The organism is Streptomyces thermoalcalitolerans, assembly GCF_039525155.1.
GTDB classification, from domain to species: domain Bacteria; phylum Actinomycetota; class Actinomycetes; order Streptomycetales; family Streptomycetaceae; genus Streptomyces; species Streptomyces thermovulgaris.
Window position 1 is genome coordinate 1 of record NZ_BAAAHG010000016.1, and the last position, 113,917, is coordinate 113,917.

A 113,917-nucleotide genomic window follows, 5' to 3' on the forward strand; every position below is an offset into this window, starting at 1 on the left:
GGGGCCTGGGCACCCTGGTCGGCGTCGACGGCTGGGAGGCGGCCAAGCAGGCGTGGAAGGGGCTGGCCCAGCTGGCCACCGGCCTGGTGCTGACGGCATCGCCGCTGGGAGCGGCGTTCTGGACGCTGCCGGAGGACAAGCTGCCCTCCTGGATCCGGGATTCGCGCAGGGCGATGAAGGAGACCGGCAAGGCGCTGGTGGCGTGGGACGAGTGGGGCAAGAACCCCGCCCGGGCGGCGGGGGCGGTGACCTTCAACGTGCTCACCACGGTCTTCACCGGCGGCGCCGGGGGTGCGGCCTCGGGTGCGGGCAAGGCCGGCGCGGTGGCCAGGGCGTTGTCGGTGGCGGGCAAGGCGGGGCGGGCCATCGACCCGATGACCTACATCGCCAAGGGCGCCGGAGCGGGCCTGTCGAAGATCGGCGACATCGCCAAGGGTCTCAAGGGCATCGGTGCCATCAATATCCCCAAGCTGCCGGATACCGCCATCACCCTGCCCGAAGGCACAATCCGGCTGTCCGACACCACCGTCCGTCTGCCCGAGGGGGCCGCGCTTCCCGCGGGGGCGGCGAAACTGCCCGACGGCACGGTCAGGCTGCCCGACAACACCCCGGTGCTGCCGGCGGGCACCGTCAAGCTCCCGACCGCGGAAGGCGCCCCGGCCCGGTACTTCGACCCGGACGGCAACATCCTCGACGAGCACGGCAAGGTCGTCGACGACGTCCTGGACAGTCCGGGCGACATCGTCGACCAGCCCCGGCTGGACCCGCCCGCGGGCGCGGAGGTGCCGCGGGTGGACTCGCCGGTGAAGGACCCGGCCCTGGTCGGGGCCGGGGCCCGCACCGCCGACCAGGCCGGCCAGTACATCCGCCTGGGCGACAGCCTCGATGGCGGCCTCGGCGACACCGGCCGCCTCGGCCAGGACGCCCCCACCACCCCCACCGTCCACGCCGGCGGCGACCTGCCCACCGTCCACGCCGGCGACCACCTGCCCGGCGGCCGCGTCGAGAGCCCGAGCGGCATCACCGACAACACCCCGGGCGGCATGGCCGACAACCTGCCGACCAACAGCGCGGACAACACGCCTCCCCGCACCGGCACGGGCGACAACCTGCCGGGCGGCTCGGGCAACCACGTTCCGTCCAACAGCCTGGACAACACGGTCTCCAACACCTCGGACACCGCGTCGCGCTCCGGCGGCCAAGCCGACGACCTCAGCCGCGGCTCGACAGGCGGCCACGACCTGCCCGGCGGCAGCACCGCCGACACACTGCCCCGCGCCGACGGTCCGACAGGCAGCGAACTGGACGAACTTGGCGCGGTTGGCGATGACGCACTCGGTGACGCGGGCAGGCGCAGTGATGAAATGCCGACGTCTGGTCACCAGGCAGGCCCTGAACGGCCCAGCTTCATGCGGGACGGCGACAACCCGTACGGCCCCGAGGGTTCGCTGACCCCGGAGCAGATCAAGGAAATCCAGGTCTACCGCGCGAATCACGAACCTGGGTACTTCGAGCAGTACTACTACGCCGACGGTCGTCGCCTCAACACGAAGACCCCTGACGAGAGTGGCCTCGTACCGGTTCAACTTCACGTGGACCCCGTCACTGGAGTCAAAACCGCAGCGTCGGATGCACCGCCTCCCATCCCCGAGAAGTACGTCGCCGGAGCCGAGGTGAAGCGAGGGCGGGGCGAAGTATTGGACTCCAACACCCTCAAAACCCTGGACGAGGCAGCCACCCTCCGACGAAGTCTCATTGACTACTCCATGAGTGCCGAGCGGCACAGGGATCTCCTCGCCGCCGCAGTCGACAGCTCACCTGACGGGCACTTGGCACTGCTCGATGCGAGCAACGAGTACAAGGCTGCGATGAAGGAAAGGACCGAAGCGGCAGAGGATTTCGGTGAAGCAGTCGCAGAACATCAGGTGATCCCTGAGCTCTACCCGGACGCAACGGTCAAGGAAAAGCTGTACGGGCCGGCCAATGGCAATGATCAGTTCGATCAGGTGTGGCGCCGTAAGGATGGCGGGTTCGTTGTCGTCGAAGCAAAGTCCAGCGTAAACACGCCGCTGGGCAAGAGAGAGGTTCTTACCCCCGACGGCAAGAGAAGTGCCATGCAAGGCACACGAGAATACTTCATGGACATCATCAGGCAAATGGAGAAGAGAGGCCGTAAGTATCCCAGCGAAGCGCGATTGGCTCAGGAACTGGAACAGGCCCTCACCGAAGGAAAGGTGGAATACATCCTTGTGAAGGGCAAGGTCGACGGGGGTCAGTATGCTGGCTACGAGAAGTACCAGTTCGACATCGGCTGACAGGAGAGTTCCGTGACAGTGAGGGTGGCTCGGCACGGCGGTCCTGGACCGGACGACGAGGCATACGTACGCACTTTGGGTGAAGGACTCTCCAAGACGATCGACGTCCTGGAACGCGTGCCGCGCATGTTCGACGGTGCGATGAATTCGGCAACCTTGCACCTTTGTGCATGCCTGGCAGTCGATCCGGACGGCTCGCACCTCCGCACCTGGGAAGCCACGGTTACGGCCATGCAGGTGACTTCCGCGGCCTTCGCCGCGGCCGTCCGGACGGAAGGCACCATCGAGTGCCGCATTGCGGACCGGATGCGCACGATCCCCGCGACCGGCCCGCAATACTACGCCAACGCAGGAAACTGGCTCTCTGCGTTCTGGCTGGCGATCGTATGCCGCGAGCAGGACCGCATGACTCAACTGTGCGAAATCCCCATCGACTTCCTGCGCAACTCGGGTGTGGAGTACGACGAGTACATCTACCACTGGATCGACGCCCTGCAGACGTACTGGCTGGAACGCCCGGGGCTGGGCGAGAAACTCCTCGCCGCCATCCAGATGTCCTCCCCGGACGTCGCACGGATCGCCCACCCCGAAGTCCTGAACAAGATCCTCTACCAGCCGATCAACCTCTTCCAGTACTTCCTGCAAAAGGACCGCGAAGACTTCAATCAGGCTCTCGTCGAAGCACTGGAGCTTCACAAGTCGTTCTGGACGGGCGACGAGGACCGCGAGGAATCCGTCGAGGGCTACTTGGCACTCGGCCCGCTTGCAATCGCCTGCCTCGCCTTCGACGCCGGCTTCCCGATCACGGTCGAATCCGACTACATTCCCAGTCAGCTTCTCAACCGCGCCTGGCTCGGTGAGTTCCCCACATAAGGGCGCACCTTTCGTGGGTGTCATCGTTTCACGTCGTGGTTCTCCCGGTCCTGGCAGTGATCGCCGTGCGAAGCTGCCCGGATGGAGCGTGATCAGGGGCGTAGGCGGTCGGCGGCGGAGCCGCTGTCGTTGTCAGTGGCGCCTCGCACAATGAGCCGCATGGTTCAGACGTTTCCGCTGACTCTGCCGGGCACCTTGGTGGACACCCACCGCATAGACCTCACCAGGCTCTACTCCCAGGGGTGGGGCGTGGAAGCCGACGTTGTCGTGGCCGCCCCCAACGGGGACGTGTACGCGCTGTACCGCGTGCACCGGTACACCTGGGAGGTCGCCGAGGACGAGCAGGATCCGGCACGGGCCAACTTCGGGTACCGGATCATCACCCGGTACTCCGCGGACGGAGAGGTGCTGGCGAGCGCCCTGTGCCGCTCCTCCTACCTGGACAAGACCGCCTCGGCCGTGCTCGACGGCGACGACATCAACCTGTGCGTGCTGCCGGACGGCACCCTCTCCGTCAACGCCCGCCCGGACCGCACCACCCTGATCGCACCGGATCTGAGCCGGGTGCTCGCCGCGTACGACTCGAACGACCACCGTCCCTTCGAGGAGTTCACGCCGGGCAACGGCTTCGCCGGGTCGATCAGTGTCACGCCCTCCGGGCGTCTGCTGTGCTCCGTTTCCGAGTACGGGGTCTGGGGCTACGGCAGTTCCCTCGCCAACGTCGTCGGCTTCACCGACGGTGCCCTGACCCCCGGCAGCCGGCCCGTGATCGAGGCGATCGCCTCGCTCGATCCCGAGCCCGCCCATCAGAGTGACGACGATCTGAAGTCCTACGTCCACCACCAGGGCAGGCCGGTCGGCCAGGACCACCGTCCCCGGCCCGCGCTGACCGAACCGGTCGCCGACGAGGACCGTCTGTCGCGGTGGCGCGACTCACGGCTCGGACGGCCCGTGCCCCTGGCCGACGACCTGTTCGTCGTTCCCGTCTTCGCCAAGATCTTCCGTTCGGGCAACCGGGGCCAGCCGTTCCTGTTCGCCCTCGTCAACGACCAGGGCGAGATGACCGGACGGCTGCACGGCCTGCACACGTACCGCGACAGCCCCTTCACCGGCTTCTGCTTCACCCTCGCCTCCGACCCTCGTCGTGGCCGGGTCTTCCACCTCAACCGCTACGGTCTCTACGCCTGGAACAAGGCCGGTGTGCTGTGTGCCAGGCTGGACACCGCGGCCAAGCCGTTCAAACCGCTGGTCCACTTCACCCTCACCGCCTGCTCGCCCGACGGCGACCTGCTGCTGGTCCACCGCAAGCAGCACCTGATCCTGCGCGTGCCCGCCCCTGACGACCTCTCCGATCTCGCGGCGGCCGTGGAGAACGCCCTGCGCGCCTACGCCAGGCAGCGCACGGCCCTCAAGAAGGCGTGGACACCCGTCAACTGGCACTGGGTCGACACCTCGGCCCCGGTGCACCGTCTCTAGCTCTAGAACAGCTCCAGCATCGCCTCGGCCGGGTCCATGAGGGTGCTGCCGCTGTCGGGGAGCGGGAGTTCGAACCACACCGTTTTGCCGTGCGGGGTCCGGCGGGAGCCCCAGGCCGCGCTGAGAAGGCCGACGAGCTGGAGGCCGCGGCCGCCCTCGTCGGTGTCGCGGGCGCGGCGGCGGCGCGGCTGGACGAGGCCGGCGTCCCAGACCTCGCAGACCAGCGTGCGGTCCAGCAGGAGGCGGAGTCTGATCTCTCCCTCGCCGTAGCGCAGGGCGTTGGTGACCAGTTCGCTGACGAGGAGTTCGGCGGTGTCGGTCAGCTGCTCGAGGTCCCAGGCGGCCAGCTGGGCGCGGGCGTACTCGCGGGCGTGGCCGACGCTGCGGGGCTCGCGCGGCAGGACCCAGTCGCCGACGGCCTCGGCGGGCAGGCCCTGGACGCGGGCCATCAGCAGCGCGATGTCGTCCTCGCGGTGGTGGGAGCCGAGGGTGTTCAGGACGTGGTCGCACACGTCCTCCAGCGGGCGGACCGGATCGGTGAGGGCGCCGACGAAGGCCTGCAGGCCCTCGTCCAGGGGATGGTCGCGGGATTCGACCAGGCCGTCCGTGTAGAGGGCGAGGAGGGAACCCTCGGGGAGTTCCACCTCCACCTCCTCGAAGGGCTCTCCGCCCACGCCGAGCGGCATCCCGGGCGGGACCTCCAGCATCCGGGCGGACTCGCCGGGCTTCACCAGGACCGGGGGCAGGTGGCCCGCGTTGGCGAAGGTGCAGCGGCGCGTCACCGCGTCGTAGACCGCGTAGATGCAGGTCGCCAGGTACACCTCGGAGGGTTCGGCCTCGCGGGGGCGGCGGGCCGCGCGGGTGGCCTGCCGGACGCCGCCGGGGGCGCCGAGGCCGCGGGCGATCTCGTCCAGATGGGTGAGGACGTCGGCCGGTTCCAGGTCCAGCAGGGCCAAGGTGCGTACCGCCGTGCGGAGTTCGCCCATGGCCACCGCCGCGCGCAGACCGCGGCCCATGACGTCGCCGACGACCAACGCGGTGCGGTGGCCGGGGAGTTCGATGACGTCGAACCAGTCGCCGCCGACCTCGCCGGCCCGGCCGCCGGATGCGCTGCCGGGCAGGTAGCGGCAGGCGATGTCGAGTCCGGCGGCCTCGGGGTCGCCGGGCGGGAGCAGGGAGCGCTGGAGTATCAGCGCGCGTTCGTGCTCGCGCCGGTACAGGCGGGCGTTGTCGATGTTCACGGCGGCGCGCGCGGCGAGTTCCACGGCGAGGTCGCGGTCGCGGTCGCCGAACGGCTCGCTGCCCTTGACCCGGGCGAACTGCACGAGTCCTACGACGATGTCCTGGGCGACCATCGGGACGGCCAGGGTGGACTGCACCAGGTCGCCCTCCTCGCCGGGCACGGTGACCGGGCGGGCGGTGCGCAGGGCGTCCGCGCAGGGCGAGTTGAAGGGGTAGCGGTGGACGGAGCCGAGCGCGACGGGCGCGCCGGTGCCGCTGAACGGCGCGTCGGAGACGGCGCTGGCGAAGGCGACGCGGCGCAGTTCGGCGCTGCCGTCGGCGAGCCCGGGCGCGGTCTCGTCGCCGGCCAGCAGGCCCTGGTAGAGGTCGACGGTGGCCAGGTCGCAGAAGCTGGGGACCACGACGTCGAGGAGTTGACGCGCGGTGGTCTCCAGGTCGAGGGAGTTGCCGAGGCGGGCGCCGGCGTCGTTGAGAAGGGCGAGATTGCGCCGTGCGGCGGCGGCCTCGCGGGCGGCGGCGCGGCGGCCGGTGATGTCGGTTCCCAGCCAGGCGATGCCGATGGGGCGGCCGCTTCCGCTGTGGACGCGGTAGAGGTTGACGGACCAGTGGCGGCGTTCGTCCGAGCCGGGCACGAAACCGGTGACGTGCAGGTCGGTGACGGCCTCGCCGCTGTCCAGCACCCGGCGCAGGGTGGCGGCGACCCGCTCGGCCTCGCCGCGCGGCAGGTAGTCGTGGACACCCTTGCCGCGGTGGTCCTCCGGTGTGCCGCCGAAGATGGAGGCGAACCGCTCGTTGGCGCGACGGACCTTCAGATCGGTGTCGATGAGCAGGAAACCGAAGGGGGATTGACCGAAAATCGCCTGCGAGGCGGCGAGATCGGTCTCGATACGCCGTAGGGTGCGGACGTCGACCACGATGCACACGGCGGCCTTCTCGCCCTCGGCGGTGCGGGTGGGCATCACATAGATCTCGGCGAGCCCGTCCTCGCCGCGCCGGCCGGTTCCGTCGTCCGGGATCCGGAAGGGGACCACTCCGGTCCACTCCCGTCCGTCGAGGATCTCGGCCATCTTGCGCCGGCTCCGCTCACGCAGGTCGGAGTCGACGAAGGCCTCGATGGGGTCCAGTCCGACGGCACGTTCGGCGGGGATGCCGAACAGCTGCTCGGCGCGCAGGCTCCACTGGTCGACCAGGCCGTCGGGGCCGATGGAGAAGGAGGCCACCTTGATGTAGTCGTACATCGAGCCGGGTGGGCTGCTCTGCCACATCGCGTCCGCGGGCGGCGCACCGTCGGCAAAGTCGCCGCCCACGGAAGTCGTCCTCGCGCCGTCCGACGGGTCCTCGGACTCCGTGGCCTTCGCTGGTATCTCGCTCACGCGAACCGTCCCCTCCAGCTCACCGCGTCCGGCACCGGTCACCGGGGGCGGCTGCCCGCAGTATCCTGCACTACGACGCCGCGCAACGCGGTGTTCACCATCACAGGGCCGTCCCGATGCTTTTCGGTCTGGTCTGTGACAACACCAAACAGTCTCCTAACCAGGCAAGACCCTGCCGAATCCCACTCGCGCACAACCGTCATCGGCCATTTGCGGCCACCCGGCGGCGTCATCGGGCGTGCCAACGGTGTCATCGGGTGCGAAGGTCGCGGAGACTGCCCGGCTCACCTCGGCACCGCGAGTTCGAACCAGACCGTTTTGCCGTCCTTGTCGGGGCGGGTACCCCAGCGGCGGGAAACAGAGGCAACCAGTTGCAGACCGCGCCCGCCCTCGTCGTCGCAGCGGGCCGGACGCTCGTGGGGCGGCTCGGGCAACGGGTCGGAGACCTCGACGAGCAGGATCTCCGGCAGGCCCTCGGGGCGCAGCAGCCGGACGCCGATGGGGCCGGTGGCATGGCGCAGGGAATTGGTGACCAGTTCACTCACCAGCAGGGTCGCGGTGTCGCCGAGCGATGCGAGATTCCAGCCGCGCAACTGGCCGCGGACGGCGGCACGGGCGTCGTGCACCGCGCCGGGGTCCGCGGGGAAGGTCCACTCGGCGCAGTGCCCGTCGGTCTCGATCACGCCGAATCACTTCCCAGGTCGGCACACCCGTTCACGGTTTTGTGGGGCTATGAGGCTTATACCCGTATTCGGGTGCCCGTACCATCCGCGCCGCCTTCCCCCGACGCCCCCTGCCTCTCCTGCGTCACGCGGATTCTGACGGCCCGCCCGGAGCGCTCCTCACGCCCGGGAACCGGCAGCGATGCGGGCGAGGACCTCCCGGACGGCGGGGACGTCCTGCTCCAGCCAGGGAACGGTCCAGATCTCGTCCGGCGCGAGCCAGCGCAGCTCGTCGTGGTCCTGCAGCGGCTCGGGCCCGGCGGATCCCGCACACAGCCGTGCGGTCCACACCCGCAGCTCGTACGGCGCCCTCAGCGGCCAGCTGCCCGGGATCCGCTCGACGGCCTCGGCCTCGACACCCAGCTCCTCGCGCAGCTCGCGCACCAGGGCGTCCTCGGGACGCTCGCCCGGTTCCACCTTGCCGCCGGGCAGCTCCCAGCGTCCGGCCAGCTCGGGAGGCGCACTGCGGCGGGCGGCGAGCAGACGGCCGCCGTCGAGGAGGGCGGCGCCCACCACCACGATCCGTTCGGTCATGCGCCGGAGCCTACGGGAGCGGGAACGAGAGCGACGAAGGGCTCAGACGAAAGCGCCAGACGAAAGCGCCAGACAAAAGGGACAGACGAAAGGGACAGACGAAAGCCCCGGACGAAACGGGCGAACAAAAGGGTCAGCCGTCCCCGTCCTCGTCCGCGTCGCTGCCGCTCCGGTCGACGCGCTCGACCCAGTACAGCTGGGTGTCCGGACCGTCGAGGCTGTCCGCGATCTTCTGGGCTTCGGCGCGGGTGGCGTACCGGCCCACGCTGTACCGGTTGCCGTTGTCGTCCTGCCGGACGACGTGCCAGGGAAGGGTGATCATGCTGTCGTTCATCGCGTCCCGCTTCTCCTTCCCGCCCCTGCGCGCCCGGCCTCCTGACTCCGCCGTGCCCCGCCCGTCGAGGAAACCTCACTGTGCATATGCCCGAGCCTACGCCCAACCTTCACGCAGCGAATACGGGTTTTCACGAAGAGGTAGGCAACCGGCCAGTAAAGAAATCGCGCCTCTGGGGCGCACGAAGGCGAACGCGCCCTGCAAGTGCCCCGGTATGTCCCCTCGAAGGCATACCGCAGCCACTGGAGCGACCTGCGAAAACGGCTGGAATGTGGCGCCCGCGCGAAGCGCCGTGGACGGCGGGTTCGTGGAGCAGGCGCCCGGGGGCGCGCACCACGGCGCGCACCGGTGCGCCGCGGTGGCACCGGCCCGCTGCGGGGCCTACTTCACGGGCAGGTGGTACGCCACCCGGTAACGGTCGGCGGGGATCACGATGTCCGCCGTCTCCACGGGGCGGCCGGAGGCGTAGAACGTGCGCTGGACGACCATCACCACATGGCCGGGGACACCGCCGAGGACGAGCAGTTCCTCGGCGAGGCCGGGGCGGGCGCCGACCTCCTCGGTGACGTTGTCGACGATGATGTCGATGGCGCGCATGCGCTCGACGACGCCCATGCCGCCGAGCGGACCCTCCTCGGGAAGCATGACGGGGGTGCGGCCGGTGAGGGCGAGCGGCTCCCAGGAGGTGGAGAGCATCATCGCCTCGCCGGCCTCCCGGAACACGTACGTGGTGCGCATCACGCGGTCACCGGGCTTGATGCCGAGCCGTTCGGCGACCGCGTCATTCGCCTCGATCTGCGCGCTGTTGGACTCCCAGGTGCCGCGCATCGCGGTGTCCGCCTGCTCCTGCCGGAACGGGGTCGCGCCATCGGACGGGCGGAAGCCGGAGCGGGCGATACGGCGCGGCACGGGCCGCTCGCGCACATACGTCCCCGAGCCGGAGCGGCCCTCGACCAGGCCCTCGGCCATCAGCACCTTGCGGGCTTCGAGGGCGACCGTGTCCGAGACGCCGTACTCCTCGCGGATCTTGGCCTGGGAGGGCAGACGGGTGTGCGGCGGCAGCAGACCGTCGATGATCTTCTTGCGGAGATCACCCGCGACACGCAGATACGCCGGCTGCTCACCGAAAGTCACTGGCCTCTCCCATCAGGTTGTACAGACAGCAACAGCGTGGCAACCGTGGGTTGTACTTGCAAGCAAAGGCCAAAGAATCACCCGATGTGATGACTTCTGGAAGCCGGGGGTCTCACTCAGGCGCTTTCTCCCCGCCCCCTCCCCCGATCTCTCCCCCGATTTCTCCCCGCTCCGGCCGCCGCCACACCTCTGCACCGTTCAGCGGCCGGTCGGCCCACCCCAGAACCTCGCACAGGGTGATGGACGTGCCGCACGGCGGTCATGACACAGCGTCGGCGAACAGCGCCCGTACCCTGAGGGCATGACCCCGCTGCCGGATCGTTACTGTCCCACGGACGGCGTCCGCGTCCCCGGCGACTCCCTCGCCTGGCGCTGCCCCTCCTGCCACGGCCCCCTGGACCTCGACTTCACCCCCATCCCCGCGCCCCTGAAATCTCTCGCCGGCCGGGTCAACTCCCTGTGGCGGTACGCCGAGACACTGCCGCTGGCGGCGCCCACCGTGTCCCTCGGCGAGGGCCGCACCCCGCTCGTGCCGCTGACGGACGAGGTCTCGGCGAAGCTGGACTTCCTGATGCCGACGCTGTCCTTCAAGGACCGGGGCGCGGTGCTGCTGACCGAGGTCGCGCTGCGCTCCGGCCCGCGCCGGGTGATCGCGGACAGCAGCGGCAACGCGGGCACGGCGATCGCCGCGTACTGCGCCCGCGCACGGCTGCCGTGCACGGTGTACGTCCCGCTGGGCACATCGGCGAAGAAGCTGGAGCAGATCGAGGCGCACGGCGCCCGTGTGGAGGTGGTCGACGGCGGCCGCGAGGCGGCGGGCCGGGCCGCGCAGCGTGTGGCGGACGAGCCGGACACGTTCTACGCCTCGCACGTCTACAACCCGTACTTCCTGCACGGCACCAAGACCTACGTCCACGAGCTGTGGGAGGACCTCGGCGGGCGTCTGCCGGAGGTCCTGGTCCTGCCGGTGGGCAACGGCACGCTGCTGCTGGGCGCGGCGCTGGCCGTCGCCGAGCTGTACGGGGCCGGTCTGCTGGACCGGCGCCCGGCGCTGTGGGCGGTGCAGGCGGCGGCGGTCGCCCCACTGGCTCGTGCCTGGGAGCAGGGCGCGGAGGATCTGACGGACCCGATCACCGTGGGCCCGACCCACGCCGAGGGCATCGCCATCCCCCGTCCGCCCCGCGCCCGCCAGATCCTGCGCGCGGTACGCGAGTCGGGCGGCACCTTCCTCACCGTGACGGAGGACCAGATCCGCCACGCCCAGCTGGACCTCGCCTCCCGCGGCTTCTACGTGGAGTCCACGAGCGCGGTCTGCTGGGCGGCGGTCCGGGGAGGAGCCCTCGGCGGCAAGTCGGCGGTGGTGCCGCTGTGCGGGGCGGGCCTGAAGTCGGGCCTGGCCCGGCCGTAGCCTCCGCAGGGCCGCGGTTCGCGCCGTCCGGGGCCGCGGTTCGCTGCCCGTGACCGGCCGCCCGCTTCTCGCGCTGCCGGTGCGTCCGCCCGGTCCCCGGCGGTCCCCGCCGGGGTCAACCGCGGTGCCCGTACGCGCGGTTCGGACCGGGGGCCGGGTCCTGGCGGGGAACTGCCCGCCGCCCCGGCCTGCGCGGGGCGCCCCGCTCAGCTCCCGGTCAGGGACTGCTCGGCCCAGATGGTCTTGCCGACGAGGGAGTGCCGGGTGCCCCAGCGGCGGGCGAGCTGGGCGACCAGCAGCAGGCCACGCCCTCCTTCGTCGAAGATCCGGGCACGCCGCATGTGCGGGGTGGTGCTGCTCGAGTCGGAGACTTCGCAGATCAGGGTGTTGTTCTCATGGATCAGCCGGAGCTGGATGGGCAGCCGGCCGTAGCGGATGGCATTGGTGACGAGTTCGCTGACCACCAGCTCGGTGACGAACACGGCGTCCTCGCATCCCCAGGCCTCCAGCCGGTCGGTGGCCAGCCGGCGGGCCCGGGCGACGTCGGCGGGGTCGCAGGTCAGGTCCCAGGCGGCGACCTGGCCGGGGTCGAGGGCCCGGGTGCGGGCGATGAGCAGGGCGATGTCGTCGTCCGGGCGGCGGGTCAGCAGAGCCGCGAGAACCCGGTCGCAGGCCGACTCCGGTGTCTGGGCGGGTCGGGCGACGGCGGCGAACATCTTGTCCAGGGCCTCGTCGATGTCGCGGTCGCGGGCGTCGAGCAGGCCGTCGGTGTACAGGGCGAGAAGGCTGCCCTCGGACAGTTCGGTCTCGCTGGTCTCGAACGGCAGGCCGCCCAGGCCCAGCGGCGGGCCGGCCGGGACGTCGAGGAGGTACACGGCGCCCTCCGGGGTGACCACGGCGGGCGGGGGGTGGCCGGCCCGGGCGAGGGTGCAGCGGCGGGACACCGGGTCGTAGACGGCGTACAGGCAGGTGGTGCCGATGCCCCCGGCGGTCTCACCGGCGCCGCCCGTGACGGCCGTGTCGGTGGACAGGCGTATGACGAGGTCGTCGAGATGGGTGAGCAGCTCGTCGGGCGGCAGGTCGACATCGGCCAGGGTGCGCACCGCGGTGCGCAGCCGCCCCATGGTGGCCGAGGCACGGATGCCGTGGCCGACCACATCGCCCACCACGAGGGCCACCCGCGCGCCGGAGAGCGGGATCACGTCGAACCAGTCGCCGCCCACCCCGGCCCGGCCGCCGGCGGGCAGATAGCGGGAGGCGATCTCGACGGCCGCCTGGTCGGGCAGGGTCTGCGGGAGCAGACTGCGCTGCAGGGCCATGGTGGTGGTGCGCTCGCGCAGATGCCGCCGGGCGCTGTGGATGCCCGCGGCCGCCCGGGCCGTGAACTGCTCGGCCAGCCACAGATCCTCCGGTGTGAAGGCCTCCGGGTTCCGGTGACGGCCGAAGAGGGCCACACCGACCGTGGTGTCCCACGACCGCATCGGCACCACCATCAGCGAGTGGGTCCCCACCTCGCGGATCCGGGCGGCCTGGGGGTCCTCGTCCGCCCACCGGGCGACGACGGCGTCCGTCGTCGCGTACCGGGCGCCACGGTTGTGGGCCAGGCACGCGGCCACGGGTGACCGTGCCGGGTGAATGATCGTCCCGCCCGTCGCGGCCAGGGACTCGGGGCGTTCACCGAGGACCGACTGCACCGCGGTACGGCGCAGGGTGACGCCCCCGGCCGACGGGGCGGAGGGCATCTCGTCGTCGCTTCCGGGAGCGTCGAGCAGGTCGACGACGGCGAAGTCGGCGAGACGGGGGACAGCGGCGTCGGCCAGCTCCTGCGCGGTGCGCACGATGTCCGAGGTGGTGCCGATCCGGGCGCCGGCGTCCTTCAGCAGGAGCGTGTGCTGCCGGGCGGGCGGCTCCTGCGCCCTGGTGTGGTGCGCTGTCAGGCATACGGCGCGCACCCGGCCGTCCGGGTCACTCAACGGAGTCAGCGAGGCCGACGAGGCCGGCCGGCCGTGCTGCGGGCCCGACGCCGCCTCGGGAGAGAGGCCGACCCGCAGGTGCTGCGGCTCGCCGGTCTCGACGGCCCGGCGCATCCCCCGGTCGACCTCCTCGCTCACCGGCCGCGGTGCGATCTCCGGCAGGCACAGCCCGCGCATCTCGGGCTCCGTGAAGCCGAGAAGGCGCTCCATGGCGGCGTTCGCCCGCACCAGTCGCAGATCCGTGTCGAAGACGGCCATGCCGCAGGGGGACTGGGTGAACGTCCATTCCTCCAGCCGGTCCCCCGGCTGTTCCCCCAGCTGGTCCCCCGGCTGTTCCCCCAGCTGGTCCCCCGGCTGTTCCCCCGGCGCCCTTTCCCCGGGCCCGCCGGGGGACCTGCCGGACCGGCCCGCCACGGCGGACACCACGAGCCACTCGTCGGCCCGCCCGCCGTACGCGCGCCGGTTGGCGAGCAGACGCAGCCGAAGCCGGCTGCCGTCCCGGTGCCGTATCGCCACACTGCCGCTCCACCTGTCCCGCCCCGACGCGTCCCGCCGTACGTTCTCGCCGGGAGCGTCGGCGAGCAGGCGGGCGGCGGGGTGCCCCACGACCTGCGAGGGCTCGTAGCCGAGCAGCCGCCGCGCCCCCTCGCTCCATCCCGTCACGATGCCGTACGCGTCGACGGTGGCCGCGGCCGTGTACGCCGACTCACCGAGGTCGTCCGTCCTGGCGGGCCGCTCACCAGAAGGTGTGGGAGGTCGCTCCATCGCCGCTCATCTCGCCCTCGCTCGTTCCTTTCCCCGCGGTCCCCGGGGGGATCCGCACGCCAGGGCTCTACTGACAAGCATGTTCCTACGCGGCACGCAGCACCAACGCAGCGCTGTCATGGGGCCGGACACCAGCCGCGGGCGGGCCGGACCAGCCGCGGACGGGCCGGGCGGCAGGGCCCTGTCGGTGCCCTGCTCACCCCGGGTGCCCGGCCGGGCGGCCCCTCCCGGCAGGACTCCCCGGAAAAATCTTCAAAAAGTGCACAGGGCGTGGAACCGCGTCCCGGACTCCCTGCGTGGACTACAGAAACCGGACATTTCTGCACATATCCATCTCTTCCAGTCGTACGTGCAGCGATACCCGGGCCAATCCGCCGCAGAGAGAAGTCCCCGTACCCCATGAGCTTCATATCCACGCCGTACACCGAAGCCCCTGCCCCCGCTCGGGTCCTGCTGGCCCCGCGCGAGCAGGAGGTTCTGCAGCACATCGCGGCCGGGCGCACCTACGCCCAAACGGCCCGCCGCATGGGGCTCTCCCCGCACACGGTCGACGCCTATCTGCGCCGCATCCGGGCCAAGTCGGGCACCAACAGCTCGGCGGAGCTCATGCGACTGGCCATCACCCTCGGGATGTGACGGTGACCCCCGGCCACCGGGCCGGCCCCTCGGTCCGCACCACTCGGGCCGCACCACTCGGGCCGCACCACTCGGGCCGCACCACTCGGTCCATATCACTCGGCCCGCACCGCTCGGCAGTCCGGCTCCCGAACGGTCCGGGCCGCGACGCGCTCCCGCCCGTCACCGGGAACCCGGCCTCGCGAGGCCCTGGGACGGCACCGCAGGAGAAGGGAGGAAGCCTTGAGGAAAGTCCCAATGGTCGCTTTGACACCCTCTTGGCGCAAATTTCACGCTGGTGAGTGAACCAACCCATCCACCCAAGGAGAGATCATCATGACCACACGCACCTGGAAGGGCATCCGGCACCTCGCCGGCGGGTTCTGCGCTGCCGCACTGCTCGCCGGAACAGTGGGGGCGGCGAGCGCCGAGGCAGCGTCTCAGGTACCGAAGACCATGGCGGAGTCCCCGAGCATGGCATCACATGACCGCTGCACGGGGTACAAGTACGACGACAGCGGCATGCGCACCTGGCAGCCGCCGGGCTGCACCCCACCCTGAGGTGGGACGACCACCACTGGCCTCGCGTTTCCGCCGGACCTGGTGTCGTCACCGAGCACTGGCCTCGCGTTCCCACGAGGTCCGGCGCACCTCTGCGCCGGCATCGCCGCACACCAGTCCCCGCCCGCGACGGTGAACCGGCCCGACCGGCCCGGGCCATCGTCGCCCCGGCTCCCGGACGTCCCCCGGCGCCCTTCGGCATCCCTCGGTGTCTCCTGAGCCCTCTCGATGTCCTTTGGCGCCCTCTGGTCCCTCCAGTGACGCCCTCCAGCCAGTGACGCCCTCTAGGCGGTGATCACCGAGACCGACCCCGAGCTGAAGTCCGCCACATAGACCCGGCGCCCGTCCGGGGACATCGCCACCCCGGCCGGGCCGGAGCCGACGGAGATGGTGTCGTCCACCTCGTTCGTCGCCGTGTCGATCACCGACACCGAACCCGAGCTGAAGCTGGTCACATAGGCCCAGCGGCCGTTCTCCGGGGCCACCGCCACCCCCTGCGGGCCGGAGCCGACGGAGATGGTGTCGTCCACCTCGTTCGTCGCCGTGTCGATCACCGACACCGAACCCGAACCCAGACTGGTCACATAGGCCCGGCGCCCGTCCGGAGACACGTCCACTCCCTGCGGAGAGCGGCCGACGGGGATGGTACGGCTCACCTTGTTCGTCGCGGTGTCGATCACGGACACCGAACCCGAGCCCAGGTTGGCCACATAGGCACGGCGCCCGTCCGGGGACATCGCCACCCCGGCCGGACTGGAACCGACGGGGATGGTGCTGTCCACCTTGTTCGTCTCCGTGTCGATCACCGACACCGAACCCGACCTTCCGTTGGTCACGTAGACCTGGCTTCCGTCCCCCGGGGACACCGCCACCCCGTCCGGCTGACGGCCGACGGGGACGGTGCTGTCCACCTTGTTCGTCGCCGTGTCGATCACCGACACCGAACCCGAACCCAGGTTGGCCACATAGGCCCGGTGTCCGTCCGGGGACACTTCCACCCCCTTCGGGAAACTGCCGACGGGAATGGTGCCGTCCACCTTGTTCGTCGCGGTGTCGATCACCGACACCGAACCCGAGCGCTCGTTGGTCACATAGGCCCGGCGCCCGTCCGGGGACACCGCCACCTCTTCCGGATGGCCGCCGACCCGGATCGAGGACACGGATGCCGGTGCGGGAGGGTCGGGCAGCGCCAGGTAGATGCCCGCGCCCCCTGCGACCAGCGCCACCGCCCCCGCGATGAGCCCGGCCCGCCGGCGTCCGGGCCGTGGCGGGCGGGGGTGCGGCCGGGCCTTCTCCTCCCGGCTCGACGGCGACTTCGGGGGCGGGCCGCCCGGTTCCTCCGGCTCGGCCGGCGACCGGAACTCGGCCGGCAGCCGGAACTCGACCGGCGGCAGAAGCTCGGTCTGCGGCGTCGGCTCCGCAGAGCGCGGCGACTTCGGGCCGACCGGCTCCTCCGCCCCGGCCGACGGCATGGCCGTGGGGAGGGCCACGGGCTGCGCGGAGGCCGGGCTGGGCTGGAGGGCGAGGGAGGTGAGCTGCTGGGCGGCCTCGTCGCCGTTCATCCGGTGCTCGGGATCCTTGGCCAGCAGCCCGAGGAGGAGCGGGGCCAGCTCCGCTGCCCGGCGCGGCGGGGCGGGAGGCTCGGACAGCAGAGCGCTCAGCAGGGCGCCGTCGGAGCCGCGGTCGAAGGGGCCGGTGCCCTCGAGTGCGAAGTACAGAGTGCCGCCGAGCGAGAACAGGTCGGAGGCCGGGGTGGGCGTCTCACCGCGGAGCCGCTCCGGGGCCATGAAGCGCACGGTCCCGATGATCTCCGCGGGTGCGGTCAGCCGCGGCGCGCCGGAGCTCGGTTCCAGCGCGATGCCGTAGTCGGTCAGCAGCACCCGGCCGTCCTCCGCGGCGTGGGAGGTGTGCGGGCCGGGTCCGGTCAGCAGGACGTTGGCCGGTTTGACGTCCCGGTGCAGGACACCGAGCCGGTGCCCCTCCATCAAGGCATCCAGGATCGCCAGCCCGATCCGGCGGACGTCGGCGAGCGGCAGCGGCCCCTGCTCGCGCACCACCGCCTCCAGGTCCGTGGCGCCGGGGACGAACTCCATGACGATCCACGGCAGACCGCCGGACTCCACGATGTCGTACACAGTGACGACATGGGGGTGGTTGCGCAGCCGGGCGGCGTGCTGTGCCTCGCCGCGGGCCCTCGCGATCCGGGCGCTCACCTCGCTCTCCGGGATGTCCGGCGACAGGACGATCTCCTTGAGCGCGACCTCGCACGCCAGCTCCTGGTCATGAGCCAGCCACACCCGTCCCATGCCACCGGTGCCGAGCCGACGCAGGAGCTGGTAACGCCCGGCGACCACGCGCCCGGCGGCCTCGTACGCTCCCGTCATGGCGCTCCCTCTTCCATGAGAGGAGGCCCGGTAGGGGTCCCCGGTGAGCGTTGAAAAGCCCTCTTCAGGTATTTCATATCGCCCAAAGAGCGGCAAGTCGCCCAGATCAGACCGGTCGCGGCCCGCGGATGTCTCCGCGTGGCTGTTCCGTGCGGCGGTGCCGGGATCACGGGAAAGCGCGCGTCGGATGGATGCCCTGAGCCCCGCCCTCCGCTCGTCTTCCGCCTTCCCGCCTTCCGTGACGCACGTTTGCTCGCGGCGCCGGGCGACGGTCGCGATGGGGAGGGCCTGTCGTGGCGACGACGAGACCGGGACGGGGCCGTGCCGTACGTCCGCACCGACCGGCGCGCGGTGGAGGCGGTCGGTCGGGCATCACCGATGCCGCTCTCGCGTCCTGCGTAGGGCGAACGGCTCCTGCCTCGGACCGGGACCGCCGGACGGGAGTCGGCCGCCTGGGCGACAGGGCCCAGGCGGCCGATCGACCACCGCATGTTCACCGGCTTCCACGGCTGGAAGTCCACCTCCTCGAGCCTGCTCGCCGGGCTTGGCCCGGCCCCTCGCTCTCTGCCCGCGGTCGTGCGTCACGAGCAGAAGGGGAAGGCGTCCTCTCCGTTCTCTCCGTTTTCTCCGTTGTTCTCCCCGAACAACGTGAACCAGTCGCCGTTGAGGAACTGCCGCTTCCAGGTGTCGATCTCGTTTTCCGAGACCTCGTACTTCTTGGCGGCTTCGGCGCGCGTCGTGTGTCCGGACATCACGGACATCACAATCCGTATCTTGTCCACCCCCTGGAGCTTCGCTCCTTTCGGCTTGTCCGGCAGCAGGTCGCCGGACCGGAGACAACCGGGCTTGCCGGGTTCGCCCGGCTGACCGGGCCTGCCGCCCTTTCCGCCTTCCCCTCCCCTGCCGCCTTTGCCGCAGTCCGAGTGATGGCCGAAGGAGCGGTGGCTGCCATGGGTGGAGTGGTGAGTGTCCGCTGGGGCGCCCCGCGCCGCGTCGGCGGCGTACACGGTGCCGATGGCGATGACCAGGGAGGCCGTCCCCAGGACGAGGGAACGCTGCCGAGGGTTTTTGAACATGAGGATTCTCCGTTTCCAGGTCAAGGGTGTCGATCAGGGGTAGGGCCTCGGGCTCCGTGTCCGGCCGGCCGAGGCCGATCGTGGTGATCAACGGGACGGGGTGGAGGCCCTCGAGACCTCCACCCCGTCGAGACGGGGCCGTTGTGGCCCGTGGCGATCAGAAGACGCTGAAGCCGCCGACTCCGCCGTTGCCGCCATTGCCGAAGATGCTGAAGCCGCCGGCACCACCGTTGCCCCCGTTGCCGAAGACGGTGCTGCCTCCGAAGCCGCCGTTGCCCCCGTTGCCGAAGACACTGCTGCCACCGAAGCCGCCGTTGCCCCCGTTGCCGAAGACGCTGCCGCCGCCGGAACCGCCGGAACCGCCGTTGCCGAAGACACTGCTGCCACCGAAGCCGCCATTGCCTCCGTTGCCGAAGACGCTGCCGCCACCGCCACCGCCGCCGCCTCCGCCGCCGAAGACGCTGCTGCCACCGGCGCCGCCGTCGCCCCCGTTGCCGAAGACGCTGCCCCCACCGGAACCGCCGGAGCCGCCACCGGTGACGACGCTCGAGGTCACGGAGTGGCTCGGGGCCTGCGTCGCGGCGGACGCCGGAAGGGCGGCGCCTCCAGTGACCAGAGCGGCCGAGGCGAAGACCATCGCGAAGCGGAATCCTCGTCGCTTGGACTTGGCGTCGTTGTGAGTACGAGCGTTACGAATCATGCGTTTCTCCTTCTGAAAGGTTTTTCTGACCCGACCCGAGAAGTCAGGACGGTGATCGGCGGATCGCCTCCGATCGGGACCACCGCGCTGGAACGGCTGGTAGTCCAGCGAGAGGGAGAATCCTCGTCGAGGATTTCCTCCGCGCTCTGCGGTCTCATTTCCTTTCCGGTGAGTTCCGCACTTCCATTGAGCCCGATCGGCAAGAAGCCGTCATGCTCCGAGGACTCGGGACTTGACGGCATCGAAGGCGTCGACTAATAGCCCGAGGACTGCCTCCAGTCACCATGGTCATTTCGAGGCGCCGACGGCCATGGCAGCAGTCAAGCATTTCCTGAAATGCCATCAATTGCCTTCATTTCAGGCACTTCTGACGCACCATTCAGTCGTCATCGTCCGGCGCCGACGTCGCCCGCCCGTGGTGCGTTCCCCACGCCCCGTCGAAGGCGCGCTTGTGCTGTCAGGAGGCATCGGCCTGTCAGGACAAGGGGCGAGAAGGAATGCCGGTGCCGCCCGCAGCCACTCCTGTGGCCATGGGCGACGGAGACGACTACGGCACAGGCAGTACGGCGCGGACGGCGAGAACCGGATGACACATCCACGTACTGCTGCGCATGAGCATGTTCGCTCCTCCCGCGCACGCTCTCAGAAGCAGGAAAAACTCGGCAAGCCCGAGGCGGACGCATGCACAGCCCTCGGAACGGGCACCCTCCCCCTTCGTTCTGCACGTGCCGCCCACGGCGCAGAACCATGCGAAACAGCCCGCCCTGAGAATGTCCTGCGGACACACGAAGGCCTGGCTGGGCATTTTCGCCCAGCCAGGCCGTGAAGTCTCTGCTCTCCGTGGAAATCAGGTCAGAACGTTCCCACTCCCGTTTCCGTTCCCGTTGCCATTGACGGTGTTGTTGTCCCCAATGACGATGACGATGACGGAGCCGTTGTTGCCGCCGTCCTTGGCGCCATTGTGATGACCGTAGTCATACTCGTCGTACTTGCCATGACCACCATGGCCACCGTGACCGCCACGGCCACCATGACCGCCATGACCCCCATGACCGCCATGACCGCCATGGCCACCATGACCCCCATGACCGCCATGCCCGCCGTAGGCGACCGCGGCCGTGGCCACGGTCCCGGTGTGCGGCGTCGCCGGAGCAGCGAACGCACTGGTGGGCACCAGCGCACCCCCTGCGGCCAGAGCGGTCGAGGCAGTGGCCATCACAAGGCGCTGCTTCCACGAAGTACGAGGCATGTGGGGTCTCCTCCAGTGAGAAAGGTCGGGGGTGCTGAACGGCCCTGTTGGTTCACGGGCCTTTCTCCGGCGGGACACATGTCCCGTACGGCACATCGCCACGGCCGTTCCGGACGATGCGAGGGCCACCCGCTCCGCGTGGGCCCATGTCTCCAGTAGGCCCTGCTGGCGCCCTCGGCGTCATGCCGCTGAAATTCGGGGCTTGACAGCCTGCGGCGATCCCGGTAGCCGCTCTGAACGGCGCACCCGGCCCGCGGCACCAGCCGACGCTCGGCCTCTCCCCGTACGGGAACCAGGTGTACGCCCGGGAATTGCCGGCCGACCGTGAGCCCGTCGGCCCGGGCGTATGCGCCGGCCTGTGTCAGGGCCTCCTTGGTGCGGTGGTGGTGCGGTGGTCCTCGGTCAGCCGTGACGACGTGCCGCCCAGACGGTGCGCTCGGTGCGCACGGCGAGGTCGTCGCGGCGCAGGATGCTGTGCGGGCCGTCGGTGTCGAGCAGCCGGTCGAGGGCGGCGACGTCGTACGCCGGCAGGGCGTCGACGACGCTGTGCCGCAGGCGCCGCAGGACACCGAGCGCGTAGGTGCCGATCGCCGGGTCGCGGGATCCTTCGACGGTGACGGTGACGGTACGTTCGCCTTCGAGGGAGAAACCGGCGGCGGTCAGCATGGGCCCCCAGTCGGCACCGCGGTGGGGCAGGTGGTGGGCGTGGAACTTCCGGCCGGCGGCGTGGCAGCGCTCCTCCAGGCCGGGCCGTTCCTCCGGGGCGTCCGCGGGCAGAAAGCGCGGCAGGCCGGCCAGTTCCACGACGGCGAAGAGTCCTCCCGGGGCGAGCAGGTCGTACACGTGGCGCAGCGCCTCGTCCGGGTGGGCCATGTGGTGCATCGAGGCGGACGCCCACACCAGGTCCGGGCTGCCGAGGTCCGGCCAGTCGCTCTCGTCCAGATCGGCCAGGACCGTTCGCACGCGATCGTCCACACCCAGGGCACAGCTCTTCTCCCGCAGGCGCCGCAGGTGGCCGGCAGAGGCGTCGACCGCCGTGATCCGCGCGTCGGGGAACCGTTCGAGCAGGGCGAACGTGCCCGCACCTGTGCCGCAGCCGAGGTCGACGATCTCGCGCGGGGGCGCCGGGAGGGGCAGCCACCGGATGATGGCGGCTGTGTGGTCGGCCAGGACGTCCGCGTCCAGATCGAGGATTTCCACCTGGCTGTCGGCGTCGTGCTGGTGGTGAGGGCTGTGAGGTGCGTGAGGCATGGCCGCACGGTAGGGGCGGCCATGCGTATGGCGCACGCGGTGTCCCGGTCCGGGCAAGAAGGTGGTCGCGCGGCGTGCCGGAGAGGCAAAGCACCTCGCCCCGGACTCGTGCCGGTCATGCGCGTGAAGCACGTCCGTCGCGGTCACCGGTGCGCTCGCCGTTGCCGTCGCGCTGGTGGCCTCGACGGGCGTCGCGGTCGAAGATGCCCAGGATCTCGCACGGCCCTCCTTCCGCGCCGATGGCGTGGGGCAGCATGGTGGGGAACTCCGCGGCCTGGTTGGTCTCGATGCGGAAGCGGCGGTTTCCCAGCAGGAGGACCGCGGTGCCCGACAGGACGACGAGCCATTCACGCCCCGGGTGGGCGCGCATGCGGGCGGGGTTGTCCGGCGGCGGCTCGGTCAGCCGCTGACGCACGACGCTCACGCCCGGGTCCCCCTTGACGGGCCAGCGCATGAGCCTGTGGGCACTGTCGATCATCGGGCTGACGACGACGTCGTCGGACGCCGTCTCCACGAGCTGGTCCAGTGTTGTGTCCAGGGCGCGGGCGAGCGTGACCAGCTGGTCGAGGGCCAGACGGCGCCGGCCGTTCTCGATGCGGCTGAGCGAGGACTGACTGATGTTGGCCCGCCTGGCCAGTTCCTCGAGCGACCACCCCTGCGCCACCCGCAGGGCGCGGATCCGTTTGCGTACGAGGCTGTCCAGATCGCCATCGTCTTGCTTCATGGGCAATAGCGTATGCCTCTTCTGCAATCCGGGGTTAGCTTCGTGAGCCGAGGCCCGGGACCGGGCGGGCCGACCGCCTGACCACCGGGCCGCCACCGGCTCGGGCTTCCCGCACCCAAGACCCGGCTCCCAGTCCCCTCCCCCGAGCGACCGGTTGTGTTCCGGCGTTCGATCCCGCATGCCCGTTGCGGCCTGTTGTGAGAGGAATCCATGAGTACGAACCAGCTTCCCCAGGTGGTGGCCGAGGACAGCGGGGACGCGCCGGACGCGCGTCAGCTGCGCGGCGTCCTGATCGCCGTCTCCCTCGCCCTGATGGCCGTGGTCGCCTCCGTGACGGGGCTGAACGTCGCGCAGACCCACCTCGCGGTCGAGTTCGGCGCCTCGCAGAGCACCGTTCTGTGGATCATCAACATCTACACCCTGACCCTGGCGGCGCTGCTGCTGCCGCTCGGCGCGGTCGGTGACCGTCTGGGCCGCAGGCCCGTGCTGATCACCGGGCTCACGCTCTTCGGCGTCGCCAACGTGGCAGCCGGCTTCGCCCCGAACGCCGAGGCGATGCTGGCCTCGCGTGTGGTCGCCGGCGTCGGAGCGGCCGTGATCATGCCGATCACCCTGGCTGTGATCACCTCCACCTTCCCAAAGGAGCAGCGGGGCAGGGCGATCGGCGTGTGGACCGGTGTCGCCGGTGGCGGCGGCATCCTCGGCATGTTCCTGTCCGCCCTCCTCGTCGATGTCGCGGACTGGCGCCACCTGTTCGTCCTGCCCGTGGTCCTGGTGGTCGCCGCACTGACGATGACGCTGAAGTCGGTGCCCAACTCCCGCGAACGCTCCGCGCATTCCGTCGACACCGTCGGCGCGCTGCTCTCCGTCGTCGCCGTGGCCGGCCTCATCTTCGTCCTGCAGGAAGGCCCCGAGCGCGGCTGGACCGCCACCGCACCGCTGATCGGCCTCGTCGTCGGGCTCGTCGCCACCGTGGCTTTCGTCGCCTGGCAGCTGCACCGCCGCGACGCCTCGCTCCTGGATGTGCGTCTGTTCCGTGAGCGCGGGCCGGCCGGGGGCTCCCTCACGCTGCTGGTGGTCTTCGGCGTCCAGGCCGGTGTCTCCGTGGTTCTCTTCCCGTTCTTCCAGGCCGTGCTGGGCTGGTCCGGGCTGCTGTCCACCCTGGCGCTGATGCCGATGGCCGTCATGATGATGGTGATGTCCGGCATGGCCCCCAAGCTGGCCGCCCGCATCGGCTCCCGCTCGACCATGGCCGTCGGTGTCGCGCTGGGCGCGGCCGGTCTGGCTCTGATGGCCCTGTTCGTCTCCGCCGACGGCGGCTACACAGCCATCCTGCCCGGCATGATCGCCATGGGTGCCGGCATGGGCCTGGCGATGACGCCGTCCACCGAGGCCATCACCCTGTCACTGCCGCGCGAGAAGCAGGGCGTCGCCTCCGCGCTCAACGACTTCACCCGCGAGTTCGGCACCGCGCTCGGTGTCGCCCTGCTCGGCTCCCTGGTCTCGGCCGGCTACCGCGACGCCATCGACGACAGGCTCGACGGCATCCCCGCCGACACCGCGGACCTCGCACACGAAGGCATCGCCACCGCCATCGAGGCATCGGGCGGCGCGGGCTCCCGCGCCCAGGACCTCGTCCACTCCGCACAGCAGTCCTTCGTCGACGGCTGGCAGCAGGCCATGTGGGCCGGTGTGGTCGTCATGGGCGTTCTGTTCGTCTGCATCGCCCTGCGCGGTCCGGAGAACACCACCCCTGCCCCGGCCACGGACACGGAAGCCGCCGAGGCCGTCCCCACCCGCTGATCCAGGGCGGCAGGCGAGCCCACCCGCCGGAGAGCGTGCGGCGAGAATCCCCGCACCTGTGCCGGTGAGCCCCCGAAGCGGGGCCGGATCGGCCCTGGGGCCCTGAAACCGCACCGCGCTCCCGGCCGGTGGGACGCGGCGGTCGGAACCCTCGGCCGCGCGGCAGCAGCACAACGGCCCGAGGCCGAAGGCGGTGCATCTCCCGAGCGGTACCTTGGGGCAATGCCCCACCCTCACATCGACCCGGACGACATCGGCCTCCGCTTCGCTCTCCAGATCCTCGGCGCGGAGTTGGCGGACTCGCCTCCGCCCGCCGATTCCCCGCTCGGCCGGCTGCGTCAGTTCACCGCCGCCAACCCCGGCACGGTCCTGACGACCGACCACATCCGCCGGGCCATCGACGGCACTCTGCCCACCACGCCCTCGGATCGCCCCTGAAGCGGGTGCTCCTGAAGAAGACGCCCTTGAAGAAGCCGGTCCACCCTTTCGTATCGAGCGGGGCCCGCTCGATACGCCTCAGCGCGCCTCAGCGCGTCAGCACCAAGTCAGCACAGGGCCGGAAAACAGCCTGAAGCAGCCCGGCAGAACAGGAAACAGCCCCCGGAGAGCAGAAAACAGCCCGGGAAACAGAAAGAGGAGAAGAGGAGAACAGGGGGAACAGGGGGAACAGGAAGGGGCCGGACCGTGCGATCCGGCCCCTGACCTGGAGTTCTCTGCTCTGATCGGCGGTTCGGCCGATCAGGGGGTCAGGCGTCAGACGTTGAAGCGGAACTCCACCACGTCCCCGTCCTGCATCACATAGTCCTTGCCCTCCATACGGGCCTTGCCCCTGGCGCGGGCCTCGGCGACCGAGCCGGCCTCGACGAGGTCCTCGAAGGAGATGACCTCGGCCTTGATGAAGCCCTTCTGGAAGTCGGTGTGGATGACACCGGCGGCCTCGGGAGCGGTGGCGCCCTTCTTGATGGTCCAGGCGCGGGCCTCCTTGGGGCCGGCCGTCAGATAGGTCTGCAGGCCGAGGGTGTCGAAGCCGACGCGGGCCAGCGTGGCCAGACCCGGCTCGTCCTGGCCGACGGACTGCAGGAGCTCCAGGGCGTCCTCCTCGTCGAGTTCGGCCAGGTCGGCCTCCAGCTTGGCGTTGAGGAAGATCGCCTCGGCGGGGGCGACCAGGGCGCGCTGCTCGTTCTTGAAGTCCTCGTCGACCAGCTCCTCCTCGTCGACGTTGAAGACGTAGAGGAAGGGCTTGGTGGTCAGCAGGTGCAGGTCGTGCAGGAGCGCGGCGCGCTCGGTGCCCTGGACGATGCCGTGCGCGAAGAGGGTGTCGCCCTTCTCCAGGATCTCCTTGGCCTCCTCGACGGCCTTGGCCTTCGGGGCCACGTCCTTCTTGACCCGCGCCTCCTTCTGGAGCCGGGGCAGGACCTTCTCGATGGTCTGGAGATCGGCGAGGATCAGCTCGGTGTTGATCGTCTCGATGTCGTCCTTGGGCGAGACCCTGCCGTCGACGTGGACGACGTTCTCGTCCTTGAAGGCACGGATGACCTGGCAGATCGCGTCCGACTCGCGGATGTGCGCCAGGAACTTGTTGCCCAGGCCCTCGCCCTCACTGGCGCCGCGCACAATGCCGGCGATGTCGACGAAGTCGACGGTCGCCGGGACGATCCGCTCCGACTTGAAGATCGAGGCGAGCTGGGTGAGCCGTTCGTCCGGGACGCCGACAACGCCCACGTTCGGCTCGATCGTGGCGAACGGGTAGTTGGCCGCGAGCACGTCGTTCTTGGTCAGGGCGTTGAACAGGGTCGACTTGCCGACATTCGGCAGACCGACGATTCCGATCGTGAGCGACACGTTTACGACTTCCCGTACGTGAGGAGACTTAAGGGCCAGGCGGCCGATCCACCAGTCTACGGCGTGTCGCGGTTCGGCCCCGAGACGGTCCGAGCGCCGGGCCGGGACGCGGGGTCCGGCGTGTCAAACGGCGTATTCGACACATAAACAGACCTAGGTTGGTCCAGTGGAGCACTACGGAGCGCGACGCCGGCAGCACGGACCACGACACGACAGGCCGCCGATCCCCGCGGCGCGGCGGGCGTCGGCGGCCGGGCCTCCGCCGGTGCCCAGGCCGACCGCGGCCCGCGCCCCGCGGCAGCGGCCCGGTCCGCGGCTGACGGGGCTGGGCGCCGGGCTGTTCTGCGGGGCCGCCATGCTCCTGCTGGGTTTTGCCGATCTGCTGCTCCTCGACGGGTCCCCGCTCGCGTACAGCGTGCTGTTCCTGCCGGTGTGCGTGCTGACCGCGCTGTGGGTGCGCCGGGGCGATCTGCTCACCGCGCCCATCGTGGCGCCGGTCGGGTTCGCCGTGGGGCTGCTGCCGGTGGTCGACGGGGGCGGAGGGCTCCTCGGCAGGCTGCCGGGGCTGGTGACCGTGCTCGCCACCCAGGCGCCGTGGCTGTACGCGGGGACACTGCTCGCGGGGATCACGGCGCTGGTACGGCGGCGGGCGGCGGTGCGGAACCGTACGCGGAGGTGAGGCCGTGCGGCGGCGCCTCACCGTCCCAGGCGCCTCACCGTCCCAGGCGCCTCGCCGTCTCAGCCGTGCTGCTGCGCGTCTCCGCCGTGCTGCTCCTCGTCCTGGCCGTGCTGCTCCGCCGCGTGCATCGCCGCGCCCACGATGCCCGCGTTGTTCTGCAGCTGGGCGGGGACGATCTCCGCCTCGATGCCCTTGATGAGGGGCAGGAACTTGTGGGCCTTGCGGCTGACGCCGCCGCCGATGATGAACAGCTCGGGGCTGAAGAGCATCTCGACGTGGGCGAGGTACTTCTGGACCCGGCGCGCCCAGCGTTCCCAGTTCAGGCCCTGGTCCTCCTTGACCTTGCTGGAGGCCCGCTTCTCCGCCTCGTGGCCGTTCAGCTCCAGGTGGCCCAGCTCGGTGTTGGGGACCAGGACGCCGTCGACGAAGACCGCGCTGCCGATGCCGGTGCCGAAGGTCAGCAGGATGACCGTGCCCTTGCGGTCCCGGCCGGCGCCGAAGCGCATCTCGGCGACGCCGGCCGCGTCGGCGTCGTTGACGACGGTCACCGGCAGGCCGCCGAGCCGCTCGCCGAGCAACGCACGCGCGTCGGTGTCGATCCAGCTCTTGTCGACGTTGGCCGCCGTACGGACCGTGGAACCGCCGGTGACGACGCCCGGGAACGTCAGTCCGACCGGTCCCGTCCAGCCGAAGTGGTCGATCACCTGCTTGACCCCGTCGGCCACTCCGTCGGGCGTCGCCGGGTGCGGGGTGAGCACCTTGTGCCGCTCCTGGGCCAGGTCGCCCTTGTCCAGGTCCACCGGGGCACCCTTGATCCCGGACCCGCCGATGTCCACGCCGAAGATCTGCATGACACCACGTTACGCCGCAGGACCGAGCGTCACCCCCGCACTGCGGCGTCCGGCCGCCGCTCCCGCCCGTGGTGTCCGGCCGTCACTCCTGCGCCGTACCCGTCCCTCCGCGCTCGGCGACCAGTGCCGCCGCCTCCGCGCGCAGGTCCCGGCGGAGCTCCTTGGGCAGGGAGAAGGTGATGGACTCCTCGGCCGCCTTGACGATCTCCACGTCCTCGAAGCCGCGCTGGGCGAGCCACTCGAGGACCTGCTCGACCAGGACCTCCGGCACCGAGGCGCCCGAGGTCAGGCCGACCGTGGAGACGCCCTCCAGCCAGGCCTCGTCGATCTCGTCGGCGAAGTCCACCAGGTGGGCCTGGGCCGCGCCCGCCTGCTTGGCGACCTCCACCAGCCGCTTGGAGTTGGAGGAGTTGCGGGAGCCGACCACGATGACCAGGTCCGCCTGGGCGCCCATCTGCTTCACGGCGAGCTGACGGTTCTGCGTGGCGTAGCAGATGTCGTCGCTGGGCGGGGAGACCAGCTGCGGGAACCTCTTCTTGAGCGCGCCGACCGTCTCCATGGTCTCGTCGACCGAGAGCGTGGTCTGCGACAGCCACACGACCTTGGAGGGGTCGCGGACCTCGACCTTGTCGACGTCCTCGGGGCCGTCGACGAGCTGGATGTGGTCCGGGGCCTCGCCGGTGGTGCCGATGACCTCCTCGTGGCCCTCGTGCCCGATCAGGAGGATGTCGTAGTCCTGCTTGGCGAACCGGACGGCCTCCTTGTGGACCTTGGTCACCAGCGGGCAGGTCGCGTCGATGGTGGCCAGACGCCCGCGCTTGGCCTCCTCGTGCACGGAGGGGGCCACGCCGTGGGCCGAGAACATCACGATGTTGCCCGGCGGCACCTCCTCCGTCCGCTCGACGAAGATCGCGCCCTTCTTCTCCAGGGTCTGGACGACGTACTTGTTGTGCACGATTTCGTGCCGGACGTACACGGGAGCTCCGTACTGCTCCAGTGCCTTCTCGACAGCGAGCACGGCGCGATCCACCCCCGCGCAGTAGCCCCGGGGGGCGGCGAGCAGGACGCGGCGGCCAGACGAAGCAGTCATGGCCCCCATGGTAAGGCCGAACCCGCGGCCCGAAGATCGCAGCCGGGAGACAAGGCCCGGCCGGGCGGGGCCTTCCGTGCGGCGCGTGGAAGGCACGTGGAAGGCGCGAGGAAGGCGCGAGGAAGGCGCGTGGGACTCGGACGCACGGGACCGGACGCGTTGTCGGTGAGGACGGATACGCTCGCGGACATGGCTGTTTCCACGTCGCCCGATGCCCCGCTGCCCGTCGGTGAGGTGTCGCGGCTGATCGGGGGATGGATCGACCGGCTCGGAGCCGTGTGGGTGGAAGGGCAGATCACCCAGCTGTCGCGGCGGCCGGGCGCGGGCGTGGTCTTCCTGACCCTGCGCGATCCGTCGTACGACATCTCCGTCAGCGTGACCTGCTACCGGCAGGTGTTCGACGCGATCGCCGATGTCGTCAGCGAGGGCGCCCGGGTCGTCGTGCACGCGAAACCCGAGTGGTACGCCCCGCGCGGGCAGCTGTCGCTGCGGGCCGCCGAGATACGGCTCGTGGGGGTCGGGGAGCTGCTGGCCCGGCTGGAGCAGCTGAAGAAGGCGCTCGCGGCGGAGGGGCTGTTCGCCCCCGAGCGGAAGAAGCCCCTGCCCTTCCTGCCCCAGCTCATCGGGCTCGTGTGCGGCCGTGCCTCCGCCGCCGAGCGGGACGTGCTGGAGAACGCCCGGCGGCGCTGGCCCGCCGTCCGCTTCGAGGTGCGCAATGTCGCCGTGCAGGGCGTGCACGCCGTCCCGCAGGTCGTGCAGGCCGTCAAGGAGCTCGACGAGCTCGAGGACGTGGACGTGATCATCGTGGCGCGGGGCGGCGGCAGCGTGGAGGACCTGCTGCCCTTCTCCGACGAGCAGCTCGTCCGCACGGTCGCCTCCTGCCGTACGCCCGTCGTCTCCGCGATCGGGCACGAGCCGGACACCCCGCTGCTGGACTACGTCGCCGACCTGCGTGCCTCCACCCCGACCGACGCCGCCAAGAAGGTCGTGCCGGACGTCGGCGAGGAGTACGAGCGGGTACGGCAGCTGCGGGACCGTGCCCGCAGGTGCCTGGAGGCGTTCATCGAGCGGGAGGAGCGCGGACTCGCCCACGCGCTCGCCCGGCCCAGCCTCCAGGACCCGCACCGCATGATCGACGAGCGGGCGGAGCACATCGCCTCGCTGCTCGACCGGAGCCGGCGCACCCTGCGGCATCTGCTGGACCGCGCGGACTCCGAGCTGGCGCACACGCACGCGCGTGTGGTGGCCCTCTCCCCCGCCGCGACCCTCAGGCGCGGGTACGCCGTGCTGCAGAAGGCCGACGGGCACGTGGTCCGCGCCCCGGCCGAGGTGACGGAGGGCGAGACCCTGCGGGCACGGGTCGCCGAGGGCGAGTTCACTGTCCGTGTCGACGCGGTCGGCACGGAGGACGCAGTCGGCACATAGGACACACAAGGTGATCGCATGACAGGCAAGGCATCCCCGGCGGACGAGGCGCTCGGCTACGAGCAGGCCCGCGACGAGCTGATCGAGGTCGTCCGGCGCCTGGAGGCGGGTGGCACGAGCCTGGAGGAGTCCCTCGCGCTGTGGGAGCGGGGCGAGGAGCTGGCCAAGGTGTGCCGGCGGTGGCTGGAGGGAGCGCGCGCCCGGCTGGACGCGGCGCTGGCCGAGGAGGCGGAGGAGGACGGGGCACGGGCCTCGGAGGAGTAGGGGCCGTCCCCCCCCAGCGGGCCGCCCGGCTCCCGGGCCCCACGGCAAACCGGGCCGAGACCGGGCCGTAACGGCGGGCCGGGCCTCACGGCGACCTGGGCCTCACACAGGCCCGGGTGAGCCCCGGCCAGGGCTCAGGACGCTCAGGACGACGTCTTCTCCGGCCCCTTCCCCGTCTCCGTCTCCTTCTCCATCTTCAGCGCCTTCACCATCGTCGTCAGCCGCTCCCAGGACGCCGTGCCCGCGACCACCGTCGTGGACCCCTCGGTGCCCTCCAGCACGAGCGCGTTGTAGCGGCCGCCGGTGTAGCGGGTCCACGTACGGTCGTTGATCTTCTGGGTGACCTCCGTGGCGTGCCCGCCCTGGCTGGCGTCCTCGATGAAGTCCTTGCGGTTCTCGGCGGACTGCTCGATCGCCACGTATTGGCCGTCGGGATCCTGGAAACCCAGGTGCCAGTGGTCCTTCTCATGGGCGCGGAAGCGGACCGAGGTGGGCTTCCAGCTGTCGGGCAGGCCTTCGGGCGCGGCCACCGGGTACGACGCCGCACGGCGTGCCGTGGCCAGTTCGACGCTGTAGTCGACCCGCTTGAGGTCGGGCGGGCCACCGTCGTGCGGGACGAAGAGGTAGATGACTCCCGCCGCGAGCCCGATCACGGCCAGGGAGAGAAGCATGTCCCAGACCGTCTTCTGCTTGCTGTTCGCACGTGCCACGCCTCCATCGTCCCAGGCGCTCGATCCGCTCATTCGTGGGGTCCCCTGCTCATTCTGAGCACTCGGCGTTAGAGTCGAGCTCACACCCTCATCCGGCCGTCGACGTATCAGAAAGGTGCGCACCGATGACCGAGAACCATCATTTGCCGTCCGAGCTGGAGGTTCCCTCCGAGGCACCCGATCGCAACATCGCTCTGGAACTCGTCCGGGTGACCGAGGCCGCGGCGATGGCCGCGGGCCGCTGGGTCGGACGCGGTGACAAGAACGGAGCCGACGGCGCCGCGGTGCGCGCCATGCGCACGCTCGTCTCCACCGTGTCGATGAACGGCGTCGTCGTCATCGGCGAAGGCGAGAAGGACGAGGCCCCGATGCTCTTCAACGGCGAGCGCGTCGGCGACGGCACCGGGCCCGAGGTCGACATCGCCGTCGACCCGATCGACGGCACCACGCTGACCGCCAAGGGCATGCCGAACGCGATCGCGGTCCTCGCGGCCGCCGAGCGGGGCGCGATGTTCGACCCGTCCGCCGTGTTCTACATGGACAAGCTGGTCACCGGGCCGGAGGCGGCCGAGTTCGTCGACATCAACGCGCCGGTGTCGGTGAACATCAAGCGGGTCGCCAAGGCCAAGCGGGCCACGCCCGAGGACGTCACCGTGGTCATCCTCGACCGCCCGCGGCACGAGGAGATCATCAAGGAGATCCGGGAGACGGGCGCCCGGATCAAGCTGATCTCCGACGGCGACGTGGCCGGCTCGATCCTGGCGCTGCGCGACGGCACCGGCATCGATCTGCTGCTCGGTATCGGCGGTACGCCCGAGGGCATCATCTCGGCCTGCGCCGCGAAGTGCCTGGGCGGCACGATCCAGGGCAAGCTGTGGCCCAGGGACGACGAGGAGCGGCAGCGGGCGATCGACGCCGGGCACGACCTCGACCGCGTCCTGACCACGGACGACCTGGTCGCCGGCGAGAACGTCTTCTTCGTCGCCACCGGCATCACCGACGGCGAGCTGCTGCGTGGTGTGCGCTACCGCGCGGAGACGGCGACGACCGACTCGATCGTCATGCGCTCCAAGTCCGGCACGGTCCGCCGGATCGACTCCGAGCACCGGCTGAGCAAGCTGCGCGCCTACAGCGCGATCGACTTCGACCGCGCGAAGTAGCCGAAGCAGCACCGCGTACGCGGCGGTACGGAATCCAGGGGGTGTTGTGTGGATCGGGCCGGCTCCGATGGACGGTGCCTGGTGACCGAGGTGAGCGGGGTTCGGTGCGTGCAGCTGCAAGGCGGAGGAGGGAGTCGACGCGGAGCGTCGGCGAGTGACGACAACGCCGCAGATGTGCGTGCCGAACCCCGAGACCTGCGGCACGATCCACACGACACCCCCTACGGCGCCCCCGGTGCGGCGGGGGCGCCTCACACATGTGCCGGGGAACGCTTGGAGAGTCCGATGGCTAGCCGGCTGCTGCTATGCGCCCCGTGGTGCGGGTCGCCTTCTTCAGTTCCAGGTCGCGGCGGCGGCGCCGGGCCAGGACGACACGGCGCTCGGCGGCGGTGAGGCCGCCCCAGACGCCATAGGGTTCGGGCTGCAGCAGCGCGTGCTCACGGCACTCGACCATGACCGGGCAGCGTGCGCAGACCCGCTTGGCCGCTTCCTCACGGGACAGCCGGGCGGCGGTGGGCTCCTTGGAGGGCGCGAAGAACAGTCCGGCCTCGTCGCGCCGGCACACCGCCTCGGTGTGCCAGGGCACGTCCTGGTCCCTCTTGCGCGCTGGCACCCGCTGGGCCGGAAGGGCAGCTACCTGCAGGGACGAATGCGGCGGTTGCAGCACGGTCTTCTCCTGACGACGGCTTCGCGGGATGGAGGAGTGCTCCGAGAGACGATGCAGCAAGGTCTACCCGCTGTGCGCGCGCCTATGCACTGAGTTCCGGACCGTGCGGTCGGTCGGGGTGTTTCAGAGGTGTTTGCGCAGATGCTTTTCGGCCTTGCGCTGCACCCGGTCGAGGATGTCCGCGACGAACTTGCCCCGCTTGGGCCGCGCTTCGACATTGCCCAGGACCGCCCAGCCGTCGACATAGATGACGGGCGCCTCGGACTCGGCCGCGTCCAGGGTGCGCACCTCGAAGTTGCCGAGGACGCCGCCTCCGGTGCCGCGCAGCGACACGTTCTCCGGGACGCGGATCTGCACATCGCCGAAGACCGAGACGGCCTTGATCACCACCTGCTGGTACTCGAAGATCGCCTCGCTGAGGTCGATCTCCACGCTGCCGAAGATCGCGTACGCGTGCAGCCGGCGCCCGGGGCGCCAGCGGCCCTTGCGCGTGGCCGCACTGAACACCGCCACCACGTTCTCGTCGGCGACGGGAGGTATCGCGCCGGCTGCCGGGCGGTGGGGCACGGAGGTGTGCGCCGGGGTCGTACGCCCCTGGTGGGCGGCGGGCAGGTCCTTGATGAAGACCTCCAGCTCGCCGACCGTCTTGGCCTTCAGCACCCCCTCGACGCGCTCGGCGTGCTCGTCGGCGGTCAGACGGCCCTCGGCCAGGGCCTCGCGCAGAATGTCGGCGATACGGTCACGGTCGGCGTCCGAGGCGCGCAGCTCGGCGACGGGAGCGGGCGCCGCGGCCGCGTGCGGTTCGTTCCGCTTCTGAAGGTCCACCTGCTTCTGAAGGTCCACGGCAGCAGGGTACCGAAACGCGATAGATCGCGACTAGGTCCGAGGGCGATTTGGACCGCGCGAATCAGAACCGGGGCGGGAACTGAGCCGGACCTCACAGATTCGCCGCCGGCGGCAGGTCCTACGCTGGTGGTGCCCGCCGGCGTCGGCGGGCAGCCGTCTGTCGAGTGAGGAATGGGCTGCGATGCCGGAGTTCGCGTACACCGACCTGCTTCCGCAGGGTGAGGACACCACCCCGTACCGGCTGGTGACGTCCGAGGGCGTCTCCACCGTCGAGGGACCCGACGGGCGTACGTTCCTCAAGGTCGAGCCGGAGGCGCTGCGCAGGCTGGCCGAGGAGGCCATCCGCGACATCCAGCACTATCTGCGCCCGGCCCACCTCGCCCAGCTGCGCCGCATCATCGACGACCCCGAGGCGTCGGCGAACGACAAGTTCGTCGCCCTGGACCTGCTCAAGAACGCCAACATCGCCGCCGCGGGCGTGCTGCCCATGTGCCAGGACACCGGTACGGCGATCGTGATGGGCAAGCGCGGGCAGAACGTGCTCACGGAGGGCGAGGACGAGAAGGCCCTCTCCCGGGGCATCTACGACGCCTACACCAAGCTGAACCTGCGCTACTCGCAGATGGCCCCGCTCACCATGTGGGAGGAGAAGAACACCGGCAACAACCTCCCCGCGCAGATCGAGCTGTACGCGACGGACGGCGACACCTACAAGTTCCTGTTCATGGCCAAGGGCGGCGGCTCGGCCAACAAGTCCTTCCTGTACCAGGAGACGAAGGCCGTCCTGAACGAGGCCTCCATGATGAAGTTCCTGGAGGAGAAGATCCGTTCGCTGGGCACGGCCGCCTGCCCGCCGTACCACCTGGCGATCGTGGTCGGCGGCACCTCCGCGGAGTTCGCGCTGAAGGCCGCCAAGTACGCCTCCGCGCACTACCTGGACAACATGCCCACCGAAGGCTCCCCTCTCGGTCACGGTTTCCGGGACAAGGAGATGGAGGAGAAGGTCTTCGAGCTGACGCAGAAGATCGGCATCGGGGCGCAGTTCGGCGGCAAGTACTTCTGCCACGACGTGCGGGTGATCCGCCTGCCGCGGCACGGCGCGTCCTGCCCGGTCGCGATCGCGGTGTCCTGCTCGGCGGACCGGCAGGCGCTGGCGAAGATCACGCCCGAGGGTGTGTTCCTGGAGCAGCTGGAGAAGGACCCGGCGCGGTTCCTGCCGGACACCACGGACGAGCAGCTGTCCGACGACGCGGTCGTCAGGATCGACCTGAACCGTCCGATGGACGAGATCCTCGCGGAGCTGACGAAGTACCCCGTGAAGACCCGGCTGTCGCTGACCGGTCCGCTGGTCGTGGCACGGGACATCGCCCACGCGAAGATCAAGGAGCGGCTGGACGCGGGCGAGGAGATGCCGCAGTACCTCAAGGACCACCCGGTGTACTACGCCGGGCCGGCGAAGACCCCCGAGGGCTACGCCTCGGGTTCGTTCGGTCCGACCACGGCCGGGCGGATGGACTCCTACGTCGAGCAGTTCCAGGCGGCGGGGGGTTCGAAGGTGATGCTGGCCAAGGGGAACCGGAGCAAGCAGGTCACGGACGCGTGCGCCAGGTACGGCGGCTTCTACCTGGGGTCCATCGGTGGTCCCGCGGCCCGTCTGGCCCAGGACTGCATCAAGAAGGTGGAGGTGCTGGAGTACGAGGAACTCGGCATGGAGGCGGTCTGGAAGATCGAGGTGGAGGACTTCCCGGCGTTCATCGTCGTCGACGACAAGGGGAACGACTTCTTCACCGACCCGTCGCCGCAGCCGACGTTCACCTCGATTCCGGTGCGGGGCCCGGGTCTGGAGTGACGGGGGCCTTGCCCGAGGGGTGGTGAAGTACCGGGCCGCGGTGAAGTACCGGGCCGCGGTGGAGTTCCGCGGCCCGGGGCCCGACCCGGACCCCTTGCTCGGGGCTGTTCTCCGGCCCTGCCCACCCGGCCCACCCGGCCCGTCCGGCTCGGCGGGAAGAAGGGTCCCGTCCTGCTGTCCGAGAGACCCCACCCGGCACAGGGTTCCGGAAGCGCAGTCCCCAGGAGCCCTCAGGGGCCCTCAAAAGTCCCCAGGCACAGCCCCCGGAGTCCCCAGGCACAGCCCCCGGCACAAGGCCGAAGGGACAAAGAGCCAAAGGACGGGCAGAGGCGGGAAAGCCTTCGTTCGGCGTACACGGCGGAACATCCGCACCTCCTCCCACGCTGTACCCGGTATGAGCGAATACCGCATCGAGCGCGACTCCATGGGTGAGATCCGGGTCCCCGTCCACGCCAAGTGGCGTGCCCAGACCCAGCGTGCCCTCGAGAACTTCCCCGTCTCCGGTCAGCGGATCGAGCGGGCGCACATCGCGGCGCTGGCCCGGATCAAGGGCGCCGCGGCCAAGGTCAACGCGGAACTCGGGGTGCTCGACAGGGACATCGCCGAGGCGATCCAGGAGGCGGCGGCGGAGGTCGCCGAGGGCGTGTGGGACGAGCACTTCCCGGTCGACGTGTTCCAGACCGGCTCCGGGACCTCCTCCAACATGAACGCCAACGAGGTCATCGCCACCCTCGCGAGCGAGCGGCTCGGACGGGACGTGCACCCCAACGACCACGTCAACGCGTCGCAGTCGTCCAACGACGTCTTCCCCTCCTCCCTCCACATCGCCGCCACCGCCGCCGTCCTCCACGACCTGATCCCCGCCCTGGACCACCTCGCCCAGGCCCTCACCCGCAAGGCCGAGGAGTTCGCCGACGTGGTGAAGTCCGGGCGGACGCACCTCATGGACGCCACGCCCGTGACCCTCGGTCAGGAGTTCGCCGGGTACGCCGCCCAGGTGCGGTACGGGATCGAGCGGCTGAACGCCTCCCTGCCCCGGCTGGCCGAACTGCCGCTCGGCGGGACCGCCGTGGGGACCGGGATCAACACCCCGCCCGGGTTCTCCGCCGCCGTCATCCGGGAGGTCGCCCGTGTCACCGGGCTCCCGCTCACCGAGGCCCGCGACCACTTCGAGGCGCAGGGTGCCCGGGACGGCATCGTCGAGACCAGCGGACAGCTGCGCACCATCGCCGTGGGACTGACGAAGATCGCCAACGATCTGCGGTGGATGGCCTCCGGGCCCCGGACCGGGCTCGCCGAGATCTCCCTGCCCGATCTGCAGCCGGGGTCGTCCATCATGCCGGGGAAGGTCAACCCGGTCGTTCCCGAGGCCGTCCTCATGGTCTGCGCCCAGGTCATCGGCAACGACACCACCGTCACCGTCGCCGGAGCCTCCGGGAACTTCGAGCTCAACGTCATGCTCCCGGTCATCGCCAGGAACGTCCTGGAGTCCATCCGGCTGCTCGCCAACGCCTCCCGGCTGCTCGCCGACCGCACCGTGGACGGGATCGTCGCCCACCGGGAACGCGCCCGTGAGTACGCCGAGTCCTCCCCTTCCGTCGTCACCCCGCTCAACAGGTACATCGGGTACGAGGAGGCGGCGAAGGTCGCCAAGAAGGCGCTGGCCGAGCGGAAGACCATCCGCCAGGCCGTCATCGAGAGCGGGTACATCGAGCGCGGACAGCTCACGCTCGAGCAGCTCGACGAGGCGCTGGACGTCCTGCGGATGACCCGCCCGTGATCTCTCACGCCGGAGCGTGAACCCTCGGCTTCCCGGCGGCATCAGATGCCCTGGGCACCTAAAATCTGCCCATGGCAGACGACGGAGCGATCACACGCGCGGCCACGGGCGGTGCGACGACCCGCTGGGCCCCGGGCAGCCAGATTCTGTGGCGGTACCGGGAGAACGGCGGGGCACGCTTCCACATCGCGCGCCCCGTCACCGTCGTACGAGACGACCCGGACCTGCTCGCCGTATGGATGGCGCCCGGCACCGAGTGCGTCAAACCCGTGCTCGCCGACGGCACTCCCGTGCATCTGGAGCCGCTCGCGTCGCGCTACACCAAGCCGCGGACCGTGCGGCGCGACCGCTGGTCCGGCACCGGCGTGCTGAAGCTGGCCCGGCCGGACGAGCCCTGGTCGGTGTGGCTGTTCTGGGAACCAGGCTGGCGGTTCAAGAACTGGTACGTCAACCTGGAGGAGCCGCGCTCCCGTTGGGCGGGCGGGGTCGACTCCGAGGACTACTTTCTGGACATCTCCGTGCGACCGGACCGCAGTTGGCGCTGGCACGACGAGGACGAGTTCGCGCAGGCACAGCACGACGGGCTGGTGGACGCCGAGTTCGCCGAGCGGGTGAGGGCCGCCGGCCGGAAAGCGGTGGAGGTGATCCGCGCCTGGCGGTCTCCGTTCTGCGAGTCCTGGCAGAACTGGCGCCCGGACCCCACCTGGACGGTACCGTCACTCCCGGACGACTGGGACCGTGCGCCCGCGCACACGGCCCCATGAGGCCCTTGATGCGCCCCCGGTTCGAAAACGTAGGATCGTCCTCCGCAACATTCGGAACAATCGAACGAGGATCAGGAGCAACCCCCGGACCGCCGGCCGGGACTGACGGAACCTCACCGAGGGGCGGCAGGACGTGAGCGAGGTGTACGACGGCAACACCCGTGCGGGCCACGAACGGTTCGCCGGTGGCACAGAAGCAGCCTCTGACCACGCCGGAAATCCGTTCCTGGGGCAGGTATTCCGGGTATCGGGTCTTCGGCGGGACGAACCGCGCGCCCGGCGCGCGGCCCCGGACGGATGGATTCGACACGCGTGACGGAGCACCCGACCTCCTTCGAACACTCCCAGACGGGCACCGGCCCCGCGGATGCCCATGGGGCACTCCTGCACACCTCTGTCTCCTCGGGAGCCTCGGCGTTACCGCAGCAGTCCCGCGCCGGCGGCTCCGAGCATTCCCAGTACCTGTCCGCCGAGCCCGGCGCACACCGTCCGCGTCCCGCTCCGGAGGGCATCCCGGCCCAGCCGGACGCGGCGACGAGGACCGCGGAGGCGACGGCCACGGAGGCGATGGCCGTGGAACCCACGACAACTGAGGCCATGACAACCGAAACCGTGACAGCCGAGGCGGAGCCGGCCGAGGGCGCGTCGTCCGAAGCCGGGACCGGCACGGACGCAGGCGCATCTCCCGGAACCGGCGACGGCGGAACACCCGGCGGCGGCGCATCCGCCCGCACGGACACCGAGACGCCCCGGGCGGGCGCACCCGGCGGCCAGGGCCGCAGATCCCGGCGCGGCCTGCCCCCCGGCGGCAAGGAGCGCCGTACCGGCCGGGGCCTGCCGCCCGGACGTCCGGCGCCCATGCGGCGGGACGGGGACCGGCTGCGGTTCGTGGGGGCGGCCACGCGGCGGATCGCCCGCGGCATGGACCTCGACGAGATCGTCATGGGTCTGTGCCGGGCCACCGTGCCGACCTTCTCCGACGCGATCCTCGTCTATCTGCGCGAACCCCTGCCGGTGGGCGACGAGCGGCCCACGGGTCCGCTGGTGCTGCGGCTGCGCCGTACCGACCGGATCCCGGTGGAACGCGGCGCCGACGGCGTGTACGTGCCTTCGCCGGTGCCGGAGCAGCCGGCGGCGCTGTCGACGGTGACCAGCGAGCTGCGCGAGGTACAGCCGGGCAGCGCGCTGGGCGAGGTGCTGCGGGGCGTACGGCCGGTGTTCACGGACACGGCGGCCTCCCGGGCGGCCCTCACCGAACTCCTCGGGAAGGGCTCCAGGCTGACGCTGCCCGACGGCCGGCGCACCATCCTCGCCCCGCTGCGCGGCCGGCGCCGGGTCATCGGTGCCGCGCTGTTCCTGCGTCGCCCGGAGCGCCATGCGTTCGAGCCCGACGACCTGCTGGTCGCCGCCCAGCTCGCCACGCACAGCGCGCTGGGCATCGACAAAGCGGTGCTGTACGGCCGTGAGGCGTACATCGCCGACGAGCTGCAGCGCACGATGCTGCCCGAGACGCTGCCCCACCCCACGGGTGTACGGCTGGCCTCGCGCTATCTGCCCGCCGCGGAGACCGCACGTGTGGGCGGCGACTGGTACGACGCGATCCCGCTGCCCGGCAGCCGGGTCGCCCTTGTCGTCGGCGACGTCATGGGCCACTCCATGACCTCGGCCGCGATCATGGGGCAGCTGCGGACGACCGCGCAGACCCTGGCCGGGCTCGACCTGCCGCCGCAGGAGGTGCTGCACCACCTCGACGAGCAGGCGCAGCGTCTGGGCACCGACCGCATGGCGACCTGCCTGTACGCCGTCTACGACCCCGTCAACCACCGCATCACCATCGCCAACGCCGGTCATCCGCCCCCTGTGCTGCTGCACCTGGGCGGCCGTGCGGAGGTGCTCCAGGTGCCGGCGGGCGCGCCGATCGGTGTCGGCGGGGTCGACTTCGAGGCCGTGGAGCTGGACGCCCCGGCCGGCGCGACCCTGTTCCTCTACACCGACGGCCTGGTCGAGTCACGGCTGAGGGACGTGTGGACGGGCATAGAGCAGCTGCGCGAGAGGCTTCAGGCGACCGCGCGGCTCACCGGCCCCGACCATCCGCCGCCGCTTGAGGCACTGTGCGACGAGGTCCTGGACATGCTGGGCCCGGGTGACCGGGACGACGACATCGCGCTGCTCGCCGCCCGCTTCGACGGGATCGCGCCGAGCGATGTGGTGTGCTGGTCCCTGGACCCGGAGGACGCCGCTCCCGGCCAGGCCCGTCGTCTGGCCCGCCGGACGCTGGAGCGCTGGGACCTGCCGGAGCTCACCGACTCCGTGGAGCTTCTGGTCAGCGAGGTCGTCACCAACGCCGTGCGCTACGCCTCCCGCCCGATCACCCTCCGCCTGCTGCGCACCGACGTCCTGCGCTGCGAGGTCGGCGACGACGTGCCGCAGCTGCCGCGCATGCGCCAGGCCCGCGTCACGGACGAGGAGGGCCGTGGACTGTATCTGGTGAACAAGATGGCCCGGCGCTGGGGCGCGACCCGGCTGAGCACGGGCAAGGTGGTCTGGTTCGAGATGAACCGGAGCTGAACCGGAAGCGGCCCGGAAGCGAGCCGGAAGCGGCCCGGCACTGCTCCGGGACCGGTTCTGAGCCGGCGGACACGCGAAGGGGCGCCCGGTCCTTCGACCGGGCGCCCCTTCGCATCGCTCACTGGTTGCCGGGATCGACCGGGTCGTCGGGGACGTCGTCCGCCGGCGTCTGGCTCGGCGGCGTGCTGCTCGGCGTCTGCGACGGCGTCTGACTCGGTGTCTGCGACGGCGTCTGGCTCGGCGGCGTGCTGCTCGGCGTCTCGGACACCGGCGGCTCGCTGGTGGTGGGCGTCTCCGACGGGGTCTCGCTCGGCGACTCGCTGCCCGAGGGGGTCTGCGAGGGCTGGACCGCGTCCCCCTGCTTGGTGTCCAGGTCGAACGTGCTGATCTCGCCCATCACGTTGAAGGTGTACCTGGCCCAGATCTGGGCGGGGAAGCCACCTCCGTTGACGCGCGGCACACCGAGCGCCCCGTACAGCGGGACGTGCTTGCCGTTCTGCTTCACGTCCTCGCCGAACAGGCCCACCGCGGTGGCCAGTTTCGGTGTGTAGCCGACGAACCAGGCCGACTTGTTCTCGTCGGACGTCCCCGTCTTGCCCGCCACCTGCTGGCCGCGGCGCAGCGGGTTGTCGCGCACCGACCTCTGGGCCGTACCGTCGTCGACCACGCCGGTCAGGACCGAGGTGACCGTGTCGGCCGCCTGACGGCTGATGACCTGCTCGCCGATCGGGTCGGGCATCTCGATCGTGCGGCCCCGCTGCTCGGCCGACTTGACGATGCTCGGGGTGACCTTCTTGCCGTGGTTGGCGAGGGTGGCGTAGATCCCGGCCATCTCCAGCGGGCTCGCGCCCATGGAGCCCAGCGTCTGGGCGGGCACCGCCTGCATGCCCTTGGTGTCCATGCCCAGCTGCTTGGCCGTGTCCATCACCCTGGTCATCCCCACGTCCACACCCATCTGTGCGAAGACGGAGTTGACGGACTGGTTCATCGCCTTCTGGACGGTGATCGGCCCGTAGTTGACCTTGTCCTCGTTCGGCGGCCCGAAACCGACCTTGGTGCCGTGGTCCACGACCTGGCGCCCGCTGGTGCCGTCGTAGATCGTGCTCGCCGTGATCGGCTGGCCGTCCTGGGTCTTGGCGTCGTGCTCCAGGGCCGCGGCCAGGATGAGCGGCTTGAACGTGGACGCGGGCTGGTAGTCCCGGCGGGTGGCGTTGCTGAGCCAGTGCTTGAAGTAGTCCTCGCCGCCGTACAGGGCGACGATCTTCCCGGTCTTCACGTCGACGGAGACGGCACCGGCCTGGACGTGCCCGTCGACCTTGCGCTTGTCCGGGTCCAGCTTGCTGGTCAGCTCCGTCTCGACCGCCTTCTCCAGCGCGGCCTGCTTCTTGCTGTCGATGTTCAGGGTGACGTTCCAGCCCTGGGCCTCGACCGCCCGCTCCGCCTCGGCCCGGGTCAGCCCCTGCTCCTTCATCAGCTGCTCCGCGAGCTGACGGTTGGCGAGCGCGATCAGGTAGCCCTTCTGGCCCTCCTGCCCGGGGGTGGGCTGGGGCTCCTTGGGCACGGGGAACTTCATGGTCCGGCGCTCGGCGGGGTCCAGCCACTTCTGCTCGACCATGTTGTCGAGCACGTAGTTCCAGCGGTTCTTGACGAGCTCCTTGCCGTTGTCGCTCGCGACGGCCCAGTCGTACTGGCTCGGGGCCTGCATCAGGGCGGCGAGGTAGGCGCCCTGCTCGACGGTGAGGTCCTTGGCGTCGACGCGGTAGTAGGCCCGGGCGGCGGCCTGGATGCCGTAGGCGCCCCGGCCGTAGTAGCTGGTGTTGATGTACCCGGCGAGGATCTCCTCCTTGGTCATCTTCCGGTCCACCTTCAACGAGATGACCAGCTCCTTCACCTTGCGCGTGACGGTCCGGTCCTGGTTGAGGTAGAAGTTCTTGACGTACTGCTGGGTGATCGTCGAACCACCCTGGGTGCCCCTGCCGGTCACCGTGTTGAGCAGACCTCGCGCGATGCCCTTCAGGTCGACGCCGGAGTCGGTGTAGAAGGTCTTGTTCTCGGCGGCGACGAAGCAGTTCTGGACTTCCTTGGGCACCTTGGACAGGTCCACCAGCTCGCGGTTGATCTCCCCGCTGCGGGCCAGGATCTTGCCGTCGCTGTACCGGTAGACGTTGCTCTGACGCGTCGCGTCGGCGTTGCCCTTGGGTATGTCCACGGCCAGGTAGAGCACGACGAAGGCGCCGATGCCCAGCAGGCAGAGGGCGAAGAACGCGCCGAGGAGCTTCCGCCAGGTGAACAGCCGGCGCAGGACGCTCTTCTCCGGCCGGGCGGCCCTGCGCGCCGCGGCCCTGCCGCCGGCGGCGGGGCCGTTGCCGCCCGCCGGTCTCCCGGGCGAGCGCCTGGGCGCCGCGCGGCGGCCACCGCGCTGTCGCGCTCGTCTGTCTTCCGCTCGTCCCATGGGTTCGTCCGCTCCGCTTCCGTCTCGCCAGTCACTCGAATGGGTGCAGGTCAGCTCAGCAAGCTAGCACCGGCGTCCATGCCGAAGGGCTCCCGAATCGCCCTTTATCGGACGTGAGAATGAGCACCTGCTCCACTGGAACCGACGCTTCAGCTTTCCGCAGGGTTGCCACGGCGCGAAAAAGTGATATCACTTAGATAGACAAGAGCTATGGCTATCAGGTCACAGGCCGTATGGGAACGGCCGTACGAGAACAAGAACAGAGGAACCCGCCATGTCCGCACACGCGCCACACGGCTCCGCGCCCGCCGCACCCCCCGCCCGCCTCCCCGATGTGCCCGACATGCCCGAGCCGCGGGTGCGCGAGTTCCCGGCGCGCAGCATCAGGGGTGGACTCGCCCTGCTCCTGGGCCTGCTCGGCGTGCTGGTCGCGGTGGCGCTGATCGCGACCGCCACGACGGTCACGGCGGCCGGCGCCAAGGCCGCACTGATCGTCGCGGGCGTCCTGATCGGCCTCGCCGCACTGCTCGCGATGTGCGGGCTGAACATGGTCGCGCCGGGCGAGGCACGGGTCGTGCAGCTCTTCGGCCGCTACCGGGGCACGATCCGCGAGGACGGGCTGCGCTGGGTGAACCCGTTCACCTCCCGGCAGAAGATCTCCACTCGCGTCCGCAACCACGAGACCGCCGTGCTCAAGGTCAACGACGCCTACGGCAACCCCATAGAACTCGCCGCGGTCGTCGTCTGGAAGGTACGGGACACCGCACAGGCCACCTTCGAGGTGGACGACTTCCTGGAGTTCGTCTCCACCCAGACCGAGGCGGCCGTGCGTCACATCGCCCTCGAGTACCCCTACGATGCCCACGAGGAGGGCGGCCTCTCCCTGCGCGGCGACGCCGAGGAGATCACCGAGAAGCTCGCCGCCGAACTGCACGCGCGCGTGGAGGCGGCCGGAGTGGAGATCATCGAGTCCCGCTTCACGCACCTGGCCTACGCTCCCGAGATCGCCTCGGCGATGCTCCAGCGGCAGCAGGCCGGCGCGGTCGTGGCGGCCCGGCGCCAGATCGTGGAGGGCGCGGTCGGCATGGTCGAGGAGGCACTCGCCCGCATGTCCGAGCGGGACATCGTGGAGCTGGACGAGGAGCGGAAGGCCGCGATGGTGTCGAACCTGATGGTGGTGCTGTGCGGAGACCGGGCGGCGCAGCCGGTACTGAACACGGGGACGCTCTACCAGTGACGGCCACCGAGGAGGGGCCCTCCCCCAGGCGCAGGCCGCAGCGGCGCAAGCAGGTGCTGCTGCGGCTGGACCCGTCGGTCTACGACGCGCTCGCCCGATGGGCCTCGGACGAACTGCGTTCGGCCAACGCCCAGATCGAGTTCCTGCTGCGCCGCGCTCTGGCGGAGGCCGGCCGGCTGCCCGAGGGCACGGGCCCCCTGCCCCGCCGCGGCCGCCCGCCCAAGGACTCCGCTCCCGACACACCCCCGTCGGTCTAGGGACCGGCGGGGGTTCGGGTCTCAGGGCCCGGGCCACCGGACCGCCGGACATCCCGGGCTACCAGACCGCCGGACATCCCGGACCACCGGGCTCGAAGGTGCCGCGCCATCGGGAGCCCGAGGGCGCCGCGGCGGGACGGACCTGGGCTGCACGGACGCGCGCGGCTTCCGTAACAGAACCGTGACAACCGCCTCCCACCTGCGGAGTCATCCCTCCGCACCGCGCAGTAAACACGCGATGTATACATGCTGCGTATACACCGCGCGTACAGTGCTTCCCATGTCCATCGGTCACACCCTTCTGGGACTCCTGGAGTCCGGCCCGCGCCACGGCTACGACCTGAAGCGGGTCTTCGACGAGAAGTTCGGTCACGACCGGCCGCTGCACTACGGCCAGGTCTACTCGACGATGTCCCGCCTGCTGAGGAACGGGCTCGTCGTCGTCGACGGCATCGAGGCGGGCGACGGCCCCGAACGCAAGCGCTACGCGATCACCGAGGCCGGCATCACCGACGTGGAGCGATGGCTCACCACCCCGGAGAAGCCGGAGCCGTACCTTCAGTCGACGCTCTACACCAAGGTCGTCCTCGCGCTGCTGACCCACCGCAACGCCGCCGACATCCTCGACATCCAGCGCGCCGAACACCTGCGCAGCATGCGGATCCTGACCGACCGCAAACGCAAGGGGGATCTCGCGGACCAGCTGATCTGCGACCACGCCCTGTTCCACCTCGAGGCCGATCTGCGCTGGCTGGAGCTGACCGCCGCACGCCTCGACAAGCTCCGTGAGGCGGTGACCCGGTGATGGCTCCTGTGCCCGGCGCCCTGCTGACCGCCGAGAACCTGCGCAAGACCTACGGCCCGACCGTCGCGCTGGACGGCGCCGACTTCTCCCTCCACCCCGGCGAGATCGTCGCCGTGATGGGCCCCTCCGGCTCGGGCAAGTCCACGCTGCTGCACTGCCTCGCCGGGATCGTCACCCCCGACTCGGGGTCGATCACCTACGACGGCCGTGAGCTGTCCGCCATGAGCGACACCCAGCGCAGTGCGCTCAGGCGCTCGGAGTTCGGGTTCATCTTCCAGTTCGGCCGGCTGGTGCCCGAACTGACCTGCGTGGAGAACGTGGCCCTGCCGCTGCGGCTGAACGGCACGTCCCGCAAGGAGGCCGAGCGCACCGCACTGGCGTGGATGGAACGCCTGGAGGTCGCCGACCTGCGCGGAAAGCGGCCCGGCGAGGTCTCCGGCGGTCAGGGCCAGCGTGTCGCGGTCGCCCGCGCCCTGGTCACCGGTCCCCGGGTGCTGTTCGCCGACGAGCCGACCGGCGCGCTGGACTCCCTCAACGGCGAGCGGGTGATGGAGCTGCTGACGGAGGCCGCCCGGTCCTCCAACGCCGCCGTCGTCCTGGTCACGCACGAGGCACGGGTCGCCGCCTACTCCGACCGCGAGATCGTCGTGCGCGACGGCAGGTCACGGGACATGGAGCGGGCCATATGAGTGCACGTGGGGGGCACCTCCCCGCTCGAGCGCGGTCGAGAGCTTGGGAGAGGGCCCGTGACCTGTCCATGGGCGTCGGATTCGCGTGCACGGGGGGCCGTGAGGGCTGGACGCGGATGCTGCTGACGGCGGTCGGCGTCGGTCTCGGTGCGGCCCTGCTGCTGCTGACGACCGCGGTCCCCAACGTGCTCACGGCACGGCACCAGCGGGAGGAGGCCCGTCTGGACTACACGTACTCCCAGGAAACCGTGCCGAAGGCCGACAACACCCTGGTGATCGCGGACGTCGGCACCTCGTACCACGACAAGGACATCCGCGGGCGGCTGGTGGAGCCCGAAGGGCCCCGCGCCCCGCTCGCACCGGGCCTGACGAGGTATCCGGCACCGGGCGAGATGATCGTCTCCCCCGCGCTGAAGGAACTGCTCGACTCCGAGGACGGGAAGCTGCTGCGGGAGCGGCTGCCGTACCGGGTGACCGGAACGATCGGGGAGAGCGGGCTGATCGGCCCGCGTGAACTCGCCTACTACGCGGGGGCGGAGAACCTGGCGTCCCGCATCAACGGCTGGCAGGCGGCCCGGATCACCGAGTTCGGCCGTCCGTCCCCCTCGCCCGAGCAGACGGACCCGGTGCTGCTGCTGCTCGTGATGTCCGTCTTCGTGGTGCTGCTGATGCCGGTCGCCGTGTTCATCGGCGCGGCCGTGCGGTTCGGCGGCGAGCAGCGGGACCGCAGGCTCGCCGCACTGCGGCTGGTCGGCGCCGACACCCGGATGACCCGCTGGATCGCGGCCGGCGAGGCACTCGCGGGCGCCCTGCTCGGGCTGGTCTTCGGCACGGTCTTCTTCCTGATCGGCCGCCGGCTCGCGGGCTCCGTCGAGGTGCTGGGCATCAGTGTCTTTCCCGGCTACCTCGATCCCTCGCCCGTGCTGGCGGCGCTGGTCGCGGTCGCGGTCCCGGCCACCGCGGTGCTGGTCACCCTGCTGGCGCTGCGCGGGGTGGCCATCGAGCCGCTGGGTGTGGTGCGCACGGCGAAGCCCCCGCGGCGCCGGCTGTGGTGGCGGCTGCTGCTGCCGCTGGGCGGTCTGGCGATGCTGCTTCCGATGCTCGGCCAGGGCCGCACCCACGGGACCTTCAACCAGTTCCTGGTGGTCTGCGGTGTGGCGCTGCTGCTCGTCGGCGTGACCGCGCTGCTGCCGTGGGTCGTGGAGACGGTCGTCGCCCGGCTCGGCGGGGGCGGGGTGTCCTGGCAACTGGCGGTACGACGGCTCCAGCTGAGCAGCGGTACGGCGGCACGCCTGGTGAACGGCATCGCGGTCGCGGTGGCCGGGGCGATCGCGCTGCAGATGCTCTTCGCGGGGGTGGAGAGCGACTACACCAGGCACTCCGAGAACGATCTGCGGCGGGCTCAGATGCAGGTGAACGTGCCGGAGGGCGTCGCGCTCGCCGCGGCGGCCGAGAAGCTCTCCGCCACCCGGGGCGTGCGCGAGGTCACCGCGCTGTCGGGGACGGACGCCGGTGACAGTCCCGGGAGCGACGAGCGGCTTCCGGATCCCCTGGTCCAGGTGACGATCGGCGACTGCGACTCCCTGCGCCAGGTGGCGCGCCTGCCCTCCTGCCGGGACGGCGACGTCTTCACGCTGACGGGCGCGGACCACGAACCCGCCGACGCCGACACCGCGAAGCTGGCCGAACCCGGCCGCAGGCTCTACCTCGGCGCCTCGGCCGAGGACCCGGCCCGGCAGGTCGTGTGGACCGTCCCGGCCGGTCTGAAGTCCGCCCGCTCGGTGAAGAGCCCGACGGGAGAGCGGCGCGGCGGCTTCCTGCTGACTCCGGCCGCGGTGCCCGCGGAACTCCTCTCCAGGGGCGGGGGCGCGGTCTTCCTGAAGATCGACCCGTCGGTGCCGGACGCTCCCGAGCACGTGCGCAACACCGCCGCGCGGGTGGATCCGTTGACGGTCACGACGCTGTGGGTGTCCAGCGAACGGACGAGGCAGTTCGCCTCCCTGCGCACCGGTCTGTTCATCGGCTCGATCTGTGTGCTGCTGCTGATCGGGGCGAGCCTGCTGGTGTCACAGCTGGAGCAGCTGCGGGAGCGGAAGAAGCTGCTGGCGGCGCTGGTGGCCTTCGGCACCCGGCGGCGCACACTGAGCCTGTCGGTGCTGTGGCAGACGGCGGTCCCGGTCGCGCTGGGCCTGCTGCTGGCCTCGGCGGTGGGCCTCACCCTGGGCGCGGTGCTGCTGGGGATGACGGACACACCGGTGGCCGTGGACTGGTGGAACGTCCTGGCCATGGCCGGCATCGGCGCCGGTGTCGTCCTCGCCGTCACCCTGCTCAGTCTGCCGCCTCTGCTGCGTCTGATGCGCCCGGACGGACTGCGCACCGAGTGACACCCGGGAGCGGGTCCCGCCCTGGGGCCCGCTCGTCTCACCCCCGTGCTCCGGCGAAGCCCCCCTCGCCCTCACTCCACTGTCACTGCGGCAGAACCCGTCCCACCCTCACTGCGCCGGAGCCTGTCGCCGTTGCTCCGGTGGGACGACGTGCCCTCGCCGCCAGTCCCGGTCGTCCTCGTCCAGCACCCGCACCGGCAGGGACCGCAGGTCCTCGCGTAGGGCGGCGGCGAGTTCCCGGTACTCGGCGGCACGGGCCGCGCCCGTGCGCATGGCCAGGGCTATGCGGCGGGCGGGGGCGGGATCGGCGAAGTAGCCGGTGAGGAGCCGGTTGCTGCGGGAGATCTCGAGCCGGAGGGCGGTGCGGGGCAGCAGGGTGCAGCCGAGGCCGCCGGCGACGAGCTGGACGAGGGTGGACAGCCCGGCGGCGGTCGTCGTCACCGGCGCGTTCTCGCGGCCGGCCTCGCGGCAGATCTCGAGGGCCTGGTCGCGCAGGCAGTGGCCCTCGTCGAGGAGCAGCAGATTCAGCTCCTTCAGGGCCTCGCGCGGTATGTCCTTCTGGTCGCCGAGCGGGTGGCCGAGCGGTGTGACCAGGACGAAGTCCTCGTCGAAGAGGGGCAGTTCGACGACGCCGGGCACACCGAGCGGCACGGCGAGCAGCAGCAGGTCGAGCCGGCCGTCGGTCAGCCCCTCCAGCAGGTTCGCGGTCTGCTCCTCGTGGACCTGGAGGTCGAGGGCGGGATAGCGGTCGTGGACCAGACGCAGAACGGTGGGCAGCAGGTAGGGCGCGACGGTGGGGATGACACCGAGACGCAGGACGCCGGTGAAGGGCGCGCGGACGGCCTCCGCCTCCTCCAGCAGGGCGTTGACCTCCCCGAGGACGGCCTTGGCCCGTATGAGGAGACGCTCACCCGCCGGAGAGAGCAGCACCTTGCGTGTCGTACGCTCCACCAGAGTGACACCAAGTGTCTCCTCCAGGGCGGAGACGGCTCCGGAGAGGGCCGGCTGGCTCATGCCCATCGCCGCGGCGGCCTCCCGGAAGTGCAGGTGCTCGGCGACGGCGGCGAAGGCACGCAGCTGGGACAGGCTGGGCTGCCTGCGCGAACGGCTCATCGATAGCTACCTCCGATCAACCCGACCGAGTGTAGCTATTTCCGTAATCAATGCACCGTGTGCCAACATCAACATCGTCCAACCCCTGGGAAACACAGGCAGAGCCTGTGTTTCTGCGCTGCAAGGAGATCGTGTGCTCACCGTCGGTGACAAGTTCCCCGAGTTCGAACTGACCGCCTGCGTCTCGCTGGAGAAGGGCAAGGAGTTCGAGAAGATCAACCACAAGACCTACGAGGGCAAGTGGAAAGTGATCTTCGCGTGGCCCAAGGACTTCACCTTCATCTGTCCGACCGAGATCGCCGCCTTCGGCAAGCTGAACGACGAGTTCGCCGACCGTGACGCCCAGATCCTCGGCTTCTCCGGTGACTCGGAGTACGTCCACCACGCCTGGCGCAAGAACCACGAGGACCTGCGCGACCTGCCGTTCCCGATGATGGCCGACCCCAAGCACGAGCTGATGCGGGCTCTGGGCATCGAGGACGAGGAGGGCTTCGCCCAGCGCGCGGTCTTCATCGTGGACCCGAACAACGAGATCCAGTTCACCATGGTGACGGCGGGTTCGGTCGGCCGTAACCCGAAGGAGGTCCTGCGGGTCCTGGACGCCCTGCAGACCGACGAGCTGTGCCCGTGCAACTGGAACAAGGGCGACGAGACGCTGGACCCGGTCGCCCTGCTGGCGGGTGAGTGACACCGTGTCCCTGGACTCCCTGAAGTCCGCCCTTCCGGACTACGCGAAGGATCTGAAGCTCAACCTGGGCTCGGTCATAGGCAACAGCGACCTGCCCGCGCAGCAGCTGTGGGGCACGGTGCTGGCGACGGCGATCGCCTCGCGCTCGCCGATCGTGCTGCGGGAGCTGGAGCCGGAGGCGAAGGCCAACCTGTCGCCGGAGGCGTACACGGCGGCGAAGGCCGCCGCCGCGGTGATGGCGATGAACAACGTCTTCTACCGGACGCGCCACCTCCTCTCCGACAAGGAGTACGGCACCCTGCGCGCCGGTCTGCGGATGAACGTCATCGGCAACCCCGGAGTCGACAAGGTCGACTTCGAGCTGTGGTCCTTCGCGGTCTCCGCCGTCAACGGCTGCGGCATGTGCCTCGACTCCCACGAGCAGGTGCTGCGCAAGGCCGGTGTCGAGCGTGAGACCATCCAGGAGGCCTTCAAGATCGCCGCGGTGATCCAGGCCGTCGCGACGACCCTGGACGCGGAGGCGGCACTCTCCGAGTGACTCCGGGTGACCCCGAGTGACGCGGAGCGGCGCCGCGCAACGCTCACCGCGTACAACGCCGAAACCCCGTTCGCCCTCAAGGGTGAACGGGGTTTCGCGTTCTCCTGCCGGGTGTCCGCCGGTGTCCGCCGGCTCGTCACGGCGGGGTGGGCGTGTCCGTCGCGGCGGCCTGACGCCGGGCCTGCTCCCGCGCGTACGCCCGCAGATAGACGACCACCGTATTGGTCACCGCGACCAGCGGCACCGCGACCACCGCCCCGCCGATCCCCGCGACCAGCCCGCCCGAGGCCACCGCCAGCACCACCGCCAGCGGATGCACCCGGACCGCACGCCCGAGGATGAACGGCTGCAGCACATGTCCCTCGATCTGCTGCACCGCCAGCACCACCAGCAGCACCATCACCCCGGTGAAGACGCCCTGCGTCACCAGCGCGACGACCACGGCCAGCGCTCCGGACACCACCGCACCCACCAGGGGGATGAAGGCGAACAGGAAGATGAACACGGCCAGCGGCACGGCCAGCGGCACATTGAGGAAGTAGAGGCCCAGCCCGATGAAGATCGCGTCGATCAGGGCCACGAGCACCGTGCCCCGCACATACGCCGTCAGCGTCCGCCACGCCCGCGGCCCGGCCCCGGCCACTCCCGGCCGTGCCGCCGCCGGCACCAGCCTCAGCGTCCACTCCCAGATCCGCCGGCCGTCGTAGAGCAGGAACAGCGTGGAGAAGATGGCCAGCAGGATCCCGGTCAGTGCCTCCACGACCACGGTCACGCCCTGCAGACCGGCCGACGTTATCTGCTCGGTGTTGGCCCCGACGGCCTCGCGCAGGTTCTTGGCGATCTGGTTGATCTGCTTGTCGGTGACGTGGAAGGGGCTGCTCAGCAGCCACTTGCGCAGCTGATCGATGCCGTCCTGGATCTGTTTGGAGAGCGTGTCGATGTTCTCCATGACCTGCCAGGTCACGAACCACCCGATCAGCCCCATGATGACGAAGCCGAGGATCGCGGTGAGCGCGGTGGCCGGTCCGCGCGGCAGCCCGTAGCCCCTCAGGCGCGCCACCGTCGGCTGCAGCAGCGCGGTGATGAGCAGTGCGGCCACGAACGCGAGCACCACCAGCCGGACGGCGCTGATGATCTGCATCAGCACCCAGACCGTGCCCGCGAGCACCAGCACCCGCCAGCCGACCTCCGCCGCCACCCGTACGCCCCAGGGCACGGCCTGCGCGGGATCGGGCCGGGCCTGGACGACGGTCACATGCTCCGGCAGAGGCTGGACGTCCGTGCCCGGCTCCGGTTCGGTCCCGGCCCGCTCCTTCTCCACCTCGGCGCGGCGCTGCTCCCACCGCTCACCCATCCGGGTCAGTCCGGCACCGAGCCGGCCGATCCACCGTGGCACTCGCGACATGATCGGTCCTCTTCCCCCGTCTTTGCACACCACTCCACTGCCTGGAGCCGTTCAGTCCGACCGTACAGCGCACAGCCCCTTCCTTTAAGACAGGAAGGGGCTGTGCGGGGGTTGAGAGCGGCGGCCGATCCGGCCCGGGTCCGGCCGGCCGGACCCGTCCGGCTCAGTACCAGTGGTTGGCCTGCCAGAACGACCACGCGCCACAGGGGCTGCCGTAGCGCTCGTTCATGTAGTTGAGGCCCCACTTGATCTGGGTGGCCGGGTTGGTGCGCCAGTCGGCACCCGCGGAGGCCATCTTGGAGCCGGGCAGCGCCTGGACGAGGCCGTACGCGCCGGAGGAGGGGTTGGTCGCCTGGTAGTTCCAGCTGGACTCGTGATTCACGATGTTGCTGAAGCACTGGAACTGGCCGGCGGGCACGATCGAGCGCGCGATGGCCTGGACCTCGGCCACGGTGTACGAGCTCTTGACCGCGAAGCTGACGGCCTCACGGGCCGCGCTACGGCTGGCCGCCGCCTCCCGCTCGGCACGCTCCTTGGCTTCCTTGGCCGCCTTCTCGGCTTCCGCCTTCTTGGCGATCGCCGTCCGGGCCGCCTCCTTGCGTGCGGCCTCCTCCGCCTCCTTCTTGGCGCTGACGTCCGCCGCGATGGCCTGTGCGTCGGCCTGCTGCTCGAGCGAGACGGTCTGCACCTGGGCCTGCTGCCCCACGGGTATGTCCGCGAGAAGCGTCGTCACGTCGGCTGCCGTCGCCTCGGCGTCGTTGTTCTGCGCGACGCTGCTCGAGGCAACACCGACGACACTTCCGACGGCGGTGACCGCGGTGGCGGAGGCCACTGCGAATCCCCGAACCGAGATCCGGCTCACACGGTTTCCTTCCAGCATCGCCCGCTGAGGTGACCCTGGCGGACGCGATCGTGCCCCTGTCACTGGCCTCCCAACTGAGGGGTCACGGAAGGCGCTGGCCCGGCGGGCAACTCCCGCGGGGGGAGCGCCGCGTGGTGCTCGGGCGGCATACGACAGCGCTATGGAGTTGAAACGGTATGTCCGCCGTGCCTCCCCCAGGCCCAGCGCCCGGGAGGCGCCCCCAGGGGGTACGGCTGTGTCGTATGCGGGGCCTGACAGGAGTGAGACTTTGCCGTAACACAACGGCTCATGGCAATTCTGAGTTGCGTGTGAAAGCTCACACCCCGTTCGTCCCAGGAGTTTTCCCGGATCACCCACATGCGAAGGCGCCGCCCGGCTAAGCTCAGGGCTTTGCCGGACGGCGCCAACTCCCCTCTTTCCGCCCGTGAGTGGGCAAATTCGATCAGATGTGCCCGTCCTCCAGCATTTCGGTCACAAGGGCCGCGATCCGGGACCTCTCGGACCGGGTCAGCGTCACATGCGCGAAGAGCGGATGCCCCTTCAGCCTCTCCACCACGGCGACGACACCGTCGTAGCGGCCGACCCGCAGATTGTCCCTCTGTGCCACGTCATGGGTGAGAACGACCCGGGAATTGGCGCCGATGCGGGACAGGACGGTCAGCAGCACATTCCGTTCGAGTGACTGCGCCTCATCGACGATCACGAACGCGTCGTGCAGCGACCGGCCGCGGATGTGGGTGAGCGGCAGCACCTCCAGCATCCCGCGTGCGGTGACCTCCTCGATGACCTCGCGGGACGTGACCGCCGACAGCGTGTCGAAGACCGCCTGCGCCCAGGGGCCCATCTTCTCCGCCTCGGTGCCGGGCAGATAGCCGAGCTCCTGCCCGCCGACCGCGTACAGCGGACGGAAGACCATGACCTTCTGGTGCTGACGGCGCTCCAGGACCGCCTCCAGGCCCGCGCACAGGGCCAGCGCCGACTTGCCGGTGCCGGCCCGGCCGCCCATCGACACGATCCCGATGTCCGGGTCGAGCAGCAGGTCCAGGGCGATCCGCTGCTCCGCGCTGCGCCCCTTGATGCCGAACGCCTCCCGGTCGCCGCGCACCAAGCGGACGTTGCCCTCGGGGGTGACGCGCCCCAGCGCCTTGCCGCGCTCGGACTGGATCCTCAGACCGGTGTGCACGGGCAGGTCGGCCGCCTCGGGGACGTAGAGGTGTCCCTCCTCGAAGAGAATGTCCACCTGTTCACCCGAAAGGGTGAGTTCGGACATGCCGGTCCAGCCGGAGGCGTCCGTGATGGCGAGCTCCGCGCGGTACTCCTCGGCCAGCAGGCCGACGGAGGACGCCTTGATGCGCAGCGGCAGGTCCTTCGAGACGACGGTGACGTCGTACCCCTCGGCCTGCAGATTGCGGGCGACCGCGAGGATGCGGGAGTCGTTGTCCTCCAGGCGGTAGCCGGTGGGCAGCACATTGGGGTCCGAGTGGTTGAGCTCGACCCGGATCGTCCCGCCGAGGTCCCCGATCGGTATGGGCGCGTCGAGGCGGCCGTACCGCACCCGGTAGTCGTCGAGCAGGCGCAGGGCCTGCCGGGCGAAGTAGCCGAGTTCGGGATGGTGCCGCTTGGCCTCCAGTTCCGTGACCACGACGATGGGGAGCACGACCTCGTGCTCGTCGAAGCGGGTCAGGGCGTTCGGGTCCGCCAGCAGGACGCTGGTGTCGAGGACGTAGGTGCGCCGGTCCGGCTTATGGCGCTTTGTGCTGGTCACCACGGAAGGACGTACCCCCTCGGATGAGGTCGGGGAGCGACGAGGTGGAGCTGGGCCGGTCGACGGCCCCCGCACACGGCGGGCCGTGAACCGGCCCTCAGCTTCGTCTTCCGTGCTCTGACCACACGGTCGGGCTGGTGCAAAGGGCCTCCCGGGCGGACGGCGTCGGGCCGTCCGCTGAGATCCGACACCCGTGGTTCGGGTGTCGACCTGTCTGACTTATGCCCTCGAACACGCGCCGCCATGCAAATGCACGGAACGACGCACGAATGGACTCCGGAAGACAGGCGTCTCGCAGGCGGGAGGCGTACGTCCGTCAGACGCCGTAGCGGCGGTGGCGGGCCGCGTAGTCGCGCAGCGCACGCAGGAAGTCGACCTTGCGGAAGGCCGGCCAGTAGGCCTCGCAGAAGTAGTACTCCGAATGCGCCGTCTGCCAGAGCATGAAGCCGGACAGCCGCTGCTCGCCGCTGGTGCGGATCACCAGGTCCGGGTCGGGCTGGGCCTTGGTGTAGAGGTGGCGGCCGATCATGTCGATGTCGACGGACTCGGCCAGCTCCTCCATGGAGACGCCCTTCGCGTGGGCTTCCAGGAGCATGGAGCGCACCGCGTCGGCGATCTCCTGCCGGCCGCCGTAGCCGATGGCGACGTTGACGACTATTCCGTCGACGTGGGCGGTGGCCTCCTCGGCCTCCTTGAGAGCGGCCTGCATACCCGGCGGCAGCAGGTCCATGGTGCCGACGTGGTGCAGGCGCCAGCGCCCGTCGGCGGCCAGCGAGCGGACGACGTCCTCGATGATGCCGAGGAGCGGGACCAGCTCCTCCTGGGGGCGGTCGAGGTTGTCCGTGGAGAGCAGCCAGAGGGTGACGACCTCGACGTCCGTCTCGGCGCACCAGCCGAGGAACTCCTCGATCTTGTCCGCTCCGGCCCGGTGCCCCTGGGCGGTGGTGGAACCCGCGGCCCTCGCCCAGCGCCGGTTGCCGTCCATGATGACGCCGATGTGCTTGGGCACCTTGGCGGGGTCCAGGCGGCCCTCCACCCGGCGCGCGTACAGCCTGACCAGCAGGCCGCGCAGCTTGTCGCGCAGGTTCACGTCTACGTCAACCCCTCCGTACGGCGGTCCCAGGGGGCGAAGCCTACCGCTGGGAAACCCGGCGTCCCCCAACAGGGCACTGGTCCGCACACTGCCGCACACCTCGCCGCATCGCACCGCCCGGACGCACCACCGTCCGGGCGCATCGGAGGTGCCCCTCCGCCGCCCAAAAGAAACGGGCCGGTCCGTGGGGGGGAGACGGACCGGCCCGAGGGGGGGTTTCCACCATAACCCTTTGTGAGTGATGCTGCGTGCATCGGCGCACCACAACTACTCTCCGGAGTCGCCCGGCGACGCCTCGGCAAGGCTGGAAGCCCTTGTTCCGCGTCCGACCATGGCCGGATCCCGGCGGAATCCCAGGAAAAACGGCCGGGAGACGACACGAACCGGAGGGTTCGGGCCATTCAGGGCCACTCGGCGCGCCACTCTTCGCTTCCCTCTCATGGGCGACCCGGTCGCGAACGTCCGCTTGACGCCGCCGACAGCCGGGCAAGGCGCCTCTCACCGCGGCCAACAGGGATGCGGCACCGCGCGACCCCCTCCGCCACGCGGTGCCACCCGCGCGGCTTTGCTCGCGCGAATTCCCTTGGTCTGTACTTTACGTGGGGCGATCAGGTGAATCGAGTGGCTGGGGGTAACAATGTGGACAACATGTGCGCGCCGCATCGGACAGCGCCACCGTCCTCCCTGTTCACCACCCCTTCCGCGCCCCGAAAAGATGGCGCATACCGTGCGCTGCGCACGGCCCCCGCGCCGCGATCCGTTCCGTGCGACGCCCGCAACCGGGACGCACACGCCCCGACGGCGAGGCCGCGGGACACGGAGCACGGGCCGCACGGGTCACGGAGCGCGGGAAGCGGTCATCGGTCGTCCTCGGGTCACTGGTCGTCCTCGGGTCACCGGTCGCCCTTGGGTCACCGGTCGCCCTTGAGGCGCGGCCGCACCTCCTGCGCCGCGAAGCGCACGAAGCCCTCGGGGTCCGGCTCGTCCCCGGTCGGCTGGAGGACCACCGTGTCGGCGCCGGCGTCGGCGAGGGCCTGAACCGCCCGGGCGACGGCAGAGGCGTCCCCGGCGACACCGAGGTCCGGGACACCGGCCTGTCCCTCGGCCTCCAGCTCCGCGCGCAGACGGGCCTCGGCACCGGGCCCGGTGGCGGCGAGCAGATAGACGACGACACGGTGCGGCTCGTGGTCGCGCCCCGCCGCCTTGCGCCCTTCGTCGACGAGCCGGCGGGCACGTCGTACGCCCTCCACAGGGGTGGACGCCGTGAGGATCGTGCCGTCGGCCGTCTCGCCGGACAGACGCAGAGTGCGGGGGCCGGTGGCGCCGGCGAGGACAGGGGCCGGTACGGCGCCGTCCGGCGGCCAGTCCAGGGCCACGTCGTCCAGCCGGACGTACCGCCCCTGGGTGGTGACCCGCTCGCCGCGCAGCAGGGCGCGCAGGGCGGTGAGGTATTCGCGCAGCAGGGTCAGCGGGGACTCGGCCCGCGCGCCGACCTGCCCCATCCAGTCCTGGACGCCGTGTCCGACGCCGAGGAGCGCACGTCCCGGGAACATGCGGTGCAGGGTGGCGGCCTCCATGGCGGTGAGGGCGACGTTGCGCAACGGCACGGGCAGCAGCCCGACCCCGATCCGCACCCGTTCGGTCCAGGCGAGCGCGGCCGCCGCCGTGGAGATCCCGCCCTCGCGGAAGCAGTCCTCCCACAGCCACAGCTCCTCGAGGCCGGTCTCGTCGGCGAGACGGGCGACCGAACGCAGCCGCTCGGGAGGCAACTGGGGACGGAAGACGACACCGAGTTCAGTCACACGCGCTTCCTCCCCACCTGCCCCTCCTCTCACACCCCGTCTTCTACGCCCCCGTCTCCTGCACCCCCGCGAGCGCGCCCAGCAGCAGCCCGGTGAACGCCCCGCCGAGCATGAACGGGCCCAGCGGAATCGCCGACCCGCGGCCCGCGCGGCGCAGCACCACCAGGCCCAGCCCGTAGACGGCCCCGTACAGCAGCCCGGCGAAGGCGCCCACGACGAGGACGGACCAGCCGTACCAGCCGAGGGCCGCCCCCAGCGCGAGCGCCAGTTTGACGTCGCCGAAGCCCATGCCGGACGGGTTGACGAGAAAGAGGACGAAGTACGCGGCCCCGAGGACGAGCCCGCCGAGCAACGCCGTCGGCCAGAAGCCGGCGGCGCCGGGCAGGAGGGCGGCGAGCCCCAGCAGGACGGCCGTCGCGGCGGCGAGCGGCAGCGTCAGCACGTCCGGCAGCCGGTGCACCCGGTGGTCGACGAGCGCGAGCAGGACGCCGACCGGCGCGGCGAGCAGCCAGACGACGGCTTCCGGACGGGGTCCGGTGGCGGCGGCGAGCGCGGCGCAGACCAGCGCGGTCACCGTGACGACGACCGGCGTGCTCGGCCCGTACGGCCCGCACCCGGCCGGTACGGCCGTGCACCGGGCCGGGCCGACCCACCCCCCGAACGCCCCCGCGATGGGGTGTCCCCCGGGACACTGCGCCTTCCACGCCTCCCCCGCGTCGACCGAGAACCGGTGGGCGGCTCGGGGCAGCAGCAGCCCGGCCCCCGCGCCCCACAGGGCGGCCACGACGGTCAGCAGTACACGCACGCCAGGACCCTAGTCCCGGCGCATCCGGCGGGACATGAGCCCGTGGACCCCATGCGGGTCCTACTGCCCCACGGCTACGGTCGGCTGACAGGGCATACGGCTCGGTGGGACACGGTTCGGCAGAAGGGGGACGGCCCGGCATGGGACGGCGCTGGCGTGACGGGCGGGGCAGGCTGATCGTGCACGGCTCGACCCCGGTGACCGTCCCCCTGGAGGTGGCGACCTCCTACCGCGCCCGCACCAAGGGCCTGCTGGGCCGCGACTCGGTCGAGGGCGCGCTCCTGCTGTCTCCCGCCGGGAGCATCCACACCTTCCGCATGCGCTTCCCCATCGACGTCGCCTACCTCGACCGCCGCCTCCGCGTCCTCACCGTCGTCACCATGCCCCCGGGCCGCCTGGGCCTGCCCCGCCTCCGCTCCCGGCACGTCCTGGAGTCGGCGGCGGGCACGATGGCGGGGTGGGGGCTGCGAGCGGGGGTGCGGGTGGAGGTAGAGGCGGAGGCGGAGTAGCGGCTGGGGGGATGAGTGGCGGATTTGGGCCACATAGGCACTCTCCGACAGGTCTTCTGGTCGGCCCCGTTGGCCCGAACCCGCCGCTTCTCTGCTTTCTACTTCCGTTGATCACCCACGAGGTAGGTGCGGGTGCCCTCCCTCGGCAGCACCGCCCATGTACGCGTGCCGCCGCCCGGCTCCCGGGCGTCGCCGAAGCCCCAGTCGCCTCCACAGGCCCGGACCACGCAGGCCGGCAGGCGCAGGATCGAGCGGCGGCGAGCGTCGCAGGCAGCGGCGAGGTGGGGGTGGGTGTGGCGCGGGTGCGCGTCGTAGAGGACCACCCGGAGGGCGTCCTCCCGGTAGCGAAGACGCACGTACACCTCCGAAGACGTGGAGAAACGGCAGGCACAAGCCGCGAGTTCGCTCGCCACCTGCACGGCCGCGTCGGTCATGTCGTCGAGCCCGTGTGCGTACAGGACCGTGCGGAGCGCCGAGCGGACGATCGCGGGCGTGCGCGGGTCGGCGGGGAGAGTGAGGCTGTAGGCGAGGGTCTCGGGGGTGGGAGGTACGGGGGACCGGTCCATGAAGGTGTGGGGCAGGCAGGCCGAGGCCAAGGCGACGGGCATGGCAACTCCCTTGGATGCACGGGGTGGTTTGTCTCTCCGCGCGCACGGTGGCCTGTCACCCGGGCCTGGCTCGACATGGGCGATGCACTTCCGTCCGGTAGGCGGAGGGTCGTAGTCGACCTGTCACAGACGGTAGAGGAGCGCGGTGGCTATTTGCCACTTATTCATCGAAAGTGCCACTAACGTGTGGACCTGAAGGACGTCCAGGGGGCAGACTGCCGCTGCGACCACTGGAGGAAGTGACATGCCGCCAAGGGCAACGCCCACAGAACGCCAGAAGCGACTGGGCGCAGAATTACGGAAGATGCGCCTGGCAGCAGAGGTATCCACGGACTACGCCGCAGGACTGCTCGGTCTCGACAGGACGAAGATCTCCAACATCGAGTCAGGAGTCCGGGCCATCACACCGGAACGCCTGCGCACCCTCGCCTGCAACTATGACTGCCGCGACCAGGCCTACATCGATGCCCTGGCTGATATGGCCGGTGATCGCAAACGCGGCTGGTGGGACACGTACCGGGGCCAACTCCCCGCCGGGCTGCTCGACATCGCGGAACTGGAGTGGCACGCCACCAGGGTGCGCGCCGGCCTGGCCATGCATGTACCGGGTCTGCTCCAGACCGATGCCTACGCCCGTGCCCTGTTCGCGGCAGCGTTACCGCCGCTGTCACGGATGGAGATCGAGCTACGAGTGGCCCATCGCATGCAGCGCCAGCAGGTTCTGCACCGAGAGAATCCCATCACCTACGTCGGCTACGTACACGAGGCCGCCTTGCGCGTCGAGTTCGGCGGGCCCAAGGTGATGCGAGGGCAACTCGACCATCTGTGCGCCTTGTCCGAACGGGAGAACATCGATGTACGCGTCATCCCCTTCAAGGCCGGGGCGTTCCCTGGAGCCGGCCAATCAGTGATCTACGCCGAAGGGCCGGTGCCCCAACTCGACACCGTGGAGCTTGACTCGGCTCACGGTCCTGTATTTCTGCACGGACAGTCCCAACTGGACAAGTACCGATCACACTTGGACTGGATGGAAGCAGCCTCACTGTCCTCAGCCGAATCACGCGCGTTCATGGCCGATATCGCCAGACACCTCTGAGGAGCACGACGATGAGTCACATCACTTGGGAAGCCCCCTTCTGCGCCGAGGGCGCCAACTGCTTCCGCATAGGAACCGACACCGAGGGCAACGCCTACATCGCCGTCACCGGACAGGAGGACCGCCCCCTGACCGACAGCCGCGAAGCCCTCCGCGCCCTCATCCTGGAGATCAAGGCAGGAAAAGCCGACCACCTCCTGTAGACCGGCGCCCGTCAGCTTCCCGTGCGCGGAAACGTCACCTCCACTCGGCGGTTCTTCCTGCGGCCTTCCTCCGTGGAGTTGTCCGCGATGGGGTACTGCTCGGCGTACCCCCGTACGTCGAAGGTGATGTTCGGGTCGTTCAGCTTCTGGGCGAGGGCGCCCTGGACGGCGTTGGCACGCCGTTTGGACAGGACCACGCCGTGTTCATGGCTGCCCAGGTTGTCCGTGAAGCCGAAGACACGGACCTGGGTCGGCTTGTACTTCTTGATCTCCTCCGCGATCGCGTCGACACGGGCCTTCGCCTGGTCGCTCAGCTTCGCACTGTCCTTGCCGAACAGCACCTCTGCCTGGAGGGCGAACGTCACGTCCGCGTTGGTGTCCTCACGGCGCTCCTCGCCGCCCTGTTCCTCGACCACCGACTTGATGTCGAGCACCTTGGGCGCGGCGAGGGTCGCTCCCTCGGGCAGCTTGAGGTCCGGGTCGGTCGGATCGATCTCCACGGGAGCGGAGGCAGAGGGTTCGGTGCCGGGGGGCACGCTGGGGCCGTCGTCGGCATGGGCTGCTGCGGCGCCGTAGAGGTTGGCGGCGACCATGAGGGCAGCGGTTGTAAGAGTCAGGGTGAGACGGGTGTGGTTCATGGGGCCTCACCCGGAGATCTTGATGGTGCCGCTGGAGAAGGTCGGCAGTTGCAGGGTAACTTCAGTGACGTTCGTGGGCGGGGAGGGGAACTGCATGAAGACGGGGATGGTCTGACCTGACTGGATTGTTGTGAGCCCGATGGTCGTCAGCGGCCGCCCGTCGGTGTCACGCAGTACGTAGTAGCGTTTTCTGCCCTTGGGATCCACAAGCGTGGCTCCACCAAGCGACGTACCGTGCTTCAGGATTTCAGTCTCGTCACCGCGCAGTTCGGCGGGAATGACGAGGGACTCGGACCCATCGTTCTTGAAGTTTCCGTTCACGGTGACGAACCCGCCGGCCTCTCGGACAGCTGAGGTGATTTGGAGAAGCAGACCATCCGGCCCCTTGAGCTCGGCCAAGGGTGTCTGCGGCTGGTCTTCTTGAGCACTCGGGCCGGATCCGGTGGCCTTGGAGGAGGATGCTGTTGCGTTTGGCCTCTTGGCATCCCCATCACCATCACCACCACCACAACCGGCCAGACCGAGAGCCAGCCCGGATGCAACGGACACCACAACCAGCCCCCTGCGGATTTTGGCGGTGAACCGAATACTCATCGCTCTGCTTCCTTCATCACTCTTCATTCGCTTGTCAGTCGGCCAGGTGTACGTCAAAAAGGTCCTGGGGTTCTGGCAAATTGGTGAGATCATCCGGGTTCAAATCCCAGTCCCTGTCCTTGCATCTCAGCTGCGGCAGCACCTTGTCATCCTCATCCGCATCAGGAAGCTCGAACGTGCAGAGAGGCTCGATGACAGCCGTGGCGGACGCCTTCGATCGCTTGTGCTCGGTGACGGGAACGACAGAACTTCCCATGGTCTTACGGGTCTGCACATGCACTGTGTAACGAAGCCTCATGGGCTGCGGATCGCACCTGTTCAAGTTGGCATCGTTGGCCGCCGCAAGTTGCGAGGCACGTACACAGCCGTCGAACGCCACCCCGTCACCATTGAAGACACCTTGCCACTTGGTTGGATCGAGTACGTTCTTCACCCACTCGTCCGTAAGTTTTTCTCGGGTGTCCTGAGCCGCTGCCAGTGCCGCCGCATCAGCCGCTGTCTGGGCACCGTTTCGGTTCACCGCAGCCTGGCCGACCGCGAAGTAAGCGAACGCAAGAAAGAGCAGGCCCGCCACCACCGTGATGTAGATGGGGAAGGCCTGCCCTGCGTCGCTGTACCGACGAGGCTGCGTCAATTGCCGATCTTGTTGATCAGCCCGGTGATCTTGTTGAGAATCGTCGAGCCGATACTCGTCCCCGTGATCGCCAGTACGATCGCCACCACCACCGCGATGATTCCCAGGTACTCGACCGCGGTCTGTCCTCTGTCGCCGGCGCGGCGGCGCATCGCAGCGGCCGTCGTGTTCTTCCAGCCGTTCACGCGGACCTTGGTCGCCACCGCGGTCTTCAGCATCAGGTCGCTCATGGTGTTCCCCTCCGGGTTTGGTCTCGGGCCCGCCTGCGATGTCGGCACCGTAGGCCGGAGCACCCGGTTCGCCGGAGGGTCCCGGGGCCCAAGTCCGGGCCCAAAGAGAGACACGGACGCGCTTCTTCCGAAACGTCCTCATCCCGCCTCACCCCATTCCCCGCGACGTACCCGGCGCCGTGCCCAGCCATTTGGCGGTGGCTTCGGCGCGGCTGGTGCTGTGGAGCTTGGCGAAGATGCGGTTGATGTGGTTCTTGACGGTCTTCTCGCTGATGAAACAGGTGGCGGCGATCTGCCGATTGGTCATGCCGGACGCGATGAGGTCCATGATCTCCGCCTCCCTGGTGCTGAGTTGGAACCTCGACCTGTCGACGGCGGCCGGACGGCCACCTGCCCATCCAGACGACAACTGTCGCACATCTGGTTGCAGTTGCGAAAGTTTTTCCGAAGAAGTGGCTGACTCAACGGCTGTTGGGGCATCCTGGGCGTGTGCAGTCGCACCCTCGGTCTGACGCAGCCGGGCCAGAAGGGCGCCTGCCGCCGTGGGGGTGAAGTGGGCTCTTCCTGCTGTGATGTCCCTTACCGCCGCGATCAGCTGGTCCGCCGTGAACTCGCCGTGGACCAGATAGCCGCTCGCGCCCCGGCGCAGGGCCTCCTGAACCGTTTCCGATTCCTGGCTGTAGGTCAGCATGACGACCGGGGCGATCCCGGCCAGGTGCGGCAGGGCCGAGAGGCCGTCCACGCCGGGCATGCGGACGTCGAGCAGGACGACGTCCGGACGGTGCCGCCGGGTAGCCTCCCAGGCGGCGCGGCCGTCCGCGGCCTCCGCGACCACCGTGATGTCCGGGTGGCCGGAGAGCAGGGCCGTCAGGCCGGCGCGGACCACGGGGTTGTCGTCGGCCACGACCACGCGGAGGGGGGTGGCGGGGGCGGGCTGCGGGAAGTCCTCGAAGGGATCGGGAGTCGTCCGGTCGTCCGGCACGGCGGCGGCCTCCTCTCGGGTCGTGGCGGGATGGGCGTTCATGAGGTCGGCACGGCTTTCAAGGGCAGTTCCACCCGGACCTCCGTGCCCCTAGCCCCCGTGCCGCTGCCTATGTGGATGCGGGCGCCCACCGCGGCCGCCCGCTCCGCCATCCCGACCAGGCCGAAGTGGCCCGCCCGGCGGAGGTCCTCCAGGCTCGTGCCGGGCGGCAGGCCGCGGCCGTCGTCGTGGACGCTGATGCGCAGCAGACCGTCATGGACGCCCGCGTGGACGTCGACGCGGGTGGGCGCCGCGTGGCGGTGGGCGTTCTCCATCGCCTCCGCGACGATGGTGAGGAGCTGGCGGGCCACGGAGGGCGGAATCGGCGGGATGCCTCTTCCGCCCGTCGGGTGGCAGGTGGCGGGCAGGCCCGTGCGGGCGGTGAAGTCACGGGTGCGGGCCGTCAGTTCCGCGAGGACGTCGGTGCCGTGCTCCGCGGTGCGCTGCGCACCGTGCTGCGCGTCGTGGTCCGGGGCGTGCTCGTGGCGCAGCTCCCTCAGCAGTTCGCGGGCCTCGGCGGCGGCCTGGCGGGCCGAGCGGGCGACCAGTTCCGCCTGCTGTTTCACCCGGGCCGGGTCCATGCGGTCGGCGCTCGCCGCGTCCGCCAGGCCGTCGGCGACCAGGGCCACGCCGTGCAGGGTCTTGGCCACCGAGTCGTGCATCTCCCGGGCCAGGCGGGCGCGTTCGGCGGCGACCGCCTCCGTGACGGCCAGACGGGCCTGGACCGCGGTCAGGGCCTGGGTGGCCTCGCTGAAGCGGAGGAGCAGATTGCGCAGGGTGACACCGGCCGCGCCCGCGATGACGCACAGGCCGGGGAACAGGGCCGACTGGGCCAGATCGGTGGAGAGCGCCCCCGAGGCGGCATGGACGAGGAGCAGGATCAGCACCTGGAGCGAGGCGAAGACACCCGCGCCTCTCCAGCCGTAGACGAGGCCGGCGAGGAGGGGGGTGCAGACGCTGACGTAGGCCAGGGTGCTGTTCGGGCCCGCCGCGATCAGGAGCAGGGCTCCGAAGAGGGTGTCCAGGGCCAGGAGGGTGGGGTGGCGCAGGAGGAGGGGGCCGAAGCGTTCCCAGTCCCTGAAAAGGACGTAGGACCCCATGAAGGTGACGACGACCGCCGCGCCGACCAGACGGGTGGCCAGGCCGGGGGCGGCGTTGAGGAGGGCGGCGGGGGCGGCGAGGGCGATCATCGCCAGTCGGAAGGCGAAGACGTGCCGGCACATCGCCTGCAAGGCGCTGATCTGTAATTTCTCGGGCGGCGGCGGCCCCTGGGGGGCTTTTTCTCCCTCTGCTCCCCCAGCCGTCGTCCCGACCGTCGTCCCGTCGGTCGTATCCGCGGTCTTCCCGGCCGTCGTCCCCGCGTGCGGCTGCCGTACGGCGGGCAGGGCATGGACCGGAAGGATCATGTCCGTCATGTCCGCGTCGCCCCCCTACTCGCCCGTGATCGAGCCGAAGTCCACACCCGAGCCGAGGAGCAGGCCCGCCGTGAGGAGGATCATCGTGGCCGGGACCATGAACGTGGTGATCATCATGGTGGCCTTGGGCACCGCGCGCGCGGCCTTGCGGCGGGCGTTCTGCGCGTCGGTGCGGCGCATGTCCTTGGCCAGGGCGATCAGGGTGTCGACGATCGGCGCGCCCAGTTCCTCGCCCTGCTGCAGTGCGGTCACGAACATCGCCACCTGCTCGGAGTCGTTGCGCCGCCGCAGCTCCGCGAAGGCCTGGCGGCGGCTCATGCCGAGGTCCATCTGACGGAGTGTGATGCGCAGCTCGTCCGCCCATGGCCCCTCGTACCTCGAGGCCACCCGGTCCAGTGCCTGACGGAAGCCCAGGCCCGCGCTCACCACGACCGCGAGCACGTCGAGGAAGTCCGGCAGCGTCCGCTCGATCTCGTCCCTGCGGATGCGGATCGCCGACCAGATGCCGACCTCGGTCCAGAACGCGCCGAAGGCGAGCAGCAGCAGGGTCATGAGGTACTGGCCGCGCAGCAGGAACACCAGACCGCCCACGCCGCCCAGGAAGCCGTAGACCGCGCGCCGGGCCGCGTAGCGGTCGATGGTCAGGCCGCCGGGGTTGCCCGCCAGGTCGATCTTGCGGCGGTACTTGGCCACCAGCTTGGGGCCCATCAGGCGCAGCACGGCGGGGGCGTAGCGCATACCGAGGCGGTCGACCAGCGAGTCCACGGCGCCGGTGCGCGTCGAGCCCACCTCCAGGGCCAGCTGGAGGTCGCTGGGCAGCCGGGCGTCCGCCCGGTACATGCGGATGCCGGCGAAGATGCCCCCGACGCTCAGGCCCATCACCAGTGCGAGCAGCAGTGCCATTCCCGCTCCTGCCTCCTTTCCGTTCCTTCCGTGGATCCGGGCCTAGACATCGATGCGGGACAGGCGACGGATGAGGACGAAGCCGACCGCGTACAGCGCGAAGGCGACGATCACCGCGGCCTGGCCGAGGGGGGAGCCCGTCATACGCTCCAGGGCGCCCGCCTTGACACCGTTCATCAGGAACAACGCGCCGACGCCCAGCACGGGTACGGCGTACGAGGTCATGGTGACCTGGGACAGCTGGGTGCGGATCTCGCGTCGGGTCTCCTTGCGTTCCTCCAGGGTCTCGGTGAGGTTGCGCAGGGCACCGACCAGCTGACCGCCCGCCCGGTTGGACAGGACCAGGGTGGTGACCAGGACCACCAGTTCACGGGACGGCAGGCGCTCCGCCAGCTCGCCCAGCGCGTCGTCCATCGACGCGCCCAGCGCCAGCTGGTCGGCCACCTTGTTCAGTTCCTCGCCGGCCGGGGCCTCCAGCTCCTCCGCCGCCATGCTGATCGCGGTGCGCAGGGCGAGGCCCGCCTGGGTGGCGTTGGCCAGGATGCGGGCCAGTTCGGGGAGCTGGTTGATGAACTTCTCGATGCGCTTCTGCCGCTGCCAGTTGAGGAACTGCACCGCCGCCCCGATCCCGAGCAGTCCGGCGAGCGGGCCGAAGAAGGGGGCCAGGGCGGCGTGGGCGAGCAGCCACAGGGCGGCCACCACGGTGAGCATGCCGACGAAGAACTCGCCCGGGGTGACGTCCAGGCCGGTCGCGGCCAGTTTCCGTTCCAGCCTGCGGCCCAGTCGTGTACGGCGCAGACGGCGGTCGAGCGTGGGGAAGCGGCGTCCGCGGCCGGCCGGGACGTGGCCGGTCTGCGAGAGACGGTCGACGAGGGCCGCCCGCTGGGCCCTGCCCAGGGCGTAGGTGTGCAGGCCCACGACGGCCAGGACGCAGGTCAGCAGCGTGGCACCGGTGGTGAAGGTGACGAGGGTGCTCAGCTCCATGGGGCGGTTCCTCCCTGTCTCCCGGCCTGTCCCCCGGCTTCTCGGGTGGCCAGCTGGTCTGCGGACCGGGCGACGCCGAAGGCCTGGGGGATCGGCTGGTTCGCCATGTAGAGGCGGTCGGCGGCACGGCGCGGCAGCGGATAGTGCTCGAAGACGCCGTGGACCCGGCCGTCGGGCGTCATGGGCTGTGCGGCGAAGCGGGCCACGGTGGTCAGCCGGTACGGCTCGCTGCCGTGGCTCTCGAGCAGGGCGATCTCGGTGACGCGGCGGGCGCCGTCGGCGAAGCGGGTGAGCTGGATGATCACGTCGACGGCGCTGTTGATCTGGTCGTGCAGGGCGACGAAGGGGACCTCCACGTCGGACATGGAGGCCAGGGTCTGCAGGCGCATCAGCGCGTCCTCGGCGCTGTTGGCGTGCACGGTGGCGAGGGAGCCGTCGTGGCCGGTGGACATCGCCTGGAGCATGTCCAGGGACTCGCCGCCGCGGACCTCGCCGACGACGATGCGGTCGGGGCGCATCCGCAGCGAGTTGCGCACCAGGTCGCGGATGGTGACGCGGCCGCGGCCCTCCACATTGGGCGGGCGGGCCTCCAGCCGGATCACATGGCTCTGCTGGAGCTGGAGTTCGGCGGAGTCCTCGATGGTGATGATGCGCTCGCCCTCGGGGATCAGGCCGGAGAGGGCGTTGAGCAGGGTCGTCTTGCCGGTGCCGGTGGCGCCGGAGACGATGATGTTGAACTTCGCCTGCACCAGACCGGCCAGCAGGAACAGCATGTGCTCGTCCAGCGAGCCGAAGTCGATCAGCTCCTGGAGGGTGAAGGAGCGCGGGAAGCGGCGGATGGTGAGGACGGGGCCGCTGAGGGAGAGCGGCGGGATGATCACGTTGACGCGCTCACCGGACGGCAGGCGGGCGTCGACCATCGGATTCGACTCGTCCACACGGCGGTTGACCGTGGAGACGATCCGCTCGATGGTCTGCATCAGCTGATCGGTGGAGGCGAAGCGGAGGGGGAGCTGTTCGACCCGGCCGCCGCGCTCGACGAAGATCGCGTCCGGACCGTTCACCATGATCTCCGTGATGGAGACGTCCTCGAGGAGCGGTTCGAGGATGCCCAGGCCCAGCGCCTCGTCGACCACGCGGCGGATCAGCTGCGCGCGCTCCGCGGTCGACAGCACCGGGCCCTCCCGGCTGATGATGTGTCCGAGCACCCGCTCCAGGCGCGCCCGGCGCTCGGCGGGAGCCAGCGAGCTCATCTCCGCGAGGTCGATCTCCTCCAGCAGCTTGGCCCGGTAGGAGGCGACCAGGTGGCCGTCCTCGCCCCGGTTTCCGTGCTCCTCGGAGGAGGTGATGCGTGCACGGAGGCTCATGGTGCGGTGCTCCTCGGTCCTCGGTGGTGGTCCTCGGTCGGTCGATCGGTCAGGGGGTCCTCGGCACGTCGGCGGTCCTCTGCGGGTCGGTGGTCCTCGGTCAGTGGTCGAGCGGCATGGTGGCGGTCTTGCGGGTGTCGCCGATCGGGTTCCAGAAGGGGATGACCGACGGGATGCGGACGGTGGCGGTCACGGTGACCGTGTCGCCGCCGCGGGCCTCGGCGCAGCTCGTACGGCCGCTCAGCGAGGCGGACACCGCTTCCCGGCAGCCCTGCTGGGCGCTCATGCCGAGCGAGGCGGCGCGTGCCCCCGCGCGGGCCGCCGTACCGGCCTGCTGGGCGGCGTGGGCGACGAGCCCGGTCTGGATGACGGCCAGGGCGACCAGCATCAGGATCGGGATGAACCCCAGGTACTCGATGGCGACCTGACCGCGGTCGACTCCGCGGCCGGACCTGCGGCCGAACCCAGGGCGACGGTCACGGTCGAGCCCGTGACCGGGATCGTGGCCGAGGTCGTGGCCGGCACCGGGCCGGTGGTCGTGGTGTCGTGCGCGGCGGTCGTACGGCATGTCAGTGCGTCGCGGCATGTCAGTGCGTCGCCTCCTCCACGGCTCCGGCGCGGCCCGTGACCGTGACGGGGAAGTCGATCACGCCCGGGAGGAGCACGGGCACACGGAGGGCGACCCGGGCCTTCACAAAGCCGCCGCCCGTCCCGCAGCTCACCTCCGCCCCGCTGCGCCACGCCTCCGACAGCTTGTCGAGCCCGGCCTGCCGGCAGGCGCCGGCCCGGCTGCCGGGGGACGCCGCCGTTGCCGCCCGCACCGCCTCGTCGGCGGCGTTCCCCGCGAGCGTGTACGTGTAGCCCAGCAGCACGCACTGCCACAGCAGCACCAGGGTGATGACGATCGTCGGTGTCATGCCGAGGAACTCGACGGCGACCTGCCCGCTGTCGGAGCGCAGCCGCCGCCGCAACGGCCGTAACCGCGCTCCCCCCGCCTCTGCTGCCCGTGTCCTCATCGCCTCGCCTCCCTGCGCCGCCGGAAACTCACCGACCCGCGGTCGCCGCCCCGCAGCCGGCCGCCGCCCCTCTGTGCGCCCACGGGCGCCTTGACGAGGCCGAGTTCGCCCGCGAGGCCCCACAGGGCCTGTTTGACCGTGCTCCTGTTGTCCAGTTCGTGGACACGGCCGGCGTCCACCGCGCTCTGGAGTTCCTTGAAGGCCGCGGGGATCACCGTTCCCGCCACCATGGTTTTGGTGATCTTCCGGATGAGCGGCGGCTGGATCTCGGTGCCCCGGGTGTGGCGGTTGACCACCACCGTGGTCTCCTCCGCCTTGCGGATCTGCAGCCGGTCCCACATCCGTACGGCCCTCTTGGCGCCCCGCACCGCGATCACGTCCGGGGTCGTCACCAGCAGGGCGAGGTCGGCCGTCTCCACGGCCGCCGCGCTCGCCCCGTTCATCTGGGCGCCGCAGTCCAGGACGACGATCTCGTAGCGGGAGCGCAGGGCGCTGACGATCTGGCGGGCCGCCCGGTCGGTGACCTCCTCGCCGCGTTCGCCCTCGCCGGGGGCGAGCAGCAGCGCGAGTCCGGTGTCGTGGCGGAAGACGGCGTCGGCCAGGACGCGCGGGGAGATGCCGGTGACGGCGGCGAGGTCGGCGACCGAGCGGCGGAACTGGACGTCCAGGTAGGAGGCGATGTCACCGGTCTGGAGGTCCATGTCGACCAGGGCCGTGCTGTGGCCGGAGGACTGGGCGGCGAGCGCGAGGTGGATCGCGGTGAGGGTGGCCCCCACCCCGCCCTTGGCCCCGCTCACCGTCACCACGCGCCCGCCGCCCCCGGTGAACAGGTCGCCGCCGTGGCCGAGATGGCGCCGTACGCCCGCCGCCCACTGGGCCACCGTCTGCACCCGGCCGGCCAGTTCCTCGTAGTTCAGCGGGAGCGACACCAGGCCGCGCGCGCCGGAGTCCATCGCGGCGGAGAACAGACCGGGGCTCGCGTCGGAGGTGACGAGGATGACGCCGACCGCCGGGAAGCGCAGGGCCACCTCACGGATCAGCTCCAGGGCCGGGACGGGGCCGATCCGCTCGTGCACCACCACGATCTCGGGCAGTTCGTCGACGGATTCGGCGGCCAGGTGCGTCAGGGTGTCGACGAGCTGGGTGGAGTCGGCGACCGGGGGAAGCGGCTCGGTGTCGGGGAGCTGGCTGAGCAGGGTGATGAGGGACCGGACCGCGTCCGCGTCGCCGACTGCCGGGAGAATCCTGGTGGGCATGCGTACGGGCCTCTCACTTGTCGTTCGCGAGTTCGTAGGTCCGGTCCTTGTCCGGGACGCCGGTGGTGGTGCCGGGTGCGACCAGTGCGAGCCGGACCCGCTGGGCGAACGACTCGGCGTAGGTGATGCGCTGGGCGTCGATGGTGGACAGCGCGAAGGTGATGGGGACGGCCTGGGTGGGCTGCTGGGTCCTGTTGCCGGCGTCGGGTTCGAGGGCGGTGATCCGGCCGACGTCCAGCACCTTGGCGTTGGTTACAATGATCTTGGACTGATCGGGATCACCCTCCCGCCGTCCAGCGAAGGTGGCGTACACGTTGACCGTGGAGCCCGGCGTGATCTTGCCGGCTACGCCGGTCGCCGCATCGATCATGATGGCGACCTCTTGCTGCCCCGGCTGCAGAGCGGGCTGATCCACGATCATGTCGCTCTGCAGCAGGGAGCCTTCGCGCAGGGTGGTCACCGCGATCTTGCCCCGGATCCGGGACAGATCGGTCACGGCGGTGGGTGACAGCCACCGCTTGGGCATCATGATCTTCTCGAACTGATCGGCCTTCAGCTCGGTGTACGGCGGTATGTCTCTCTTGAGCCGGTAGGCGGTGACCTCGGGGCCGACCTTGGACTTCACGTCATTGATGACGGAGAGCACGCCCGCGAACGCGCCGAGGGCGCAGAGGACGGACAGCAGCAGGAGTATGACGCCGCGGCGCTGACGGGAGTTCATGAACCGTGCAACCTCATGGGGGATATCGGTCGGCGGAGTCGGGCGGGGTCGAAGAGCGGTGGTTCAGGACTCACCCGAACCCGGTGGGCACCGGGCTCCCGTGGACGGGCGGGGTGGCGGAGCAGAAGACGCAGCGGTCTCCGATGACGTCGATGCCGCACCAGTGGCACACGCCGCGGCGCACCGAGGTGACGAGCTGGTAGAGCACCGACAGGTCGGGCAGATAGGTGCAGAACTCGATCAGCTTCCCGGTCCCCCACCAGGTGGCGGACTCGGCCGGGAGCAGGGCCTCGTGCAGTCCCTGCACGCGCCAGGCGGGGGCGAGAGCGGTGTTGATCCAGTCGGACTGGAGCCGGCCTCTGGCCACCAGCATCCAGGTGCCGAAGTCCGGTCCGGTCAGGGTGGCTCCGGGGTCGAGCCGTACGAGCTGCGGCTCGGGATGGGCGATGACGGCGAACTGGCTGCCCGGAACCCAGGACCTGGCGTGCGCCTTGAGACCGACGGGGACGTGGTCGAGGCGGGCGACGGAGCCCAGGACCGCGCCGGAGTGGATGTAGTGGGTGAGCAGCCGGGCGGCCGAGGCGAGCACGCCGGGGCCGAGGTCGCAGGAGGCGAGCTGGCGTAACTGGCGGGCCAGGACGGCGAGTCCGAGCGGGGGCAGGTCGGGCTGGAACAGGGCGATGCGGTCGCTCTCCAGCAGGGAGCGGATCGTGTGCAGACGGCGTGTGACCGCCTGGGGGACGGCACGCGAGTACACGACGACGACGTACCCGTGATGGTCGACCAGCGCCTGCATCCCGTCCAGCGTCTCCTCGAGCGGCCGGCGGTCCAGGTCCGGCAGGACGACGGCGGGCACGGTCCGTTCGTCCTGCGCGGGCAGCGCCATGTCGGCACTGGTCACGGCAATGGCAGTTGACACGCGCTGCTCCCCGTTTGACGCCTGTCGGTCCGCCGTCGTTCCCCCGGCGCACCGAAGTGACCTCACTGCGTGACTCTTCCAGCACTGTATCCACGCCACTACCGAGGGAGAACAACGATTTCGTAGCCGAACGCCAACTCTCGCAGCACAAGTCGCCTGAAAACGGGGCAGGTCGAGCGTCCCGCCGTGCTCGCGAAGCAAAGGGGAGCGCACTGGCGGCCGGCCCGCGCCCCCTGCTCGAGGACGACTCGGAGGGACCCGGAGGAGATTTGGTCTGGACCTATTGACAAGGAAAGTGGTCTGGACCAACTTGTACAACCAAGCGGCGGCCACCGTTTCTCCACCCCCCACTACTCCCCACTGCCCCCCACTACTCCTCTACTTCCCTCCTCTCCCTCCTTACCCCCATGTCCTTTTGACTCCTCTTCAGCTTCCCTTTTCTTCGCTTTCTCTCTTTTCTCCTCTCCCCCCATCTCTCCCCCTTCTTCCCCACAGGAGGCCTCAGTGGACCGCACACCAGGCATGCCCAGACCTCACAGGCAGCGGCTGCGTCTGTGGTCGGGAGCCGTCACCGCCGCCCTCGCCCTCTCCCTCGCCGTCACCGGCCAGGCCTCGGCGGCAGACGTCAACAACGCCAAGAACGCCGGCTTCGAGTCGGGCCTGAGCAACTGGACGTGCTCGGCCGACAGCGGTACGACCGTCTCCTCCCCCGTGCACAGCGGCTCCGCCGCGCTGAAGGCCACGCCGGCCGGACTGGACAACGCCAAGTGCACCCAGACGGTGGCGGTCCGGCCCAACTCGACGTACACCCTGAGCGCCTGGGTGCGAGGCGGCTACACCTACCTGGGCGCGACCGGCACGGGCACCACGGACGTGTCGACGTGGACACCGGACTCGGCGGACTGGAAGCAGCTGTCGACCACCTTCACCACCGGCCCCTCGACGACCTCGGTGACGGTGTATCTGCACGGCTGGTACGGGCAGGCGGCGTACTACGCCGACGACGTCTCGGTGTACGGCCCCGACGGGGGCGGCGGCGGTGACCCGTCCCCGACCGTCCCGGCGGCACCGAGCGGCCTCAGGGTGACCGGCGCGACCTCGTCGTCCGTCTCCCTGGCCTGGAACGCGGTCTCGGGCGCGACGGGCTACAGCGTCTACCGCAACGGCACCAAGGTCACGGCGGTGACCGGCACGACGGCGACCGTGACCGGGCTCGCGCCCTCCACCTCGTACTCCTTCCAGGTCACCGCGACCAACGCGGCGGGCGAGTCGGCACGGTCGGCGACCGTGACCGGCACCACCACGAGCGGCGGAAGCGGCGGTACGGGCCTGCCGAAGCACGTGGTGACCGGGTACTGGCAGAACTTCGACAACGGCGCGACCGTCCAGAGGATCTCGGACGTCCCGTCCCACTACGACATCATCGCGGTCGCCTTCGCCGACGCCACGAGCACCCCGGGCGCGGTCACCTTCAACCTCGACACCGCCGGTCTGCGGGGCTACACCGTCGACCAGTTCAAGGCGGACATCCGGGCCAAGCAGGCCGCCGGCAAGAAGGTCATCATCTCGGTGGGCGGCGAGAGGGGCACCGTCAGGGTCGACGACTCCGCCTCCGCGACACGCTTCGCCGACTCCGTGTACTCCCTGATGCAGACGTACGGCTTCGACGGCGTCGACATCGACCTGGAGAACGGCCTGAACGCCACCTACATGACCCAGGCCCTGCGCGCCCTGTCGGCCAAGGCGGGTCCGTCGCTGATCATCACGATGGCCCCGCAGACGATCGACATGCAGTCCACGTCGGCCGCCTACTTCCGGACCGCGCTGAACGTCAAGGACATCCTCACGGTCGTCAACACCCAGTACTACAACAGCGGTTCGATGCTGGGCTGTGACGGCAAGGTCTACAGCCAGGGCTCGGTCGACTTCCTCACCGCCCTGGCCTGCATCCAGCTGGAGAACGGCCTCGCCCCCTCCCAGGTCGGCCTGGGCGTCCCCGCCTCCACGAGGGGAGCGGGCAGCGGCTACGTCTCGCCCACGGTCGTGAACAACGCCCTGGACTGCCTGACGAAGCTCACCAACTGCGGCTCCTTCAAGCCGCCCCGGGCCTACCCGGACCTGCGCGGTGCCATGACCTGGTCCACCAACTGGGACGCCGCGGCCGGCAACGCCTGGTCGAACACGGTGGGCCCCCACGTGCACGCCCTGCCGTAGGACGGCTCCCCCCCCACGAAGAACGGGTGCCGCGCCCCGCGCGCGGCACCCGTCACTTCCAGGCTCCAAAGAGGGTTGTCGCCATCAGAACGCCATCACCTTAGGGAGCCACCGTGACCACCGCAGACACCGGGACAGCACCGCCGGAGCTCCCCCAACCGCTCCAGGCCCGCATCACCGTCTCAGGCGCCACAGCAGGCGTTCTGCGCGACCTCGCCGCCGTCGAGGGCCGAAACCCCGAAGCACTGGCCGTTGAATGGGCCACAGGAAAGCTCGTCATTCCGGACACCGCCGTGGGAGATGCCATCGACGACTGGGGACTCTTCGACGGGCCCCCGGACCTGGCCAGCCGTGTCCACGACTACTTGCGAGGCGGGCACGCCGCGTGAGCACACCCGTGCCCGTCACGGTCGCGGACACCGCCTCGGTTCCATCAGAGCCCTGCCGCCCATCTGCGGCGGCAAGGAAAGTGCGGGCCCGCCGGTCCTGTGACACCGACGGGCCTGCACAGCGGCGTGTTGGAGGCGTGGGCCGGACCCCGGCCTCTCGGGGTCCGGCACCGCCGAGGTCAGGAGTTGTCGGTGGGCGACTCGCTCGCGGCGTCCTTGTCCGCCTCGTCCGCCCTGCCGTCCTTATCGCCCTTGTCTTCCTTGTCTTCCTTGTCTTCCTCGCCCTTGTTCCCCTCGCCGTCCTCGAAGTACGCGTCCAGGACCGCGTCCAGCTGTTTCTCCCACTCGGCGAAACGCGACCTGGCCGGAGCGTCGATCTCGATCGGGTACCAACGCTGCTCGGGGGTGTGGACGGTGACGGTGAACCGTTTGCCGAAGCGGGAGGTCGCCGTCTCGACGGCGGCGATCTCGTCCCAGCGGAACTCGCACTGCTGGTCGTCGAGGGACAGGCGTACGCCCCTGTGGTCGGCGACGATACGGGCCCGGCGGTCGGCGGCCTCGAAGACGGGGCCGTCGACGGGCTGCTCCTCGGACTGCTCCTCCGCCCCGGGCTCCTCGGCGGACTCCTCGGCGGGCGCCGCGTCCTGCGAGGGCGTGTCCTCCGTCCCGGACGGCTTCTCGGCCTTCTGCTGCCGGTCGTTCTCCGGTTGCGCCGACCCGGGCGCGGTGAGGCCGGGGATGTAGGCCGGGTCGAACCCGGCGCCCGTCACGGGCTCGGCCTTCAGGGGCCGGCTGCTCGAACCTATGCGCTGCTCCACAGCGGGCAGTATGGTCGACAATCCCGCGTCGGACACAGCCAGCCCCCGGCTTCGCCGTGACAGGGCCCGGTCGGCTCAGCCGAGCACCGCCAGCGCGTCGATCTCGATGAGCAGGCCCGGGGGCAGACCGACGTAGACCGTGGTGCGGGCGGCGGGGGGCTGGGTGAGGCCCTGCTCCGCGAAGTAGGCGTCGTAGATCTCGTTCATCTCGGCGAAGTGGTCCACGTCCGTGAGGTAGACGCGGAGCATCATCACGTCGTCCCAGGTCGCGCCTCCCTCCTCCAGGACCGCCCGGACATTGGCGAGGGTCTGGAGGGTCTGCTCGCGCAGGGTGGGACCGGCGAGCACGGGCGGCTTGCCCTCCTCGGCGGGCAGGAAGCCGACCTGGCCGGCGACCTGGAGGATGTTGCCCTTCCGCACCCCGTGGGAGAACTTCGCGGGCGGGGTGGTGTGGGTCTTCGGAGTGAGCGCGATCTTGGGCGTCGTGGAGGCCTTGTCCGTCATGCCGGGTCCTTCGCTGGTGTTCTGCCGGAGAATTCGTCGCTGATGGCGTCCGCGGTACGGCGCACCATCGGGAGCAGGGCGAGGAGTTCGTCGGCGGTGACCACGACGTTCGGCGCGGAGACCGACATCGCGGCGACCACCCGGCCGTCGGCGCCCCGGACGGGCGCGGCCACGCAGTTGATGGACTCCTCGTGGCCGCCGAAGTCGGTGGCCCAGCCCTGTTCGCGCACCGTCGCCAGCTCCTTGAGGTAGGCGGCGGCGTTCGGTGTCGAACGGGCCGTGTACATCGGGTAGTCGAGCTTCTCCGCGACCGCGCGCCGCTCGGCCTCGGGCAGATCGGCGAGCAGCAGTTTGGCCACGGCGGCGACGGTGACGGCGACCGGCTTTCCTATGCGGGAGTACATGCGCACCGGGTAGCGGCTCTCCACCTTGTCGATGTAGAGCACCTCGCTGTCCTCGCGCACCGCGAGGTGGACCGTGTGCCCGCACTGTTCGTTGAGGCGTACGAGGTGGGGGTGGGCGATCTCCCGGACGTCGAGGTTCTCCATCGCCTCCTGGGCGAGGGCGAAGAGCCGGGCGCCGAGGCGGTAGCGCTGGTCGGACTGACGGTAGACCAGGCCGTGCTCGTGCAGGGTGCGCAGCAGCCGCAGGGCGGTGGACTTGTGCACCCCGAGGCGGCCGGCGACCCGTCCGAGGTCGGCGGGGCCCTCGGCGAGCAGCGGCAGGATGCTCAGCGCGCGGTCGACGGTCTGGCTCATGGCGTACGGACCTCCTCGTCGTCCCCGGCCGCGGCTCGTGTCGTCCAGCCGGGGCCGAGGCGCAGTCTTCCCCATGCCGCCTCGTCCAGGGCGGCAAGGCGGTCGGCGTGGTCGCGGGCGGGAGGTACGGCGAGATCGCCGGGGACGGTGAGCGCGGCGGCGGCCATCAGATGGCCGTGGCGGAGCCGGTCGCGCAGGGGCAGTCCGCGCAGGGTGGCGGAGAGGAACCCGGCGGCGAAGGCGTCACCGGCGCCGACGTGGGCGACGACGTCCACCCGGGGCGCCGGGACGAACGTCACCGTGCCGGCGCCGCCGGTGCTCCTGTCGTACGCGGTCGCTCCGTCCGCGCCCTGTTTGACGACCACGGTCCGCGGCTCGGGCAGCGCGTCCCGGATGGCGTGGGCGCCGTGCAGGCCCCAGGCCGCGCGCGCCTCGTCGGCCCCGACGAACACGATGTCCGCTCCGCGCGCCAGCTCCAGCAGCACCCGCGCGTCGCCCCCGCCGCGCCACAGCGGGGGCCGGTGGTTGACGTCGAAGGAGACGAGCGGGCGGCCGGGGCGGGGCGCGAGGAGGTGGCGCACGAGGTCCCGGCACGTCGGGGAGAGGGCGGCCGTGATGCCGGTCAGGTGCAGAACGCGCCCGGAGTACGGCACGGCCTCGCCGACGGTGCCGACGCTCATCGCGGAGGCCGCCGAACCGGCGCGGTGGTACACCACCTCGTGGGCGTCGGTGGCCCGGTCGCCGGCCGTGCGGAAGTAGAGGCCGGTCGGGCGGTCGGGGTCGCGTCGTACGGCCGTCACGTCGACGCCGTACGCCCCGATCGCCTCCACCAGGTGATCGCCGAAGCCGTCCGTGCCGACCCGGCTCACCCAGCGCGCCGTGTGCCCGGCGGCGGCGAGCGTGCAGGCCACGTTGGACTCGGCGCCGCCGATGCTCCGCTCGAAGGACGGCGCGTCGGCGAGGCGGCCCGGGCGGGAGGGCAGGAACGCGACCATGGACTCGCCGAGCGTCACGACGTCCACCGGGTCGATGCCCGCTCCGTCGTCCGCCACGTCGTCCGCCCCCTCGTCCACCACGTCGTCCGTCGCGTCGTCCGCCCCGTCGCCGCCCTTGCGGGGTCCGCCGGTGGTCACGATGCTCGTGGCTCCTGGGTCGTTCGGGTCGCGGGCTCTTCATTGACCCTGTCCGGCCGGGATGTTAGACAGCGGTGAGCGACATGCGCAATGAGCGTTGCAGATGACGCAACACAGGCGATCGGGAGGTTCCGTGGGCACCGAGGCACTCGCCCGTCTGGCCGAGGAACGCGTCGACCACCGCTTCAAGGGCCTCCCGCCGGACGCCCACGGCCTGACCCTGGGCGAGCTGGCCGCCCAGCGCCGCAACCTCTTCACCGACGGCTTCACCACCCCCGTGCTCGCCCTGTCCGCCGAGCGCCTGGAGCACAACCTGAGGCTGATGGAGGCGTACACGGCCCGCCACGGTCTCGCCTTCGCCCCGCACGGCAAGACCTCCATGGCCCCGCAGCTCTTCCACCGGCAGATCGAGCACGGCGCCTGGGGAATCACCCTCGCCGTGCCCCACCAGGTGTGGGTGGCGCGGGCGTTCGGCATCGAGCGGATCTTCCTGGCCAATGAGCTGGTGGACCCGGCCGCCCTGCGCCGGCTCGCCGCCGAGCTGGCCGCCGACCCGGCTTTCCGCTTCGTCTGCTGTGTCGACTCCGTGCGCGGAGTGGAGCTGATGGACGCGGCCCTGAGGGGAACCGCGTGCCCGGTGGACGTGGTCGTCGAGCTGGGTGCCGGGCAGGGCGCGCGGACCGGGGCGCGCACGGAGGCCGAGTGCGCGGCGGTGGCCGACGCGGTGGCGGCCACCAAGACCCTGCGGCTCGTCGGGGTCGCCGGGTACGAGGGCGAGGTCCCGCAGGCAAACCCGGAACGGGTGCGCGCGTGGCTGCGCCGGCTCGTCGCGCTCGCCGTGGACCTCGATGCGGCCGGGCGGTTCGCACGGGCCGGGGAGATCGTGGTGAGCGCGGGCGGCAGCGCCTGGTTCGACGTGGTGGCCGAGGTGTTCGCGGAGATCCCCGAACTCTCCCTCCCGGTCCTGAAGTTGCTGCGCTCGGGGGCGTATGTCTCGCACGACGACGGCCACTACCGCGAGCTCACGCCGTTCCGGCGCGTCCCGGCGGAAGGCGCCCTGGAGGCCGCCTTCCGGCTGTGGGCGCAGATCGTCTCCCGGCCCTCCCCCGAGCAGGCCTTCGCCAACGCGGGCAAGCGGGACGCGGCGTACGACCTGCATCTGCCCTTCGCCCAGGTGGTGCGCCGGGACGGTGTCGAGCGCCCGGCGACGGACGTCCGGGTCACCGGCCTGTCCGACCAGCACACCTGGCTGAGCACCGGGCCCGCGGCGGATGTGGAGGTCGGCGACTGGATCGGGCTGGGGCTGTCCCATCCGTGCACAGTCTTCGACAAGTGGCCGCTGATCGTGGTGGCGGAGGCGGACGGCACGGTGGTCGACTGCATCCGTACGTTTTTCTGAGAGTTTCCGAGAGCCCGCCTCGGAAGGCTCTCGGGACAGGAGGTGCCCCATGGATCCCGTCGACTTCGCCGACTTCGCCGATCTCGTCCTCCGGGACGCGGAGGTCGTCGACGGCACCGGTGCTCCCTCCTACCGCGCCGATGTGGCGGTCAAGGACGGCCGGATCGTCTCGATCGTCAAGGAGGCCGCGGCGGCGGGCTGCCAACGCCCGCGGGCCAGGCGGGAGATGGATGTGGAGGGCCTGGTCCTGGCCCCGGGTTTCATCGACATGCACGCCCACAGCGACCTGGCCCTGCTGCGCGACCCCGACCACAGCGCGAAGGTCGCCCAGGGCGTCACACTCGAGGTCATCGGGCAGGACGGGCTGTCGTACGCGCCGGTCGACGACCGCACCCTGGAGGAGGTCCGCCGGGCGATCACCGGCTGGAACGGGCCCGGCGACGACATCGACGTCGACTGGCGCTCGGTGGGCGAGTACCTGGACCGGCTGGACCACGGCTTCGACGGCCGGGGCATCGCGGTGAACGCCGCGTATCTGATCCCGCAGGGCACGGTCCGCGCGCTCGTGGTGGGCTGGGAGGACCGCGAGGCCACGCCCGAGGAGCTGGACCGGATGCGGCAGGTGGTCGCCGAGGGCATGGAGCAGGGCGCCGTCGGCATGTCGTCGGGGCTCACCTACACGCCCGGGATGTACGCCAGTGACGCCGAACTGACCGAGCTGTGCCGGGTGGTGGCCGCCCACGGCGGCTACTGGTGCCCGCACCACCGCAGTTACGGGGCCGGGGCGCTTCAGGCGTACGAGGAGGTGGTGACCCTCGCACGCACGGCGGGCTGCCCGCTGCACCTGGCGCACGCCACCTTGAACTTCGCCCCCAACAAGGGCCGCGCGCCCGAGCTGCTGGCGCTGCTGGACGACGCGCTCGCCGCCGGCGCCGACATCACCCTCGACACCTATCCCTACACCCCCGGCTGCACCACCCTGGCCGCGCTGCTGCCGAGCTGGGCGGGCGAGGGCGGCCCGGACGCCCTCCTCGCCCGGCTCGCCGACGAGACCGTCGCCGAGCGGATCCGCCACGACCTGGAGGTGACCGGCTCCGACGGCTGCCACGGTGTGCCGGTGGAGTGGGACACGGTCGAGATCTCCGGTGTCACCGACCCCGCACTGGCCGAGTACGTCGGCCGCACGGTACGCGAGTGCGCGGACCGGCGCGGCGAGGCCCCGTGGACCACGGCCCGCCGGCTGCTGGTCGAGGACCGGCTCGGCACGACGGTCCTCCAGCACGTCGGCCACGAGGAGAACGTGCGGGAGATCATGCGCCACCGCGTCCACACCGGGGGCTCCGACGGCGTCCTGCAGGGCGCCCGGCCGCATCCGCGGGCCTACGGCACCTTCCCGCGGTATCTCGGCCGGTACGTACGGGAGCTGGGCGTGCTGTCGCTGGAGGAGTGCGTCGCGCATCTGACCGGGCGGCCGGCGGCCCGGCTGCGGCTGCCGGACCGGGGAGTGGTCCGCGAGGGGTACCGGGCCGACCTGGTCCTGTTCGACCCGGCCACCGTCGCGCCGGGTGCGACCTTCGAGCAGCCGCGCGCGCTGCCGACGGGGATCCCCTACGTCCTGATCGACGGCCGGTTCGTGATCGAGGACGGGCGGCGCACGGACGTCCTGGCGGGACGGGCGGTCCGCCGGGCCTGAACGCGACCACCCGTCCCCCGTAGTAACCCGTAGTAACCCGTAGTAACCCGTAGTAAATGGACTACGGCTTGGGCAGGGTGCAGCCGCTCCGGTTCAGGTCCAGCCTGTTGCCGGCGGCGAAGCAGGCGGGGATCTGGTGGGTCTGCTGGGCGTAGTTGATGCCCCGGCGGACGGTGACGGTGCCGTCCGCGTCGACCTCGCAGGGGTTGTTCACGGTGCAGCGGGCGCCGTCCTCGTTGCCGGTGTTGTTGACGGCGACGACCCTGCCGGTGGCGGCGTCGACGACGGGCGAGCCCGACGTACCGCCGATCGTGTCACAGGCGGGGGTGTAGCGGACGGAGTCCTTCCAGGTCCAGCCGCCCTCCTTCAGGCGGTGGGCGAAGCCGTCGATGGCGCAGCTGTAGATCCGCTTCCAGTACCCCGAGACCACCTTGATGGCGGTGCCGGCGGCCGGGCGGGTGTCGTCCAGGGTCAGCGCGTCGATGCCGTAGGAGCTCTTGATCCGGGCGTAGGTGCTGGTGAGCCGGTAGAGCGCGGCGTCCGTGTCGGTCATGGTGGCGTACACGATCCGGTCCGCCCGAAGCGTCGCGACACGGGTGCCGGCCGAGTCGAGCAGGCCGAAGGTGCGGCTGGAGGACCGGTCGACGAGGACCTGGCCGGGTGCCGGGAAGCCGGTCTCCAGGCAGTGTCCGTTGGTGAGCACGAGCGCCGGGTCGCCGTCCGCGGAACCGGGGAGACGGACGACCGAACCGGAGCAGTTGCTCAGGGCCACGGTGCCGGCGAAGTCGACGGCCGCGGGGACGGCACCGGCGGCCTGCCGGGCGGGGAGTGCGCCGGCTTCTTTGCGTGCGTCTTTCTGCGCGTCTTTCTGCGCGAGGGCCGTGCTGCCGGACGCGGGCGCGGCGGGTGTGGCGACCGCGGGTGCCGCACCGGCCCCGGCGGTCACCAGGGCGAGCAGCGCGGCGACGAGAGGCTTTCTCATGTGGGGTCCCCTCTGACGACGGGAGCGGCCGGAAGACTTCCGGCCGCCCACTTTCTTGTCATGAACATTGTCAGTGCAGAGGGGTGGGGGAACAAGGGCGCGTCACCGGGTCACAGGGCCCTCCCGCCCGCCGCCACGGCGGCGCACATCGACACGCGGATGTCTCACGTGGCGGAAAACACGCGCCATGGGGCGTTACCCAGTCGTAAGCTCCCTGACATGCAGCTGATCCAGTCGACCAAGCTCGCCAACGTCTGTTACGAGATCCGGGGCCCGGTGCTCGAGGAGGCGATGCGGCTGGAGGCTGCCGGTCACCGCATCCTCAAGCTGAACACGGGCAACCCGGCCGCATTCGGCTTCGAGTGCCCGCCCGAGATCCTGGAGGACATCCTCCGCAACGTCGCCACGGCCCACGGCTACGGCGACGCCAAGGGGCTGCTGGCCGCACGGCGCGCGGTCGTCATGCACAACCAGACCCTCGGCATCGAGACGGACGTCGAGCATGTCTTCATCGGCAACGGCGTCTCCGAGCTGATCGTGATGGCGATGCAGGCGCTGCTGGACGACGGCGACGAGGTCCTCGTGCCGGCGCCGGACTACCCGCTGTGGACCGCCGCCGTCTCCCTGGCCGGGGGCACGGCCGTCCACTACCGCTGCGACGAGCAGTCCGACTGGATGCCGGACCTCGCCGACGTGGAGCGCAAGGTCACCGACCGCACCAAGGCGATCGTGATCATCAACCCCAACAACCCCACCGGCGCGGTGTACGACCGCGCCGTGGTCAAGGGGCTGACCGACATCGCCCGCCGGCACAACCTGCTGGTCTGCTCCGACGAGATCTACGACAAGATCCTCTACGACGGCGCCACGCACACCCCGACCGCGAAGGTCGCCCCGGACCTGCTGACCCTCACCTTCAACGGCATGTCCAAGGCGTACCGGGTGGCCGGCTACCGGGTCGGCTGGATGTCGATCTCCGGGCCGCGCGCGCACGCCGACTCCTACATCGAGGGCCTGACGGTCCTGGCGAACATGCGCCTGTGCGCGAACATGCCGGGGCAGCACGGTGTGGTCGCCGCGCTCAGCGGACGGCAGTCCATCAACGACCTGGTACTGCCGGGCGGGCGGCTGAAGGAGCAGATGGACACCGCCTACGAGCTGCTCACCCAGATCCCGGGCGTGACCTGCGTACGCCCGAAGGGGGCGCTGTACCTCTTCCCGCGCCTGGACCCCGCGGTCTTCAAGATCAGGGACGACCGGCAGATGGTGCTGGACCTGCTGCGCCGTGAGAAGATCATGGTCGTCCAGGGCACCGGCTTCAACTGGCCCGAGCCGGACCACTTCCGGATCGTCACCCTGCCCACGGTCGACGATCTGCGCGACGCCGTGCGGCGGATCGGGAACTTCCTGGAGAGCTACAGTCAGTTCTGACGCTTCCGGCGCTCACTTTCGGTGCGCACCCGGACCACTTCTGCGAACGAGCTCAACTTTAGACAAGATCTAAGCTAGGGTGGCTTCTGTCAGAGCACAGGAGGCCATCCCATGTACGAACCGATCCGTTCCGGGCACCCGATGGCCGGTGCCTCCTCCGGCATCCCGCACCGCTCCCGCGAGGAGGAGCTGGACATCCAGCTCGCCGGTCATCTCTCCGCACTGCTCGCCGTCACGGACGAACTGCGCGGCCTGGAACCCTCCCCCGACCTGGACGAGGCGGCCGAGCGGCTCGCCGAGCAGGTGTCCCGGCTTCGCTCCGGCCATGCCCCGGTCCGCACCCCGGCACCGGTGGCCGCCGGCTCCGATCCCGCCGCCCTGCACGAACGGGCCCACGCCCTCGCCGGCCGCGCCCTCGTCGTCGCCGCCTCCCGCGCCGACACGACCGTGGCGATCCTGGCGGCCGAGCGCATGGACGCCCATGCGGCGGCCCGGGCGAAGCAGCGCAAACTGAGCCACGCCGGCTGACCCCATCCAGCCGGCGCGGACTCCCCGATCGGCCCCGGTCCGCGTGCATCCGCAGCGACGCGCGGACCGGGTGCCCTGCCGTGCGCACCGGCGGCGCGGCGCCGCCGGTGACGGAAGAACGTGAAAGAAGCAGCGGACATCACCGCACTACGCCGGAGAGGCCGGGTGCGCACGCCGTTGTGCGCACCCGGCCTCCCGGCAGACGCCGCGGCCGACCGGGCAACAGAGCGGTCAGGGCACGTCGGTCAGCCGGCCGCGGAGATCGGGCGGGGGTGGAAGCGGCCCCGTCAGCCCAGGCGCTCGACGAGCGCGCGGTACTGGTCCCACAGCTCCTTGGGCGTGTGGTCGCCGAAGGTGTTCAGGTGCGCGGGGATCAGGGCGGCCTCCTCGCGCCAGACGTCCCTGTCGACCGTGAGCAGGAACTCGAGGTCCTCGTCGGACAGCTCCAGGCCCTCCGTGTCCAGGGCCTCCTTGGTCGGCAGGATGCCGATGGGGGTCTCCACACCCTCGGCCCTGCCCTCCAGCCGCTCCACGATCCACTTCAGCACACGGCTGTTCTCGCCGAAGCCGGGCCAGACGAACCTGCCCTCGTCGTCCTTGCGGAACCAGTTGACGTAGTAGATCCTCGGCAGCTTGGACTGGTCCCTGCCCTTGGCCACGTCGATCCAGTGGGCCATGTAGTCGCCCATGTTGTAGCCGCAGAACGGCAGCATGGCGAACGGGTCGCGGCGCAGCTCGCCGACCTTGCCCTCGGCGGCGGCCGTCTTCTCGGAGGCGACGTTCGCACCGAGGAACACGCCGTGGTTCCAGTCGAAGGACTCCGTCACCAGCGGCACCGCGCTCGCCCGGCGGCCGCCGAACAGGATCGCCGAGATCGGCACGCCCTTGGGGTCCTCCCACTCCGGCGCGATGATCGGGCACTGCGAGGCGGGCACCGTGAAGCGGGCGTTGGGGTGGGCGGCGGGCGTCTCGGACTCCGGGGTCCAGGAGTTGCCCCTCCAGTCGGTCAGATGGGCCGGGGTCTCCTGCGTCATGCCCTCCCACCACACGTCGCCGTCGTCGGTGAGGGCGACATTGGTGAAGATCGCGTTGCCCCACAGCGTCTTCATCGCGTTGGCGTTGGTGTGCTCACCGGTGCCGGGGGCGACACCGAAGAAGCCGGCCTCGGGGTTGATCGCGTACAGCCGGCCGTCCTCGCCGAACCGCATCCACGCGATGTCGTCGCCGATGGTCTCCACCGTCCAGCCGGGGATCGTCGGCTCCAGCATGGCCAGGTTGGTCTTGCCGCAGGCGCTTGGGAAGGCGGCGGCGACGTACCTGGGCTCGCCCTGCGGGGGCGTGAGCTTGAGGATCAGCATGTGCTCGGCCAGCCAGCCCTCGTCGCGGGCCATGACGGAGGCGATGCGCAGGGCGTAGCACTTCTTGCCGAGCAGGGCGTTGCCGCCGTAGCCGGAGCCGTACGACCAGATCTCGCGGTCCTCGGGGAAGTGCGAGATGTACTTGGTGGAGTTGCAGGGCCAGGGGACGTCCTTCTGGCCCGGCTCGAGCGGGGCGCCGACGCTGTGCACGGCCTTGACGAAGAAGCCGCTGTCGCCGAGCTCGTCCAGCACCGCCTGTCCCATGCGGGTCATGGTGCGCATGGACACCGCGACATAGGCGGAGTCGGTGATCTCGACACCGATCGCCGAGAGCGGCGAGCCCAGCGGCCCCATGCAGAAGGGGACGACGTACATCGTCCGCCCTCTCATCGCCCCGCGGAAGATACCGCCCTTGCCGTCCTTGCCCTGGAAGATCTCCCGCATCTCGGCGGGCGCCATCCAGTTGTTGGTCGGCCCCGCGTCCTCCTCCTTCTCGGAGCAGATGAACGTCCGGTCCTCGACACGGGCCACGTCCGAGGGGTCCGAGGCCGCGTAGTAGGAGTTGGGGCGCTTGATCGGGTCGAGTTTCCGGAAGGTTCCCTTCTGAACGAGCTCTTCGCACAGCCGCTCGTACTCGGCCTCGGACCCGTCACACCAGACCACGCTGTCCGGCTGCGTCAGTTCGGCGATCTCGTTGACCCACGAGATCAGCTCCTTGTGCTGGGTGGGAATGACGGGGGGAGCCGCGTTGTCGCGCGCCACGATCGCTCCTAAGTGAGGGTTTTTTGACCTTGTCGCCCCGTGGGGGCCACGGCCCGGATGCCTCGTAGCGCTCATCCGGTGCCGACCGCACTCATTTGATCATCCGACGAGAGCGCCCATCTGTCCAGAGGGGCGCACAAGTGAGCAGGGTGACGAACCCCACGGTTTCCGTACTCCTTTGCGGATTCTTTGCGTCCGCTTGGGGTTCCGGTGAAAAACTTTTTGCGCTCCCCGCGTCAGCACGGCAACTGTCCGGTACTGACCAGCAACTTACGGTGCCGTAGATACGATGCGCGCATGACAGCGTCCGTCTCCGACACGCCCTTGAACACACCGGCCGCCGACCGCGGCCCGGTCGAGCTCTCCCTCCCGCATCCGGTCAAGCCGAAGCTGCGCGGCTGGCTGCACCTGGGCATGTTCCCGGCCGTGCTCGTCGCGGGGCTGGCCCTCACCGCGCTGGCCGTCTCCCCCCGCGGCCGGATCGCCTGCGGGATCTACGTCCTCACCGCCTGCCTGCTCTTCGGCGTCAGCGCGCTGTACCACCGGGGCACCTGGGGGCCGCGCATGACCGGCATCCTGCGCCGGCTCGACCACGCGAACATCTTCCTGATCATCGCGGGCACCTACACCCCGCTGACCCTGCTGCTCCTGCCCGGCGCCAAGGGCCAGTGGCTGCTGTGGGGCATCTGGGCCGCGGCCGTCGTCGGCATCGTCTTCCGCGTCTTCTGGGTGGGCGCCCCCCGCTGGCTCTACACCCCCTGCTACCTCGCGATGGGCTGGGCGGCCGTCTTCTTCCTGCCCGACTTCCTGCGCGCCGGCGGCATCGCGGTCCTGGTCCTGGTGGTCGTCGGCGGCGTTCTCTACAGCGCGGGCGGCATCGTCTACGGCATCAAGCGGCCGAACCCCTCCCCGCGCTGGTTCGGCTTCCACGAGGTCTTCCACTCCTTCACGCTGGCCGCGTTCGTGGTCCACTACGTGGGGATCTTCCTGGTGGCGTACCAGCACGCATAGCCGTCGCCGCACTCCCGCCGCCCCTCTCCCCCGCCCGCCGTACCGAAGGAGCCCGCGAGGCGCCCCGCCCATGGCCCGCACCGCGGCGGACGAGGACAATGACGCCATGACCGCCGCACGTCCCGTCCCCGCCGACCGTCCCCCGACGGGGCTCAGGGAGCGCAAGAAGCTCAGGACCCGGCAGGCGATCCGTTCGGCGGCGTACGCGCTGATCGAGGAGCAGGGGTACGACGCCACGACGATCGAGCAGATCGCCGACCGTGCCGAGGTGTCGCCGTCGACCGTCTCCCGGTACTTCCCGGCCAAGGAGGACATCGTCCTCACGGACGCGTACGACACGGTCGTGCTGGAGGAGCTGCGGGCCCGGCCCGCGGACGAGCCGTGGACGGACGCGCTGCGGCACGCGATGCGCAGGGCGCTCGCGCTGAGCATGGACGAGGAGCCCGGGGCGACCCGGCTGCGCGCCCGGCTGGCCGTCGACGTGCCCGCGGTCCGCGCCCGGATGACGGAGAAGCTGTCGGACACCGCCCGGCTCGTCCGCCGGGAGGTCGCCGCCCGCACCGGGCTGGACCAGGACGGCCTGGAGGTGCGGGTCTTCGCCGCCTCCCTCGTGAGCGGTCTGATGGAGGCCGCCCTGTACTGGGCCGAGCACGGGCACCGGGACGAGCCGGGCGCCCTCGTGGACCGCGCCCTGGACGTCCTGGACCGCGGACTGCCCACCGCCGGGTCCGAGGAGAGGTCCGGGGAGGGGCCCGAGGAGAGGTCCGGGGAGAGGTCCGGGGAGAGGTCCGAAGAGCACGCGTCCTGAGAAAACCTGAGGTCCCGATCCCGCGCCCGTGCCATCCTGACCGGGTGAACGGTCCCGAGATCCGCGTCGAGTTCGCCCCCGGCCTGCATCTGTTCGTCCCCCACTCCCGGCGCCACGGCGCCACCCCGGTCGTCACCGACGGCGTCTCGACGCTCGGTCACGTCGTGGAGTCCCTGGGCGTGCCGCTCACCGAGGTCGGCGCACTGGTGGTGGACGGCCGCACGGTACCGGCGTCGCACGTCCCCCGGGCGCACGAGACCGTCCAGGTGCGGGCCGTGACACGCCCCCAGCAGGTCCCCGGCGCTCCTTTGCGCTTCCTCCTCGACGTGCATCTGGGCACCCTCGCCCGCCGTCTGCGTCTGCTGGGCGTGGACGCGGCCTATGAGTCGACCGACATCGGCGACCCGGCCCTCGCCGCCCGCTCCGCCGCCGAGAAGCGCGTCATGCTCAGCCGTGACCGGGGCCTGCTGCGCCGCCGCGAACTGTGGGCGGGCGCCTTCGTCTACAGCACCCGCCCCGACGAGCAGCTCCACGACGTCCTCGACCGCTTCCGTCCCGCGCTCGCCCCCTGGACCCGGTGCACCGCCTGCAACGGCCTGCTGGAGGACGCCGCGAAGGAGGAGGTGGCCGACCAGCTGGAGCACGGCACTCGGCGCACCTACGACGTCTTCGCCCGCTGCCGCGACTGCGGCCGCGCCTACTGGAAGGGCGCCCATCACGAGCAGTTGGAGGCGATCGTGGAGCGTGCCCTGGCCGGGTACGCCGACCGGAGGTGACCTCCCGCCGGGGAGGTCCGGGCCCGTCTCAGCCGCTCAGGGCGGCGCGCAGACGGTCCGGGTCGGTGGTGGGGGCGTCGCAGGTGAAGCCGCGGCAGACATAGGCGGCCGGCTCGCCGTCGACGAGGGGCCGCCCGGCGAGCAGGGGGAACTCGTCGCTCCCCGGGGTGCCGCAGGCGACGACGGCACCGGGGGCGGTGCCCAGAAGTGCCGTACGGTGCAGGGTTTTCGCCGCCTCGTCGTCGAGGGACGGCCCCACGACGGCCACCTCGCGCGGTCCGTCGAGCAGGGCCTCGGCGACGGCCAGCCCCCAGCCGATGTAGCGGGGGACGCGCGGGCCGAGCGCCCGGACCACGCCCAACGCCTTCTCGGCGGCGGCGCGATGGACCTCGGAGCCCGTGTGGGCCGCATAGCCGAGCAGGGCGCCGGCGGCCGCCGTCCAGCCGGAGGGGACGGCGTTGTCGGTGGGGTCCTGGGGGCGGCGGATCAACTGCTCGGCGTCGACGGCCGTGTCGTACAGGGCGCCCGTCTCCGGGTCGGTGAACCGGGTGAGCACATGCCCGAGGAGCAGCCCGGCGAACTCCAGCCACACCCCCTCGCCGGTGACGGAGGCCAGGGCGAGGAAGCCCTCGGCCACATCGGCGTAGTCCTCCAGCACCCCGGCGTTGGCCCCGGGCCGGCCGTCCTTGCTGGTGCGGTGGAGCGCGGCGTGCTCGTCCATGTGCACCCGTACCAGGAGGTCGGCGGCGGCGGTCGCGGCGTCCACCAGGTCCGGGCGGTCGAAGTAGGCGCCGGTCTCGGCGAGGGCGGCGATCGCGAGCCCGTTCCAGGCGGCGACCACCTTGTCGTCCCGGCCGGGGGCGGGGCGCTCGGCCCGCTTCTCGAACAGCCGGCGCCTGATCGACTCGATCCGCCCGGCGTCGAACATGCCTTCCTGCTGCGGCAGTTGCAGCACGGAGGAGCCGTGCTCGAAGGTGCCCTCCTCGGTCACGCCGAAGTACCGGGCGGCGAGTTCGGCGTCCTGCTCCCCGAGGGCCTCCCGCAGCTGCCGCGGGGTCCACACGTAGTAGGCGCCCTCGGCATGCCTGCCGGTCCCGTCGTCGCTGTCGGCGTCCAGGGCCGAGGCGAACCCGCCTTCCTCGGTGCGCAGTTCACGCACCATGAAGTCGGCGGTCTCCAGGGCGACGCGGCGGGCGAACTCCGAGCCGGTGGCCCGCCACAGATGGGCGTAGACCCGGCACAGCAGGGCGTTGTCGTACAGCATCTTCTCGAAGTGCGGCACCACCCAGTCCCGGTCCACGGAGTACCGGGCGAAGCCGCCGCCGAGCTGGTCGTAGATGCCGCCGCGGGCCATCCGCTCGCAGGTGTCCTGCGCCATCTGCAGCGCTCCCTCGGAGCCGGTGCGGGCATGGTGCCGCAGCAGGAACTCGATCACCATCGACGGCGGGAACTTCGGCGCCCCGCCGAAGCCGCCGCGCCGGGCGTCGTACTCCCGGGTCAGCGCGAGCAGCGCCTGCGCCATCTCCGGTGCGCCGGGGACCTGTGCGGCGCCGTAGTCGAGCCGCCGGTTCGCCAGGTCCCGCACGATCCTCCCGGCGGCGTCGGCGACCTCCTCCCGCCGGGTCTCCCACGCCTGCCGCACGCCCTCCAGCACCTGCCGGAACGACGGCATCCCGTGCCGGGGCACGGGCGGAAAGTACGTACCGAAGTAGAACGGCTCGGCCTCGGGCGTCAGGAACACGGTCATGGGCCATCCGCCGTGCCCGGTCGCCGCCTGGACGGCCTCCATGTACACCGCGTCGACGTCGGGCCGTTCCTCGCGGTCGACCTTGATGCTGACGAAGTGCTCGTTCATGACGGCGGCCGTGTCCGGGTCCTCGAAGGACTCATGCGCCATGACATGGCACCAGTGACAGCTGCTGTACCCGACGCTCAGCAGCACGGGGACCTCGCGCCGCCGCGCCTCCGCGAAGGCCTCTTCCGACCATGGCCACCAGTCGACCGGGTTGTCGGCGTGCTGAAGCAGGTACGGGGAGGTCTCATGGGCCAGTCGGTTCGGCATGCCTCCATCCTGCCTCACCGGGCCCCACCGGGCACGGAACGTGATCATCGCACGGCGCCCCGTACGCCTTCCGGCAAGGCGCCGGGCACCCGGCCCGGCTGTGCCAACTGACCGGCCCGCTGACCGGCTTGCTGGTCGCCGCCGTCCGCGGCCACCGGGGGCGTGGAGGCCGGTGCGGCGGTGGCCCGGGCCCGGCAGGAGCTGTCCCGGCTTCGCCCGGGACGAGTTGTCCCGGCTCTCCCGGGACGGCCGTCCGCTGCGCGGCGGGAAGCCGGACGGCCGCCTCGGGGCCTGCCGACTGGCGCCGGAGCGGGCGTGAGCCCGGAGGCAGGGCGGCGGGCCCGGTGTCCGGGCATGGTGCCGAGCCGGCGGGCACAGGAGGTGAAGGAGGTGGCGGTGCCGGCCGGGCGGTGAGGGCGGCACCGCCCGCCGCCCGGTGTCAGCTCTGCTGGGCCTTGGGATCGGCCGCGGGGGCGCCGGACGCCGTCTCCGGGTCCGGCTCCTCCTTGAAGTCGACCTTGTTCATATGGCGGTTCATGGACTTCATCAGGCCCCACACGGCCAGGGCCATCACGGCGAAGACGATGAACCCGAGGACGCCGGGGGTGACCTTGTTCGGGTCGACCTCGGCGAGGGGGACGAGGTGCGTCACTGCCGTGTTCGCGCTTGCGCTCATGTCAGGCATTGTCCCTCAGGGCTACCGGATGCCTGCAAAGAGGTCGTCCTCGGGGAGCGAGGTGGCCACGAGGGACTTCGCGAGCTCGTACTCCTCGGTGGGCCAGACCTCCTTCTGGATCTCCATCGGCACCCGGAACCAGCCGCCGTCGGGGTCGATCTGCGTGGCGTGGGCGATCAGCGCCTTGTCGCGGATCTCGAAGAAGTCGGCGCAGGGGATGTGCGTGGTGATCGTGCGGTCCTTGCGGCCGGACTTCTCCCAGCGCTCGAGCCACTCGCCGTAGGGGGACTCCAGACCGCGGTCCAGCATGGCCCTGTGCAGCGCCTCGGTGCGCGGGCGGTTGAAGCCCTGGTTGTAGTACAGCTTCAGCGGCTGGTACGTCGGCCCGTACTCCTCCACCGGGTACTTCTCGGCGTCCGCGGCACCCTCGAAGGCCACCATCGTGATCTTGTGGGTCATGATGTGGTCGGGGTGCGGGTAGCCGCCGTTCTCGTCGTAGGTGGTGATCACCTGGGGGCGGAAGGAGCGGATCCGGCGCACCAGCTCACCGGCCGCCTTGTCGACGTCCTCCAGGGCGAAACAGCCCTCGGGCAGCGGTGGCGGCGGGTCGCCCTCGGGCAGTCCGGAGTCGACGAAGCCGAGCCACTCCTGTTTGACGCCGAGGATCTGCCGGGCCTCCTCCATCTCCTTCCGGCGTACCTCGTGAATGTTCTCCTCGATGTACTTGTCCCCCTGCAGCTTGGGATTGAGGATGGAGCCACGCTCTCCGCCCGTGCAGGTCACCACCAGCACGTCCACCCCCTCGGACACGTACTTGGCCATGGTGGCCGCTCCCTTGCTCGACTCGTCGTCGGGGTGCGCGTGCACGGCCATCAGTCTCAACTGCTCGGTCAAGGCTCAGTCCTCAAGATCAAGTCGGTGCCCGGCGCAAGCGGGCTGTCAACGGTGCCGCCCCACGGGTACGCCGTCGGGTCCGTCGTCCCGGGGTGGCGGTCGGGCAGTCGTGCGTGGGCTTCTATAGTGACCGAATCGAGGGGCGAATAATTCCGGGATGCACCCCCGGGAGCCCCCGCGGGACGCGGGTTCCGCCCGGCCGAGAGGACGATCATGAGTACGGTGAGCACCAGGCCGCCCGAGGGCCGCTACGGCCGCTCCCCGGACGGGCGTGACGACCGCACACTCAAGATCGTGGGCGCCGTTCTGGGCGCGGCCCTGCTGGCCCTGATCGGTTACTTCGCCTACCACTACGTCGGGCAGAACGAGATCAGCGGGCAGATCATCTCCTTCGAGACCTCGAAGGACGCGATGCGGATCCAGCTGGAGGTCCACAAGGACGCCGACACCCGCGGCTACTGCACACTGCGCTCACGGGCCATGGACGGCAGCGAGGTCGGACGGGCGGACTTCCGCTTCGACCAGCGGGCCACACGGATCGACACCGTGGTCACGCTGCGTACGACGGCACGGGGCGCGACGGCCGAGCTGGTGGGCTGCCATGCCGGCTGACGCACCGCCCGGTACGCCGGTCGGCGCACTCGACAGGCCGGAACACCGGGGCGACGACCTGCGTTGATGTAGATCTTGTGGCTTATGTCCTCCCCCTTTGGGGCGGGGGTTGTTAGGCTCGTGGTTTCGCCCATCCAAGAGGGAACATCCTTCTGGGTAGGGCGATGCTTTTGTATACCCAGTACCGACGAGGAGCACCTGTGACCCAGACCAGCGAGAACGTCACCTGGCTGACCCAGGAGGCGTACAACAAGCTCAAGGAAGAGCTTGCCTACCTTACTGGTCCTGCGCGCACGGAGATCGCCGCCAAAATCGCGGCCGCGCGCGAAGAAGGGGACCTGCGTGAGAACGGCGGGTACCACGCGGCCAAGGAGGAGCAGGGCAAGCAGGAGCTCCGCGTACGCCAGCTGACCCAGCTCCTGGAGAACGCGAGGATCGGCTCGCCGCCGGTCGAGGACGGCACCGTCGCTCCGGGCATGGTCATCACGATCGCCTTCGACGGCGACGAGGACGACACGCTGACCTTCCTGCTGGCCTCGCGCGAGTACGCCAGCTCCGAGATCGAGACCTACTCGCCGCAGTCCCCGCTGGGCGCCGGTGTGATGGGTCACAAGGTCGGCGAGACCGCGGAGTACGAGCTGCCCAACGGCAAGACCGCCTCGGTGAAGATCCTCCGTGTCGAGCCGTACAAGGGCTGAGCCCGCACACACCTGCCGTCCCTTCTGGTGAACCCCCGGCGCCTCGTCTGTGCGCCGGGGGTTCCCTCATGTTCCGGCCGGTCCGCCGGCTCTTCTGCCGCCGTCCTCCCTCACGCCGTGGCCGAGCGGTACTTGCGGACCGCGAGCGTACGGAAGACCAGGATGATCACGACCGACCAGATCACCGAGGTCAGGATCGGGTGCTGCATGGGCCAGGCCTCGGGCGTCCGGAAGCCCGGGGGAATGTTGCCGAACAGCTCGCGGCACGCCTGGACGGTGGCGCTGAACGGGTTCCACTCCGCGATGTGCCGCAGAAGGGACGGCATCTGGTTCGCGTCCACGAACGCGTTCGAGATGAACGTCAGCGGGAACAGCCAGATCAGACCGCCCGAGGTCGCCGCTTCGGGAGTGCGCACGGACAGGCCGATGAGCGCGCCGATCCACGAGAACGCGTATCCGAGCAGCAGGAGCAGGCCGAATCCGGCGAGCACCTTGCCGATGTTCTCGTGCGTGCGCCAGCCGACGATCAGGGCGACGAGCGCCAGGACGACGACCGTGAGCGCCGTCTGCACCAGGTCGGCGAGGGTGCGGCCGGTCAGCACCGCGCCACGCGCCATGGGCAGGGAGCGGAAACGGTCGATGAGGCCCTTGTGCATGTCGTCGGCGATGCCCGCCCCCGCGCCCGCCGTGGCGAACGTGACGGTCTGGGCGAAGATGCCGGCCATCAGGAACTCACGGTAGGTCCCGGAGGAGATGGAGGAGCCGACCTGGATCGAGCCGCCGAACACATAGGTGAACAGCACCACGAACATGACCGGCTGGACGAGCCCGAAGATCACCATCTCGGGGATCCGGGTCATGCGGATCAGGTTGCGCTTGGCGACGACCAGCGAGTCCCGGAGGGACTGCATCACGGGGTTGCCGGACGGCTCGATCCGCACGCTGTCGGTGACGGCACTCACTTGACGGTCTCCTTCTCGCGCCGGCGGTCTTGTGCATCGGCGCTCTCCGCGCCGTTCTCCTCGTCCGTGGCCTCGGCCACGTGGCCCGTGAGGGACAGGAATACGTCGTCGAGCGTGGGGCGGCGCAGCCCGATGTCGTCGATCTCGACCCCGCGGGCGTCCAGCTCGCGGATGATCTCGGCCAGCAGCCTGGCCCCACCGGTGACCGGCACGGTCAGCTTGCGGGTGTGCTCCTCGACGGTGGCGTCGCCCCTGCCGAAGCCGCGCAGCACCTCACCGGCGGTGGAGATGGACGCGCGGTCGTGCACGACGACCTCGACGCGCTCGCCGCCGGTGCGGGCCTTGAGCTCGTCGGAGGTGCCGCGGGCGATGACCCGGCCGTGGTCGACGACCGCTATCTCGTGCGCCAGCTGATCGGCCTCCTCCAGGTACTGGGTGGTCAGCAGCAGGGTCGTCCCCCCGGAGACGAGCTCCTTGATGACGTCCCACAGCTGCTGGCGGTTGCGCGGGTCGAGACCGGTCGTCGGCTCGTCCATGAACATCACCGGCGGGGAGACGACGAGCGCCGCCGCCAGGTCGAGCCGGCGGCGCATGCCGCCGGAGTAGGTCTTCGTGGGCCGGTCCGCGGCCTCGGTGAGGTTGAACTGCTCCAGCAGCTCGGCGGCCCGCTCCTTCGCCGCGCGGGATCTCATCTGGTAGAGCCGGCCGACCATCTCGAGGTTCTCCCGGCCGGTCAGATACTCGTCGACCGCGGCGAACTGACCGGACAGGCCGATGGAACGCCGCACTTCATTGGGCTGCTTGAGCACGTCGAGGCCGGCGACGACGGCCTTGCCGCTGTCGGGCCGCAGCAGGGTCGTCAGACAGCGGACGGTGGTGGTCTTGCCCGCGCCGTTCGGCCCGAGCAGTCCGAGCACCGTGCCCTCGGGGACATCGAGGTCGACGCCGTCCAGAGCCCTTACGTCACCGAAGGTCTTCACCAGACCTTCGGCATAGATGGCGCCTGGCATATGAAAACTCCACGTGAATAGGGGATTGCCGGAAAAGCCTAGAGAGACGGGTTGCGTTCCGCCGGGAATTTCTCCTGCGCAGCGTCCGCGCACATCCACAAGGCGCGAGACACACCATAACGCGATGTATCGCGTTCTTCCAAGGGGTTTTCCCGAGTGCGTGGCAGGGAAGGGCACACAAGGCCGGTGACCTGGGCGTTCGCCGCCCGCGGACCGGTCGGCCCGGTGGTGCGGCCGGCAGGATCGGTCGACGGGTTCGGCCGGGGGCCGGCCGAAGGGGCCGGCTGAAGGGTTCAGCCGACGGTTTCAGTCGACGGCTTCAGCCGGCGGCTTCAGTCGATGATCGTGTAGCCAGCGTCACGCAGGGCCTGGCCGACCTCGGCGCAGTGTGCCGGGCCCTTCGTCTCCAGATGCAGCTCCACCTCCGCCTCCGTGAGCCCGAGCCGCGGATCGGTTCGTACATGACTCACGTCGAGGACGTTAGCGTCAGCCACTGACAACACCCCCAAAAGCGTGGCAAGCGCGCCCGGCCGGTCCATCAGCCGCAGACGAACGGCCAGGTAGCGGCCCTGCGCGGCCATGCCGTGCCGCAGCACCCGCTGCAGCAGCACCGGATCGACATTGCCGCCGGACAGCACCGCCACCACCGGGCCCTCGAGGTCGCCGAGGCCGTCCGCGCCGCCCAGCAGCGCGGCGACCGGACTCGCACCGGCCGGCTCCACGACCAGCTTGGCCCGCTCCAGGCACAGCAGCAGCGCGGCGGACAACGCGTCCTCGGTGACCGTGCGCACCTCGTCCACCAGCTCCTCGACGATCGCGAACGGCACGTCGCCCGGTCTTCCGACCCTGATGCCGTCGGCCATCGTCGACGGGTTCTCGACCGCCACCGGCCGCCCCGCCGCCAGCGACGGCGGATACGCCGCCGAGCCCTCCGCCTGCACACCGATGATCCGCACCTCGGGCCGGAGCGTCTTCACCGCCACCGCGACACCGGCCGCGAGCCCGCCGCCGCCGATGCCGACGACGATCGTGCGCACCTTCGGGCACTGCTCCAGGATCTCCAGGCCGACCGTGCCCTGACCCGCGATGATGTCAGGGTGGTCGAACGGGTGGATGAACACCGCCCCGGTCCGGGCCGCGTACTCCTGCGCGGCGGCCAGGGTCTCGTCGACCACCTGGCCGTGCAGGCGGACCTCGGCGCCGTAGTCCCGGGTGGCGCTGACCTTCGGCAGCGGGGCGCCCTTCGGCATGAACACCGTGGCGTGCACCCCGAGCAGCGACGACGCCAGCGCCACCCCCTGCGCGTGGTTGCCGGCGCTCGCGGCCACCACTCCCGCGGCACGCTCCTCGGGCAGCAGTCCGGCGATCCGGACATAGGCGCCGCGCAGCTTGAACGACCCCGTCCGCTGCAGGTTCTCGCACTTGAGGTACACCGGCACGCCCACCAGCTGGGACAGGTGCCTGCTGCTCTCCATCGCGGTCACCCGCGCCACCCCCGAGAGCATCTTCTGCGCACCGCGCACGTCGTCGAGGGTGACGGCCCGCAGCGGACCGGCCGTGCTGTAGCTCATGCCCCAAGTCTCGCAGTGCGCGGACCCCGGACACGGTTGCGCCCCTCCCGCGGAACCGGTTTGCCCGGCACCGGTACGCCCCGCCCCGCAGCCGCGTACTCTGTCCCCCAACCCAAGCAGCCCTTGAGAAGTGAGCCCTCCGCCATGCCCGCTACACCTGACAAGCCGACGGACCCGACGGCCGTCGGTGACACCGGTCTCCTCGACGCCCTCCAGCACGAGGTGGCGGTCTTCGCCCGCCGCGCCGAACAGACCAGGCTCGGCGGGGTCGGACAGGTGCGCAACTCCATGGACCGCGCCGCCTACCTGCTGCTCAACCGCCTGGACAAAGAGGGTCCGATGGGCGTCAAGGCGCTCGCCGCGAGCATGGGCATCGACTCCTCCACCGTCACCCGCCAGGTGGCACCGCTCGTCGACACCGGGCTCGTCAAACGCACCTCCCATCCCGAGGACGGGCGGGCCGTGGTGCTGCAGCTCTCCCCGCGCGGACTGGCACGGCTGGAGGAGGTCCGCGCCTCCCGGCGGCAGCTGATGGCCGAGCTGACCCAGGACTGGAAGCCGGAGGAGCGCGAGGCCTTCTGCTCGCTGCTGACCCGCTTCAACCGCGCCCTCTCCGCCCGTCACGCCCACTGCACGGCCCAGCAGGACTCGCCGTCGGCGTCCTGAGCCACCTGTGCCGCTCCGGGTCCGCCGCCGGCGCGCCGCAGCGGGCGCCGTGCTCCGCGCACGGCTCTTGACCGACGGGATGCCGCTGTCCTCATATGAGACCGGGAGTGTCCTCGTATGAGACCGGGACATGAGACCGGGCCCCGCACGCCGCACGAGCACGGGTCCCGCTGTCACGGTCGCCCCTGGCAGGAGGCGCGGTGCGAGAACGGCAGGCGTCCCCGGGCGGCCGCCGGGCCCGGGAGTTCGAGGCGTTCGTCGCGGGCGCGGCCGGCCGGCTGCTGCACATCGCCACGCTGCTCACCGCGGAGGCCCCGGACGACAACCCGCGCGCGCGGCGCCTGCTGACCCTCGCCCTGGCGCACACGTACGCGTCCTGGGACCGGCTGCGCGGCGAGGACCCGTATGCCCACACCCGTGAGCGTCTGGCCGGCCGTTTCGCCCACGAGGCGTGGTACCGGCGCGGGGGCCGTGCCCGCCGGCAGCTCTCCGGCGCGCTGGCCGCCCTCACCCCGCAGGAACGGTTGATCGCCGTCCTCAGGCTGTACGAGGGGATGGCCGAGGACCAGACGGCGGCCCTGCTGGGGCTGCCCGCGGACCGCGTCCGCATCCTCTGCGACCGCGCGGTCGTCGCACTCGCCCGCCCGGCGTACCGTCCGGCACCGGCGGTACGCGGCCCCGAGGTGGCGCCGTCGTGAGCGCCGTGCGCGCACACCCCGACGCGAGGAGGCGGCGGTGAACCGGACCGAGCGCGAGGCCGCCGTGCGGCGGCTTCTGGAGCAGCCGTCGCCGCAGGTGCCGGTGGAGCTGTACGACGACGCGGTGCGCCGCGGGGAGCGCATGCTGCGCCGCCGGACGGCCGCCCGCCGGGCGATGTGGCTGGTGCTGTTCGCGGCCACCGTGGCCCTCACCGTGTGGGCGCTGACGGCCCGGCCGTGGGCGGAGCCGCCGCCCATGACTCCTCCCGTGGCCGACTGGTGACCTCCGGCCGACTGGTGACCTCCGGCCGGACGGTGATTCCCGGCCTGCCGGTGGTTCCCCGATCGGCCGGTGCTCCCCGGCCTGCCGGTGCGTGCTAGCCGAGCGCCTGCCGCAGGTCCTCGAGCAGATCGTCGACGTTCTCGATGCCCACGGACAGCCGGACCAGGTCCCCGGGGACCTCCAGGGCGGAGCCCGCCGCGGAGGCGTGCGTCATCCGCCCGGGGTGCTCGATCAGGGACTCGACCCCGCCGAGGGATTCGCCGAGCGTGAACACCTTGGCGCGGTTGCAGACCTCGACGGCCGCCTCCTCGCCGCCCCGCACCCGGAAGGAGACCATGCCGCCGAACGTCCTCATCTGCTTGACGGCCACCTCGTGACCGGGGTGCTCCGGCAGTCCCGGGTACAGCACCTGCGTCACACGCGGGTGCCGGGACAGCATCTCGGCGACCTTGGCGGCGTTCTCGCTGTGCCGGTCCATGCGCACCGCGAGCGTCTTGGTGCCGCGCAGCACCAGCCAGGAGTCGAACGGACCCGCGACGGCGCCCATGGCGTTCTGGTGGTACGCCAGCTCGTCGCCCAGGGCCGGGTCGCTGACGACCAGCGCACCGCCGACGACGTCCGAGTGGCCGCCCATGTACTTGGTCAGCGAGTGCACCACCACGTCCGCGCCGAGCGCGAGCGGCTGCTGCAGGTACGGCGTGGCGAAGGTGTTGTCGACGACGAGCTTGGCGCCCGCGTCGTGAGCGACCTGGGCGACGACGGCGATGTCGGTGATGCCGAGCAGCGGGTTGGAGGGCGTCTCCACCCACACGGCCTTGGTCTTCGGGGTGATGGCGGCCCGTACGGCGGCCGGGTCGCCGGTGTCCGCGACCGACCACTCCACGCCCCAGCGGGAGGCGACCTTGTCGAAGAGGCGGAACGTGCCGCCGTAGGCGTCGTTGGGGATGACGACGTGGTCGCCGGGGCGGAGCAGCGTACGCAGCAGGCAGTCCTCGGCAGCCAGACCGGACGCGAACGCGAGACCGCGGCGGCCGCCCTCCAGGGCGGCGAGGTTCTCCTCCAGGGCGGTCCTGGTCGGGTTGGCGCTGCGGCTGTACTCGTAGCCGCCGCGCAGGCCGCCCACGCCGTCCTGCTTGTAGGTCGACACCTGGTAGATGGGCGGGACGACCGCCCCGGTGAGGGGGTCGGCGGTGTTGCCCGCATGGATCGCGAGCGTCTCGAAGTGCTGACTGATGTGCCTGTCGCTCATGGGCCCGAGGGTAGTGGGCGTGCGGAAGTGATGGCGGACGACAGGGCCCGGCCCCGCTCGTGGCCGGGTTTTCCACAGGCCGGCGGGACAGGTTGGCCAAGTGTCGGCACGGTCTGGTTCGCTGGAGACATGGAGATTCTCTGGGTCCTGATGGCACTGGTCATGCTGGGCTTCGTCCTGCTTCCGTACATGCGGCGCAAGCGCGGCGTCATCGAGCAGGTGCCCCCGGGGCACCCGGACGCCGCGGACCCGGCGAACTACGGGTTCGTACGGCAGGAGCAGCTGGACGTCCGCCTGCCCGGCCCCGACCAGGACCTGCTGGACGTCCTGGATCTGGTGCAGCGGACCCAGGACTACCGCGCGGCCTCCCAGCTCCTCGCGGGCACGGAGAAGGAGGGCGAGCTGCGCTGGCAGCGGGTGCAGGCCTTCGCCGGTGCCGCCGCGCTGGAACTGCGGCAGCGGCCGGGCGGGGTCGGCGAGACGCCGGGCGGGCAGTGGCTGCGGGTGTGGCGCACCGAGGCGCCCAAGGACCCGGGCGGCGCGGCGGTGCACGCGGCGTTCCTGGTGCAGCAGGCATGGCGTACGGCGACGCCGGGCACGGACGAGTTCCGGATCATCATGGAGGAGGCCAAGGAGGCGTGCGGCCAGGCCGCGCTGCTCGCCCCGGGCGACCCGGTCCCCCACATCGTCGAGCTGGCCGTGGCCCGCGGCCTGGCGTACCCGCGGCCGGAGTTCGAGAAGCTCTGGCTGAAGATCCTCGACCGTGCGCCGCACCACATGGGGGCACATCTGGAGGCCCTGCACTACTGGTGCGAGAAGTGGCACGGCTCGCGCGAGCTGGCGATGTCGTTCGCCGAGGCCGCGGCCGCCCGCGCGCCCCAGGGTTCCCTGCTGGCGGGCCTTCCGCTCTTCGCCGTCTTCGAGCACATGCCCGAGGTGAACCTGGTCCAGGGCTTCTACCGGAGCGAGGTCGTGACCAAGGCGATCCACGGCGCGCTCCACGCGGTGCAGTCGGCCCGCTCCGACGACCCGGTGCAGGCCCATGTCCGCCATCTGCTGCTCTTCTTCCTCGTCCGCTGCGAACGCTGGGCGGAGGCCATGAGTCAGCTGGTGCACATCGACGGCCACGTGGGCGCCCTGCCGTGGACGCTGTCCGACGACCCGGCGGCGGAGTTCGCCCTCTACCGGGCCCTGGCGGTGGCGGGCTACGAGGCGAACGGCGGCAGTCCGGCGACGCTGCTCCACTGAGACACCTCTTCTGAGACACCTCTTCGTCCCCGGTCTCGCCCCCGGCCGGACCGGGACTCCTCCGGTGCCCCCGGTCCGGAGCCGGACCGGAGCCGGACCGGGGTTAAACCGGGGTCGGACCAAGGCTCTCTCCGGCGAGCCAGGACCGGGGTCGGGTCAGGGCCGGACGGGGTCCCTCCGGGCGCTCGGACCGGGCCGGAGCGAAGCCCGAGCAGGATTGGAATTGCCCCTCTGACCTGCGGTGGGGCATACTCCGCCTACTCCGCTTGCTGCGTTTCCCCCCACACGCACCACCGCGCGGTCACCTCCCGGCGGCCGTCGCTGCGTCATGTCCGCTTTCACAGATTCTGTGGGGGGTCCGCCCGATGGGCGCAACTCTGCGCGCGCTGCGCACCGTCGCACTGCTGCTCGGGTTCTACGCGCTGAACCTCGTCCTGCTCGCGGCGCTGGCCGCCCTCGACGCGGCGGCCCTGCGCTGGGCTCCCGGCGCGCTCGCCGGCAAGATCGTGATCGTCTCGGTCCTGCTGGCCCTTCCGGTCATACGTGGCATGTTCATGCTGCGCACACCGAAGGACGAGGACGTGGCGGGCCTGGAGGTCACCGAAGCCGACGAACCCCGGCTGTGGGCGTTGGTACGGGAACTCGCGGAGGCCGCCGGCACCCGCGCCCCCGACCGGATCATCCTCACCGGCGAGGTCAACGCGGCCGTCGCCGAACGGCCACGGCTCCTCGGCCTGCTCCCCGGCCCACGCCGCCTCTACCTCGGCGTACCGCTCATGACCGGGCTGAGCGAGGCCCAGTTGCGCGCCGTGCTCGCCCATGAGTACGGCCACTTCACCGGCGGCGACACCCGGCTGGCCGCCGTCGTCGTCCGGGGCCGGACGCAGATCGAGCGGATCATCGAGCAGTTCCGCGCCAAGGCCGACCACAAGGTCGCCAAGGAGCGCGCCCGCCAGGAGAAGGCCGCCGCCAAGGCCGTGGCCAAGGGCAAGAAGGCCAAGGAGATCGACACGACCGGGGCCGGGCTGACGTACCGGACGATGGCCCGGATCTACACGCTGTACGGCACCTTCTACCTGCGGGCCTCACTGACGACGGCCCGCGACCAGGAGTACGCGGCGGACCTGGCCGCCGCCCGGATCGCCGGCCGCGACGCGACCGCGTCGGCGCTGCGCGAGATCCCGGCCCTCGCCACCGCGCACGCGTTCTACCTCGACTGCTACGCCCTGCTCGGCGTACGCGCGCGGCTGCTGCCGCCACGCGGGGAGTTCTTCGGCGGCTTCGGCCGGATGCTGAGCGCCCGCACGCTGGAACTCGTGGAGCTGCGCACCCAGCTGCCGGACGAGCCCGCCTCCCCGTACGACTCGCACCCGCCGATCGCCGCACGCGTCCGCCGGATCGAGGCCCTGCCCGCCGACGGCCGCGCCGAGGAGGGCAAGGGCGTCGCGCTCGACCTGCTCACCTCCCCGGAGCGGACCCTGGCGGCCCTGGAGGACGCGGTCCTGACGGAGGAGGCCCGCACGTTCCGCCGCGCCGCCGACTGGAACGAGCTGCTGAACGTCTCGATGACCGAGGCCCTCGCCTCCCTCGACACCCCGCTGCACCGGGTGCTGGCCGTCTACACCAAGGGCCGGCCGACCCTGTCCGGGCTGCTGGCGGTGATCGACGACGGGCAGCTGTGGCGGCTGGCGCAGCGCCTGCCGCTGTCCGACGAGGCGGCGGCCGCGACGGGACGCGCCTTCCGCGAGTTCGTCCGTCCCGTGCTGCGTGATGCGCTGCGGAGCATGGTGCTGGCCGAGTTCAGTGCGCACTCGCTGGTGACCTGGGAGTTCTCCTGGGAACGGGCGGCGACCGCCCACCTTCCCGGATCCCTCGCCGACGGCGACGAGAACGACGGGAACACCGAGGCCGGTGCCGTCCTCGCCGCGGCCGTGGAGGCCGCGCTCGCCGACCGCCCGGACACCGGACCGCTGCGCGCACTGCTGCCCCCGACACCGACCGCCTGACACTCCCCTGTGCGCCCTCCCCGCCCCCCTTCCTCGACCCCTCTCTCCTCAACGACCGAGAAACGGAGCCCACGCCCGATGACCGTCCTGCTGTGGATCCTGGGCATTCTGGCCGTCCCCACCGTGCTCTTCGCCCTGTGGATGGCCTGGGTCTTCGTGAAGGAGTACCGGAAGGAGCTGAAACAGGCGTCCCGGTCACCGGGCACCGAGAGCACCTCGGAGGTCGCCGAGCGGTTCGGTCTGCTGCCCCCGGAGCGGCAGAACACCGACTACGCGGCCCCGCCGCCCGCCGACTGGGCGGCCGCGCTGAACGCCGTGCGCGGCGGGGACTGGCGGCCGGCCGCGGAGGTGCTGCGCACCATCGGCCGTGACTGGGAGCGCCGCTCCGCCGCCGTGTCCCTGTTCGCCGAGCAGGCGGCCGAGGAGGACGACTGGCTGCTCGCGTGGGAGGCCGAGCACCCCGACGACCCGGACGCCGCCGTGGTCCGGGCCCGCAGCACCGTGTCCCTCGCCTGGGAGATACGCGGCAGCAAGCGGGCCCGGTACACGACCCGGGAGCAGTTCGAGGGCTTCCACCGGACGCTGGTGCGCTCCCGCGAGGAGATAGCGCGGGCCGCCGCCCTGAACCCCGACGACCCCACGCCGTACATCACGGAGATCTGGGTGGCGCTCGGCCTCGGCTACCCGCACTCCGAGATGGACAAGCTCTGGGCGGAGATCACCGCCCGTGCCCCGTACCACTACGAGGCCCACTTCTCGGCGTTGCAGTACTGGTGCGCGAAGTGGCGCGGCTCGGAGCAACTGGCCACCGAGTTCGCCGAGCGCGCCGCGGCCGGCGCACCGCTGGGCAGCCTGCTCACGGCACTGCCGCTCATCGCCCACTACGAGCACGACGAGTCGGAGGACAGCGCCGTCGACCGCACGCCCGAGATGGTGGCCCGGGTCGACGCCGCCCTCGCCGACGCGGCGGCGGCCGATCCGTCCCACCCGCGGCTGCCCGAGCTGCGGCACCTGCTGGCGTACTACCTGTCGCTGCAGGACCGGGACGAGGCGGCACTGGAGCAGTTCAAGCTGGTCGACGGGTATGTGAACGCGCTGCCGTGGCGTTACCGGAACGACATGGCCGAGTACTACTGCACCATCCGCGACGCCTCGGCCGCGGCGGTGGCCGCAGCCGCCGGGCCGACCGTCTGAATCCGGAAACCGTCCGAATCCGGAATGCGAGCGGCGCCGGAATCGTTCTCCTTCCATGCCGTCGCCCGTGCACTGCGAGCGGCGGAACCGACGGGCTCGTTGTGACGGGCGGGCCCGCCTCAGACCGACAGGGAGACCCTCATGCTCTTCGGCCGAACGCCGCAGATGCCCACCCCCGAGCAGGCGCTCAAGGGCCGACCCACACCTGTGTTCGAGGTCCCCGACCGCCACACGGTCCTCGGCAACCCGCTCCTTGGCCCCTACCCCGAGGGCCTGGAGGTCGCCGACTTCGGCATGGGCTGCTTCTGGGGCGCCGAGCGCAGGTTCTGGCAGCTCCCGGCAGGGGTGTGGACCACTCTGGTCGGCTACCAGGGCGGCTACACCGAGAACCCCACGTATGAGGAGGTCTGCTCGGGCCTGACCGGTCACGCGGAAGTGGTCCGCGTGGTCTACGACCCGAAGGTCATCTCGTACAACCGGCTTCTGAAGACCTTCTGGGAGTCCCACAACCCCACCCAGGGGTACCGTCAGGGCAACGACGTGGGCACCCAGTACCGCTCTGCCGTCTACACCCACTCCCCTGCCCAGGCAGCCGCGGCGGAGGCCTCCCGCGAGGCCTACCAGAAGGTCCTCACCGCAGCCGGCCACGGCACGATCACCACGGAGATCCTCCCGGCCGACGGCCGCCCCTTCTACCCGGCGGAGGCCTACCACCAGCAGTACCTCGACAAGAACCCGGCGGGTTACTGCGGCCTGGGCGGCACCGGGGTCGAGCTGGAGACCCCGTTCGAGACGAACTGGGGAGCCTCGTGCCCGACGGGGGTCGCTCCCGCGCCCGAAGTCGCGGAGAAGTAACCGGCCGAACCTGAGCCCGGCTCCACCAGCCGTGGTGTCGCCGGGCGCGGTGCCACGGCCGAGCCGCCCTGCGGGAGCAGCCGCGTCCGAAAATCAATGGCCTCCGGGGAACCGTCGGCCCCACCCTGTGCTCCATGGAAGAACCGCAGCGCAGGATCCGCGCGCTCCACACGGCATCCACGATCACCGTCTACCAGGCGTACTCCCCTGAGATCGGCATACCCGCGGTTCGCCAGGGACGCTTCCCCACCACGTGGAAGCGGGACCGCATGACGTGGATCAAGCCGTCGTTCCTGTGGATGATGTACCGCTGCGGCTGGGGCACGAAGGCGGGGCAGGAGACCGTTCTCGCCGTCGAGATCACTCGCGACGGCTTCGAATGGGCGCTGCGCAACGCATGCCTGTCGAGTTACGTACCCGGGCTGCACTCCGACCGCAGCGCCTGGAAACGCGAGCTGAAACGTGCGCCGGCCCGCGTCCAGTGGGACCCCGAGCGCGATCTGCACCTGCGGCCCCTGCCCTACCGTTCACTGCAACTCGGACTCTCCGGTGAGGCCGTACGGCGCTACGCGGACGAGTGGACGGTCTCCATCAGCGACGTGACTCCGCTCGCTCACGAGATCCACGCACGCGTCAGCAGCGGCGACCTGGACTCCGCCGCCCGACTGCTGCCCCGGGAACGGCCCTACCCCGCCGCCGACGACCTCATGGCGCATCTGCTCCCGTGACCGGGACACCCGCCGAGCGGCCGGCTGCCGCCCAGGGGACGCAGGACACCGAACCCCGTCCGTCGGCGCGGGGGTCGAGCCGAACACCCCACCCGAAACGAACCGGGGAACCTTGTGCCCGACGGGCATTGCTCCGACGCACGAGGCCACCGGAGACTAGTCCACCCGAACCGTCTCGAAACGGGCGTCCACGGCGACGACACCGTCGACGCCCTGGCACAGGCCCACGACCACCGGGACAAGACGCGGTTCCGGGACATCGCCTCGCAGGGTGACGGCGCCCTCCCGGACCTCGACCTCGACGGTGCCCTTCTCCAGGCCGAGGATGCGCCCCAGCACCTCCCGCTCGACCTCGTCGCGGATCTCGTCGTCGGAGCGGATGAAGATGCTCAGCAGATCACTGCGGCTGACGATGCCGATCAGGAGCCCGTGATCGTCGACGACCGGCAGTTGCTTGACGCGCCTCTCGCGGAGTTCCCGCGCGGCCCGGGGGATCGTCCAGTCGGCACGGGCGGTGAAGACAGGGCTGCTCATGAGCGCGCTCGCGGTCCGGGCCCGGGCCTTGCCCCAGGCACGCTCGTCGTCCCCGTCCTGCCCCTGCGGATCGGGCATGCCGGTCTCGTGCCGCAGCACGTCGGACGCGGACACGACACCGATGGGGGTGCCCTCGTCGTCGACGACCGGGGCCGCGGCGATGTCGTTCGCGTCCATCAGGGAGACGACCTCGTGGAACGGCGCGTCGGGGCGGAGGGTGACGACTTCTTCGGTCATCACGTCACCGACCGTGCGGCGGTGCAGCATGGCTTCGGCCTCCTCCGCTTCGCGACGGCGTGACGCTGCGCTGCGGCCTTCGCGACCGCTCGTCCATGCCCTTTCCTTGCCCCTTTTCTTCCTCTCCCTTCCTCTCCATGACATCACCGCACCGCTCCGGCGACCAGTGACGTTCGGCCTGACGCGAAGGACCGGCGGCCCCATGGCGGCGTCCGCTCCCGTCCGAAGTCGCTGCGCCGGCCTCGCGGTATCGTGCCGCCGTCACGGTAGGGCGTGGAGCACACCACGGGCGAAGGCATCGGCCACCAGCAGCTCAAGGCTGGCAACGTCCTGCTGGTCAGCTGCCCGCCGGCACGTGCACGAGTCGTCCATGTGGATCCGTTCGAAGTCTCGGCCGAATGGCCATGGGCACAGATCGATCCGGAATCCGAGTTCCGGGCGACACCATCGACCTCGAATCCGCGGCTCCCCTCACGATCGAGCCGGTATCGCGCGGCTGACGGAACCATGGCCCCAGGCGGCCGGGAGCGGTCTCCAGGGTTCGCCGTCCGGTGTTTCGGCGGGAGACAATGGGGCTCCCGAGTCGGGTGTGAGGTGGTGCCGATGCCCGTATGGCATCTGCGGGACTATCACGACGACGATCTCGACCAGGCCGTCCAGATCTGGGACCAGAGCCGCCTGATCGGCGAGGATCCCGTGTTCCCGGTCTCCGAGGTGATGGCCGCGGCCAGGGCCGGTCAGCCGGCGGTGGTCGCGATGGTCGGGGACGAGCTGGTGGGCATGGCCGTGGCCCAGGCGCACGGCAAGCGGGGATGGATTCTCCTGATCGCGCTCGCCTCCCGCTGGCGCGAGCGCGGGATCGGCAGTGCGCTCCTCGGTGATCTGGAGCGACGCCTGAGGGCACTGGGCGTACGGCACATCAGCGCGCTGCTGCCCGCGGGCGCCGCCGGGACGAAGGCACTGGAGAACTCCGGCTACCGTTTGCGCGACGACCTGACCTACTACGAGAAATTCGAGCCGGCCGGGGCCGCCAAGGCCGATGTCCTCACGGCGCTGGGCGGTCGCATGCTGCCGCAAGGGCTCTGGGACGCCATGGCGGGCATGGAGCGGGAGAAGCAGGTCGTCGAGCGTCGTGTGGTGCTCCCGCTGACGGAGCCGGAGCTGGCCGATCGCTACGGTGTCGTACCGCCCAAGGCGATCATCCTGTTCGGCCCGCCCGGCACGGGGAAGACCAGTTTCGCCCAGGCGGTCGCCTCACGGCTGGACTGGCCGTTCGTGGAGATCTTCCCGTCCCGGCTCGCCGCCGACACGAGCGAGGGGCTGGCCGCGGCCCTGCGGGAGACCTTCGCGGAGCTGGCGGAACTGGACTCGGTGCTGCTCTTCATCGACGAGGTCGAGGAGATCGCCGCCGTGCGGTCCGGGAAGGCGGTCGACCCCGGGCACGGGGTGACCAACGAGCTGCTCAAGCTCATCCCCGTCTTCCGTGAGCGGGACGCGCGGCTGCTGGTCTGCGCCACCAACTCGGTCCGCTCCCTCGACCCCGCCTTCCTGCGGCCGGGCCGGTTCGACTACGTCATCCCCATCGGGCCTCCGGACCCGACCGCCCGCAGGGCGATCTGGAGCCGCTACCTCGGGAACACCGCCGGCACGGTCGACCTCGACCGGCTGGTCGAGGCCAGCGAGCTGTTCACGCCGGCCGACATCGGGTTCGCGGCCCGCAAGGGCGCACAGGCGGCGTTCGAACGCGAGGTCACGCACCGCCAGGGCAGGCCGGCCACCACCGAGGACTATCTGAACGCCATCGCCGACACCCGGCCGACACTGACCCCGCAGGCGATCGAGGAGTTCACCGAGGACATCGAGACGTACAGCCGGCTCTGAGCCGCTTCCCGGCCCGGCCGGCGCCGTCCGTGGACGGCGTGCCCACGCATGCCCGCGCGCTCCCCGGCACGGCCACGCATGACCGTCCGTGGCCGTACGCGGCCGCCCACTGTCACAGGCGCCGTGTACTGTGCCCGGCCGATTTCGCCGAGGCGGAGGACGGACACCCACCATGGTCACGGCTGCTGCTGTCCACGCGTACGCGATGCGCACCCGGACCGCGCCGCACCTGCGTGCGCTGGGCTTCAAGGGTTCCGGTCAGCGGTACGCGCTGCCGCACGAGAAGGCCTGGGCTCAGCTGGGCTTCCAGAAGTCCCGGGGCAACACCGCGAGAAGCATGCGGTTCACCGTCAACCTCTCGGTGATCGGCAAGGAGGCCTGGGAGCGCGCCCACGCGGAGGCGTCGTGGCTCCCGGAGCGCCCGAACCCGAATGTGCGCTACGGCGCCAGGGGCGAGACGGTCCGGATCGGTCTCCTGCTTCCTTCCAGGTCCGACGTCTGGTGGGGCTTCGAGGCCGGGGAGGGCCCTGTCGAGGAGCTGGCGGAGCCCTGTGCGACGGATGTGTGCACGGTGATCACGGACCACATGCCGTGCCCCATCTGCACCGCGCTCTGGCGGCTCTCCCGTAGCCACGGAGGCGGCAGGCCCGGGGCCACGGCCTGCTCCATGGACGGAACAGACGGGGACGGCCCGCCCGAAGCGGGGCTTCGGGCGGGCCGTCCGTCATCCGTCACCGGCTCGCATCGCGCCGGACTCCGCGGCTCGGCTCACTTGCCGTAGTACGCGTTGTAGATCGAGATCGTCGATGTGTTGCCCTTCTTGTCGACGATCTTGGCGCGGTAGGAGATGGCCTTGCCCTTCGCCGGGTTCTTGACGGTGATCTTGCCCTTCTTGACGGTGACCTTCTTCCAGGTCTTGCCGTTGTTGTACGACACCCAGACGGACAGCGACTTGAGGTTCTTGCCCGCGGCGGCACCCTCGACGGTGACCGGGAAGGTCATCTTCTTGCCCGCCTTGACACGGTTGTCCATGCCGGTGGTGGCCTTGAAGCGGGCCGAGGAGGCCGGGAGCTGGGTGGTGCGGGACGGCTTCTTGGAACGGAAGGTCCAGGTCGCGTCGATGCGCGTGGAGGCGTTGGCGATCTTCGCGCTGCGGGTGACCGAGGTGGTCAGCTTGTACGCGGCGTCACCCGCGGGGACGGTGAAGGGCTTCTCCCCGGTCAGCGGGTCGTCGGTGGAGCCGACCTTCTTGTTGTTGCGGTAGAGGGTCGTCTTCGCCGAGGTGACCGTCGAGAAGCCGGCGTGCCCGGCGGAGTCGGCGAACAGTGGCAGCGAGCCGTAGATCGTGTTGCCGTCCCGGAACAGGCCGTACTGCCGGCTCAGGTGCGGACCGAACACCGCCCTGTTGAAGGTCTTGGTGTAGGTCTTGCCGCCCTTGAAGGTCTGCGGCGCGCCGAGCGTGTAGGACGCCTCGATGACCGGGAAGCCTTCGCGGTCACGGCCGCCGTACTGGTGCACGTCCATCGACCACTTGACGCCGTGGGCCGTCGACAGGTGCAGCGTGCGCGTGCCCGGCAGTTTCTGCTCGATCAGGAGGTTGTCGACGAAGTCCTCGGGGAGGACGCCGTACACGGTGACGCCACCGGTCTTGCGGGAGCCGCCCGCGGCCATGGCGACCTTCACCGTGGCGAGTTCACGTGCCGTGTAGCGGTGTGTCCTGCCGCCCTGGAACCGCTTGACCTTGGCGGTGGTCACCACGTCGTACTCGGTGCTCGCGCCCTTGGTCCACTGGCCGTTCCAGGTCTGGGTCAGTCCGCTGACGTCCCCGCCGAGGGATCCGGTGCGCAGGTCGGACCAGCGGTAGGCGAAGGTGCCGCTGCCGAACTCCGCCGGCTGGTAGTAGTAGCTGATCATCGCCGCCTGCTGCCGCGCGGACTTGTCCGGCACGGTGATGTTGGCCGCCTTGGCGGTCCGGGCGTCGATGGTCAGCGTGAGGTTCCTGGTCACGCTGAGCTTCGGCTGAGCCAGCCAGTCCAGGCCGCCCTTGTAGGTCTTGGGGTCCTTCACGATCTGGGACTCCAGGAGGTACGTGCCCTTGGGCACGCGCACGGTCGTCGTGCCGGAGTCGGAGGGGAACACCTGGTAGGAGCGGCCGGCGCCGAGGCCGGAGTAGCCGTACAGGGCGGTGTCGTAGCCGGTGGCGGGCTTGCCGTCACGGCCGATGTGCTTGACGGTGACGTCGTAGGACTCGACCTCGCGGTTCACGGCCGCGGCCGTGCGGACGCTGTGCCCGCCGCCGGTCGCCGTGACGTACGCCGAGTAGGCGCCGTCCAGGGTGCCGCCCAGCCGGGTGTCGACGGTCAGGTCCACGGAGGCCTTGCCGCCGGCCGGGACGGTCACCTCGGTCGCGCCGAGCGTGAAGAAGCCGGACGGGGCCGCCCCTCCCCGGGGGTTGGTCGCCGTCAGGTTCAGGGTGAGCGTGACGTCCTCGGTGCCGAGGTTGCGGTAGGTCAGCTGCTTGGTGACCGGCTTGTCGTCGGTGTGCGGCCAGGCCTGGGTGCCGAAGCTCACCGACACCGGGTCGGCGATCACGGTCTGCCGTATCGCCCGGTCGACGGCGATGCGGCCGGCGCCCTGCTGGAACGCGGTGTACGCGCCGCCCTTCGCGGAGCCGGTCAGCGCGCCCTTGAGCTCGGCGTAGCCCCAGTCGGGGTGCTGCTGCTTGAGGAGGGCGGCGGCACCGGCGACGTGCGGGGTCGCCATGGACGTGCCGTCGATGGTCACGTAGCCGGCCGGGTTCTCGCCGACCTCCTGGCTGATGAGGCTGCCCTTGGCCGCGGCGGCGGTGATGGCGACACCGGGCGCGGTGACGTCGGGCTTGACCGCGCCGTCGCCGACGCGCGGGCCGGTGGAGGAGAAGTCGGCGAGCCTGTCCTTCTTGTCGACGGCGCCGACGGTGAGGGCGGAGTCCGCGCTGCCGGGCGAGCCGACCGTCTCCGGGCCCTCGTTGCCGGCGGCGATCGCGAAGAGGATGTCCTTCTCGGCGGAGAGCTTGTCGACCGCCGCCTCCAGCGGGTCGACTCCGGGCGTGTCCGGGCCGCCGAGGCTGAGGTTGACGATGTCGGCGCCCTGCTGGGCGGCCCACTCCATGCCGGCGAGGATGCCGGAGTCGTCGCCGTAGCCGTAGTCGTCGAGAACCTTGCCGTTGAGGATCTTCGCGTCGGGCGCCACGCCCTTGTACTTGCCGCCCGACTTGGCGCCGGTGCCCGCCGCGATGGAGGCGACGTGGGTGCCGTGGCCGTAGTGGTCGGTGGTGCTGTTCGAGGCGGAGAAGTCCTTGGCCGCGACGACCTGGCCCTTCAGGTCGGGGTGGGTGGCGTCGACACCGGTGTCCAGGACGGCGATCTTCACGCCCTTGCCGGTGTAGCCGGCCTTCTGGGCGGTGGGAGCGCCGATCTGCGGCACGGACTTGTCGAGGCTGACCCTGCGGACGCCGTCGAGCCAGACGCGGGCGACACCGGCGGCGGTCCGGTCCCCGTCGGTGAGCGCCTTCCACAGCTCGGGCGTGTCCTTCGCCGGGGTCTGCACCGCGTCGGCGTTCAGTGTCCTGAGGGTGCGGCGCAGGGTGCCGGCCTCGCGGACGTCGGCCCGTGCGCCGGCGGCGGCGCCCTTGTAGCCGACGATGACCTTCAGGCCGTTCCTGAACGACCGTCGGGTGGCCGACTTGTTCAACTCGGTGATGTCGAACAGGCGCTGGTCCAGCTTGCCGGAGGCGATCAGACGGGCCGCGTCGGCCGGCACGACATAGGTGTGCCCGCCGGACCTGCGGATCTTCACGGGTATGTGCGCACGTCCCTTGGCCCGCTTCAGGCCGACCACGTGCCCCTTGGCGTTCACGGTGACCCGGTCGCCGGTGATGAGGGTGATGTCACGGTGGGCGGTGAGCCGGGCGGCGTCGGACGAACGCTGCTCGGGTCCTGCCGAAGCCGGGCTGGTCAGACCCGCGGCGAGGACGACGGCTGTCGCGGCGGCAATGGTGGCCGCGCGCGCCTTGTTCACTTGTCTACGCAAGAATCCCCCTGGGAAATGGATGACCGGGTGAATCCCCTGTTCACCCGACCGGGGGAAGCATCGCACGCGTGCACGTAGATCCCCCCGGCCCATGCAGTATGCCGGGGGGTGATCACCTGCTCAACAACGGGGTATGACAATCGGTCAGATATGCGATCCCTGTGAGACGCAGGAGAGGCCCGAGAAGCCCGGGAAGCCCGGG

The 113,917-nt window shown here is 70.7% G+C and carries 103 protein-coding genes; 47 read left to right on the forward strand and 56 right to left on the reverse strand.

Annotated features, from left to right (window positions below; genetic code table 11):
- The 3 genes from ABD224_RS12170 to ABD224_RS12180 form a co-directional block, all read left to right on the forward strand.
- A partial coding sequence (locus ABD224_RS12170; protein ID WP_344049481.1) for a hypothetical protein occupies window positions 1-2,315 on the forward strand: 2,315 nt, incomplete at its 5' end.
- 12 nt (window positions 2,316-2,327) lie between these two features.
- Entirely contained in the window at window positions 2,328-3,188 is an 861-nt protein-coding gene (locus ABD224_RS12175; protein ID WP_344049482.1) for an immunity 49 family protein, read from the forward strand.
- Window positions 3,189-3,347: 159 nt separating this feature from the next.
- A complete protein-coding gene (locus tag ABD224_RS12180; protein ID WP_344049483.1) occupies window positions 3,348-4,664 on the forward strand; it encodes a hypothetical protein in 1,317 nt (438 codons plus the stop codon).
- A gap of 2 nt (window positions 4,665-4,666) precedes the next feature.
- Here the strand turns inward: ABD224_RS12180 and ABD224_RS12185 are convergent, their stop codons facing one another.
- The 5 genes from ABD224_RS12185 to ABD224_RS12205 form a co-directional block, all read right to left on the reverse strand.
- Window positions 4,667-7,279, reverse strand: coding sequence for a SpoIIE family protein phosphatase (locus ABD224_RS12185; protein WP_344049484.1), 2,613 nt, complete (start codon window positions 7,277-7,279; stop codon window positions 4,667-4,669).
- A 284-nt stretch (window positions 7,280-7,563) separates the two neighbouring features.
- Window positions 7,564-7,962, reverse strand: a complete 399-nt coding sequence (locus ABD224_RS12190; protein ID WP_344049485.1) for an ATP-binding protein — start codon at window positions 7,960-7,962, stop codon at window positions 7,564-7,566.
- A gap of 159 nt (window positions 7,963-8,121) precedes the next feature.
- Window positions 8,122-8,535, reverse strand: a complete 414-nt coding sequence (locus tag ABD224_RS12195) for a (deoxy)nucleoside triphosphate pyrophosphohydrolase (RefSeq protein ID WP_344049486.1) — start codon at window positions 8,533-8,535, stop codon at window positions 8,122-8,124.
- Window positions 8,536-8,668: 133 nt separating this feature from the next.
- The gene (locus tag ABD224_RS12200; protein WP_344049487.1) at window positions 8,669-8,869 is read right to left on the reverse strand and encodes an SPOR domain-containing protein; all 201 of its coding nucleotides are present in this window, start codon (window positions 8,867-8,869) and stop codon (window positions 8,669-8,671) included.
- 381 nt (window positions 8,870-9,250) lie between these two features.
- Entirely contained in the window at window positions 9,251-10,003 is a 753-nt protein-coding gene (locus ABD224_RS12205; RefSeq protein ID WP_344049488.1) for a GntR family transcriptional regulator, read from the reverse strand.
- Window positions 10,004-10,304: 301 nt separating this feature from the next.
- Between ABD224_RS12205 and ABD224_RS12210 the strand changes: the two genes are divergently transcribed.
- Window positions 10,305-11,411, forward strand: a complete 1,107-nt coding sequence (locus ABD224_RS12210; protein ID WP_344049489.1) for a threonine synthase — start codon at window positions 10,305-10,307, stop codon at window positions 11,409-11,411.
- A 206-nt stretch (window positions 11,412-11,617) separates the two neighbouring features.
- On the opposite strand, the gene ABD224_RS12215 is transcribed toward ABD224_RS12210, so the two are convergent.
- On the reverse strand, window positions 11,618-14,149 hold the full coding sequence (locus tag ABD224_RS12215) for a SpoIIE family protein phosphatase (protein ID WP_344049490.1): 2,532 nt from the start codon (window positions 14,147-14,149) through the stop codon (window positions 11,618-11,620).
- A 399-nt stretch (window positions 14,150-14,548) separates the two neighbouring features.
- On the opposite strand from ABD224_RS12215, the gene ABD224_RS12220 reads away from it, so the two are divergent.
- Together ABD224_RS12220 and ABD224_RS12225 are read left to right on the forward strand one after the other, a co-directional pair.
- Window positions 14,549-14,785, forward strand: a complete 237-nt coding sequence (locus tag ABD224_RS12220) for a response regulator transcription factor (protein WP_344049491.1) — start codon at window positions 14,549-14,551, stop codon at window positions 14,783-14,785.
- 315 nt (window positions 14,786-15,100) lie between these two features.
- Complete coding sequence (locus ABD224_RS12225; RefSeq protein WP_344049492.1) at window positions 15,101-15,325, forward strand: hypothetical protein; 225 nt, start codon at window positions 15,101-15,103, stop codon at window positions 15,323-15,325.
- Window positions 15,326-15,609: 284 nt separating this feature from the next.
- On the opposite strand, the gene ABD224_RS12230 is transcribed toward ABD224_RS12225, so the two are convergent.
- The 6 genes from ABD224_RS12230 to ABD224_RS12255 all read right to left on the reverse strand — a co-directional run bounded on the left by ABD224_RS12230 (window position 15,610) and on the right by ABD224_RS12255 (window position 22,709).
- A complete protein-coding gene (locus tag ABD224_RS12230; RefSeq protein WP_344049493.1) occupies window positions 15,610-17,709 on the reverse strand; it encodes a protein kinase domain-containing protein in 2,100 nt (699 codons plus the stop codon).
- Between the two features lie 581 nt (window positions 17,710-18,290).
- Window positions 18,291-18,785 carry a helix-turn-helix domain-containing protein gene (locus ABD224_RS12235; RefSeq protein ID WP_344049494.1) on the reverse strand — a complete coding sequence of 165 codons (495 nt, stop codon included), beginning with the start codon at window positions 18,783-18,785 and terminating at the stop codon, window positions 18,291-18,293.
- A 157-nt stretch (window positions 18,786-18,942) separates the two neighbouring features.
- The gene (locus tag ABD224_RS12240) at window positions 18,943-19,485 is read right to left on the reverse strand and encodes a hypothetical protein (RefSeq protein ID WP_344049495.1); all 543 of its coding nucleotides are present in this window, start codon (window positions 19,483-19,485) and stop codon (window positions 18,943-18,945) included.
- A gap of 847 nt (window positions 19,486-20,332) precedes the next feature.
- Window positions 20,333-20,734: a hypothetical protein gene (locus tag ABD224_RS12245; protein WP_344049496.1), complete on the reverse strand. Its 402-nt coding sequence runs from the start codon at window positions 20,732-20,734 to the stop codon at window positions 20,333-20,335.
- 402 nt (window positions 20,735-21,136) lie between these two features.
- Window positions 21,137-21,985: a class I SAM-dependent methyltransferase gene (locus tag ABD224_RS12250; protein WP_344049497.1), complete on the reverse strand. Its 849-nt coding sequence runs from the start codon at window positions 21,983-21,985 to the stop codon at window positions 21,137-21,139.
- Window positions 21,986-22,100: 115 nt separating this feature from the next.
- The gene (locus ABD224_RS12255) at window positions 22,101-22,709 is read right to left on the reverse strand and encodes a helix-turn-helix domain-containing protein (RefSeq protein WP_344049498.1); all 609 of its coding nucleotides are present in this window, start codon (window positions 22,707-22,709) and stop codon (window positions 22,101-22,103) included.
- Between the two features lie 210 nt (window positions 22,710-22,919).
- Between ABD224_RS12255 and ABD224_RS12260 the strand changes: the two genes are divergently transcribed.
- Both ABD224_RS12260 and ABD224_RS12265 read left to right on the forward strand, forming a co-directional pair.
- Complete coding sequence (locus tag ABD224_RS12260) at window positions 22,920-24,512, forward strand: MFS transporter (protein WP_344049499.1); 1,593 nt, start codon at window positions 22,920-22,922, stop codon at window positions 24,510-24,512.
- 222 nt (window positions 24,513-24,734) lie between these two features.
- The gene (locus tag ABD224_RS12265) at window positions 24,735-24,950 is read left to right on the forward strand and encodes a hypothetical protein (protein ID WP_344049500.1); all 216 of its coding nucleotides are present in this window, start codon (window positions 24,735-24,737) and stop codon (window positions 24,948-24,950) included.
- A gap of 315 nt (window positions 24,951-25,265) precedes the next feature.
- Here the strand turns inward: ABD224_RS12265 and ychF are convergent, their stop codons facing one another.
- The gene (gene ychF, locus ABD224_RS12270) at window positions 25,266-26,354 is read right to left on the reverse strand and encodes a redox-regulated ATPase YchF (protein ID WP_344049501.1); all 1,089 of its coding nucleotides are present in this window, start codon (window positions 26,352-26,354) and stop codon (window positions 25,266-25,268) included.
- Between the two features lie 265 nt (window positions 26,355-26,619).
- On the opposite strand from ychF, the gene ABD224_RS12275 reads away from it, so the two are divergent.
- Window positions 26,620-27,033: a DUF6542 domain-containing protein gene (locus ABD224_RS12275; RefSeq protein ID WP_344049503.1), complete on the forward strand. Its 414-nt coding sequence runs from the start codon at window positions 26,620-26,622 to the stop codon at window positions 27,031-27,033.
- A gap of 59 nt (window positions 27,034-27,092) precedes the next feature.
- Here ABD224_RS12275 and ppgK read toward each other — a convergent pair whose 3' ends face one another.
- Window positions 27,093-27,884, reverse strand: a complete 792-nt coding sequence (gene ppgK, locus ABD224_RS12280; protein ID WP_344049504.1) for a polyphosphate--glucose phosphotransferase — start codon at window positions 27,882-27,884, stop codon at window positions 27,093-27,095.
- 82 nt (window positions 27,885-27,966) lie between these two features.
- Window positions 27,967-28,983, reverse strand: a complete 1,017-nt coding sequence (locus tag ABD224_RS12285) for a 4-hydroxy-3-methylbut-2-enyl diphosphate reductase (RefSeq protein WP_344049505.1) — start codon at window positions 28,981-28,983, stop codon at window positions 27,967-27,969.
- A 180-nt stretch (window positions 28,984-29,163) separates the two neighbouring features.
- Between ABD224_RS12285 and xseA the strand changes: the two genes are divergently transcribed.
- Together xseA and ABD224_RS12295 are read left to right on the forward strand one after the other, a co-directional pair.
- On the forward strand, window positions 29,164-30,399 hold the full coding sequence (gene xseA, locus ABD224_RS12290) for an exodeoxyribonuclease VII large subunit (RefSeq protein ID WP_344049506.1): 1,236 nt from the start codon (window positions 29,164-29,166) through the stop codon (window positions 30,397-30,399).
- An 18-nt stretch (window positions 30,400-30,417) separates the two neighbouring features.
- Window positions 30,418-30,663, forward strand: coding sequence for an exodeoxyribonuclease VII small subunit (locus ABD224_RS12295; protein ID WP_344049507.1), 246 nt, complete (start codon window positions 30,418-30,420; stop codon window positions 30,661-30,663).
- Between the two features lie 143 nt (window positions 30,664-30,806).
- On the opposite strand, the gene ABD224_RS12300 is transcribed toward ABD224_RS12295, so the two are convergent.
- Window positions 30,807-31,373, reverse strand: coding sequence for a DUF4245 domain-containing protein (locus ABD224_RS12300; protein WP_344049508.1), 567 nt, complete (start codon window positions 31,371-31,373; stop codon window positions 30,807-30,809).
- 125 nt (window positions 31,374-31,498) lie between these two features.
- Between ABD224_RS12300 and glpX the strand changes: the two genes are divergently transcribed.
- Window positions 31,499-32,533 (forward strand): class II fructose-bisphosphatase, encoded by a 1,035-nt coding sequence (gene glpX, locus ABD224_RS12305; protein ID WP_344049509.1) that lies wholly within the window; start codon window positions 31,499-31,501, stop codon window positions 32,531-32,533.
- A 289-nt stretch (window positions 32,534-32,822) separates the two neighbouring features.
- Here the strand turns inward: glpX and ABD224_RS12310 are convergent, their stop codons facing one another.
- Window positions 32,823-33,200, reverse strand: a complete 378-nt coding sequence (locus ABD224_RS12310; RefSeq protein WP_344049510.1) for a WhiB family transcriptional regulator — start codon at window positions 33,198-33,200, stop codon at window positions 32,823-32,825.
- 123 nt (window positions 33,201-33,323) lie between these two features.
- Window positions 33,324-34,025, reverse strand: a complete 702-nt coding sequence (locus ABD224_RS12315) for a DUF1707 SHOCT-like domain-containing protein (RefSeq protein ID WP_344049582.1) — start codon at window positions 34,023-34,025, stop codon at window positions 33,324-33,326.
- A gap of 202 nt (window positions 34,026-34,227) precedes the next feature.
- Between ABD224_RS12315 and ABD224_RS12320 the strand changes: the two genes are divergently transcribed.
- From ABD224_RS12320 to ABD224_RS12335, 4 genes are all read left to right on the forward strand, one after another.
- On the forward strand, window positions 34,228-35,895 hold the full coding sequence (locus ABD224_RS12320; protein WP_344049511.1) for a fumarate hydratase: 1,668 nt from the start codon (window positions 34,228-34,230) through the stop codon (window positions 35,893-35,895).
- Window positions 35,896-36,289: 394 nt separating this feature from the next.
- Window positions 36,290-37,675 (forward strand): class II fumarate hydratase, encoded by a 1,386-nt coding sequence (locus tag ABD224_RS12325; protein WP_344049512.1) that lies wholly within the window; start codon window positions 36,290-36,292, stop codon window positions 37,673-37,675.
- A gap of 71 nt (window positions 37,676-37,746) precedes the next feature.
- Entirely contained in the window at window positions 37,747-38,439 is a 693-nt protein-coding gene (gene fomD, locus ABD224_RS12330; RefSeq protein WP_344049513.1) for a cytidylyl-2-hydroxypropylphosphonate hydrolase, read from the forward strand.
- Between the two features lie 297 nt (window positions 38,440-38,736).
- Window positions 38,737-41,007: an ATP-binding SpoIIE family protein phosphatase gene (locus ABD224_RS12335; RefSeq protein WP_425580963.1), complete on the forward strand. Its 2,271-nt coding sequence runs from the start codon at window positions 38,737-38,739 to the stop codon at window positions 41,005-41,007.
- Between the two features lie 118 nt (window positions 41,008-41,125).
- Here ABD224_RS12335 and ABD224_RS12340 read toward each other — a convergent pair whose 3' ends face one another.
- Entirely contained in the window at window positions 41,126-43,459 is a 2,334-nt protein-coding gene (locus tag ABD224_RS12340) for a transglycosylase domain-containing protein (RefSeq protein WP_344049515.1), read from the reverse strand.
- A 274-nt stretch (window positions 43,460-43,733) separates the two neighbouring features.
- Between ABD224_RS12340 and ABD224_RS12345 the strand changes: the two genes are divergently transcribed.
- The 5 genes from ABD224_RS12345 to ABD224_RS12365 all read left to right on the forward strand — a co-directional run bounded on the left by ABD224_RS12345 (window position 43,734) and on the right by ABD224_RS12365 (window position 48,831).
- On the forward strand, window positions 43,734-44,696 hold the full coding sequence (locus ABD224_RS12345; RefSeq protein WP_344049516.1) for an SPFH domain-containing protein: 963 nt from the start codon (window positions 43,734-43,736) through the stop codon (window positions 44,694-44,696).
- Window positions 44,693-44,953 (forward strand): type II toxin-antitoxin system antitoxin, encoded by a 261-nt coding sequence (locus tag ABD224_RS12350; RefSeq protein WP_344049517.1) that lies wholly within the window; start codon window positions 44,693-44,695, stop codon window positions 44,951-44,953. The genes ABD224_RS12345 and ABD224_RS12350 overlap by 4 nt, the downstream gene beginning before the upstream one ends.
- A gap of 280 nt (window positions 44,954-45,233) precedes the next feature.
- Window positions 45,234-45,758 (forward strand): PadR family transcriptional regulator, encoded by a 525-nt coding sequence (locus tag ABD224_RS12355; RefSeq protein WP_344049518.1) that lies wholly within the window; start codon window positions 45,234-45,236, stop codon window positions 45,756-45,758.
- The gene (locus tag ABD224_RS12360; RefSeq protein WP_344049519.1) at window positions 45,758-46,447 is read left to right on the forward strand and encodes an ABC transporter ATP-binding protein; all 690 of its coding nucleotides are present in this window, start codon (window positions 45,758-45,760) and stop codon (window positions 46,445-46,447) included. Before ABD224_RS12355 ends, ABD224_RS12360 begins: the two co-directional genes overlap by 1 nt.
- A 68-nt stretch (window positions 46,448-46,515) precedes the next feature.
- Window positions 46,516-48,831: an ABC transporter permease gene (locus tag ABD224_RS12365; protein ID WP_344049520.1), complete on the forward strand. Its 2,316-nt coding sequence runs from the start codon at window positions 46,516-46,518 to the stop codon at window positions 48,829-48,831.
- A gap of 108 nt (window positions 48,832-48,939) precedes the next feature.
- On the opposite strand, the gene ABD224_RS12370 is transcribed toward ABD224_RS12365, so the two are convergent.
- Complete coding sequence (locus ABD224_RS12370) at window positions 48,940-49,944, reverse strand: hydrogen peroxide-inducible genes activator (RefSeq protein WP_344049522.1); 1,005 nt, start codon at window positions 49,942-49,944, stop codon at window positions 48,940-48,942.
- A 133-nt stretch (window positions 49,945-50,077) separates the two neighbouring features.
- Between ABD224_RS12370 and ABD224_RS12375 the strand changes: the two genes are divergently transcribed.
- The gene (locus tag ABD224_RS12375; protein WP_067397298.1) at window positions 50,078-50,632 is read left to right on the forward strand and encodes a peroxiredoxin; all 555 of its coding nucleotides are present in this window, start codon (window positions 50,078-50,080) and stop codon (window positions 50,630-50,632) included.
- A gap of 4 nt (window positions 50,633-50,636) precedes the next feature.
- Window positions 50,637-51,170, forward strand: coding sequence for an alkyl hydroperoxide reductase (locus ABD224_RS12380; protein ID WP_344049583.1), 534 nt, complete (start codon window positions 50,637-50,639; stop codon window positions 51,168-51,170).
- Between the two features lie 136 nt (window positions 51,171-51,306).
- Here the strand turns inward: ABD224_RS12380 and ABD224_RS12385 are convergent, their stop codons facing one another.
- The 6 genes from ABD224_RS12385 to ABD224_RS12410 all read right to left on the reverse strand — a co-directional run bounded on the left by ABD224_RS12385 (window position 51,307) and on the right by ABD224_RS12410 (window position 58,902).
- Complete coding sequence (locus tag ABD224_RS12385; RefSeq protein WP_344049523.1) at window positions 51,307-52,575, reverse strand: AI-2E family transporter; 1,269 nt, start codon at window positions 52,573-52,575, stop codon at window positions 51,307-51,309.
- A gap of 163 nt (window positions 52,576-52,738) precedes the next feature.
- Window positions 52,739-53,437: an aggregation-promoting factor C-terminal-like domain-containing protein gene (locus tag ABD224_RS12390; protein ID WP_344049524.1), complete on the reverse strand. Its 699-nt coding sequence runs from the start codon at window positions 53,435-53,437 to the stop codon at window positions 52,739-52,741.
- Window positions 53,438-53,879: 442 nt separating this feature from the next.
- Entirely contained in the window at window positions 53,880-55,205 is a 1,326-nt protein-coding gene (phoH2, locus tag ABD224_RS12395) for an RNA 5'-3' helicase PhoH2 (protein WP_344049525.1), read from the reverse strand.
- Between the two features lie 313 nt (window positions 55,206-55,518).
- A complete protein-coding gene (locus ABD224_RS12400; RefSeq protein ID WP_344049526.1) occupies window positions 55,519-56,292 on the reverse strand; it encodes an isoprenyl transferase in 774 nt (257 codons plus the stop codon).
- Window positions 56,293-57,206: 914 nt separating this feature from the next.
- On the reverse strand, window positions 57,207-58,097 hold the full coding sequence (locus ABD224_RS12405; protein WP_344049527.1) for an LLM class flavin-dependent oxidoreductase: 891 nt from the start codon (window positions 58,095-58,097) through the stop codon (window positions 57,207-57,209).
- A 43-nt stretch (window positions 58,098-58,140) separates the two neighbouring features.
- A complete protein-coding gene (locus tag ABD224_RS12410) occupies window positions 58,141-58,902 on the reverse strand; it encodes a prepilin peptidase (protein ID WP_344049528.1) in 762 nt (253 codons plus the stop codon).
- A 140-nt stretch (window positions 58,903-59,042) separates the two neighbouring features.
- Here ABD224_RS12410 and ABD224_RS12415 point away from each other — a divergent pair, with 140 nt between their 5' ends.
- Entirely contained in the window at window positions 59,043-59,411 is a 369-nt protein-coding gene (locus ABD224_RS12415; protein ID WP_344049530.1) for a DUF192 domain-containing protein, read from the forward strand.
- A 98-nt stretch (window positions 59,412-59,509) separates the two neighbouring features.
- Here the strand turns inward: ABD224_RS12415 and ABD224_RS12420 are convergent, their stop codons facing one another.
- Window positions 59,510-60,019, reverse strand: coding sequence for an ATP-binding protein (locus ABD224_RS12420; RefSeq protein ID WP_344049531.1), 510 nt, complete (start codon window positions 60,017-60,019; stop codon window positions 59,510-59,512).
- Between the two features lie 244 nt (window positions 60,020-60,263).
- Here ABD224_RS12420 and ABD224_RS12425 point away from each other — a divergent pair, with 244 nt between their 5' ends.
- Together ABD224_RS12425 and ABD224_RS12430 are read left to right on the forward strand one after the other, a co-directional pair.
- A complete protein-coding gene (locus tag ABD224_RS12425) occupies window positions 60,264-61,115 on the forward strand; it encodes a helix-turn-helix domain-containing protein (RefSeq protein ID WP_344049532.1) in 852 nt (283 codons plus the stop codon).
- A gap of 11 nt (window positions 61,116-61,126) precedes the next feature.
- Window positions 61,127-61,318, forward strand: a complete 192-nt coding sequence (locus ABD224_RS12430; protein WP_344049533.1) for a hypothetical protein — start codon at window positions 61,127-61,129, stop codon at window positions 61,316-61,318.
- Between the two features lie 11 nt (window positions 61,319-61,329).
- Here the strand turns inward: ABD224_RS12430 and ABD224_RS12435 are convergent, their stop codons facing one another.
- The 14 genes from ABD224_RS12435 to ABD224_RS12500 form a co-directional block, all read right to left on the reverse strand.
- Window positions 61,330-61,956, reverse strand: a complete 627-nt coding sequence (locus ABD224_RS12435) for an OmpA family protein (protein WP_344049534.1) — start codon at window positions 61,954-61,956, stop codon at window positions 61,330-61,332.
- Between the two features lie 6 nt (window positions 61,957-61,962).
- Window positions 61,963-62,550 (reverse strand): hypothetical protein, encoded by a 588-nt coding sequence (locus ABD224_RS12440; protein ID WP_344049535.1) that lies wholly within the window; start codon window positions 62,548-62,550, stop codon window positions 61,963-61,965.
- Window positions 62,551-62,584: 34 nt separating this feature from the next.
- Window positions 62,585-63,184 carry a pilus assembly protein TadG-related protein gene (locus ABD224_RS12445; RefSeq protein ID WP_344049536.1) on the reverse strand — a complete coding sequence of 200 codons (600 nt, stop codon included), beginning with the start codon at window positions 63,182-63,184 and terminating at the stop codon, window positions 62,585-62,587.
- On the reverse strand, window positions 63,181-63,414 hold the full coding sequence (locus tag ABD224_RS12450; protein ID WP_344049537.1) for a Flp family type IVb pilin: 234 nt from the start codon (window positions 63,412-63,414) through the stop codon (window positions 63,181-63,183). Before ABD224_RS12450 ends, ABD224_RS12445 begins: the two co-directional genes overlap by 4 nt.
- Window positions 63,415-63,562: 148 nt before the next feature.
- Complete coding sequence (locus ABD224_RS12455) at window positions 63,563-64,396, reverse strand: response regulator (RefSeq protein WP_344049538.1); 834 nt, start codon at window positions 64,394-64,396, stop codon at window positions 63,563-63,565.
- 38 nt (window positions 64,397-64,434) lie between these two features.
- Complete coding sequence (locus ABD224_RS12460; protein ID WP_425580964.1) at window positions 64,435-65,850, reverse strand: sensor histidine kinase; 1,416 nt, start codon at window positions 65,848-65,850, stop codon at window positions 64,435-64,437.
- 15 nt (window positions 65,851-65,865) lie between these two features.
- Window positions 65,866-66,753 carry a DUF5936 domain-containing protein gene (locus tag ABD224_RS12465; protein ID WP_344049539.1) on the reverse strand — a complete coding sequence of 296 codons (888 nt, stop codon included), beginning with the start codon at window positions 66,751-66,753 and terminating at the stop codon, window positions 65,866-65,868.
- Window positions 66,754-66,795: 42 nt separating this feature from the next.
- A complete protein-coding gene (locus ABD224_RS12470; protein WP_344049540.1) occupies window positions 66,796-67,737 on the reverse strand; it encodes a type II secretion system F family protein in 942 nt (313 codons plus the stop codon).
- Entirely contained in the window at window positions 67,728-69,104 is a 1,377-nt protein-coding gene (locus tag ABD224_RS12475) for a TadA family conjugal transfer-associated ATPase (RefSeq protein ID WP_344049541.1), read from the reverse strand. The genes ABD224_RS12470 and ABD224_RS12475 overlap by 10 nt, the downstream gene beginning before the upstream one ends.
- Before the next feature lie 100 nt (window positions 69,105-69,204).
- A complete protein-coding gene (locus tag ABD224_RS12480) occupies window positions 69,205-69,690 on the reverse strand; it encodes a TadE family protein (protein ID WP_344049542.1) in 486 nt (161 codons plus the stop codon).
- 1 nt (window position 69,691) lies between these two features.
- Entirely contained in the window at window positions 69,692-70,120 is a 429-nt protein-coding gene (locus ABD224_RS12485; RefSeq protein ID WP_425580965.1) for a TadE/TadG family type IV pilus assembly protein, read from the reverse strand.
- The gene (locus tag ABD224_RS12490) at window positions 70,117-71,376 is read right to left on the reverse strand and encodes a CpaE/TadZ family protein (protein ID WP_344049543.1); all 1,260 of its coding nucleotides are present in this window, start codon (window positions 71,374-71,376) and stop codon (window positions 70,117-70,119) included. The genes ABD224_RS12485 and ABD224_RS12490 overlap by 4 nt, the downstream gene beginning before the upstream one ends.
- Window positions 71,377-71,389: 13 nt before the next feature.
- Window positions 71,390-72,097 carry a Flp pilus assembly protein CpaB gene (cpaB, locus tag ABD224_RS12495; protein WP_344049544.1) on the reverse strand — a complete coding sequence of 236 codons (708 nt, stop codon included), beginning with the start codon at window positions 72,095-72,097 and terminating at the stop codon, window positions 71,390-71,392.
- A gap of 70 nt (window positions 72,098-72,167) precedes the next feature.
- Window positions 72,168-72,983, reverse strand: a complete 816-nt coding sequence (locus ABD224_RS12500; RefSeq protein ID WP_344049586.1) for a hypothetical protein — start codon at window positions 72,981-72,983, stop codon at window positions 72,168-72,170.
- 555 nt (window positions 72,984-73,538) lie between these two features.
- Here ABD224_RS12500 and ABD224_RS12505 point away from each other — a divergent pair.
- Complete coding sequence (locus ABD224_RS12505) at window positions 73,539-75,230, forward strand: chitinase (RefSeq protein ID WP_344049545.1); 1,692 nt, start codon at window positions 73,539-73,541, stop codon at window positions 75,228-75,230.
- Window positions 75,231-75,343: 113 nt separating this feature from the next.
- Complete coding sequence (locus ABD224_RS12510) at window positions 75,344-75,619, forward strand: hypothetical protein (protein WP_344049546.1); 276 nt, start codon at window positions 75,344-75,346, stop codon at window positions 75,617-75,619.
- A gap of 179 nt (window positions 75,620-75,798) precedes the next feature.
- Here ABD224_RS12510 and ABD224_RS12515 read toward each other — a convergent pair whose 3' ends face one another.
- The 4 genes from ABD224_RS12515 to ABD224_RS12530 all read right to left on the reverse strand — a co-directional run bounded on the left by ABD224_RS12515 (window position 75,799) and on the right by ABD224_RS12530 (window position 78,772).
- Window positions 75,799-76,437, reverse strand: a complete 639-nt coding sequence (locus tag ABD224_RS12515; protein WP_344049547.1) for a hypothetical protein — start codon at window positions 76,435-76,437, stop codon at window positions 75,799-75,801.
- 75 nt (window positions 76,438-76,512) lie between these two features.
- Window positions 76,513-76,941 (reverse strand): RidA family protein, encoded by a 429-nt coding sequence (locus ABD224_RS12520; protein ID WP_344049548.1) that lies wholly within the window; start codon window positions 76,939-76,941, stop codon window positions 76,513-76,515.
- On the reverse strand, window positions 76,938-77,699 hold the full coding sequence (locus tag ABD224_RS12525) for an IclR family transcriptional regulator (protein ID WP_344049549.1): 762 nt from the start codon (window positions 77,697-77,699) through the stop codon (window positions 76,938-76,940). The genes ABD224_RS12520 and ABD224_RS12525 overlap by 4 nt, the downstream gene beginning before the upstream one ends.
- Window positions 77,696-78,772, reverse strand: coding sequence for a sugar kinase (locus ABD224_RS12530; RefSeq protein ID WP_344049587.1), 1,077 nt, complete (start codon window positions 78,770-78,772; stop codon window positions 77,696-77,698). The genes ABD224_RS12525 and ABD224_RS12530 overlap by 4 nt, the downstream gene beginning before the upstream one ends.
- 163 nt (window positions 78,773-78,935) lie before the next feature.
- Between ABD224_RS12530 and ABD224_RS12535 the strand changes: the two genes are divergently transcribed.
- Both ABD224_RS12535 and ABD224_RS12540 read left to right on the forward strand, forming a co-directional pair.
- The gene (locus tag ABD224_RS12535; RefSeq protein WP_425580966.1) at window positions 78,936-80,231 is read left to right on the forward strand and encodes an amino acid deaminase; all 1,296 of its coding nucleotides are present in this window, start codon (window positions 78,936-78,938) and stop codon (window positions 80,229-80,231) included.
- A 49-nt stretch (window positions 80,232-80,280) separates the two neighbouring features.
- Window positions 80,281-81,924 carry an N-acyl-D-amino-acid deacylase family protein gene (locus ABD224_RS12540; protein WP_344049551.1) on the forward strand — a complete coding sequence of 548 codons (1,644 nt, stop codon included), beginning with the start codon at window positions 80,281-80,283 and terminating at the stop codon, window positions 81,922-81,924.
- Window positions 81,925-81,985: 61 nt separating this feature from the next.
- Here ABD224_RS12540 and ABD224_RS12545 read toward each other — a convergent pair whose 3' ends face one another.
- The gene (locus tag ABD224_RS12545; protein WP_344049552.1) at window positions 81,986-82,906 is read right to left on the reverse strand and encodes a S1 family peptidase; all 921 of its coding nucleotides are present in this window, start codon (window positions 82,904-82,906) and stop codon (window positions 81,986-81,988) included.
- Window positions 82,907-83,125: 219 nt separating this feature from the next.
- Between ABD224_RS12545 and ABD224_RS12550 the strand changes: the two genes are divergently transcribed.
- Both ABD224_RS12550 and ABD224_RS12555 read left to right on the forward strand, forming a co-directional pair.
- Window positions 83,126-84,337 (forward strand): pyridoxal phosphate-dependent aminotransferase, encoded by a 1,212-nt coding sequence (locus ABD224_RS12550; protein WP_344049554.1) that lies wholly within the window; start codon window positions 83,126-83,128, stop codon window positions 84,335-84,337.
- Window positions 84,338-84,448: 111 nt separating this feature from the next.
- Window positions 84,449-84,865, forward strand: coding sequence for an SCO4983 family protein (locus ABD224_RS12555; RefSeq protein WP_344049555.1), 417 nt, complete (start codon window positions 84,449-84,451; stop codon window positions 84,863-84,865).
- 287 nt (window positions 84,866-85,152) lie between these two features.
- Here the strand turns inward: ABD224_RS12555 and ABD224_RS12560 are convergent, their stop codons facing one another.
- Window positions 85,153-86,985, reverse strand: a complete 1,833-nt coding sequence (locus tag ABD224_RS12560; RefSeq protein ID WP_344049556.1) for a phosphoenolpyruvate carboxykinase (GTP) — start codon at window positions 86,983-86,985, stop codon at window positions 85,153-85,155.
- A 297-nt stretch (window positions 86,986-87,282) separates the two neighbouring features.
- Here ABD224_RS12560 and trhA point away from each other — a divergent pair, with 297 nt between their 5' ends.
- The 3 genes from trhA (at window position 87,283) to ABD224_RS12575 (ending at window position 89,580) form a co-directional block, all read left to right on the forward strand.
- Complete coding sequence (gene trhA / locus ABD224_RS12565) at window positions 87,283-87,996, forward strand: PAQR family membrane homeostasis protein TrhA (protein ID WP_344049557.1); 714 nt, start codon at window positions 87,283-87,285, stop codon at window positions 87,994-87,996.
- A 106-nt stretch (window positions 87,997-88,102) separates the two neighbouring features.
- Window positions 88,103-88,804, forward strand: a complete 702-nt coding sequence (locus ABD224_RS12570; protein ID WP_344049588.1) for a TetR/AcrR family transcriptional regulator — start codon at window positions 88,103-88,105, stop codon at window positions 88,802-88,804.
- A 44-nt stretch (window positions 88,805-88,848) separates the two neighbouring features.
- A complete protein-coding gene (locus ABD224_RS12575; RefSeq protein WP_344049558.1) occupies window positions 88,849-89,580 on the forward strand; it encodes a Mut7-C RNAse domain-containing protein in 732 nt (243 codons plus the stop codon).
- Between the two features lie 28 nt (window positions 89,581-89,608).
- Here ABD224_RS12575 and ABD224_RS12580 read toward each other — a convergent pair whose 3' ends face one another.
- From ABD224_RS12580 to mca, 3 genes are all read right to left on the reverse strand, one after another.
- Entirely contained in the window at window positions 89,609-91,642 is a 2,034-nt protein-coding gene (locus ABD224_RS12580) for a thioredoxin domain-containing protein (protein WP_344049559.1), read from the reverse strand.
- A gap of 439 nt (window positions 91,643-92,081) precedes the next feature.
- Window positions 92,082-92,327 carry a hypothetical protein gene (locus ABD224_RS12585; protein ID WP_344049560.1) on the reverse strand — a complete coding sequence of 82 codons (246 nt, stop codon included), beginning with the start codon at window positions 92,325-92,327 and terminating at the stop codon, window positions 92,082-92,084.
- Window positions 92,328-92,339: 12 nt separating this feature from the next.
- Window positions 92,340-93,212: a mycothiol conjugate amidase Mca gene (gene mca / locus ABD224_RS12590; protein WP_344049561.1), complete on the reverse strand. Its 873-nt coding sequence runs from the start codon at window positions 93,210-93,212 to the stop codon at window positions 92,340-92,342.
- A gap of 213 nt (window positions 93,213-93,425) precedes the next feature.
- Here mca and ABD224_RS12595 point away from each other — a divergent pair, with 213 nt between their 5' ends.
- Together ABD224_RS12595 and greA are read left to right on the forward strand one after the other, a co-directional pair.
- Window positions 93,426-93,824, forward strand: a complete 399-nt coding sequence (locus ABD224_RS12595) for a DUF4307 domain-containing protein (protein WP_344049562.1) — start codon at window positions 93,426-93,428, stop codon at window positions 93,822-93,824.
- Between the two features lie 200 nt (window positions 93,825-94,024).
- Window positions 94,025-94,522, forward strand: a complete 498-nt coding sequence (gene greA / locus ABD224_RS12600; RefSeq protein ID WP_344049563.1) for a transcription elongation factor GreA — start codon at window positions 94,025-94,027, stop codon at window positions 94,520-94,522.
- Window positions 94,523-94,632: 110 nt separating this feature from the next.
- Here the strand turns inward: greA and ABD224_RS12605 are convergent, their stop codons facing one another.
- The 3 genes from ABD224_RS12605 to ilvA form a co-directional block, all read right to left on the reverse strand.
- On the reverse strand, window positions 94,633-95,484 hold the full coding sequence (locus ABD224_RS12605; RefSeq protein ID WP_344049564.1) for an ABC transporter permease: 852 nt from the start codon (window positions 95,482-95,484) through the stop codon (window positions 94,633-94,635).
- On the reverse strand, window positions 95,481-96,494 hold the full coding sequence (locus ABD224_RS12610) for an ATP-binding cassette domain-containing protein (protein WP_344049565.1): 1,014 nt from the start codon (window positions 96,492-96,494) through the stop codon (window positions 95,481-95,483). The genes ABD224_RS12605 and ABD224_RS12610 overlap by 4 nt, the downstream gene beginning before the upstream one ends.
- A 332-nt stretch (window positions 96,495-96,826) precedes the next feature.
- On the reverse strand, window positions 96,827-98,065 hold the full coding sequence (gene ilvA, locus ABD224_RS12615; protein WP_344049566.1) for a threonine ammonia-lyase: 1,239 nt from the start codon (window positions 98,063-98,065) through the stop codon (window positions 96,827-96,829).
- Window positions 98,066-98,209: 144 nt separating this feature from the next.
- Between ilvA and ABD224_RS12620 the strand changes: the two genes are divergently transcribed.
- The 3 genes from ABD224_RS12620 to ABD224_RS12630 all read left to right on the forward strand — a co-directional run bounded on the left by ABD224_RS12620 (window position 98,210) and on the right by ABD224_RS12630 (window position 99,712).
- The gene (locus ABD224_RS12620; protein ID WP_344049567.1) at window positions 98,210-98,731 is read left to right on the forward strand and encodes a MarR family winged helix-turn-helix transcriptional regulator; all 522 of its coding nucleotides are present in this window, start codon (window positions 98,210-98,212) and stop codon (window positions 98,729-98,731) included.
- Between the two features lie 200 nt (window positions 98,732-98,931).
- The gene (locus tag ABD224_RS12625; RefSeq protein ID WP_344049568.1) at window positions 98,932-99,429 is read left to right on the forward strand and encodes a sigma factor-like helix-turn-helix DNA-binding protein; all 498 of its coding nucleotides are present in this window, start codon (window positions 98,932-98,934) and stop codon (window positions 99,427-99,429) included.
- Window positions 99,430-99,466: 37 nt separating this feature from the next.
- On the forward strand, window positions 99,467-99,712 hold the full coding sequence (locus ABD224_RS12630) for a hypothetical protein (RefSeq protein WP_344049569.1): 246 nt from the start codon (window positions 99,467-99,469) through the stop codon (window positions 99,710-99,712).
- Between the two features lie 94 nt (window positions 99,713-99,806).
- On the opposite strand, the gene ABD224_RS12635 is transcribed toward ABD224_RS12630, so the two are convergent.
- Window positions 99,807-100,961 carry a cystathionine gamma-synthase gene (locus ABD224_RS12635; RefSeq protein WP_344049570.1) on the reverse strand — a complete coding sequence of 385 codons (1,155 nt, stop codon included), beginning with the start codon at window positions 100,959-100,961 and terminating at the stop codon, window positions 99,807-99,809.
- A gap of 129 nt (window positions 100,962-101,090) precedes the next feature.
- On the opposite strand from ABD224_RS12635, the gene ABD224_RS12640 reads away from it, so the two are divergent.
- From ABD224_RS12640 to ABD224_RS12660, 5 genes are all read left to right on the forward strand, one after another.
- Entirely contained in the window at window positions 101,091-102,209 is a 1,119-nt protein-coding gene (locus tag ABD224_RS12640; RefSeq protein WP_344049571.1) for a hypothetical protein, read from the forward strand.
- 365 nt (window positions 102,210-102,574) lie between these two features.
- Window positions 102,575-104,215 carry a M48 family metallopeptidase gene (locus ABD224_RS12645; RefSeq protein WP_344049572.1) on the forward strand — a complete coding sequence of 547 codons (1,641 nt, stop codon included), beginning with the start codon at window positions 102,575-102,577 and terminating at the stop codon, window positions 104,213-104,215.
- Window positions 104,216-104,293: 78 nt separating this feature from the next.
- Window positions 104,294-105,409 (forward strand): hypothetical protein, encoded by a 1,116-nt coding sequence (locus ABD224_RS12650; RefSeq protein WP_344049573.1) that lies wholly within the window; start codon window positions 104,294-104,296, stop codon window positions 105,407-105,409.
- Between the two features lie 141 nt (window positions 105,410-105,550).
- Window positions 105,551-106,264, forward strand: coding sequence for a peptide-methionine (S)-S-oxide reductase MsrA (msrA, locus tag ABD224_RS12655; RefSeq protein ID WP_344049574.1), 714 nt, complete (start codon window positions 105,551-105,553; stop codon window positions 106,262-106,264).
- A 134-nt stretch (window positions 106,265-106,398) separates the two neighbouring features.
- Window positions 106,399-106,992, forward strand: a complete 594-nt coding sequence (locus ABD224_RS12660) for a DUF4291 domain-containing protein (RefSeq protein ID WP_344049576.1) — start codon at window positions 106,399-106,401, stop codon at window positions 106,990-106,992.
- A 156-nt stretch (window positions 106,993-107,148) separates the two neighbouring features.
- On the opposite strand, the gene ABD224_RS12665 is transcribed toward ABD224_RS12660, so the two are convergent.
- Complete coding sequence (locus ABD224_RS12665; RefSeq protein WP_344049577.1) at window positions 107,149-107,793, reverse strand: CBS domain-containing protein; 645 nt, start codon at window positions 107,791-107,793, stop codon at window positions 107,149-107,151.
- Window positions 107,794-108,366: 573 nt separating this feature from the next.
- On the opposite strand from ABD224_RS12665, the gene ABD224_RS12670 reads away from it, so the two are divergent.
- Window positions 108,367-109,644, forward strand: a complete 1,278-nt coding sequence (locus tag ABD224_RS12670) for an ATP-binding protein (protein ID WP_344049578.1) — start codon at window positions 108,367-108,369, stop codon at window positions 109,642-109,644.
- A gap of 172 nt (window positions 109,645-109,816) precedes the next feature.
- Entirely contained in the window at window positions 109,817-110,425 is a 609-nt protein-coding gene (locus ABD224_RS12675; protein ID WP_344049579.1) for a DUF4304 domain-containing protein, read from the forward strand.
- On the opposite strand, the gene ABD224_RS12680 is transcribed toward ABD224_RS12675, so the two are convergent.
- On the reverse strand, window positions 110,413-113,703 hold the full coding sequence (locus tag ABD224_RS12680) for a S8 family peptidase (protein WP_344049580.1): 3,291 nt from the start codon (window positions 113,701-113,703) through the stop codon (window positions 110,413-110,415). The genes ABD224_RS12675 and ABD224_RS12680 overlap by 13 nt on opposite strands.
- Window positions 113,704-113,917: the final 214 nt, after the last annotated feature.

Excerpts from the sequence above, each read along its gene's own strand:
- ABD224_RS12180 (WP_344049483.1), top strand. The coding sequence starts at position 3,348 with ATGGTTCAGACGTTTCCGCTGACTCTGCCGGGCACCTTGGTGGACACC.
- ABD224_RS12195 (WP_344049486.1), bottom strand. The coding sequence starts at position 8,535 with ATGACCGAACGGATCGTGGTGGTGGGCGCCGCCCTCCTCGACGGCGGC.
- ABD224_RS12200 (WP_344049487.1), bottom strand. The coding sequence starts at position 8,869 with ATGAACGACAGCATGATCACCCTTCCCTGGCACGTCGTCCGGCAGGAC.
- ABD224_RS12210 (WP_344049489.1), top strand. The coding sequence starts at position 10,305 with ATGACCCCGCTGCCGGATCGTTACTGTCCCACGGACGGCGTCCGCGTC.
- ABD224_RS12215 (WP_344049490.1), bottom strand. The coding sequence starts at position 14,149 with ATGGAGCGACCTCCCACACCTTCTGGTGAGCGGCCCGCCAGGACGGAC.
- ABD224_RS12220 (WP_344049491.1), top strand. The coding sequence starts at position 14,549 with ATGAGCTTCATATCCACGCCGTACACCGAAGCCCCTGCCCCCGCTCGG.
- ABD224_RS12225 (WP_344049492.1), top strand. The coding sequence starts at position 15,101 with ATGACCACACGCACCTGGAAGGGCATCCGGCACCTCGCCGGCGGGTTC.
- ABD224_RS12230 (WP_344049493.1), bottom strand. The coding sequence starts at position 17,709 with ATGACGGGAGCGTACGAGGCCGCCGGGCGCGTGGTCGCCGGGCGTTAC.
- ABD224_RS12235 (WP_344049494.1), bottom strand. The coding sequence starts at position 18,785 with ATGTTCAAAAACCCTCGGCAGCGTTCCCTCGTCCTGGGGACGGCCTCC.
- ABD224_RS12240 (WP_344049495.1), bottom strand. The coding sequence starts at position 19,485 with ATGATTCGTAACGCTCGTACTCACAACGACGCCAAGTCCAAGCGACGA.
- ABD224_RS12245 (WP_344049496.1), bottom strand. The coding sequence starts at position 20,734 with ATGCCTCGTACTTCGTGGAAGCAGCGCCTTGTGATGGCCACTGCCTCG.
- ABD224_RS12250 (WP_344049497.1), bottom strand. The coding sequence starts at position 21,985 with ATGCCTCACGCACCTCACAGCCCTCACCACCAGCACGACGCCGACAGC.
- ABD224_RS12255 (WP_344049498.1), bottom strand. The coding sequence starts at position 22,709 with ATGAAGCAAGACGATGGCGATCTGGACAGCCTCGTACGCAAACGGATC.
- ABD224_RS12260 (WP_344049499.1), top strand. The coding sequence starts at position 22,920 with ATGAGTACGAACCAGCTTCCCCAGGTGGTGGCCGAGGACAGCGGGGAC.
- ABD224_RS12265 (WP_344049500.1), top strand. The coding sequence starts at position 24,735 with ATGCCCCACCCTCACATCGACCCGGACGACATCGGCCTCCGCTTCGCT.
- ppgK (WP_344049504.1), bottom strand. The coding sequence starts at position 27,884 with ATGCAGATCTTCGGCGTGGACATCGGCGGGTCCGGGATCAAGGGTGCC.
- ABD224_RS12285 (WP_344049505.1), bottom strand. The coding sequence starts at position 28,983 with ATGGGGGCCATGACTGCTTCGTCTGGCCGCCGCGTCCTGCTCGCCGCC.
- xseA (WP_344049506.1), top strand. The coding sequence starts at position 29,164 with ATGGCTGTTTCCACGTCGCCCGATGCCCCGCTGCCCGTCGGTGAGGTG.
- ABD224_RS12295 (WP_344049507.1), top strand. The coding sequence starts at position 30,418 with ATGACAGGCAAGGCATCCCCGGCGGACGAGGCGCTCGGCTACGAGCAG.
- glpX (WP_344049509.1), top strand. The coding sequence starts at position 31,499 with ATGACCGAGAACCATCATTTGCCGTCCGAGCTGGAGGTTCCCTCCGAG.
- ABD224_RS12320 (WP_344049511.1), top strand. The coding sequence starts at position 34,228 with ATGCCGGAGTTCGCGTACACCGACCTGCTTCCGCAGGGTGAGGACACC.
- ABD224_RS12325 (WP_344049512.1), top strand. The coding sequence starts at position 36,290 with ATGAGCGAATACCGCATCGAGCGCGACTCCATGGGTGAGATCCGGGTC.
- fomD (WP_344049513.1), top strand. The coding sequence starts at position 37,747 with ATGGCAGACGACGGAGCGATCACACGCGCGGCCACGGGCGGTGCGACG.
- ABD224_RS12335 (WP_425580963.1), top strand. The coding sequence starts at position 38,737 with ATGGATTCGACACGCGTGACGGAGCACCCGACCTCCTTCGAACACTCC.
- ABD224_RS12340 (WP_344049515.1), bottom strand. The coding sequence starts at position 43,459 with ATGGGACGAGCGGAAGACAGACGAGCGCGACAGCGCGGTGGCCGCCGC.
- ABD224_RS12345 (WP_344049516.1), top strand. The coding sequence starts at position 43,734 with ATGTCCGCACACGCGCCACACGGCTCCGCGCCCGCCGCACCCCCCGCC.
- ABD224_RS12355 (WP_344049518.1), top strand. The coding sequence starts at position 45,234 with ATGTCCATCGGTCACACCCTTCTGGGACTCCTGGAGTCCGGCCCGCGC.
- ABD224_RS12360 (WP_344049519.1), top strand. The coding sequence starts at position 45,758 with ATGGCTCCTGTGCCCGGCGCCCTGCTGACCGCCGAGAACCTGCGCAAG.
- ABD224_RS12365 (WP_344049520.1), top strand. The coding sequence starts at position 46,516 with ATGGGCGTCGGATTCGCGTGCACGGGGGGCCGTGAGGGCTGGACGCGG.
- ABD224_RS12370 (WP_344049522.1), bottom strand. The coding sequence starts at position 49,944 with ATGAGCCGTTCGCGCAGGCAGCCCAGCCTGTCCCAGCTGCGTGCCTTC.
- ABD224_RS12385 (WP_344049523.1), bottom strand. The coding sequence starts at position 52,575 with ATGTCGCGAGTGCCACGGTGGATCGGCCGGCTCGGTGCCGGACTGACC.
- ABD224_RS12415 (WP_344049530.1), top strand. The coding sequence starts at position 59,043 with ATGGGACGGCGCTGGCGTGACGGGCGGGGCAGGCTGATCGTGCACGGC.
- ABD224_RS12420 (WP_344049531.1), bottom strand. The coding sequence starts at position 60,019 with ATGCCCGTCGCCTTGGCCTCGGCCTGCCTGCCCCACACCTTCATGGAC.
- ABD224_RS12425 (WP_344049532.1), top strand. The coding sequence starts at position 60,264 with ATGCCGCCAAGGGCAACGCCCACAGAACGCCAGAAGCGACTGGGCGCA.
- ABD224_RS12430 (WP_344049533.1), top strand. The coding sequence starts at position 61,127 with ATGAGTCACATCACTTGGGAAGCCCCCTTCTGCGCCGAGGGCGCCAAC.
- ABD224_RS12435 (WP_344049534.1), bottom strand. The coding sequence starts at position 61,956 with ATGAACCACACCCGTCTCACCCTGACTCTTACAACCGCTGCCCTCATG.
- ABD224_RS12440 (WP_344049535.1), bottom strand. The coding sequence starts at position 62,550 with ATGAGTATTCGGTTCACCGCCAAAATCCGCAGGGGGCTGGTTGTGGTG.
- ABD224_RS12450 (WP_344049537.1), bottom strand. The coding sequence starts at position 63,414 with ATGAGCGACCTGATGCTGAAGACCGCGGTGGCGACCAAGGTCCGCGTG.
- ABD224_RS12460 (WP_425580964.1), bottom strand. The coding sequence starts at position 65,850 with ATGACGGACATGATCCTTCCGGTCCATGCCCTGCCCGCCGTACGGCAG.
- ABD224_RS12465 (WP_344049539.1), bottom strand. The coding sequence starts at position 66,753 with ATGGCACTGCTGCTCGCACTGGTGATGGGCCTGAGCGTCGGGGGCATC.
- ABD224_RS12470 (WP_344049540.1), bottom strand. The coding sequence starts at position 67,737 with ATGGAGCTGAGCACCCTCGTCACCTTCACCACCGGTGCCACGCTGCTG.
- ABD224_RS12475 (WP_344049541.1), bottom strand. The coding sequence starts at position 69,104 with ATGAGCCTCCGTGCACGCATCACCTCCTCCGAGGAGCACGGAAACCGG.
- ABD224_RS12480 (WP_344049542.1), bottom strand. The coding sequence starts at position 69,690 with ATGCCGCGACGCACTGACATGCCGTACGACCGCCGCGCACGACACCAC.
- ABD224_RS12485 (WP_425580965.1), bottom strand. The coding sequence starts at position 70,120 with ATGAGGACACGGGCAGCAGAGGCGGGGGGAGCGCGGTTACGGCCGTTG.
- ABD224_RS12490 (WP_344049543.1), bottom strand. The coding sequence starts at position 71,376 with ATGCCCACCAGGATTCTCCCGGCAGTCGGCGACGCGGACGCGGTCCGG.
- cpaB (WP_344049544.1), bottom strand. The coding sequence starts at position 72,097 with ATGAACTCCCGTCAGCGCCGCGGCGTCATACTCCTGCTGCTGTCCGTC.
- ABD224_RS12500 (WP_344049586.1), bottom strand. The coding sequence starts at position 72,983 with ATGGCGCTGCCCGCGCAGGACGAACGGACCGTGCCCGCCGTCGTCCTG.
- ABD224_RS12505 (WP_344049545.1), top strand. The coding sequence starts at position 73,539 with ATGCCCAGACCTCACAGGCAGCGGCTGCGTCTGTGGTCGGGAGCCGTC.
- ABD224_RS12520 (WP_344049548.1), bottom strand. The coding sequence starts at position 76,941 with ATGACGGACAAGGCCTCCACGACGCCCAAGATCGCGCTCACTCCGAAG.
- ABD224_RS12525 (WP_344049549.1), bottom strand. The coding sequence starts at position 77,699 with ATGAGCCAGACCGTCGACCGCGCGCTGAGCATCCTGCCGCTGCTCGCC.
- ABD224_RS12535 (WP_425580966.1), top strand. The coding sequence starts at position 78,936 with ATGACGCAACACAGGCGATCGGGAGGTTCCGTGGGCACCGAGGCACTC.
- ABD224_RS12540 (WP_344049551.1), top strand. The coding sequence starts at position 80,281 with ATGGATCCCGTCGACTTCGCCGACTTCGCCGATCTCGTCCTCCGGGAC.
- ABD224_RS12545 (WP_344049552.1), bottom strand. The coding sequence starts at position 82,906 with ATGAGAAAGCCTCTCGTCGCCGCGCTGCTCGCCCTGGTGACCGCCGGG.
- ABD224_RS12550 (WP_344049554.1), top strand. The coding sequence starts at position 83,126 with ATGCAGCTGATCCAGTCGACCAAGCTCGCCAACGTCTGTTACGAGATC.
- ABD224_RS12555 (WP_344049555.1), top strand. The coding sequence starts at position 84,449 with ATGTACGAACCGATCCGTTCCGGGCACCCGATGGCCGGTGCCTCCTCC.
- trhA (WP_344049557.1), top strand. The coding sequence starts at position 87,283 with ATGACAGCGTCCGTCTCCGACACGCCCTTGAACACACCGGCCGCCGAC.
- ABD224_RS12570 (WP_344049588.1), top strand. The coding sequence starts at position 88,103 with ATGACCGCCGCACGTCCCGTCCCCGCCGACCGTCCCCCGACGGGGCTC.
- ABD224_RS12580 (WP_344049559.1), bottom strand. The coding sequence starts at position 91,642 with ATGCCGAACCGACTGGCCCATGAGACCTCCCCGTACCTGCTTCAGCAC.
- ABD224_RS12585 (WP_344049560.1), bottom strand. The coding sequence starts at position 92,327 with ATGCCTGACATGAGCGCAAGCGCGAACACGGCAGTGACGCACCTCGTC.
- ABD224_RS12595 (WP_344049562.1), top strand. The coding sequence starts at position 93,426 with ATGAGTACGGTGAGCACCAGGCCGCCCGAGGGCCGCTACGGCCGCTCC.
- ABD224_RS12610 (WP_344049565.1), bottom strand. The coding sequence starts at position 96,494 with ATGCCAGGCGCCATCTATGCCGAAGGTCTGGTGAAGACCTTCGGTGAC.
- ilvA (WP_344049566.1), bottom strand. The coding sequence starts at position 98,065 with ATGAGCTACAGCACGGCCGGTCCGCTGCGGGCCGTCACCCTCGACGAC.
- ABD224_RS12620 (WP_344049567.1), top strand. The coding sequence starts at position 98,210 with ATGCCCGCTACACCTGACAAGCCGACGGACCCGACGGCCGTCGGTGAC.
- ABD224_RS12635 (WP_344049570.1), bottom strand. The coding sequence starts at position 100,961 with ATGAGCGACAGGCACATCAGTCAGCACTTCGAGACGCTCGCGATCCAT.
- ABD224_RS12640 (WP_344049571.1), top strand. The coding sequence starts at position 101,091 with ATGGAGATTCTCTGGGTCCTGATGGCACTGGTCATGCTGGGCTTCGTC.
- ABD224_RS12645 (WP_344049572.1), top strand. The coding sequence starts at position 102,575 with ATGGGCGCAACTCTGCGCGCGCTGCGCACCGTCGCACTGCTGCTCGGG.
- ABD224_RS12650 (WP_344049573.1), top strand. The coding sequence starts at position 104,294 with ATGACCGTCCTGCTGTGGATCCTGGGCATTCTGGCCGTCCCCACCGTG.
- msrA (WP_344049574.1), top strand. The coding sequence starts at position 105,551 with ATGCTCTTCGGCCGAACGCCGCAGATGCCCACCCCCGAGCAGGCGCTC.
- ABD224_RS12660 (WP_344049576.1), top strand. The coding sequence starts at position 106,399 with ATGGAAGAACCGCAGCGCAGGATCCGCGCGCTCCACACGGCATCCACG.
- ABD224_RS12665 (WP_344049577.1), bottom strand. The coding sequence starts at position 107,793 with ATGCTGCACCGCCGCACGGTCGGTGACGTGATGACCGAAGAAGTCGTC.
- ABD224_RS12670 (WP_344049578.1), top strand. The coding sequence starts at position 108,367 with ATGCCCGTATGGCATCTGCGGGACTATCACGACGACGATCTCGACCAG.
- ABD224_RS12675 (WP_344049579.1), top strand. The coding sequence starts at position 109,817 with ATGGTCACGGCTGCTGCTGTCCACGCGTACGCGATGCGCACCCGGACC.